At 63.6% G+C, this 109,637-nt stretch carries 111 protein-coding genes, 2 tRNA genes and 3 pseudogenes (1 of these 116 running past the window's edge); 64 read left to right on the top strand and 52 right to left on the bottom strand.

Features of this window, described 5'->3' with window-relative positions:
* Together ABIA96_RS24860 and ABIA96_RS24855 are read left to right on the top strand one after the other, a co-directional pair.
* A protein-coding gene (locus ABIA96_RS24860; protein WP_354139683.1) for a HigA family addiction module antitoxin crosses the window boundary here: on the top strand, nt 1-6 show its 3' end. It extends 312 nt beyond the left edge of the window; the window shows 6 of its 318 coding nt (coding positions 313-318); the start codon falls outside the window, past its left edge; it ends in the stop codon at nt 4-6.
* Complete coding sequence (locus ABIA96_RS24855) at nt 3-1,232, top strand: RluA family pseudouridine synthase (RefSeq protein WP_354139682.1); 1,230 nt, start codon at nt 3-5, stop codon at nt 1,230-1,232. Before ABIA96_RS24860 ends, ABIA96_RS24855 begins: the two co-directional genes overlap by 4 nt.
* 25 nt (nt 1,233-1,257) lie before the next feature.
* On the opposite strand, the gene ABIA96_RS24850 is transcribed toward ABIA96_RS24855, so the two are convergent.
* A complete protein-coding gene (locus ABIA96_RS24850) occupies nt 1,258-1,482 on the bottom strand; it encodes a hypothetical protein (protein WP_354139819.1) in 225 nt (74 codons plus the stop codon).
* 74 nt (nt 1,483-1,556) lie between these two features.
* Here ABIA96_RS24850 and ABIA96_RS24845 point away from each other — a divergent pair, with 74 nt between their 5' ends.
* From ABIA96_RS24845 to ABIA96_RS24835, 3 genes are read left to right on the top strand one after another with little or no spacing between them, the layout of a single operon-like run.
* Nucleotides 1,557-2,351: an ATP12 family chaperone protein gene (locus tag ABIA96_RS24845; RefSeq protein ID WP_354139681.1), complete on the top strand. Its 795-nt coding sequence runs from the start codon at nt 1,557-1,559 to the stop codon at nt 2,349-2,351.
* Nucleotides 2,352-2,406: 55 nt separating this feature from the next.
* The gene (fliK, locus tag ABIA96_RS24840; protein ID WP_354139680.1) at nt 2,407-4,023 is read left to right on the top strand and encodes a flagellar hook-length control protein FliK; all 1,617 of its coding nucleotides are present in this window, start codon (nt 2,407-2,409) and stop codon (nt 4,021-4,023) included.
* Nucleotides 4,020-4,283, top strand: a complete 264-nt coding sequence (locus ABIA96_RS24835) for an EscU/YscU/HrcU family type III secretion system export apparatus switch protein (protein WP_354139679.1) — start codon at nt 4,020-4,022, stop codon at nt 4,281-4,283. The genes fliK and ABIA96_RS24835 overlap by 4 nt, the downstream gene beginning before the upstream one ends.
* Before the next feature lie 163 nt (nt 4,284-4,446).
* Here the strand turns inward: ABIA96_RS24835 and ABIA96_RS24830 are convergent, their stop codons facing one another.
* From ABIA96_RS24830 to ABIA96_RS24820, 3 genes are all read right to left on the bottom strand, one after another.
* Complete coding sequence (locus ABIA96_RS24830; protein WP_354139678.1) at nt 4,447-5,439, bottom strand: dienelactone hydrolase family protein; 993 nt, start codon at nt 5,437-5,439, stop codon at nt 4,447-4,449.
* 67 nt (nt 5,440-5,506) lie between these two features.
* On the bottom strand, nt 5,507-6,103 hold the full coding sequence (locus ABIA96_RS24825; protein ID WP_354139815.1) for a hypothetical protein: 597 nt from the start codon (nt 6,101-6,103) through the stop codon (nt 5,507-5,509).
* A gap of 161 nt (nt 6,104-6,264) precedes the next feature.
* Complete coding sequence (locus ABIA96_RS24820) at nt 6,265-6,669, bottom strand: DUF4260 domain-containing protein (RefSeq protein WP_354139677.1); 405 nt, start codon at nt 6,667-6,669, stop codon at nt 6,265-6,267.
* Nucleotides 6,670-6,818: 149 nt separating this feature from the next.
* On the opposite strand from ABIA96_RS24820, the gene ABIA96_RS24815 reads away from it, so the two are divergent.
* From ABIA96_RS24815 to ABIA96_RS24800, 4 genes are all read left to right on the top strand, one after another.
* Nucleotides 6,819-8,351 carry an acyl-CoA carboxylase subunit beta gene (locus ABIA96_RS24815; RefSeq protein ID WP_354139676.1) on the top strand — a complete coding sequence of 511 codons (1,533 nt, stop codon included), beginning with the start codon at nt 6,819-6,821 and terminating at the stop codon, nt 8,349-8,351.
* Between the two features lie 69 nt (nt 8,352-8,420).
* Nucleotides 8,421-8,597, top strand: coding sequence for a hypothetical protein (locus tag ABIA96_RS24810; RefSeq protein ID WP_183234613.1), 177 nt, complete (start codon nt 8,421-8,423; stop codon nt 8,595-8,597).
* Nucleotides 8,594-9,265 carry a Fic family protein gene (locus ABIA96_RS24805; RefSeq protein WP_354139675.1) on the top strand — a complete coding sequence of 224 codons (672 nt, stop codon included), beginning with the start codon at nt 8,594-8,596 and terminating at the stop codon, nt 9,263-9,265. Before ABIA96_RS24810 ends, ABIA96_RS24805 begins: the two co-directional genes overlap by 4 nt.
* A 55-nt stretch (nt 9,266-9,320) precedes the next feature.
* On the top strand, nt 9,321-9,668 hold the full coding sequence (locus ABIA96_RS24800; protein WP_354139674.1) for a hypothetical protein: 348 nt from the start codon (nt 9,321-9,323) through the stop codon (nt 9,666-9,668).
* A 15-nt stretch (nt 9,669-9,683) separates the two neighbouring features.
* On the opposite strand, the gene ABIA96_RS24795 is transcribed toward ABIA96_RS24800, so the two are convergent.
* The 3 genes from ABIA96_RS24795 to ABIA96_RS24785 all read right to left on the bottom strand — a co-directional run bounded on the left by ABIA96_RS24795 (nt 9,684) and on the right by ABIA96_RS24785 (nt 12,896).
* A complete protein-coding gene (locus ABIA96_RS24795) occupies nt 9,684-9,974 on the bottom strand; it encodes a DUF1330 domain-containing protein (RefSeq protein WP_354139673.1) in 291 nt (96 codons plus the stop codon).
* Between the two features lie 140 nt (nt 9,975-10,114).
* Nucleotides 10,115-10,762, bottom strand: a complete 648-nt coding sequence (locus ABIA96_RS24790) for a glutathione S-transferase family protein (RefSeq protein WP_354139672.1) — start codon at nt 10,760-10,762, stop codon at nt 10,115-10,117.
* A gap of 169 nt (nt 10,763-10,931) precedes the next feature.
* The gene (locus ABIA96_RS24785; protein WP_354139671.1) at nt 10,932-12,896 is read right to left on the bottom strand and encodes an alpha/beta hydrolase domain-containing protein; all 1,965 of its coding nucleotides are present in this window, start codon (nt 12,894-12,896) and stop codon (nt 10,932-10,934) included.
* 271 nt (nt 12,897-13,167) lie between these two features.
* Between ABIA96_RS24785 and ABIA96_RS24780 the strand changes: the two genes are divergently transcribed.
* On the top strand, nt 13,168-13,461 hold the full coding sequence (locus ABIA96_RS24780; protein WP_354139670.1) for a twin-arginine translocation signal domain-containing protein: 294 nt from the start codon (nt 13,168-13,170) through the stop codon (nt 13,459-13,461).
* 120 nt (nt 13,462-13,581) lie between these two features.
* Here ABIA96_RS24780 and ABIA96_RS24775 read toward each other — a convergent pair whose 3' ends face one another.
* The 3 genes from ABIA96_RS24775 to ABIA96_RS24765 all read right to left on the bottom strand — a co-directional run bounded on the left by ABIA96_RS24775 (nt 13,582) and on the right by ABIA96_RS24765 (nt 15,801).
* Nucleotides 13,582-13,827: a GCG_CRPN prefix-to-repeats domain-containing protein gene (locus ABIA96_RS24775; RefSeq protein WP_354139669.1), complete on the bottom strand. Its 246-nt coding sequence runs from the start codon at nt 13,825-13,827 to the stop codon at nt 13,582-13,584.
* Between the two features lie 206 nt (nt 13,828-14,033).
* Nucleotides 14,034-15,038: an alpha/beta fold hydrolase gene (locus ABIA96_RS24770; RefSeq protein WP_354139668.1), complete on the bottom strand. Its 1,005-nt coding sequence runs from the start codon at nt 15,036-15,038 to the stop codon at nt 14,034-14,036.
* A 64-nt stretch (nt 15,039-15,102) separates the two neighbouring features.
* Nucleotides 15,103-15,801 carry a metalloregulator ArsR/SmtB family transcription factor gene (locus tag ABIA96_RS24765; protein ID WP_354139667.1) on the bottom strand — a complete coding sequence of 233 codons (699 nt, stop codon included), beginning with the start codon at nt 15,799-15,801 and terminating at the stop codon, nt 15,103-15,105.
* A gap of 203 nt (nt 15,802-16,004) precedes the next feature.
* On the opposite strand from ABIA96_RS24765, the gene ABIA96_RS24760 reads away from it, so the two are divergent.
* The 3 genes from ABIA96_RS24760 to ABIA96_RS24750 are packed head-to-tail and all read left to right on the top strand — an operon-like array spanning nt 16,005 to nt 17,549.
* Entirely contained in the window at nt 16,005-16,313 is a 309-nt protein-coding gene (locus ABIA96_RS24760; protein WP_354139666.1) for an NIPSNAP family protein, read from the top strand.
* Nucleotides 16,314-16,337: 24 nt separating this feature from the next.
* Nucleotides 16,338-16,688: an antibiotic biosynthesis monooxygenase family protein gene (locus ABIA96_RS24755; RefSeq protein WP_354139665.1), complete on the top strand. Its 351-nt coding sequence runs from the start codon at nt 16,338-16,340 to the stop codon at nt 16,686-16,688.
* A gap of 51 nt (nt 16,689-16,739) precedes the next feature.
* Entirely contained in the window at nt 16,740-17,549 is an 810-nt protein-coding gene (locus tag ABIA96_RS24750; RefSeq protein ID WP_354139664.1) for an isocitrate lyase/PEP mutase family protein, read from the top strand.
* Between the two features lie 60 nt (nt 17,550-17,609).
* Here ABIA96_RS24750 and ABIA96_RS24745 read toward each other — a convergent pair whose 3' ends face one another.
* Nucleotides 17,610-18,035 (bottom strand): hypothetical protein, encoded by a 426-nt coding sequence (locus ABIA96_RS24745; protein WP_354139663.1) that lies wholly within the window; start codon nt 18,033-18,035, stop codon nt 17,610-17,612.
* Between the two features lie 196 nt (nt 18,036-18,231).
* On the opposite strand from ABIA96_RS24745, the pseudogene ABIA96_RS24740 reads away from it, so the two are divergent.
* Nucleotides 18,232-18,306 (top strand): annotated as a pseudogene (locus ABIA96_RS24740) (trimeric intracellular cation channel family protein); the annotation flags it as partial.
* Between the two features lie 164 nt (nt 18,307-18,470).
* Here ABIA96_RS24740 and ABIA96_RS24735 read toward each other — a convergent pair.
* Nucleotides 18,471-19,682 carry a c-type cytochrome gene (locus tag ABIA96_RS24735; RefSeq protein ID WP_354139662.1) on the bottom strand — a complete coding sequence of 404 codons (1,212 nt, stop codon included), beginning with the start codon at nt 19,680-19,682 and terminating at the stop codon, nt 18,471-18,473.
* A gap of 283 nt (nt 19,683-19,965) precedes the next feature.
* Between ABIA96_RS24735 and ABIA96_RS24730 the strand changes: the two genes are divergently transcribed.
* From ABIA96_RS24730 to ABIA96_RS24690, 9 genes are all read left to right on the top strand, one after another.
* Entirely contained in the window at nt 19,966-23,457 is a 3,492-nt protein-coding gene (locus ABIA96_RS24730) for an indolepyruvate ferredoxin oxidoreductase family protein (protein ID WP_354139661.1), read from the top strand.
* A gap of 358 nt (nt 23,458-23,815) precedes the next feature.
* Nucleotides 23,816-24,973: a thiolase family protein gene (locus ABIA96_RS24725; RefSeq protein WP_354139660.1), complete on the top strand. Its 1,158-nt coding sequence runs from the start codon at nt 23,816-23,818 to the stop codon at nt 24,971-24,973.
* A complete protein-coding gene (locus tag ABIA96_RS24720) occupies nt 24,973-25,362 on the top strand; it encodes a Zn-ribbon domain-containing OB-fold protein (protein ID WP_354139659.1) in 390 nt (129 codons plus the stop codon). The genes ABIA96_RS24725 and ABIA96_RS24720 overlap by 1 nt, the downstream gene beginning before the upstream one ends.
* A 150-nt stretch (nt 25,363-25,512) precedes the next feature.
* On the top strand, nt 25,513-26,373 hold the full coding sequence (locus ABIA96_RS24715; protein WP_354139658.1) for a MaoC/PaaZ C-terminal domain-containing protein: 861 nt from the start codon (nt 25,513-25,515) through the stop codon (nt 26,371-26,373).
* Nucleotides 26,374-26,560: 187 nt separating this feature from the next.
* Nucleotides 26,561-27,439 (top strand): SDR family oxidoreductase, encoded by an 879-nt coding sequence (locus tag ABIA96_RS24710; protein WP_354139657.1) that lies wholly within the window; start codon nt 26,561-26,563, stop codon nt 27,437-27,439.
* A 73-nt stretch (nt 27,440-27,512) separates the two neighbouring features.
* Complete coding sequence (locus tag ABIA96_RS24705) at nt 27,513-28,466, top strand: dihydrodipicolinate synthase family protein (protein WP_354139656.1); 954 nt, start codon at nt 27,513-27,515, stop codon at nt 28,464-28,466.
* A gap of 4 nt (nt 28,467-28,470) precedes the next feature.
* Nucleotides 28,471-29,286, top strand: a complete 816-nt coding sequence (locus ABIA96_RS24700; RefSeq protein ID WP_354139655.1) for an NUDIX hydrolase — start codon at nt 28,471-28,473, stop codon at nt 29,284-29,286.
* Between the two features lie 78 nt (nt 29,287-29,364).
* The gene (locus tag ABIA96_RS24695) at nt 29,365-30,279 is read left to right on the top strand and encodes a DMT family transporter (protein WP_354139654.1); all 915 of its coding nucleotides are present in this window, start codon (nt 29,365-29,367) and stop codon (nt 30,277-30,279) included.
* A gap of 90 nt (nt 30,280-30,369) precedes the next feature.
* A complete protein-coding gene (locus ABIA96_RS24690; RefSeq protein WP_354139653.1) occupies nt 30,370-33,057 on the top strand; it encodes a PAS domain S-box protein in 2,688 nt (895 codons plus the stop codon).
* Nucleotides 33,058-33,065: 8 nt separating this feature from the next.
* Here the strand turns inward: ABIA96_RS24690 and ABIA96_RS24685 are convergent, their stop codons facing one another.
* On the bottom strand, nt 33,066-33,419 hold the full coding sequence (locus ABIA96_RS24685; RefSeq protein ID WP_354139652.1) for a GrlR family regulatory protein: 354 nt from the start codon (nt 33,417-33,419) through the stop codon (nt 33,066-33,068).
* 178 nt (nt 33,420-33,597) lie between these two features.
* On the bottom strand, nt 33,598-33,984 hold the full coding sequence (locus tag ABIA96_RS24680; RefSeq protein WP_354139651.1) for a VOC family protein: 387 nt from the start codon (nt 33,982-33,984) through the stop codon (nt 33,598-33,600).
* A 152-nt stretch (nt 33,985-34,136) separates the two neighbouring features.
* Between ABIA96_RS24680 and ABIA96_RS24675 the strand changes: the two genes are divergently transcribed.
* The 3 genes from ABIA96_RS24675 (at nt 34,137) to ABIA96_RS24665 (ending at nt 35,536) form a co-directional block, all read left to right on the top strand.
* On the top strand, nt 34,137-34,694 hold the full coding sequence (locus tag ABIA96_RS24675; RefSeq protein WP_354139650.1) for a hypothetical protein: 558 nt from the start codon (nt 34,137-34,139) through the stop codon (nt 34,692-34,694).
* 159 nt (nt 34,695-34,853) lie between these two features.
* Nucleotides 34,854-35,309 carry a hypothetical protein gene (locus ABIA96_RS24670; RefSeq protein WP_354139649.1) on the top strand — a complete coding sequence of 152 codons (456 nt, stop codon included), beginning with the start codon at nt 34,854-34,856 and terminating at the stop codon, nt 35,307-35,309.
* 150 nt (nt 35,310-35,459) lie between these two features.
* A tRNA-Arg gene (locus ABIA96_RS24665) sits at nt 35,460-35,536 on the top strand.
* A gap of 49 nt (nt 35,537-35,585) precedes the next feature.
* On the opposite strand, the gene ABIA96_RS24660 is transcribed toward ABIA96_RS24665, so the two are convergent.
* From ABIA96_RS24660 to ABIA96_RS24645, 3 genes are all read right to left on the bottom strand, one after another.
* Nucleotides 35,586-36,551, bottom strand: a complete 966-nt coding sequence (locus ABIA96_RS24660) for an AraC family transcriptional regulator (protein ID WP_354139648.1) — start codon at nt 36,549-36,551, stop codon at nt 35,586-35,588.
* A 318-nt stretch (nt 36,552-36,869) separates the two neighbouring features.
* On the bottom strand, nt 36,870-37,154 hold the full coding sequence (locus ABIA96_RS24655) for a hypothetical protein (protein ID WP_354139647.1): 285 nt from the start codon (nt 37,152-37,154) through the stop codon (nt 36,870-36,872).
* A gap of 415 nt (nt 37,155-37,569) precedes the next feature.
* Nucleotides 37,570-37,833 carry a hypothetical protein gene (locus ABIA96_RS24645; RefSeq protein WP_354139646.1) on the bottom strand — a complete coding sequence of 88 codons (264 nt, stop codon included), beginning with the start codon at nt 37,831-37,833 and terminating at the stop codon, nt 37,570-37,572.
* A 295-nt stretch (nt 37,834-38,128) separates the two neighbouring features.
* Here ABIA96_RS24645 and ABIA96_RS24640 point away from each other — a divergent pair, with 295 nt between their 5' ends.
* The 3 genes from ABIA96_RS24640 (at nt 38,129) to ABIA96_RS24630 (ending at nt 40,371) form a co-directional block, all read left to right on the top strand.
* The gene (locus tag ABIA96_RS24640; RefSeq protein ID WP_354139645.1) at nt 38,129-38,575 is read left to right on the top strand and encodes a hypothetical protein; all 447 of its coding nucleotides are present in this window, start codon (nt 38,129-38,131) and stop codon (nt 38,573-38,575) included.
* Nucleotides 38,576-38,660: 85 nt separating this feature from the next.
* Nucleotides 38,661-39,539 carry a DMT family transporter gene (locus ABIA96_RS24635; protein WP_354139644.1) on the top strand — a complete coding sequence of 293 codons (879 nt, stop codon included), beginning with the start codon at nt 38,661-38,663 and terminating at the stop codon, nt 39,537-39,539.
* Nucleotides 39,540-39,627: 88 nt separating this feature from the next.
* Nucleotides 39,628-40,371, top strand: a complete 744-nt coding sequence (locus tag ABIA96_RS24630) for a hypothetical protein (protein ID WP_354139643.1) — start codon at nt 39,628-39,630, stop codon at nt 40,369-40,371.
* Nucleotides 40,372-40,432: 61 nt separating this feature from the next.
* Here ABIA96_RS24630 and ABIA96_RS24625 read toward each other — a convergent pair whose 3' ends face one another.
* Nucleotides 40,433-40,741, bottom strand: coding sequence for a histone (locus ABIA96_RS24625; protein WP_354139642.1), 309 nt, complete (start codon nt 40,739-40,741; stop codon nt 40,433-40,435).
* A 68-nt stretch (nt 40,742-40,809) separates the two neighbouring features.
* Nucleotides 40,810-42,249 (bottom strand): cryptochrome/photolyase family protein, encoded by a 1,440-nt coding sequence (locus ABIA96_RS24620; protein ID WP_354139641.1) that lies wholly within the window; start codon nt 42,247-42,249, stop codon nt 40,810-40,812.
* Between the two features lie 162 nt (nt 42,250-42,411).
* Between ABIA96_RS24620 and ABIA96_RS24615 the strand changes: the two genes are divergently transcribed.
* Nucleotides 42,412-42,807 (top strand): DUF2177 family protein, encoded by a 396-nt coding sequence (locus tag ABIA96_RS24615; RefSeq protein ID WP_354139640.1) that lies wholly within the window; start codon nt 42,412-42,414, stop codon nt 42,805-42,807.
* Nucleotides 42,808-42,813: 6 nt separating this feature from the next.
* Here ABIA96_RS24615 and ABIA96_RS24610 read toward each other — a convergent pair whose 3' ends face one another.
* Nucleotides 42,814-43,473: a peroxiredoxin gene (locus ABIA96_RS24610; RefSeq protein WP_354139639.1), complete on the bottom strand. Its 660-nt coding sequence runs from the start codon at nt 43,471-43,473 to the stop codon at nt 42,814-42,816.
* A 381-nt stretch (nt 43,474-43,854) separates the two neighbouring features.
* Here ABIA96_RS24610 and ABIA96_RS24605 point away from each other — a divergent pair, with 381 nt between their 5' ends.
* Nucleotides 43,855-44,439 (top strand): hypothetical protein, encoded by a 585-nt coding sequence (locus tag ABIA96_RS24605; RefSeq protein ID WP_354139638.1) that lies wholly within the window; start codon nt 43,855-43,857, stop codon nt 44,437-44,439.
* A gap of 58 nt (nt 44,440-44,497) precedes the next feature.
* Here the strand turns inward: ABIA96_RS24605 and ABIA96_RS24600 are convergent.
* The 5 genes and pseudogenes from ABIA96_RS24600 to ABIA96_RS24580 all read right to left on the bottom strand — a co-directional run bounded on the left by ABIA96_RS24600 (nt 44,498) and on the right by ABIA96_RS24580 (nt 50,932).
* Nucleotides 44,498-46,353: pseudogene (locus ABIA96_RS24600) on the bottom strand (alkaline phosphatase family protein).
* Between the two features lie 835 nt (nt 46,354-47,188).
* Complete coding sequence (locus ABIA96_RS24595; RefSeq protein WP_354139637.1) at nt 47,189-47,506, bottom strand: response regulator transcription factor; 318 nt, start codon at nt 47,504-47,506, stop codon at nt 47,189-47,191.
* 53 nt (nt 47,507-47,559) lie between these two features.
* Nucleotides 47,560-48,783 carry an ABC transporter permease gene (locus tag ABIA96_RS24590; RefSeq protein WP_354139636.1) on the bottom strand — a complete coding sequence of 408 codons (1,224 nt, stop codon included), beginning with the start codon at nt 48,781-48,783 and terminating at the stop codon, nt 47,560-47,562.
* The gene (locus ABIA96_RS24585) at nt 48,780-49,505 is read right to left on the bottom strand and encodes an ABC transporter ATP-binding protein (RefSeq protein WP_354139635.1); all 726 of its coding nucleotides are present in this window, start codon (nt 49,503-49,505) and stop codon (nt 48,780-48,782) included. Before ABIA96_RS24585 ends, ABIA96_RS24590 begins: the two co-directional genes overlap by 4 nt.
* On the bottom strand, nt 49,502-50,932 hold the full coding sequence (locus tag ABIA96_RS24580; RefSeq protein ID WP_354139634.1) for an efflux RND transporter periplasmic adaptor subunit: 1,431 nt from the start codon (nt 50,930-50,932) through the stop codon (nt 49,502-49,504). The genes ABIA96_RS24585 and ABIA96_RS24580 overlap by 4 nt, the downstream gene beginning before the upstream one ends.
* Before the next feature lie 612 nt (nt 50,933-51,544).
* Here ABIA96_RS24580 and ABIA96_RS24575 point away from each other — a divergent pair.
* From ABIA96_RS24575 to ABIA96_RS24545, 7 genes are all read left to right on the top strand, one after another.
* Entirely contained in the window at nt 51,545-52,201 is a 657-nt protein-coding gene (locus ABIA96_RS24575) for a response regulator transcription factor (protein ID WP_354139814.1), read from the top strand.
* Nucleotides 52,202-52,366: 165 nt separating this feature from the next.
* The gene (locus tag ABIA96_RS24570) at nt 52,367-52,759 is read left to right on the top strand and encodes a curlin subunit CsgB (protein ID WP_354139633.1); all 393 of its coding nucleotides are present in this window, start codon (nt 52,367-52,369) and stop codon (nt 52,757-52,759) included.
* Between the two features lie 140 nt (nt 52,760-52,899).
* On the top strand, nt 52,900-53,292 hold the full coding sequence (locus tag ABIA96_RS24565; protein WP_354139632.1) for a curlin: 393 nt from the start codon (nt 52,900-52,902) through the stop codon (nt 53,290-53,292).
* Nucleotides 53,293-53,336: 44 nt separating this feature from the next.
* The gene (locus tag ABIA96_RS24560) at nt 53,337-53,747 is read left to right on the top strand and encodes a curlin (protein WP_354139631.1); all 411 of its coding nucleotides are present in this window, start codon (nt 53,337-53,339) and stop codon (nt 53,745-53,747) included.
* A 188-nt stretch (nt 53,748-53,935) separates the two neighbouring features.
* Complete coding sequence (locus ABIA96_RS24555; RefSeq protein WP_354139630.1) at nt 53,936-54,274, top strand: curlin; 339 nt, start codon at nt 53,936-53,938, stop codon at nt 54,272-54,274.
* Nucleotides 54,275-54,294: 20 nt separating this feature from the next.
* Complete coding sequence (locus ABIA96_RS24550; protein ID WP_354139629.1) at nt 54,295-54,585, top strand: hypothetical protein; 291 nt, start codon at nt 54,295-54,297, stop codon at nt 54,583-54,585.
* A 187-nt stretch (nt 54,586-54,772) separates the two neighbouring features.
* The gene (locus tag ABIA96_RS24545; protein WP_354139628.1) at nt 54,773-55,222 is read left to right on the top strand and encodes a hypothetical protein; all 450 of its coding nucleotides are present in this window, start codon (nt 54,773-54,775) and stop codon (nt 55,220-55,222) included.
* Nucleotides 55,223-55,247: 25 nt separating this feature from the next.
* On the opposite strand, the gene ABIA96_RS24540 is transcribed toward ABIA96_RS24545, so the two are convergent.
* Together ABIA96_RS24540 and ABIA96_RS24535 are read right to left on the bottom strand one after the other, a co-directional pair.
* Nucleotides 55,248-55,562 (bottom strand): hypothetical protein, encoded by a 315-nt coding sequence (locus ABIA96_RS24540; RefSeq protein ID WP_354139627.1) that lies wholly within the window; start codon nt 55,560-55,562, stop codon nt 55,248-55,250.
* Nucleotides 55,563-55,712: 150 nt separating this feature from the next.
* Nucleotides 55,713-56,555 carry a GNAT family N-acetyltransferase gene (locus tag ABIA96_RS24535; protein ID WP_354139626.1) on the bottom strand — a complete coding sequence of 281 codons (843 nt, stop codon included), beginning with the start codon at nt 56,553-56,555 and terminating at the stop codon, nt 55,713-55,715.
* 123 nt (nt 56,556-56,678) lie between these two features.
* Between ABIA96_RS24535 and ABIA96_RS24530 the strand changes: the two genes are divergently transcribed.
* Nucleotides 56,679-57,383, top strand: coding sequence for an SDR family oxidoreductase (locus ABIA96_RS24530; protein WP_354139625.1), 705 nt, complete (start codon nt 56,679-56,681; stop codon nt 57,381-57,383).
* A gap of 9 nt (nt 57,384-57,392) precedes the next feature.
* On the opposite strand, the gene ABIA96_RS24525 is transcribed toward ABIA96_RS24530, so the two are convergent.
* Nucleotides 57,393-58,448, bottom strand: coding sequence for a serine hydrolase (locus ABIA96_RS24525; protein ID WP_354139624.1), 1,056 nt, complete (start codon nt 58,446-58,448; stop codon nt 57,393-57,395).
* Between the two features lie 282 nt (nt 58,449-58,730).
* On the opposite strand from ABIA96_RS24525, the gene ABIA96_RS24520 reads away from it, so the two are divergent.
* Together ABIA96_RS24520 and ABIA96_RS24515 are read left to right on the top strand one after the other, a co-directional pair.
* On the top strand, nt 58,731-59,138 hold the full coding sequence (locus tag ABIA96_RS24520) for an ArsR/SmtB family transcription factor (protein WP_354139623.1): 408 nt from the start codon (nt 58,731-58,733) through the stop codon (nt 59,136-59,138).
* On the top strand, nt 59,138-59,629 hold the full coding sequence (locus ABIA96_RS24515) for an SRPBCC family protein (protein WP_354139622.1): 492 nt from the start codon (nt 59,138-59,140) through the stop codon (nt 59,627-59,629). The genes ABIA96_RS24520 and ABIA96_RS24515 overlap by 1 nt, the downstream gene beginning before the upstream one ends.
* Before the next feature lie 190 nt (nt 59,630-59,819).
* Here ABIA96_RS24515 and ABIA96_RS24510 read toward each other — a convergent pair whose 3' ends face one another.
* Genes ABIA96_RS24510 through ABIA96_RS24500 form a run of 3 tightly spaced genes read right to left on the bottom strand, consistent with a single transcriptional unit; the run spans nt 59,820 to nt 62,952 of the window.
* The gene (locus ABIA96_RS24510; protein ID WP_354139621.1) at nt 59,820-61,040 is read right to left on the bottom strand and encodes an ABC transporter substrate-binding protein; all 1,221 of its coding nucleotides are present in this window, start codon (nt 61,038-61,040) and stop codon (nt 59,820-59,822) included.
* 22 nt (nt 61,041-61,062) lie between these two features.
* The gene (locus tag ABIA96_RS24505; protein WP_354139620.1) at nt 61,063-62,037 is read right to left on the bottom strand and encodes a Bug family tripartite tricarboxylate transporter substrate binding protein; all 975 of its coding nucleotides are present in this window, start codon (nt 62,035-62,037) and stop codon (nt 61,063-61,065) included.
* Nucleotides 62,038-62,073: 36 nt separating this feature from the next.
* A complete protein-coding gene (locus tag ABIA96_RS24500; RefSeq protein WP_354139619.1) occupies nt 62,074-62,952 on the bottom strand; it encodes an IclR family transcriptional regulator in 879 nt (292 codons plus the stop codon).
* A 209-nt stretch (nt 62,953-63,161) separates the two neighbouring features.
* Between ABIA96_RS24500 and ABIA96_RS24495 the strand changes: the two genes are divergently transcribed.
* Entirely contained in the window at nt 63,162-64,004 is an 843-nt protein-coding gene (locus ABIA96_RS24495; RefSeq protein ID WP_354139618.1) for a hypothetical protein, read from the top strand.
* 3 nt (nt 64,005-64,007) lie between these two features.
* Here ABIA96_RS24495 and ABIA96_RS24490 read toward each other — a convergent pair whose 3' ends face one another.
* The 4 genes from ABIA96_RS24490 to mhpA all read right to left on the bottom strand — a co-directional run bounded on the left by ABIA96_RS24490 (nt 64,008) and on the right by mhpA (nt 68,922).
* Nucleotides 64,008-65,216, bottom strand: a complete 1,209-nt coding sequence (locus tag ABIA96_RS24490; protein WP_354139617.1) for an ABC transporter substrate-binding protein — start codon at nt 65,214-65,216, stop codon at nt 64,008-64,010.
* Between the two features lie 72 nt (nt 65,217-65,288).
* Nucleotides 65,289-66,491, bottom strand: coding sequence for an ABC transporter substrate-binding protein (locus tag ABIA96_RS24485; RefSeq protein ID WP_354139616.1), 1,203 nt, complete (start codon nt 66,489-66,491; stop codon nt 65,289-65,291).
* Nucleotides 66,492-66,549: 58 nt separating this feature from the next.
* Complete coding sequence (locus tag ABIA96_RS24480; protein WP_354139615.1) at nt 66,550-67,401, bottom strand: fumarylacetoacetate hydrolase family protein; 852 nt, start codon at nt 67,399-67,401, stop codon at nt 66,550-66,552.
* Between the two features lie 24 nt (nt 67,402-67,425).
* On the bottom strand, nt 67,426-68,922 hold the full coding sequence (gene mhpA, locus ABIA96_RS24475) for a bifunctional 3-(3-hydroxy-phenyl)propionate/3-hydroxycinnamic acid hydroxylase MhpA (RefSeq protein ID WP_354139614.1): 1,497 nt from the start codon (nt 68,920-68,922) through the stop codon (nt 67,426-67,428).
* A gap of 209 nt (nt 68,923-69,131) precedes the next feature.
* On the opposite strand from mhpA, the gene ABIA96_RS24470 reads away from it, so the two are divergent.
* Nucleotides 69,132-70,280 (top strand): ABC transporter substrate-binding protein, encoded by a 1,149-nt coding sequence (locus tag ABIA96_RS24470; protein ID WP_354139613.1) that lies wholly within the window; start codon nt 69,132-69,134, stop codon nt 70,278-70,280.
* A 22-nt stretch (nt 70,281-70,302) separates the two neighbouring features.
* Nucleotides 70,303-71,481: a cytochrome P450 gene (locus ABIA96_RS24465; protein WP_354139612.1), complete on the top strand. Its 1,179-nt coding sequence runs from the start codon at nt 70,303-70,305 to the stop codon at nt 71,479-71,481.
* On the opposite strand, the gene ABIA96_RS24460 is transcribed toward ABIA96_RS24465, so the two are convergent.
* Nucleotides 71,478-72,269 (bottom strand): DNA-binding transcriptional regulator, encoded by a 792-nt coding sequence (locus ABIA96_RS24460; protein ID WP_354139611.1) that lies wholly within the window; start codon nt 72,267-72,269, stop codon nt 71,478-71,480. The two genes, ABIA96_RS24465 and ABIA96_RS24460, sit on opposite strands and share 4 nt — an antisense overlap.
* Before the next feature lie 143 nt (nt 72,270-72,412).
* Here ABIA96_RS24460 and ABIA96_RS24455 point away from each other — a divergent pair, with 143 nt between their 5' ends.
* Both ABIA96_RS24455 and ABIA96_RS24450 read left to right on the top strand, forming a co-directional pair.
* Complete coding sequence (locus ABIA96_RS24455) at nt 72,413-73,396, top strand: VOC family protein (protein WP_354139610.1); 984 nt, start codon at nt 72,413-72,415, stop codon at nt 73,394-73,396.
* A gap of 44 nt (nt 73,397-73,440) precedes the next feature.
* Entirely contained in the window at nt 73,441-74,403 is a 963-nt protein-coding gene (locus tag ABIA96_RS24450; protein WP_354139609.1) for an MBL fold metallo-hydrolase, read from the top strand.
* A 9-nt stretch (nt 74,404-74,412) separates the two neighbouring features.
* On the opposite strand, the gene ABIA96_RS24445 is transcribed toward ABIA96_RS24450, so the two are convergent.
* Nucleotides 74,413-75,066, bottom strand: a complete 654-nt coding sequence (locus ABIA96_RS24445; protein ID WP_354139608.1) for a response regulator — start codon at nt 75,064-75,066, stop codon at nt 74,413-74,415.
* Complete coding sequence (locus tag ABIA96_RS24440; RefSeq protein ID WP_354139607.1) at nt 75,063-76,448, bottom strand: sensor histidine kinase; 1,386 nt, start codon at nt 76,446-76,448, stop codon at nt 75,063-75,065. Before ABIA96_RS24440 ends, ABIA96_RS24445 begins: the two co-directional genes overlap by 4 nt.
* 188 nt (nt 76,449-76,636) lie before the next feature.
* Here ABIA96_RS24440 and ABIA96_RS24435 point away from each other — a divergent pair, with 188 nt between their 5' ends.
* Nucleotides 76,637-77,509, top strand: coding sequence for a DUF3280 domain-containing protein (locus ABIA96_RS24435; RefSeq protein ID WP_354139606.1), 873 nt, complete (start codon nt 76,637-76,639; stop codon nt 77,507-77,509).
* A 68-nt stretch (nt 77,510-77,577) separates the two neighbouring features.
* On the opposite strand, the gene ABIA96_RS24430 is transcribed toward ABIA96_RS24435, so the two are convergent.
* The 3 genes from ABIA96_RS24430 to ABIA96_RS24420 are packed head-to-tail and all read right to left on the bottom strand — an operon-like array spanning nt 77,578 to nt 80,611.
* Nucleotides 77,578-78,609 carry an L-idonate 5-dehydrogenase gene (locus ABIA96_RS24430; RefSeq protein ID WP_354139605.1) on the bottom strand — a complete coding sequence of 344 codons (1,032 nt, stop codon included), beginning with the start codon at nt 78,607-78,609 and terminating at the stop codon, nt 77,578-77,580.
* 22 nt (nt 78,610-78,631) lie between these two features.
* Nucleotides 78,632-79,399: an SDR family oxidoreductase gene (locus tag ABIA96_RS24425; protein WP_354139604.1), complete on the bottom strand. Its 768-nt coding sequence runs from the start codon at nt 79,397-79,399 to the stop codon at nt 78,632-78,634.
* A 12-nt stretch (nt 79,400-79,411) separates the two neighbouring features.
* A complete protein-coding gene (locus tag ABIA96_RS24420) occupies nt 79,412-80,611 on the bottom strand; it encodes a mandelate racemase/muconate lactonizing enzyme family protein (protein WP_354139603.1) in 1,200 nt (399 codons plus the stop codon).
* Between the two features lie 179 nt (nt 80,612-80,790).
* Between ABIA96_RS24420 and ABIA96_RS24415 the strand changes: the two genes are divergently transcribed.
* Nucleotides 80,791-81,552 (top strand): GntR family transcriptional regulator, encoded by a 762-nt coding sequence (locus tag ABIA96_RS24415; protein WP_354139602.1) that lies wholly within the window; start codon nt 80,791-80,793, stop codon nt 81,550-81,552.
* A 21-nt stretch (nt 81,553-81,573) separates the two neighbouring features.
* Nucleotides 81,574-82,938 carry an MFS transporter gene (locus ABIA96_RS24410; RefSeq protein ID WP_354139601.1) on the top strand — a complete coding sequence of 455 codons (1,365 nt, stop codon included), beginning with the start codon at nt 81,574-81,576 and terminating at the stop codon, nt 82,936-82,938.
* 10 nt (nt 82,939-82,948) lie between these two features.
* On the opposite strand, the gene ABIA96_RS24405 is transcribed toward ABIA96_RS24410, so the two are convergent.
* From ABIA96_RS24405 to ABIA96_RS24395, 3 genes are all read right to left on the bottom strand, one after another.
* Nucleotides 82,949-84,208, bottom strand: a complete 1,260-nt coding sequence (locus ABIA96_RS24405; protein ID WP_354139600.1) for an arsenic transporter — start codon at nt 84,206-84,208, stop codon at nt 82,949-82,951.
* A gap of 102 nt (nt 84,209-84,310) precedes the next feature.
* On the bottom strand, nt 84,311-84,751 hold the full coding sequence (locus tag ABIA96_RS24400) for an EamA family transporter (protein WP_354139599.1): 441 nt from the start codon (nt 84,749-84,751) through the stop codon (nt 84,311-84,313).
* Between the two features lie 11 nt (nt 84,752-84,762).
* A complete protein-coding gene (locus ABIA96_RS24395; RefSeq protein WP_354139598.1) occupies nt 84,763-87,240 on the bottom strand; it encodes a PAS domain S-box protein in 2,478 nt (825 codons plus the stop codon).
* A 214-nt stretch (nt 87,241-87,454) separates the two neighbouring features.
* Here ABIA96_RS24395 and ABIA96_RS24390 point away from each other — a divergent pair, with 214 nt between their 5' ends.
* The 4 genes from ABIA96_RS24390 to ABIA96_RS24375 all read left to right on the top strand — a co-directional run bounded on the left by ABIA96_RS24390 (nt 87,455) and on the right by ABIA96_RS24375 (nt 92,050).
* Nucleotides 87,455-88,525, top strand: coding sequence for a zinc-binding metallopeptidase family protein (locus tag ABIA96_RS24390; protein WP_354139597.1), 1,071 nt, complete (start codon nt 87,455-87,457; stop codon nt 88,523-88,525).
* A 177-nt stretch (nt 88,526-88,702) separates the two neighbouring features.
* Entirely contained in the window at nt 88,703-90,718 is a 2,016-nt protein-coding gene (locus ABIA96_RS24385; RefSeq protein WP_354139596.1) for an acetyl-CoA carboxylase biotin carboxylase subunit, read from the top strand.
* Nucleotides 90,719-90,887: 169 nt separating this feature from the next.
* A complete protein-coding gene (locus ABIA96_RS24380; protein ID WP_354139595.1) occupies nt 90,888-91,754 on the top strand; it encodes an isocitrate lyase/PEP mutase family protein in 867 nt (288 codons plus the stop codon).
* Nucleotides 91,751-92,050: an acylphosphatase gene (locus ABIA96_RS24375; protein WP_354139594.1), complete on the top strand. Its 300-nt coding sequence runs from the start codon at nt 91,751-91,753 to the stop codon at nt 92,048-92,050. Before ABIA96_RS24380 ends, ABIA96_RS24375 begins: the two co-directional genes overlap by 4 nt.
* 7 nt (nt 92,051-92,057) lie before the next feature.
* Here the strand turns inward: ABIA96_RS24375 and ABIA96_RS24370 are convergent, their stop codons facing one another.
* Entirely contained in the window at nt 92,058-93,578 is a 1,521-nt protein-coding gene (locus ABIA96_RS24370; RefSeq protein ID WP_354139593.1) for a PAS domain-containing hybrid sensor histidine kinase/response regulator family protein, read from the bottom strand.
* Nucleotides 93,579-93,690: 112 nt separating this feature from the next.
* Between ABIA96_RS24370 and ABIA96_RS24365 the strand changes: the two are divergent.
* Nucleotides 93,691-93,786: pseudogene (locus ABIA96_RS24365) on the top strand (ArsR family transcriptional regulator); the annotation flags it as partial.
* An 11-nt stretch (nt 93,787-93,797) separates the two neighbouring features.
* Entirely contained in the window at nt 93,798-93,935 is a 138-nt protein-coding gene (locus ABIA96_RS24360) for a hypothetical protein (RefSeq protein ID WP_354139818.1), read from the top strand.
* 4 nt (nt 93,936-93,939) lie between these two features.
* On the opposite strand, the gene ABIA96_RS24355 is transcribed toward ABIA96_RS24360, so the two are convergent.
* Nucleotides 93,940-94,794, bottom strand: a complete 855-nt coding sequence (locus ABIA96_RS24355; RefSeq protein ID WP_354139592.1) for a LysR family transcriptional regulator — start codon at nt 94,792-94,794, stop codon at nt 93,940-93,942.
* A gap of 111 nt (nt 94,795-94,905) precedes the next feature.
* Between ABIA96_RS24355 and ABIA96_RS24350 the strand changes: the two genes are divergently transcribed.
* Entirely contained in the window at nt 94,906-95,328 is a 423-nt protein-coding gene (locus ABIA96_RS24350; RefSeq protein WP_354139591.1) for a tautomerase family protein, read from the top strand.
* A gap of 44 nt (nt 95,329-95,372) precedes the next feature.
* Here the strand turns inward: ABIA96_RS24350 and ABIA96_RS24345 are convergent, their stop codons facing one another.
* Nucleotides 95,373-96,086 carry a DNA helicase gene (locus tag ABIA96_RS24345; RefSeq protein WP_354139590.1) on the bottom strand — a complete coding sequence of 238 codons (714 nt, stop codon included), beginning with the start codon at nt 96,084-96,086 and terminating at the stop codon, nt 95,373-95,375.
* A gap of 198 nt (nt 96,087-96,284) precedes the next feature.
* A complete protein-coding gene (gene lipB / locus ABIA96_RS24340; RefSeq protein ID WP_354139589.1) occupies nt 96,285-97,034 on the bottom strand; it encodes a lipoyl(octanoyl) transferase LipB in 750 nt (249 codons plus the stop codon).
* Nucleotides 97,035-97,116: 82 nt separating this feature from the next.
* On the opposite strand from lipB, the gene ABIA96_RS24335 reads away from it, so the two are divergent.
* Nucleotides 97,117-97,359 (top strand): FliM/FliN family flagellar motor switch protein, encoded by a 243-nt coding sequence (locus tag ABIA96_RS24335; protein WP_008141759.1) that lies wholly within the window; start codon nt 97,117-97,119, stop codon nt 97,357-97,359.
* A 175-nt stretch (nt 97,360-97,534) separates the two neighbouring features.
* Nucleotides 97,535-97,619, top strand: a tRNA-Leu gene (locus tag ABIA96_RS24330).
* Nucleotides 97,620-97,642: 23 nt separating this feature from the next.
* On the opposite strand, the gene ABIA96_RS24325 is transcribed toward ABIA96_RS24330, so the two are convergent.
* The gene (locus ABIA96_RS24325) at nt 97,643-99,103 is read right to left on the bottom strand and encodes a tyrosine-type recombinase/integrase (RefSeq protein WP_354139588.1); all 1,461 of its coding nucleotides are present in this window, start codon (nt 99,101-99,103) and stop codon (nt 97,643-97,645) included.
* 119 nt (nt 99,104-99,222) lie between these two features.
* The gene (locus tag ABIA96_RS24320; RefSeq protein WP_354139587.1) at nt 99,223-99,504 is read right to left on the bottom strand and encodes a hypothetical protein; all 282 of its coding nucleotides are present in this window, start codon (nt 99,502-99,504) and stop codon (nt 99,223-99,225) included.
* A gap of 436 nt (nt 99,505-99,940) precedes the next feature.
* On the opposite strand from ABIA96_RS24320, the gene ABIA96_RS24315 reads away from it, so the two are divergent.
* The gene (locus tag ABIA96_RS24315) at nt 99,941-100,213 is read left to right on the top strand and encodes a hypothetical protein (protein WP_354139586.1); all 273 of its coding nucleotides are present in this window, start codon (nt 99,941-99,943) and stop codon (nt 100,211-100,213) included.
* 25 nt (nt 100,214-100,238) lie between these two features.
* Entirely contained in the window at nt 100,239-100,526 is a 288-nt protein-coding gene (locus ABIA96_RS24310) for a helix-turn-helix transcriptional regulator (protein WP_354139585.1), read from the top strand.
* Nucleotides 100,527-101,633: 1,107 nt separating this feature from the next.
* On the opposite strand, the gene ABIA96_RS24305 is transcribed toward ABIA96_RS24310, so the two are convergent.
* On the bottom strand, nt 101,634-101,876 hold the full coding sequence (locus ABIA96_RS24305) for a hypothetical protein (RefSeq protein WP_354139584.1): 243 nt from the start codon (nt 101,874-101,876) through the stop codon (nt 101,634-101,636).
* Nucleotides 101,877-101,981: 105 nt separating this feature from the next.
* On the opposite strand from ABIA96_RS24305, the gene ABIA96_RS24300 reads away from it, so the two are divergent.
* From ABIA96_RS24300 to ABIA96_RS24285, 4 genes are all read left to right on the top strand, one after another.
* Nucleotides 101,982-102,509 carry a transposase gene (locus tag ABIA96_RS24300; protein WP_354139583.1) on the top strand — a complete coding sequence of 176 codons (528 nt, stop codon included), beginning with the start codon at nt 101,982-101,984 and terminating at the stop codon, nt 102,507-102,509.
* Nucleotides 102,510-103,466: 957 nt separating this feature from the next.
* On the top strand, nt 103,467-105,293 hold the full coding sequence (locus ABIA96_RS24295) for a DUF3363 domain-containing protein (RefSeq protein WP_354139582.1): 1,827 nt from the start codon (nt 103,467-103,469) through the stop codon (nt 105,291-105,293).
* A gap of 745 nt (nt 105,294-106,038) precedes the next feature.
* Nucleotides 106,039-107,235 (top strand): FAD-binding domain, encoded by a 1,197-nt coding sequence (locus ABIA96_RS24290; RefSeq protein WP_354139581.1) that lies wholly within the window; start codon nt 106,039-106,041, stop codon nt 107,233-107,235.
* A 136-nt stretch (nt 107,236-107,371) separates the two neighbouring features.
* On the top strand, nt 107,372-109,189 hold the full coding sequence (locus ABIA96_RS24285) for a chloride channel protein (protein ID WP_354139580.1): 1,818 nt from the start codon (nt 107,372-107,374) through the stop codon (nt 109,187-109,189).
* A 74-nt stretch (nt 109,190-109,263) separates the two neighbouring features.
* On the opposite strand, the gene ABIA96_RS24280 is transcribed toward ABIA96_RS24285, so the two are convergent.
* Nucleotides 109,264-109,566, bottom strand: coding sequence for a hypothetical protein (locus ABIA96_RS24280; protein WP_354139579.1), 303 nt, complete (start codon nt 109,564-109,566; stop codon nt 109,264-109,266).
* Nucleotides 109,567-109,637: the final 71 nt, after the last annotated feature.

The raw sequence follows: 109,637 nt of genomic DNA, 5'->3' as shown, positions 1-109,637 counted from the left end.
GCATGAGCCGCCGCATCAAGAGAATGAATCCAAAACCTCGCGAGCGCGATGAGCGCAAGGAGGCGCGTCCGTTCAAGGTGGGTAGTGCGAAGAAGGCCGGGGCGCGTCCTGGGGCTAAGCCCGGTGGGAAGCCGCCGCGCTTTGCGGGCGAACGCGCTGAGCGGCGTGCGCCCAAGGCTGGGCTGGAAAAGGCGGCAATGGAAGCGCCGGTTGCGGCAAAGCCGGTCGAGGCGCTGCTGCCGACCAAGGTGGAGACCGTCACGGTGACGGCGGACGAGAACAACATGCGCGTCGATCGTTTCCTCGAAGCGCGGTTTCCCGGCCTGTCGTTCTCCCACATCCAGCGCGTCGTACGCAAAGGCGAGCTGCGCGTCGACGGCAAGCGCGTCGACAGCAAGGACCGTCTGGAGGAAGGCCAGAGTGTCCGCATTCCGCCGCTGAAGCTCGACACTCCGAAGCCCGCCAACCCGGAGTCGGAGGCCGCGCAAAAGACGCTTGCCGCGCTGAAGGAGATGACGATCTACGAGGACGACGACGTTCTCGTGCTGAACAAGCCCGCCGGCCTCGCCGTGCAGGGCGGCTCGGGCATGACGCGGCACGTCGACCAGATGCTGGAGGTGATGCGCGATTCCAAGGGGCAGAAGCCGCGCCTCGTGCACCGCATCGACAGGGAGACGTCGGGCTGCCTCCTGATCGCCAAGACGCGCTTTGCCGCCTCGCATCTGACCGGCGCCTTCCGCTCGCGCTCGGCGCGGAAAACTTATTGGGCGCTGGTGCCGGGCCTGCCAAAGCCGAAGCAAGGCCGCATCTCGACCTTCCTTGCGAAGGAAGAGAGCGAGGACGACACCATCATGCGCATCGCCCAGCATGGTGACGAGGGCGCGAGCCACGCGGTGACGTACTACGCGGTGGTCGAGACCGCCGGCAACAAGCTGACCTGGGTGTCGCTGAAGCCTGTGACGGGGCGCACCCACCAGCTTCGCGCCCACATGGAGCATATCGGCCACCCCATCGTCGGCGATCCCAAATATTTCAACATCGAGAACTGGCAGTTGCCGGGCGGCCTGCAAAACCGGCTGCATCTACTCGCGCGCCGCATCGTCATTCCGCATCCGCGCGGCGGCTTTATCGACGCCACCGCGCCGCTGCCGCAGCATATGCAGCAGTCGTGGAATCTGTTGGGGCTCGATGCAAGCCGGTTTGATCCGATCGAGAACGCGCCGGAGGAGTAGGGCTGAGCCCCCGTTATGAGCCCCGTCATTGCGAGAAGCGAAGCGACGACGCAATCCAGAGTCTCTCCGGCGAAAGATTCCGCAAGCTGTCATGCGGGCTCTCCACGTCTGTGATCAGCCCACCCTCGGGACCCTCGCCATAATAGGCGTAGACGTTGCGGACGAGCGATTCCGGACTGCGAAAGCCGGCTTCGGCCGCGGCCAGCCAGAGCCCGGCGAACAGGGCCGCAATACCCGCAGGTTCCCTCATGTCCGCCGCTCGCTTTATCGGCCACCAATCTTACTTTAAAAGCCTGCATTCAGCGGCGGAGACCGAAAACTCACATGCGCGAATTGTTCGAAGAAGCAGCCAGCCAGCCACCGCGGGACCCACGGGAATCGGCGCGTGCGTCCGCGCGCACGCCGCTGCGTAAGCGCTTCTACAAGGAGGCCGGCGTTACCGAGGCCGAAGGCGGCTTTGCCATCACGCTCGACGGCAAGCCGATCCGCACTCCCTCCGCCCGTCAGGTGGTCATTCCCGCGCGGGCGCTGGCGGATGCCGTGGCTGCGGAATGGGCTGCGCAGGGCGAGGCGCTCGATCCCGTGACCATGCCGCTGACGCGGATCGCCAACAGCGTGCTCGAGGGTGTCGTCGACCGCGTCGAACTCGTCACTGATGACCTTGCGAAATATTTCGAGACCGACCTGCTGTTCTATCGCGCCGGCCACCCCGAGGGGCTGGTCGCCCGCGAGGCCGCGCATTGGGACCCCGTGCTGTTCTGGGCGGCGGAGGCGCTGGGAGCGCATTTCATCCTGTCCGAGGGCATCATACATGTGAAGCAGCCGGATGAAGCGCTCCGGGCCGTTCGCGCGGCGCTGCCGGGGGATGCCTGGTCGGTCGCGGCTCTTCACGTGGTGACGACCCTGACAGGTTCGGCGCTGCTGGCGCTGGCGCTGGCCCATGGCGTGCGTGACGCCGGCCAGGTCTGGGCCGCCGCCCATGTCGACGAGGACTGGAATGCCGACCAGTGGGGCGTGGACGAGGAAGCGGCTGCCCGCCGGGTCACCCGGTTGCGGGATTACGAGGCCGCATTGGTGGTGCTGGCGGCCGTTAATCCGGGCTCGGCTAAAGGTCCTTAACGAGAGGTTTACGAGGGGACCTTAGGGTGGGGACAGCATTCCCTGGGCCCTTGAGATGCCGACGCCGATAAGCTCGATCGTTCCCGTCAGTGCCGCCAGCCCCGTGGCTGATGCGGCGACGCCCGATCTTGTGCTCCAGGCCGGCAGCGTGGTCGATGCCAGGGTCGTCAGCGTGCTCGCCGACAATCTGGTGCGGATCGCGATCGCCAATCTCTCGATGGACGTGATGTCGGAGGTGTCGCTGACGCCGGGGCAGAATCTCCAGCTCGCGGTGTCGCAGAACGACGGCACCATCCGGCTCGCCGTCGTCAACGGATCAGGTGAGGCGAGCGCCGATCAGGTTACGCTGACGCCGGCGGCGGCTTCGCTGGTCGATAGCCCGTCGCTTGCCCCGTCGGTCAACGCTGCACGCAACACGCTGACACCTTTAGAGCAGGTCGCCGTGACCGCAGCCTCGGCCGAGGCCGTGACCAAGCAGGGCAGCCAGGCGCCACTGTTCGCCAATCTGGCGTCAGTCGTGACCGGCAGCGATCTGCCGGCTGGCTTGAAGCAGGCCGTGCTGGACGTGCTGGCGCAACAGACGCCGCTCAATACCGGGCTCGATGGCGGTGATATCGAATTCGCCTTCCAGAAGTCGGGCCTGTTTCTCGAGGCCTCGCTTGCGGCCGGCGCGCCGCCGACGTCGGGTGCCGTACCGGATTTGAAGGCAGCGCTACTGGTGCTGCGCCAGACGCTGGCCGCGACATCAGGCACGCTCGAGACTGCCGCGCCACCGACACAGGCCGTTGCGATTGCGACGAGCGCCGTCGCGCAGGCCGCAAGCTCGCCGCCTCGAGTTGCAGGCGAGGCTGTGCAAGCGCCGGCGCCTGAAGCAGAGATAGCCCAAGCGCCGCAAATGCAGCGTAACGCCAATGTCGTGGCTGCTGTGCTTGCCGACATGGTCGACGCACCGCAGGCAGCGCTGCCGCGGACCATCTCCGCAGGCCTTGCCGCGAGTCTGCTGCAAGAGGTCACGCAAAACCTGCCGCGCGTGACCGGGAATGTGCCGGGCGCCACCAAGGCCGTGCCGGATAGCCATCTCTTCGAGGCGGCCGCGCGCGCGACGCCACCGCCGTTTCGCGGCGCGCTGCCATCGCCGCAGGCTGTTGCCTCGCCATCGCTCACACCGGACACGCCGCTCGCCGCCACCGTGCATCGCCTGCTCGACGACACCGACGCCGCGATCGCGCGGCAGACCCTGCTGCAGGTCGCCTCGCTACCCGATCGAATCGATGCCAGCGGCCATCGCATCGATCCGACCGTGCCGCAGTGGAATTTCGAGATTCCGTTTGCGACGGCGCAGGGCACCGCGATGGCGCAGTTCGAGATCTCGCGTGACGGCGGCAACGAGCAGGCCGATCCCGCCAAGCGCGCCTGGCGCGCACGCTTCACGCTCAATGTCGAGCCGGCCGGTCCGGTGCACGCGCTGATTGCGCTCAATGGCGACAAGACATTTGTGCGGATGTGGGCGGAACGGCCGGCGACGGCGCAGCAACTCCGCGCCGGTATCGGTGAGCTCAATCAGGCGCTGACCAAAGCCGAACTCAAGCCCGGCGATATCGTCGTGCGCGACGGCACGCCGCCGCAAACACCCCCGGCCCGCGCCGGGCATTTTCTGGATCGCGCCACATGAGCGAGGAGTCCAAGCTCGCAATTGCGCTGCTCTACGAGAAGGGCAGCGGCGCGCCGGTCGTCGTCGCCAAGGGCAAGGGTACGATCGGTGCCAAGATCGTCGAGATCGCCAAGGCCAACGATATCCCGATCGAGGAGAACGAGATCCTGGCCGGCGCGCTCTCCAAGGTCGAACTCGGCGAGGAGATTCCGCCTGATCTCTACAAGGCCGTGGCTGAAGTGCTGGTGTTCGTGCTGCGGCTGTCCGGCCGGGCGCGGTAGCGGATTGCGCTCGTCATTGCGAGGAGCCCGCGACAAAATTGCGATGCCGTAGGGTGGGCAAAGGCGCGTAGCGCCGTGCCCACCATCTCTCTACGCATTTCGCGATTGGTGGGCACGCTGCGCTTTGCCCACCCTACGACATCGGTGCAAGTCGGGCTGCTCCTCAACCCAACTTGAACAGCGCCTGCAAAAACTCCACCACGGCCTTGCGCGACTCCGCGGCCGTTGCGGGATTGCCGCCGACATGCGGGTTTAGCTCGATGCAGGCATCCTTGTAGGTGAAGGGCGCCCGCGTATCGGCGTTCATCAACACGCCACCGTCGCCTTCGCTGATGTGGCAGTTGCGCGCGGTCTGCGCGTTGGCGGACACCGTGACCGTATTGACGCCGAGCAGGCCGCTGTCGAAGCCGTGCGCGCTGTCGGGATATTCGGTCAGCACCACGTCGCGTCCGGCGGCCTTGAGCCGCTCGACAAAGGCCTTGCAGCTCTTCACGGGATTGTAGTCGTCAGGCGTGCCGTGGAAGATACGGATCGGGCGCGCGGCGACCTCGGTGTCGGACTGATACGTGGTCGAGCAATCCGGATAGAACGGGATATAGGCCGCGAACTGCACGCCGGACCTGTTCCAGAGCTTGTTGGAGCGGTCGAGGCTCGCATAGAGCGCGGCCTGGCCGCCGCGCGAAAATCCCATCAGCACGATGCGGTCAGGATCGACGCGGGGATGCTTCGCCAGAATGTCCAGCGAGCGGTAGATGTCGATGATCAGATTGAGCCGGCCGAGCAGGGCCTGGTTCGGTCCGACCACAGTGAGCCCGCGCCCGGTAAAGCCGTCGATCACGAAGGTCGAAATGCCCATCGCGTTGAATTCATGCACCCAGGCTTCCGTGGTGGCGCCGACGCCGCTCGATCCGTGCATCAGCACTACGACCGGCATCTTGCCAGTGCCCTGCGCGACGCGGAACTCGCCGGCGACCGTGACCGGCTTGCCGGCCGCAACATCGCCGCTGAGGAATTCCTGGTCGGAGAGGGTGAGTGACGGGATCGGGAATATCTCGACCCGGCTCGCCGCATCCTTGGGAAGCGACTGCGCGCCGGCGAGCCCGGTTGAAACGTAGAGCGCAATGAGCGCGGCAACGATGCGGACTGCGATCGGCATCGGATCCTCCCTTGTGATTTCAGGGAAGTAGACCAACCGGCCGGCGGGCTGTCAATTTGCGCGAGACTCACGCCTTCTCGGCAGGCTTGTTCGCCGTCAGCGCCTGGTCGATGGCGAAGCCGCCGATCTCGCTCATGGTCTGCGAGATCACGTCGCCCTTACGCTCAAAACCCCGAGAGAGATGATCGAATTGCGTCCGCGCCAGCCGCAGCACCTCGATCGGCACGGAGACCACGGTCTCGTTGAAAGCATCGACAGAGGCGCGCAGGGTATCGAGCTCGGTGGTGAGCTTACCGATATGGCTTTCGGCATCCTGCATCAGGCCGAGCAGCTTGCTGCGCTCGGTGTCGAACGCCGCCCGCTCGGCGGCTGCGGCCGAGGTCACCTCTGCAAGCTGCGCCCGCAGCTCTGCGATCTGGTTGACCATGGCGTCGGAAGCAAGCTCGGCGGCCTCATGCCGCTCGGCATGGCGCTTGTTCTCTTCCTGCTGCTCGTGAAACAGCCGCTCGGCCGACATCGCCCGCCGCCCCAGCGACTCGATCAGACTGGCCGCGCGCAGCAGCATCTCGCCGTTCCGCCCCGACACCATGCTGGCCATCCGCCGCAGGAAGTCGGTCGTTTCGGACGCGCTGTTCGGAGGCAGGGGAACGACCGTGGCGGACATGAGGTGATACTTGCAGCCGGACGTGATGACCGCCGCCGTACCGACTGAGCTCACGCAACATTCGGCGCCAGATCCCAAGCTTGGAGCAAGCCTGAATCGCCCGGCCGGGTCAACCGACCTGCGCAGGCAAATCGCGGTCATCCCGCCAGAACGCGCCGGCGTCAGGCGTCCTTCTGCCGCCCGATCCGCCCCAGATGGGTGAAGCCGAAGCCGGCGGCATATTTCAGCCCATAGCCCAGCGCCCGGTCGATGCCGATATGGGCAAGCCAGATCAAGGCAATGGACAAGGTGAGGGGCGAGGCCAAGCCGAAACCCAGTGTCATCAACGCCACCGGCGCCATGTAGCTGTGGGCGGCGTTGTAGACCATCGCCCCGAATTTGGCGTCCGACAGGTACGCCAGGAAGCTCAGATCGGGCACGAAGAACAGCAGGGCAAAGACCAGCCAGGAGCCGCCCCAGGCCGCGTAGAGCATCACCATCCCAACGAACAGGGTCAGCCCTTCCAGCCGGAGCAGGATGTTGACGCCGCCGGTCGCAGCCCCGGTCTCGGCCGCTCTCTCATCCATGGTCGCCTCCCAGGCAAAACTTTGTAATTCCTTGCGCTTTCACGCTGCGGCAAGGCAGCCCTGCGGCGTCGAAAGCGGCTTTCCGGTCCGTAAAATGCCGTGTTAGAACCCCCGGCAATCGCATTTAGGCTAAGAACTGGCGGGAGCAAATGAAGAATATCCTGGACGCCCTTGAAGACCGTCGTGCCGGCGCAAAGCTCGGGGGCGGCGAGAAGCGCATCGAGGCGCAGCACGCCCGCGGCAAGCTGACCGCCCGCGAGCGCATCGAGCTGCTGCTCGACAAGGGATCGTTCGAGGAATTCGACATGTTTGTCGAGCACCGCTCCACCGAGTTCGGCATGGAAAAGAACAAGGTGCCCGGCGACGGCGTCGTCACCGGCTGGGGCACCGTCAACGGCCGCAAGACGTTTGTGTTCGCCAAGGACTTTACGGTGTTCGGCGGCTCGCTGTCCGAGACCCACGCGCTGAAGATCACGAAACTCCAGGACATGGCGATGAAGGCGCGGGCGCCCATCATCGGCCTCTATGACGCTGGAGGCGCCCGCATCCAGGAGGGCGTCGCCGCGCTCGCCGGCTATTCCTACGTGTTCCGCCGCAACGTGTTGGCCTCGGGCGTGATCCCGCAGATCTCCGTCATCATGGGCCCCTGCGCCGGCGGCGACGTCTATTCGCCGGCCATGACCGACTTCATCTTCATGGTGAAGAACACCAGCTACATGTTCGTCACCGGCCCGGACGTGGTGAAGACCGTGACCAACGAGGTCGTCACCGCCGAAGAGCTCGGCGGTGCCTCGGTGCACGCCACGCGCTCCTCGATCGCGGACGGCGCCTTCGAGAACGACGTCGAGACGCTGCTCCAGATGCGTCGCCTGATCGACTTCCTGCCGTCGAACAACACCGACGGCGTGCCGGAATGGCCGAGCTTCGACGACATCGGCCGCGTCGACATGTCCCTGGACACGCTGATCCCGGACAATCCGAACAAGCCCTACGACATGAAGGAGCTGATCCTGAAGGTCGTGGACGAGGGCGACTTCTTCGAGATCGCGGATTCCTTTGCGAAGAACATCGTCACCGGCTTCGGCCGCATCGCCGGCCGCACCGTCGGCTTCGTCGCCAACCAGCCGATGGTGCTGGCCGGCGTGCTCGACAGCGATGCCTCACGCAAGGCCGCGCGCTTCGTTCGTTTCTGCGACGCCTTCAACATCCCGATCGTCACCTTCGTCGACGTGCCGGGCTTTTTGCCCGGCACCGCGCAGGAATATGGCGGCCTGATCAAGCACGGCGCCAAGCTGCTGTTCGCCTACTCGCAGTGCACCGTGCCGCTGGTCACCATCATCACCCGCAAGGCCTATGGCGGTGCCTTCGACGTCATGGCGTCGAAAGAAATCGGCGCCGACATGAACTACGCCTGGCCGACCGCCCAGATCGCGGTGATGGGCGCCAAGGGCGCGGTCGAGATCATCTTCCGCTCTGACATCGGCGACCCCGACAAGATCGCCGCGCGCACCAAGGAATACGAAGACCGCTTCCTGTCCCCCTTCATCGCCGCCGAGCGTGGCTACATCGACGACGTCATCATGCCGCACTCGACCCGCAAGCGGATCGCCCGCGCGCTGTCGATGCTGAAGGACAAGAAGGTGGAAACGCCGGCAAAGAAGCACGACAATTTGCCGTTGTGAGGAACTCGCCTGAGGTATTACGTACAAAATCGCATGGTGCCTCTGAGTGGACTCGTCTATATTGATGCAATGACCGACGCTCTCAAGAAACTCATCGAAGCTGCCAAGACCGCCAATCCATCCCCGGAACACCGGGAGGAGCAGCGGCGCAGTTTCGTGTACGGTAACACCCATTTCGAGAATTCGCTCATCACGCGCGAAATGGTGGACCGCGAGGCCGAAAAGTTGGCCAAGGACAAGAAATGACAAGCGAAGAGCGTGAACGGCGCGATAGCCGTGCGCTCGAACCTGAGTTGATTACAGATCCTCAACAAAAGGCCGCTGCGGAAGCACGGAATGGGTTCCGCCAGTATGACGCAGCTATTGGCGCGATTCAGACGGCTCTTGATCGGAGCTCGTTCAAGCTCCGTCCCTCACTCATCCTCAGTTTGCAACGAGAAGCTTTAGCGGGCATCAGTTCCTATGCTGGCAACTACCGCCCCGGTGGTGTTGCCATTGAGGGAAGTAAGCATGAGCCCGTCGGCGCGCATCTAGTCCCCGAACTCGTTGAGGACATGTGCGACTACGTCAATGATCACTGGGACAGTAGTACGCCAATCCACCTCGCCGCTTATGTCATGTGGCGGCTAAATTGGATTCATCCGTTCGCGGATGGCAACGGTCGTACCTCCCGAATTGTCTCATACGTTGTGCTTTCAGTCCGCGCCGGTGCACTTCTACCGGGCACACCGACGATACCGGATCAAATCGTCGACAACCGAACGCCCTATTTCGACGCTTTGGATGCGGCCGATTTGGCCTTTCGCGATGGCGGCCGGATCGACGTCTCGAAGATGGAAGATTTGTTGGCCTCACTGTTGGCGAACCAGCTTGCAGAATTCTATAAATCGGTAGGGGGCAAGCTACCCGGCTAAGCGCAGGACTTCGCCGCAGATTTGTTTGCAGCCGAGCTTTCGATCTTGAAATCCAATGACCGAAGAAGATCCGACTGACCAGATTTCCGACATCGAAGACCAGATTGAGGCGCTCGCCACGGTCGCCGAGCGATGCCGGAAGTATATCCTGGCGTCCAAGATCGCGATCGGCAGCGGTGCGGCGCTGCTCCTGGTCACCATCCTCGGACTATTTGGATTTGGTCAAACCGCTGCGCTCGGATCGATCGCGCTAATGCTCGGCGGCATCGTCTCGCTCGGGTCGAACATCAGCACGCTGCGGCAGACGGATGACGCCATCGGCGCTGCGGAGGCTCGCCGCGCGGCGTTGATCGGCAGGATCGACCTTCGCGTGGTCGAAGACGCGCCTATGAAGCTGATGTGAGGCGCCGCGGCTGGGCTAATCGAGGCCCTCGACACCGACCAGGCGGGCAGAGCTGCAGGCGTCACGGACAGACTTGAGCCCCTGGTAGGTCGCGCCGTTGTAGAACGCTTCCCATGCTTCAAAGGACGGAAATTCCAGCAGGACAATCCTGCGTGGCTCCCAGTCGCCTTCGTAAACCTTGTGAGCGCCTCCTCGCGCGAGGTACTTGGCCCCGGCTGCTTCCAAAGCGGGCTTCACGCCCAGCATGAATTCCTGATACTGCTGCAAATCTCTGATCTCGACGTCGAAGATTACGTAGGCGGCCATTTCGATCTGCCTCAACGGTTTGCTCGGGGCATGCAACGTATCAGAGAAATCCGCGATCTCTTCACCTCGGATGGTCGATCGCCAGTTCGTGATGAAATCGGTGCGGCCTGCGAATTGCGCCGGGTGGATCAGCCAATCTGCTACGAGCGCGCCTTATCCGCCGCAGCGAAATGCGCCAGCTGATCCGCGTGGGCTTTTGCGAATGCGGGCCTCGAAGTGGCGCGCGCGACGTAGTCGCGGCAGGCAGGACTGTGCGCCAGCCCGCCCTGACTATCGACGACGCGCAGCACGTCCGACATCAGGATGTCGGCGACGCAGAAGGATCCGGCCAGCCATTCGCGCTTCGCCAACACCGGCTCGAGATGCTTGAGGCGAATCTTGAGGAAGTCGTCCACGAATTTCCAAGCCGGCGTGTCGTTCGCATGGCCCATGAACTTCAGCATCGTCCAGGGCAGGCTCGCCATTTCCACGGAATTGAGCGCGGCGAACACCCATTTCGTCACCTCGCTGCGGCCGCGCGGATCTGATGGCATCAGCTTCGCGCTGAGCTCGCCCAGATGCAGCAGGATCGCACCGCTCTCGAAGATCGAGAGGTCGCCGTCGATCAGCCACGGCACCTGGCCGAACGGCTGGTGCGCGAGATGCTCGGGGCCACGGTCGCCGGGCACGCCCACGACGCGATAGGGCAATGCGGCTTCTTCGAGGGCCCAGCGCACGCGGAGGTCGCGCACGAAACCGCGCGGGGGCTCGGGAACCCATTCGAAGGTGGTCAGGGTGAGGTCGGCCATGCGGTGTCTCCAGTGCTGTCTGAACCTAGGACGGGTGAAGGGCGCGTGGTCCGACAGGGTGGGGAGATTTTATATGAGGAACTGATGGGGCGGGTTAGGCGAAGCCGTAACCCACCGTTGCTGTTGCCGCGGAAAGATGGCGGATTACGCTTGCGCTAACCAATCCGCTCTACGGGACCGACCCGAGCTTCGCCAGCTTGCCTTGCTTTGCGGCTTCCACCGCGCGCTCAGCATCCTCCGGCAACAGAAGCCGCTCCGCGACCTGCCGTGCCGCCTCACGCTTCACCGCGGCCACATAGGCCCCGTCATCGGCGTAGCGTTCCGCAATAGACAGCCGCGGGTCATGCACCTCCTTGCGCGCGGCCTCCGTCGGCGCGAAGGGCACGACTGCGCCCTGGAGCGGATAGAGCGCCGTCGGCCCAAATCCCTGCGCGCGCGGATTCCAGGCGGTGTAGGTCGCGCGCGGTACGGCCAGCGCGAGCTGACGGATGCCCGCGATGGCCATGCCGTCATCGTCCGCCTTGGGGACGAACACGGGATAGCGGCCGATCTCCCTCGGCGGCAGCACGCTTTGGTCGGAGAAGGCGGCAAGCGTGTGGATGCCGGCATAGGGCAGGCCGGGAATGTCCGTCGGCACAGCGCCTTGCGCCGACACGAGCGTGCCGTGGGCGCGCATGGGAACACGGCTTGCGGGTGGCCTGGTGCCGTCGCTGATCCAGGCGTTGAGGTCGGTGAGCAGGGCGCGCATCGGCATGCCCGCATGCATCGGATTTTGCGGCAGCGACATCGCGGGCAAGCCCTTGCGCATCACGTCAGTGGGCTCTGCAAAGTGCGGCGTGCCTGCGATCATGTAGGCGCGGACGTTGTCGGGGAGGTCAAGGTGATTGCCCGAGAGATCAGTGACCAGCAGCGAGGCGTGCGAGGCCCACCATTCGTGTTCGCTGTCGGTCTGCATCACCTTCGGGCAGGTGGCCGAGAGCGAACAGCGGCGCAGCAGGCCATCGGTCTTGCCGGAATAGGGATCGCTGAGGCTCGCATAGGTGAAGGGGAAGAGATCGGCCTGCCACGCCGGATCCTGCATGTGGCGCGGGTTGCGGCCGGGCTGGCCGAAGCGGACATTGGTCGCCATCCGCCGCGTGCCGGCGACATGTGGCATCAAGCCGTCGAACACCGTGCGACCCTGGAGATCCTCGTTGAAGCCGAGATAGAGGAAGTCGCGCAGGAAGCGGCCGGATTGCGAGACGCCAAAGCCGATCGCGCGGCTGACCGACGGATGCAGGCCGTCGAGCAGCGGGTTCGCCTGGGTCTCGTCGCGACGGAGGAAGCTGACGACGTCTCGCACGGCGGCATAGCCCATGCCGAGAGGAGCCGGATCGCGCGCGGTGTACGTGATCTCGTAGAGCGCGCCGGCGTCAAAGCCGTCGGGCCGGGTGATCTCCACCGTATTGGGATCGACCAACTTTGCTGAGAGGCCGGACGGCGTCTGCCGTGCATCGGCCCAGGCCGCGCGCACGGTGACGTTGAGATTGGCGGGATCGGTGGCCGGCCAGGTCAGCGCCGCGCGCGCCGGATTGGTCGTGTTGTCGAAGATGACTTCTTCGCGCGCAGGGCCTGTAACGCTCTTGATGATTGGTGCCGTCATCGCAAGCTGTCCCGGCTTGGAGGGGATGTCGCCCTGCCAGCCGACCCAGACCATCGTAAAACCCTGGCGATGCAGGAAGCCAATGCCGGCGTCTTCGGCCTTGTCAGCATTGTTGGCGCCGGGCTGGGCGGAATCGTCGAACAGTTGTGGCGCGAGCTTTCTGCCGCGATTGGGCACCTCCAGCAGCAGCGTGCCGTTGCCGTGGGTGGGATCGGAGGGCCGGAGGATCACGACATCGGCGGTGGCCTCGACCTTGCCGTCAGCGTTGCGCGGCGCAATCGCGAGGTCGGTGATGACGGCGTTGCGGTCGTCGACGGGATTGAGCGCGAAGGTCGCGCGTGCGGTGATGCGCTCATAGGTGCCGACGTTGCCAAAGCTGCGCCCCGAGAAGGCCGGCACGCGCTCCAGGATGTCGAAGCGGACGATTTCGGCGCGCGAGGCGATGGGGAAGAAGCTGGCGATCGCGATGATGCCTGTGATGATCCTGCGCATGGCCGGTCCTTCCCTGATGTCGCGCGATCGTCATGTTCCGTCGCGGGCTTTTTGTTGCCGGCACTATAACCAGCTATGCTCCGACCAAACAACAGGAGGAAATCCGATGCCCGCCGCGCTCGCGCGAGACGCTGGTGCTGGCGCAGGAGTTTGCAAAGTAGCGCGCGTTCCTGTCATCTTTGCAATGAACCTGAACGCGCGATTCAGCGGCAGTTCATGTCACTACCGCGACACTTCCTCTGCATCACCTGACCGATGAAGAGGACACGCCATGGAGCGCCGGAACTTTTTGAAACTTGCATTCGGTGTCGCCGCGGGAGCCGCCGCGTTCACCGCCGCCGCACAGGCCGCGCCATTGGCGCCGCAGGTGCTCGGTGATCCCCGCATGCCGCAAGGCAATCCGGACGCTCACTCCGCGGTCACCACCAGTGAGGAAGCAGCCCAGCTCAAGCCCGAGCAGGTGCATTGGCATGGCGGCCACTGGCGTCACCGCTACGGGGGCTGGCGTCACCGTCATTGGGGCTGGCATCGTCGCTGGCACCGCCGCCACTGGCGTCGCTGGTAACGCCGCGCCCGGACTGAAAAAGGGATCGCGATTGCGATCCCCTTTTTGGTTGCGTCAGGCGTCTCAAGGAAAATGGCCGCGCAGGCTTTCGCCGCGCGGCCATTTCGCGCGTGCGAAAGATCAGAACGGGCGGCAGCGACCGGCGTACCAGCGGAAGCCATAGGGGCACACGCGCGGACGCACCACGACGACCGGCGGGGCGACCACGATCGGGCGGGGCGCCACGACGACCGGACCGCGCATCGCACGGCAACCGCCATAGGCGCCGCGGTACCAGCCCGGGCCGCAACCACCGGCGGCGCTGGCCGCCTCGCTGAAACCAACGACCGCGCTGGCGAGCATCACGGCGGCGAACAGATATTTCATTTGGTCTTCCTTCTCGTCCTTGGGGCAAGTGTTTGAGGCTAGTACTAGAGGGGGTTGGCGCTTGCGGCGCACAATGAATCAGAAGACACGATTCGACACGTAAAATCTGGGGCACGTGCTGACACGTCGCGATCCAAACCTGCCAATGATGACCTGAATGCGGCATGAACATTCGCCGCGTACGGCCTTGCGCGACACAAATGACGCTAGCGGCCGAGAAAGCCGAGCACCAACGCCCGATACTTCTCCGGCGCCTCCAGGAAGACGAGATGACCGGTATCCGGGATGACCTCAGCCCGCGCATTCGGTATCTTCGCGGCGAGCGCTTTTGCCAGTTCGGCGTTCTGCCCCATCCTGGCCCGGAGCGCCTCCGGTGCATTCGGCCGGCCCGGTGCGTTGTGGTCGTTGGCGCCCATGATGAACAGCGTCGGCTCGGTAATGAGCGGAATTTCGTGCGCCACCGGCTCGCGATAGATCATCTGGCTGGATGAGACGAAGGCACGCAGCCAGCGCGGGTAATCGGGGCTGCCCTTGATGTTGAAACGGGCGTCGATGAACGGCGTGATCGCCTCCGGCGGCAGCTTGATCGCGTAATTGGTTTGGAGCTGTTTGCGATAGTCGTCGGCGGTGAGCTTATCCTCGGTCTCGATGATCTTCTCGGTCGGCGTCGGCGGCACGTAGAGGCGGTAGTCTTCCAGGCCGATCGGTGCGGTCAGCACGAGATGCGAGACGCGATCGGGATAGGCGCGCGCGATGCGGACGCCCAGCATGCCGCCGAGCGAATGCGCGATGATGTCGACCCTGTCGATTTTGAGATGATCGAGCAGCGCGATGGTGTTGCGTGCCAGGGTGTCGAAATGCAGCTCGCCCGTCGGCTTGGAGGATTTGCCGAAGCCGATCTGGTCCGGCACCACGACGCGGTAGCCGGCCTCGTTCAGCATCTTGATGACCGGCGCCCAATAGCTCGACGGAAAATTGCGTCCGTGCAGCAGCACGACGGTGCGGCCGTTCGGCTGCGCCGGCGCCACGTCCATATAGGCCATGCTGAGCTGTTCGCCGTCGTTGACGACAGGCAGCAGGTGCACGGGGTAGGGATAGGCAAAACCTTCGAGCGCGATGCCGTAGGGCTCGCGTTGGGGCGCGTCAGCGGCGCGGGCGAGTGGCGAAGTGAGCAGGACGGCGGCGAGCGCGGCCGAGAAGACGCGGTTCATGAAGGTCTCCGTGACGAGCAACTCGGTTCACACGCAAATGCGCGACTTCACGCGAATAGCGCGATCAGTCGTTGCCGTTGCTGAACAACACCGCGAACTGTTTCTCGCCGGTGCGGGTAAAATTGACCACGCGGCTGCCGGGGGTGGCGTCGCGCGCGGCCCATTTCAGTTCGGCGAAGCGCTGCATCATGGCGGCGCCCAGGGTGCCGGCGAGATGGTGGCGCCGCTCGCTCCAGTCGAGGCAGGCCTTGCACACCGGGCGGCGCGGATGGCTGAGCATCTCCGGCGAGATCTGCAAATGCTTGGCGAGGAAGCGCTCGCCTTCCACCGTCAGCTCGATCTCCTGCTTCTTCTGCTTGACCAGGTTTCGCTCGCGCAGGCTGTCGAGCATCTGCACGCCGAGATCGCCCGCAAGGTGGTCGTAGCAGATCCGCGCGCGGCGCAGTGCAGGATCCTTCGGGCCCGTGCGCACGCGCATGTGGCCGGTGCGTGCGGCAAGGCCCGCAAGGCCTTCGAGCACACCGGCGACGTCGTCGTCGGTGAGGCGATAGTAGCGGTGACGGCCCTGCTTCTCCGGCTCGACCAGCCCGCCGGCCTCGAGTTTGGAGAGATGCGAGCTCGCGGTCTGCGGCGTGATGCCGGCCTCCTGCGCAAGCTCGCTCGCGGTCAGCGCGCGTCCGTTCATCAGCGCCGTAAGCATGTTGGCGCGGGCGGGGTCGCCGACGAGGGCGGCGATCATGGCGATGTCAGGTCCTGATTTCATGCTTCGATGGTAGCCGAAGCATTGTGGTCGGGCAAGGGCGTAGCCTCTCACCAAGGCGTCATTGCGAGGAGCGGGTGGGCATAAGGAGCGTAGCGACGTGCCCACCAATTTTCGTTGTGCAGAAACGAGGTGGGCACGCTTCGCTTTGCCCACCCTACGAGACCTGCGCTCGCAATGACGGAGGAAACACCAGGAGCCCAATCATGTCCGTCACCGTCTTCATCCGCTACCAGCTCGATCCCTTCAAGCGCGCGCAGTTCGAGGAATATTCGAAGCACTGGGTCACCATCATTCCGAAATGTGGCGGCGATCTGATCGGCTATTTCATGCCGCATGAGGGCACCAACAACATTGCGTTTGCGCTGATCACCTTCGAAAGCCTCGCCGCCTACGAGGCCTATCGCGCGCGGCTGCGTCAGGATGCTGAAGGCATGGCAAATTTCCACTTTGCGGAAGACAACAAATTCATCCTCGCGGAAGAGCGCACGTTTCTGCGCAAGGTGGTATTGTAGGCCATCAACGATAAGGAGACGCCCATGATCGCCGTGATCTTCGAGGTCTGGCCCAAGCCGGAGCACAACCAGACTTACTTCGACCTCGCGGCCGATCTGAAACCGATCCTGCAAACCATCGACGGCTTCATCTCGGTCGAGCGTTTCGAAAGCCTGACTGAGAAGGGCAAGATCCTGTCGCTGTCGTTCTGGCGGGATGAGGCCGCAGTCCAGGCCTGGCGTAACACGATGGAGCACCGCCGCACGCAGGCCAAGGGCAGGACGCAGATCTTCGCCGACTATCATCTGCGCATCGCCAGCGTCATCAGGGACTACGGCATGAATGATCGCGAACAGGCGCCGAAGGACAGCCGCGCCGCGCATGACGCGCACTAGCGCTCGCGTCTGCGTGCGCCTATGTCTGCGCGGCCAACAAGGGAGAGAAACATGCATGTGACAACCGCTGACAAGCGCGCGACGTTCAGGAAGATGCACGAGAGCGGCTGCTTCATCCTTCCCAACCCAGTCGATGTCGGCAGCGCCAAAGCGTTGCAGCATCTCGGTTTCAAGGCGCTTGCGTCGTCGAGCGCAGGCTTTGCCTGGACCATCGGCAAGGCTGACAACCGCGTCACCGTCGAAGATGTCTGTCAGCATCTGGCAGCATTGAGCTCTTCCGTCGACATCCCCGTAAATGCGGATTTCGAGGGCGGTTTCGCGGTCGAGCCGGATAAGGTCGCCGAAAATGTCGAACGCGGCGTGCGCACCGGTGTCGCCGGTCTCTCAATCGAGGATTCTACCGGCGACAAGGACAAGCCGATCTATGAGCGCGCGCTTGCGGTCGAGCGCATCAAGGCCTCGCGCAAGGCGATCGGCGACAGCGGCACGATGCTGGTCGGCCGCTGCGAAGCGTTCTTGTGGGGCGTGACCGATCTCAAGCTCGTCATTGACCGGCTCACCGCGTACGCCGACGCCGGCGCCGACTGTCTCTATGCGCCGGGCCTGAAAACGCGCGAGGACATTGCCGCGGTGGTGAAGGCGGTCCATCCAAAGCCGTTCAATCTCCTGATCGGCGGCTCCGGCCTGTCACTCAAGGAAGCCGAAGATCTCGGCGTGCGCCGGATCAGTGTCGGTGGCTCGCTCGCCCGCGCCGCCTGGGGCGGCTTCATGCGCGCGGCGAAGGAGATGGCGGAGAAGGGGACGTTTGGCGAGCTCGCCAGCGGCTATCCCGGCGGCGAGCTCAACAAGATGTTCAGCTAGAGACCAACGAAAAGCGGCGGGACTCATCGTCCCGCCGTTGTCGCACATTGTTGTAAATTGTTACTTCGCGCCGTCAGATGGCGTCTGCGTATCCGGTGCCGGCTTTGCAGCGGGCATGTCCGGAGCAGCCGGCTTGCTCGGCGCCGCGCCGGTGGTCATTCCGGGCGCGGTGTTGTTGCGCGGCGTCACGTCACGCATGCCGGGAGGTGCGGCAGGATTGGCCGGGGACGTCTGCTGCGCGGTCTGCGTTGCCGGCGTGTTGCTGGCCTGGTTGGACGTGCTGGTATTGTTCAAGCCATAGAACACGGCGCCGAGCACCAGGGCGATAGCCACGGCGAACAGCGCGACCTTGCCACTGGAGGCAGGGCCTTGGCCCAGCTCGGGATCGGCCTGAAGGTTGGCGTCATCCCGTCGCGCCGCACGCAGATACTCATCATCGGCGACATTCGGGCGATACGGATCGTTGGGAAAACGGTCGTCAGCCATCATAAGATCTCCTCGTTGATTGCTCCCTGACAACCCGTGGATGCGAGATTCTGTTCCGCCCGCGTTATGCTTTCGTCGCATGTTGCCCTCATGCCAGGAATCGGGAACCTGTTCATTTTGGAACCCTGCGCACCGGTTCCATCAAGGAGGAAGGCAACAAAGCGATGTGGAGCCTGCCGCCGAGCGATAGCGTGCTGGGCTCAACCTCAACGCCGAGCTGACCTTCATCCTCGGGATCAGCCTCCGCCTGCTGGCGGTACGCTATAGATGAGAGATGCCGAAATTCGTGTTTACGGCGATGAGGAGAAGTAAAGTTTATTTTGCTCCGTTCTATCCACGTCGTCATTGCGAGCGGAGCGACGCAGTCCAGCCTCTTTCCGCGGAGGGACTCAGGATTGCTTCGCTCCGCTCGCAATGACGGAGAGGCCGCGTTGTCTACCGCTCCTGCCCACGCGCCTTCGCCACCTGTGCCGGCGTCACCAGCGGGCCGGCATTGCCCCAGGAATTGCGGATGTAGTTCGTCACCGCCGCGATCTCGTCGTCGGACAATTGCTTCGCATAGCCCGGCATCTCGCCGGTGTTCGGCGCCCTCGGCGTCGTCACGGTGTGCGCGCCGTCGAGGACGATGCGCAGGGTCGAAGACGGGTTGATCGATTGCAGCAGCGCGTTCGCCGGCAATGGCGGATAGATGCGCGGCGCGCCGGAGCCGTCGGCCTCATGGCAGGCGATGCAGAGTTTTGCGTAGACCGCCTGGCCGGCCATCATCTCGGCCTCATCCGGCGGCGTCACGATTGTCTCGCGCCGCGCCGGCGGCAGGCTCTTGAGGTAGACCGCCATTGCACGCACATCGGCATCGCTCATCTTCGACGTGGAATTGACGATCACCTCCGCCATCGGGCCGCCGGCATGGCTCTTGGCGTTGCGGCCGCTTTGCAGATATTCGGTGATGTCGTCCTCGCTCCACGACTGCAATCCGCTGCGCGCGGCACCATCGAGCCGCGGTGCGTACCAGCCGCCGAGCTCGCTGCCGGTCAGCGCCTGCGCGGTCTTGTCAGCGCCAAAATAGTTCTTCGGCGTGTGGCAGGCGCCGCAATGGCCGAGCCCGGTGACGAGATAGCCGCCTCTGTTCCACGCCGCGCTCTTGCTTTGGTCCGGCTCGAACAGGCCGGGCGTGAAGAACAGCAAGTTCCAGGCCCGCATCAGGCCGCGATAGCCAAGCGGCCAGCCCAGCTCCGGCGGCTTGTTGCGGCTCACGACCGGCGCGAGCGTGCCGAGATAGGCCCGGATCGCCAGCGTGTCGTCCTTGGTCATGTGCGTGAAGTAGGGGTAGGGGAATGCCGGGTAGTAAAGCGAGCCGTCCGGCGCGGTGCCAGTGCGCACGGCGCGGGTGAAATTATCGTCGGTCCAGGCGCCGATCCCGGTGTCGCGGTCCGGCGTCAGGTTCGGTGCATAGATCGCGCCGAAGGGGGTGTCGATTCGCTTGCCCCCGGCAAACGGCTTTGCGGGATCGGCAGTGTGGCAGCCCGCGCAGTCGCCGGCCTCGACCAGTGTCTTGCCATAGGCGATCAGCTCGGGCGACGGCTCGGCGGCGACGGCTGCGCTCGCAACCGCACCGCACAAGAGCGCAACAGACAGAATCGTCCGCATCGAAAGCCTTCTCCTGCGACCAATCGTCGATGGCCAGATCATAGCCCTGCGTCACGTCGTTTCGCGACGCCGGGCTATGGTGACACAAATTGAAAATCGCCAATGCCTTTCCGGCCACGAAATTGCGTTTTTTTCCCGTCGTCGCGGAAGGCCCAGATTTGGGATGTGCCGCGTTAAATATCCGACATAGAGTGGCAAAGTTGGTCGGCGCGCCCTAGCTAAAAACAACGGGCAGGCAACGGCTTAAGCAGCCAAACGCTCAAAAGGGCGGAAGAGGACAACAATGGGCATCAACCAGGGTCCGATCAGTCTCGATCAAAAATACACCCAGGACACCGGTCATATTTTTACGACCGGCATCCAGGCGCTGGTCCGTCTGCCCATGGCCCAGATTCGCCGCGACCGCGCCGCGGGGCTGAACACCGCGGGCTTCATCTCCGGCTACCGCGGCTCGCCACTCGGAGGCTACGATCAGCAGCTTTTCGCCGCGCGAAAGCACCTTGAGCAGTACAACATCAAGTTCCAGCCCGGCGTGAACGAGGATCTGGCGGCGACCGCCGTGTGGGGCTCGCAGCAGCTGAACCTCTCGCCCGGCGCCAAACATGACGGCGTGGTCGGCATCTGGTACGGCAAAGGCCCCGGCGTCGACCGCTGCGGCGACGTCTTCCGCCACGGCAATGCCGCCGGCTCCGCCAAGAATGGCGGCGTGCTGTGTCTGGCGGGCGACGACCACGGCGCCAAATCCTCGACCGTCCCGCATCAGTCCGACCATGCCTTCATCTCGGCACTGATGCCGTATCTCTATCCCTCGAGCATCCACGAGATGATCGAGATGGGTTTGCTCGGCATTGCGATGTCGCGCTATTCGGGCTGCTGGGTCGGCATGAAGGTGATCACGGAGACGGTGGAGACCACTGCCGAGATCGACCTCACCGACGAGATGACGCCGTTCGTGATCCCTACTGATTTCGAGATGCCCGAGGGTGGCCTCAATCTGCGCTGGCCCGACGACCGCTTTGCCCAGGATCGCCGTCTGCAGGACTACAAGGGCTTTGCCGCGATCGCCTTCGCGCGCGCCAACAAGGTCAACCGCATCACCATGGATTCGCCGAAAGCCCGTTACGGCATCATGGCGTCCGGCAAGAGCTACGAGGATATAAGGCAGGCACTGCGCGAGCTAGGTATCACACCCGAGGTCGCCGCCAAGATCGGCCTTCGATTGTACAAGATCGGCATGCCCTGGCCGCTGGAGCCGGAAGGCGTCAGGCAATTCGCTGTAGGGCTCGAGGAAATCTTCATCATCGAAGAGCGCCGCGAGATCGTCGAGAATCAAGTGAAGCAGGAGCTGTTCAACTGGCGCGACGATGTCCGTCCCCGCATCATCGGCAAGATGGATGATCACGACAAGCGCTTCCTTCCTTTTGCCGAAGAACTCAGCGTCGCCTCGCTGGCCAGTTCGCTGACCGAGCGCCTGCTTCGACTTGATCTCAATCCCGAAATTGCAGCCATGCTGCGCGCCAAGGCCGACTGGTTCAACGGTCGCCAGGCCTCGCAAATGCAGGCGACCGCCCCTGTCTCCCGCACCCCGTATTTCTGCTCCGGCTGCCCGCACAACACCTCGACCAAGGTGCCCGAAGGCAGCCGCGCCTTTGCCGGCATCGGCTGCCATTTCATGGCGCTGTGGATGGATCGCTCCACGGAGACCTTCACCCATATGGGCGGCGAGGGCGTGCCGTGGGTCGGCGTTGCCCCGTTTACCAAGGAAGAGCACGTGTTCGCCAATCTCGGCGACGGCACGTATTTCCACTCCGGCAGCCTTGCGATCCGTCAGGCGGTCGCCTCCGGCGCCAACATCACCTACAAGATCCTTTATAACGACGCGACCGCGATGACCGGCGGCCAGCATGTCGACGGCGAATTGTCGCCGCAGCAGATCACCTTCCAACTCCACAGCGAAGGCATCCGCGAGATCTATCTGGTATCCGAAAATCCCGACGCCTACCCGGCGAGCGAGATTGCGCCCGGCGTCAAGACCGCGCATCGGGACGAACTCGACACGGTTCAGAAGACGCTGCGCAAGGTGAAGGGCGCATCCGCGATCGTCTTCGTGCAAACCTGTGCCGCTGAAAAACGCCGCCGCCGCAAGCGCGGCACGCTGGAGGATCCCGCGCGCCGTGTGCTGATCAATCCCGCGGTGTGTGAAGGCTGCGGCGATTGCTCGGTGCAATCGAACTGCATTTCGGTCGAGCCGCTGGAGACGGAGATGGGGCGCAAGCGCGCCATCAACCAGTCGACCTGCAACAAGGACTATTCCTGCTTGAAAGGCTTCTGCCCGTCCTTCGTCACCGTCGATGGCGGCAAGATGCGCAAGCGCGCGCCGGCCGGCGTTGGCGATATCGGCGATCTGCCGGAACCGGCGTCACGGCCGACGTTGGAGCGGCCCTACAACGTCGCGGTCGGCGGGGTCGGCGGCACCGGCGTGCTGACGATCGGCGCGCTGCTCGGCATGGCCGCCCATATCGAGGGCAAGGCCAGCATGATCCTCGACATGTCCGGTCTCGCGCAAAAGGGCGGCGCAGTGCTGAGCCACGTTCGGCTTTCCGAGCACACCGCCGACGTCACCTGCTCGCGCATCGTCACCGGCACGGCCGATCTCGTGCTCGCCGCCGATGAGGTGGTCGCCGTCGCCAAGGACACCATCTCGCTGTGCGACTCCAGCCGCGCTCACGGCATCATCAACAGCCACATCATTCCTACCGCCGACTTCATTCTCAACCGTGACTTCAACTTCCAGACCCGCAAGCTCAATGGGTTGCTGGAGACGGCGCTGCACAAGGAGTCCGTGTTCTTCGATTTCACCAAGCCGGCCGAGCAACTCCTCGGCGACAGCATCGCCACCAACATGATGATGATGGGTTACGCCTATCAGAGGGGGCTGCTCCCACTGTCGGCCGAAGCGATCGAGCAGGCGATCGAGGTCAATGGCGTCTCGATCAAGATGAACAAGGAAGCCTTCCGCCTCGGCCGCCTTGCGGTCGCGGACCCTGCGCGCCTCGCCGGCATGCTGAAGGGGACCGACGAGGTCGCTGCGCCGAAGACGCTGGATGCCATGACGCTCGACGAAGTCATCGAGCATCGCACCAGGCATCTGACTGCCTACCAGAACGGCCGCCTCGCCAAGCGTTATCGGAAGCTGGTTGACCAGGTTCGCGATGCCGCGGCGAAGGGCAGCTACGGCGATGCGCTGCCGCGCGCGGTTGCGATCAATTACGCAAAACTGCTCGCCTACAAGGACGAGTACGAGGTCGCGCGTCTCTTCACCGATGGCGCCTTCGCAAAGCAGCTCAACGACCAGTTCGAGGGCGACTTCAAGTTCAGCTTCAACCTGGCTCCGCCGATTTTGTCGTCCGGCGTCGATGCGCTGGGCCGCCCGAAGAAGCGTGCCTTCGGCCCGTGGATGCTGAAGGCGTTCAATGTGCTGGCGAAGTTCAAATTCCTGCGCGGCACCGCGCTCGATATCTTCGGCCGCAGCGCCGACCGCAAGCTCGAACGCGACCTGATCGTGGGCTACGAGAAGGACGTCGCCACCGTGCTCGGCCTGCTGTCGCCTGTTACGATCGACACCGCGGTCGAACTGCTGTCACTGCCCGACCGCATTCGCGGCTACGGCCCCGTGAAGGAGAAGGCTGTCGCGGACGCCAAGGCCCGCTACGCTCAGCTCGCGGCCGATCTGGCGAACCCGCCCCCCGCGCCGAGGCAGGTTGCAGCCGAGTAGGGAAGGTCTCGTAGGGTGGGCAAAGGCGCGACGCGCCGTGCCCACCATCTTGCTGAAATTGTGCAAAAGACGTGGGCACGCTTCGCTTTGCCCACCCTACGATTCTTCGTTTGAAATCAATCACCGTTCTACTGTGCATGGGGTTGTTTTCGATCAATTCAGTTGTTTCGGTAAAACGAAATCACTTGTGCCGTCGGGCAAAACACCTTTAGGATTTCGGCTGTCGCTTCCGTCATTGCGAACCCACTTGCGCCAAGCCGCTGGTCTCTCGCCCGACGGAATATTTCCGCGCTTGCCAATCAGCCCTCTGCGGTTCAGAAAAACGAGCCAAGAAGAAACGCGAGCGGAGACCTCTGTTTTGACCATCAAGGGCAAGGCTTACATTGCCGGGATCTACGAACACCCGACCCGGCATGCGCCGGACAAATCCACCGCCCAGCTTCACGCCGAGGTCGCGAAGGGCGCGATCGAGGATGCCGGGCTCTCCAAGGACGATGTCGACGGCTATTTCTGCGCAGGTGACGCGCCCGGTGGCGCCTGGCCGATGGTCGATTATCTCGGCCTCAACACCAAAAAGCTCCGTCACGTCGATTCCACCGAAACCGGCGGCTGTTCCTACATCATCCACCTCGGCCATGCGGCTGAGGCGATCGCCGCGGGCAAGTGCTCGATCGCGCTGATCACGCTCGCCGGCAAGCCGCGCACCGGCGTGATGCCGCCGCGTGCGGCCGGCGCCGAGCTCGATTTCGAGTCCGCTTACGGCGCGACCACGCACAATGCCTACGGCATGTGTGCCATGCGCCATATGCACGACTATGGCACGACGAGCGAGCAGCTCGCCTGGATCAAGGTCGCCGCGTCGCATCACGCGCGGTACAATCCGCATGCAATGCTCAAGGACGTCGTCACCGTCGAGGACGTCTTGAACTCGCCGATGATCTCCGATCCCCTGCACCGCATGGATTGCTGCGTCGTCTCCGACGGCGGCGGCGCGCTGATCGTGACGACGCCGGAGATCGCCAGGAGCCTGAAGACGCCGCTGGTCAAGTTGATCGGCCACGGCGAGGCGATGAAGGGCCCGCGTGGCGGCAAGGATCTCGATCTCACGTACTCCGCCGGTATCTGGTCCGGCCCGCGTGCGTTCGAGGAAGCCGGGATCACGCCGAAGGACATCAAATACGCCTCGATCTACGACAGCTTCACCATCACGGTGCTGATGCAGCTCGAAGACCTCGGCTTCTGCAAAAAAGGCGAAGGCGGCAAGTTCGTCGCTGACGGCAATTTGATCTCGGGCGTCGGCAAGCTGCCGTTCAACACCGACGGCGGTGGCCTTTGCAGCAACCATCCCGTCAACCGCGGTGGCATGACCAAGATCATCGAGGCCGTCCGGCAGTTGCGCGGCGAGGCGCATCCGAAGGTGCAGGTCAACAACTGCGATCTCGCCATCGCGCACGGCACCGGCGGTCTTTTGGGTGTTCGCCACGCCGCCTCGACGGCCATTCTGGAGCGCGTGTGATGAGCGAAGCCAAGAAATATCCGGCCCCGGTGACCAATCCGGAGACCGCGCAGTTCTGGGACGCGGCCAGGCAGGGCAAGTTCATGATCAAGCGCTGCACGGCTTGCGGCGAAGCGCATTACTTTCCGCGCTCGATCTGTCCGTTCTGCTACTCCGACAAGACGGTGTGGGAGGAGGCTTCGGGCGAGGGCACGATCTACACCTGGAGCCTGATGCGGAAGTCGCCGACCGGTCCTTACGCGATCGGCTACGTCACGCTGAAGGAAGGCCCATCGGTGCAGACCAATTTCGTCGACTGCGATCTCGATAAGCTCAAGATCGGCCAGAAGGTGAAGGTGGTGTTCAAGCCGACCGACGGCGCACCGCTGCCGTTCTTCACGCCGGCTTGAGGCCGGTCCTCATCCTGAGGAGCTTGCGAAGCAAGCGTCTCGAAGGATGGCCACGACAAAGAAAGCGTTTCGGGCATCCTCACGGTTCGAGACGGCGCAAGAGCGCCTCCTCACCATGAGGATGAGAACCACCGGGAGGAAACCAGAAAAATGTCCGCCAGATACGAAGAACTCAAAGGCCTCAAAAACATCGGCCAGAAATACACCTACACCGATCGCGACGTCATGCTCTACGCCTACGGCATCGGCCTCGGCGCTGATCCCATGGACGAGAACGAGCTCGCCTTCGTCAACGAGGGCACGTTCACGCCGCGGCCGCTGAAGGTGGTGCCGACCTTTGCGTCCGTTGCGGCCTGGGGCTCGGGGCCGGGCGAAATGAACCTCAACCGCGTGATGGTGGTCGATGGCGAGCGCGACATCACCTTCCACCAGCCGCTGCCGGTCGCCGCCAGCATCACCGCCGACTCGTCGGTGGTCGAGGTCTACGACAAGGGTGAAGGCAAGGGTGTGGTGATCAGCCACCAGACCGTGCTGAAGAACGAAAAGGGCGAGAAGCTCGCGACACTCGTTGCCTCGCGCTTCGCCCGTGGCGACGGCGGCTTTGGCGGGCCGAGCCTGACCCAGCCCGATCCGCACAAGATTCCGTCGCGCGCACCCGACAAGACCATCGACATTGTCACGCGCCCCGACCATGCGCTGGTCTATCGCCTGTGCGGTGACCGCAACCCGCTGCACAGCGATCCCGAGTTCGCCAAAAAGGCCGGCTTCCCGCGTCCGATCCTGCACGGCATGTGCACCTACGGCATCACCTGCCGCGGGGTGCTTCAGACCTATGCGGACTACGACGCCTCCGCGTTCCGCCAACATGTCGCGCGGTTCTCCTCGCCGGTCTATCCCGGCGAGACCGTGACCATGGACCTCTGGAAGGACGGCAACACGATCGCGTTCGAAGCCAAGGTGAAGTCGCGCGGCGTCACCGTGATCAAGAACGGCAAGACGGTGCTGGGTTAGCAACGCGCGACGGCCGTCGTCTCCCTCGCCCCGCTCTTGCGGGGAGAGGGCGGGGTGAGGGGCTCTCGCCACGAGCCGTGATGTTAGTGAGACCTGTACCCCCTCACCCGGATCGCAAAGGCGATCCGACCTCTCCCCGCAAGCGGGGCGAGGTAAGCGAAGAAAACAAAAACAGGGAGAAGCCACCATGGGATTACTCGACGGCAAGGTTGCGCTGATCACCGGCGCGGGCGGGGGACTCGGTGAGGCCTATGCAAAGCTGTTCGCGCGGGAAGGGGCGTCCGTCGTTGTCAACGACCTCGGTGGGCCCCGCGACGGTTCCGGCGCCGACAAGTCGATGGCGCAAACGGTGGTGGACGCGATCAAGGCGGAGGGCGGCAAGGCGGTCGCCAACGGCGCTGACATCTCCACCATGGAGGGCGGACAGTCGCTATTCGACGACGCCATCAAGCACTTTGGCCGCGCCGATATCCTGGTCAACAATGCCGGCATTTTGCGCGACCAGACCTTTTCCAAGGCCTCGGAGTCCGATTGGGACAAGGTCATCAAGGTGCATCTGAAGGGCACCTTCTGCTGTACCATGCCGGTGTTTCGGTGGATGCGGGAAAACGGCGGCGGCGTCATCGTCAACACCTCCTCGACCTCGGGCCTGATCGGCAATTTCGGCCAGACCAATTACGGCGCGGCCAAGGGCGGCATCTGGGGCCTGTCCAATGTGCTGGCGATCGAGGGCCGCAAGTACAACATCCGGATATGGACGCTCGCCCCGGGCGCCTTGACCCGCATGACCGCAGACCTGCCCCGCTATAAGGAGAACCCCGGTGCGGCGCTGGGACCGGACGGGATCGCGCCGGCCGTGCTATATATGGTCAGCGATTTGTCGGGCGACCAGACCGGCAAGGTGCTGGGCGTGTCCGGGCCCCGCGGCGTGCGCGAAATGCGGATGATGGAAATGGAAGGCTGGAAACCGCCGCATACGGGCTGGAACGCACGGGACATCGCTGATCATGCCAAGGAGATTTTCTTCTCCGAGGAGCAGATCAAGATGGGCGCGCGGCGGTTTTAGGCCACACTGTCATTCCGGGCACGACGAAGTCGTGAGCCCGGAATGACGACAGACGATAGGATTGAGAGACCCAATGAAGCTCACCGCCGATGCCAAGGGCACCTTCGCAATCGCACCGACGCCGTTCCACGATGACGGAAGGATCGACGAGCGGTCGATCGACCGCCTGACCGACTTCTACGAGGAGGTCGGCTGCGACGGCGTCACGGTGTTGGGCATCCTCGGTGAGGCGCCGAAGCTCGACGCCGCCGAGGCCGAGCAGGTGGCGGTGCGCTTCGTCAAGCGCGCCAAAAAGATGCAGGTGATCGTCGGTGTATCAGCGCCGGGCTTTGCCACCATGCGCTCGCTGGCGAAGGCCTCGATGGATGCAGGCGCGGCGGGCGTCATGATCGCGCCGCCGCCGTCGCTCCGCACCGATGACCAGATCGTTGGTTATTACAAGCAGGCGGCCGAAGCGATTGGTCCGGATGTGCCCTGGGTGCTTCAAGACTATCCACTGACCCTCTCGGTGATCTTCACCCCCGCGGTGATCCGCAAGATCGTCATGGACAACGCAAACTGCGTGATGCTCAAGCACGAAGACTGGCCAGGCCTCGAAAAGATCTCGACGCTGCGCAATTTCCAGAAGGACGGCTCGCTCCGTCCGCTCTCGATCCTCTGCGGCAATGGCGGCATGTTCCTCGACTTCGAGATGGAGCGCGGCGCCGACGGTGCCATGACCGGCTACGCCTTCCCCGAGCTCCTGATCGACGTCGTGAACCTCTCCAAGGCCGGCAAGCGCGACGCGGCGCATGATCTGTTCGATGCCCATCTGCCGCTGATCCGCTACGAGCAGCAGCCGGGCGCCGGCCTTGCCGTGCGCAAACATGTGCTGCAGAAGCGCGGCATCATCGCCTCCAGCGCCCAGCGCAAGCCGGGTGCAACCATCACGCCGGCGGCGAAGGCGGAGGTCGACTATCTGCTGTCGCGCGTCGCCCGCGTTGACAAGCGCGCCAATCTCGGCCCGCAATCGAGTGCCGCAGGTTAGTCGGATGCCCGAGACATCAGCATCACGCCCGGCCTCGACGATCCTGCTGCTGCGCGACGGCAGCAAGGTCGACGGCAAAAGCCGCGACGAAGTCGAGGTCTTCATGATGGTCCGCCATCATCAGATCGAATTCAACTCGGGCGCGCTGGTGTTTCCAGGCGGCAGCGTCGATGCCGGCGATCAGGAGATCGTCAAACGATCCGACCTGTATTCGGGCGGCGAAGACCTGAGCGAGTCGGACCGCGGTTTTCGCATCGCCGCGATCCGCGAGACATTTGAAGAAAGTGGCATCCTGCTGGCGCGGTCGAAAGGCTCGAAGACGCCTGTCGATGCCAAGCGCGCCGGCGAGATCGCCGACAAGCATCGCGTCGCGCTCAACGAGCACAAGATCAGCTTTCTCAGCATCCTGGCCGACAATGGCCTCCAGCTCGCGCTCGACACGCTCCTGCCCTACGCGCATTGGATCACGCCGGAGGGCATGCCAAAGCGTTTCGACACCTGGTTCTTCCTTGCGGCAGCACCGCCCGATCAGCTCGGCGCGCATGATGGCCGCGAGTCCACCGATTCGATCTGGGTCTCGCCGCGCGAGGCGGTGGAGGGCGGCGAGAGCGGCCGCTTCAAGCTGCCGTTCCCGACCACGCGCAATCTGATCCGGCTTGCCAAGCAGCCAAACGTAAGCGTTGCGCTGGAGCACGCTCGCGGCATGTCCGTCGTTACGGTGATGCCGGTTATGACCAAGACCGACACCGGCCGCCAGCTCCGCATTCCCCGCGAGGCCGGCTATGACGGCGAGGTGTTCGAGGTCGGCGCGGTCGGCTAGGACACTTCGATACGCGACGAACTATTGCGCCCGTGGCCACTGTATGTTCCGCCCGTCGAAACGGACGGATCGGGCGCTATGGACAACCGGCAGGACACCAATATCGCCGTCGAGCTGGCGCTGCTGGTCGCGCTCGCAACGCTCTGGGGCGGTTCCTACACCTTCATCAAGCTCGGCGTCGCCACCATCCCGCCGGTCACCCTGATCGCCGCGCGCACGACGATCGCGGGCCTGCTGCTGCTCGCCGTCATGTGGGCGAGGGGCGTCAAGATGCCGACGGACGCCGCGACCTGGCAGCGCTTCGGCTTCCAGGCCGTGCTCAACAGCGTGATCCCCTGGACCCTGATCGCCTGGGGCGAGCGCCATGTCGATGCCTCGCTCGCCACCATCCTCAACTCGGCTGGCCCGATCTTCACCTACCTGCTCACCGCAATCGTCACCCGCCACGAGGCGACGACCCCGCGAAAACTGTTCGGCGTGGTCGCCGGCATGGCCGGGATCCTGCTGATCGTCGGCGTCGATGCGTTCCGTGGCATCGGCAGCGGCCTCGTCGCGGAAGCGGCCATCGTTGCCGCCACCATCTGCTACGCCTGCGCCGCGATCTTCGGCCGGAGCTTTAAGGGTCTCGATCCCTTGGCGCCAGCCGCCGGCTCGCTGCTGGCGGGCGCGGCCGTGCTGATCCCGGCCTCGCTCGTGCTCGAGCGGCCCTGGACGCTGTCGCCCTCGCTGGGCTCGATCCTGGCGCTGCTCGCGCTCGCGGTGTTCTCGACCGCGGCGGCGTTCGCGATCTACTTCCGCCTGATCCAGACCCTCGGCTCGGTCGGCACTACGGCGCAGGCCTATCTCCGTGTCCCGATCGGGGTCGCCATCAGCGTCGCCTTCCTTGGGGAAACCCTGAGCCAGACCGCCTGGATTGGACTGGCCTGCGTCGTCCTCGGCGTTGCCGCCATGACGATCCCGGCCCGGCGCCCGACCGTCGCTAAACCATCATGAAAAACAGCCGCTTCCGGCCGGCGGAGGCATGTTCCCCCGGAGGGGCGATACAGCGTATATTGTGAAGGTATGGAGTCCGGTCCCGCCCCAATGCCCCTCGAAACGCCACCGAATCCGCCGCCGAAGCGATCGTTTTCGCTGTCGATCGGCCAGATGACGTTCGGCAGCTTCATTCTGGTGCTGGCGGTGATTATCGTCACCTCGACGGCAAGCGTGATCGCGATCCGGCATATCGACGCCACCTTCGCCGAACTCCAGCGGCTGCAAAGCGTCGGCGATCTCGCGGAAGATATCGACCGCCGCATGAACGATCTCAGGCTCGCCGCACGTGACTTCGTCACCGATCCCGGCGCCGGCATCCAATTCAAGCAGGTGGGTGAAGCTGCCTCGACCCTGAGCGACATCCTCAAGAAGACCCGTATCGATCTTGCCCCCGAGCAACAGGACATGATCGACGGCGTCTCCGAGCGGCTTGCGACTTACCGCAGCGGGCTGGCGCGGATCTCGACCCTGATCGATCGCCGTGCGCAGTTGCTCGCCGGGCTGCCGCCGCTGCGCGACCAGTTCGATGCGGCGGTCTCCGAAAGCGGGGACCGCGATCTCGCTGCCCGCTTGTCGGAGGCGCAGAGCCGGATCGCGCTCGGGCTGCTTGCACGCAACCCGTCCGCGGCCGAACAAGCCGCGCAGGGCATGCGGACGATGGTGATCGCAGATGGCCGATTGAAGTCGGCCGTGAACAATTACGCCGATGCCCTCGTCGCGGTCGCCGTCCGCGAACGGCAGATCGCCGACATCGACCGCGAGGTGCTGGGAACCGAGGGCCGGCTGATTGGCCGCGTCACCGAATTGCTCCGTGATGTCAGCGACCGCCGTGGCCATGTGCTGTCGCGCGATTTTGCCCGGACGCTCGCGGAGGCGCGCTGGCAGAGCATCGTGCTGGGCAGCATGGGCGTGTTGATCGGCATCCTCGCCGCCGGCTTCGTGGTGCGTCGGACGGTGCGTCCGCTGGCTCAGATCGCGCGTTCGATCCGGGCACTCGCGGCCGGTGAGAAGAGGACCTCGATCCCGTCGGCCGATCTCGACAACGAGATCGGCGACATCGCGCGCGCGGCAGAGGTGTTCCGCCGTGCGCTGGAGGAGGCCGACACGGCCCGCGAGGCGGCGGTGCGGGCGCTCACCGAGCAGCGGCTGGCCGAGGAAAGCTATCGCAAACTGTTCGAGGGCTCGGTTGATGGCATCTACGTGACGACGCCGGCCGGCGATCTCCTCAACGCCAATCCGGCGCTGGCGCGAATGATGGGCTATCACAGCCCCCAGCACCTGATCGACAGCATCAACGACATCGCCCACACCATCTACGTCGATCCCGAGGCGCGCGAGGAATACCAGCGGCTGATGCACCGCGACGGCATCGTGCGCGAGTTCGAGTACCAGGTGCGCCAGCGCAGCGGCAACATCCTCTGGCTCTCCGACAGCGCGACCGGCGTGCGAGACGAGCAGGGCAGGATCGTCCGCTATGAGGGCACGCTGCGCGACATTACCGACCAGAAGCGGGCGGAGGACGCCGTCGCCGAAGGCCGGCGCCTGCTCCAACAGGTCATCGACACCGTGCCCGCTGTCATCAACGTCAAGGACCGCGACCTCCGCTATGTGCTGATGAACCGCTACATGGCCGGCATCTTCGGCATCGAGCCCGGCGACGCACTCGGCCGCACCACCGCCGATCTGATGTCGCGTTATGGCGCCGCCAAGACCGACGAGAACGACAAGCGCGTGATTAGCTTGCGGAAGGGGCTCGGCTTCTACGAGGAGGAGTACAAGGACTCGTCCGGCAACATGCGGCAATGGCTGGTCAACAAGCTGCCGCTGCTGGATGCCGAGGGCGAGATCGAGCGGATCGTCACGGTGGCGCTTGACATCGGCGAGCGCAAGCGCGGCGAGCAGGAGATGCGCAAGGCCAAAGATTCCGCCGAGACCGCGCTGCGCAATCTGCGCGAGACCCAGGCTTCGCTGATCGAGGCGGAAAAGCTCGCGGCACTGGGACGCCTGGTCGCCGGCGTCGCGCACGAGGTCAACAATCCCGTCGGCATCAGCCTCACGGTCGCCTCTGCGCTGGAGCGCAAGACGTCGATGTTCAGCGCCGAAGTCGAGCGCGGCGAGCTTCGCCGCTCGACGCTCAACGATTACCTCAACACTAGCCGCGACGCGTCATCGCAACTCGTCTCCAACCTCAATCGCGCGGCCGAGCTGATCCAGTCGTTCAAGCAGGTCGCGGCCGACCGCAACTATTCGGACCAGCGCAGCTTCGACCTCGCCGACCTCACCGAGCAGGTAGTGATGAGCTTGCGCCCGGGCCTGCGCAAGCAGAACCTGACCCTCAATGTCGAGTGTCAGCCCAACCTGACCATGAACAGCTATCCCGGCCCATACGGCCAGGTGCTGACCAATCTGTTCCTGAACGCTGTGGCGCACGCCTTCCCGGACGGACGACCGGGTATCATCGACATCCGGGTGCGCGAGTCCGGCAAGGACAATGTCGAGATCATTGTTGCCGACAATGGCTGCGGCATGTCGCTCGACGTGCGCCGGCGCGCCTTCGATCCATTTTTCACGACGCGCCGCGACCAGGGCGGCACCGGTCTCGGACTCCATATCGTTTACAGCATCGTCACCAACCGGCTCGGCGGCCGGCTTGATCTCGATTCCGAGCCGGGCGAGGGGACGCGCATCCAGATGATCCTGCCGCGCACGGCGCCGCTCGAGCAGGCTGCCGAATAGCTCTGACCCTAGTCGGCCTCTGCGAGCTTGTGCAGGGTGGCGCCGAAAATCAGGCTGGCTTTGCCGACCAGTGCAGTGCCCGTCATCTCCGCGCGGGTATCTGTGTAGGTACCGCTGACACCGATGCCGACCGGAGCAGGGCCGCCGAACAGCGGATTGTCATCGCCCCGCGGAGAGGTGTGCCGTTGCACCAGTACCTCGCCTTTGAAGGTGTGGTCGTCCTTCACCATGTAGCTGCCGGTGTAATAGAGGTAGGCATCGCCGCCAAGGATCTTGCCGTCGCGAAAAAGAATCACGCCGCTGCCCTTACCGGCTCGTCCATCGAGCAGGCTCACGTGAATCGAATAGAGGCCGTTCTTCATAACGTCCCGTCGGCCGGCCGCCATCGCCCAACGGCGTAACCGGTGAAGCTTTTATGCCAAAGCGCAACCTGTCGCGCAACGCGGCAGTTTCGCGGGTGGGCCCTGCGAGCCAAAGATGTTTGTGACACCGTTATGACGGTCTGATCGGGGGGGCCAACTGACGTTAGGCCTTGGAGGATCAGGTGTATTTTTTGTCGCGCTCGAGCAGTTCGATGGAGATGCCTTCGGGGCCGCGGATGAAGCAGATGCGGACGCCGGGCCGGATCGTGGTCGGCTCGCGCGTGAACGTCACACCCTTGGCTTTGATCTCGGAGGCGACGGTGTCGATGTCCTTCACCGTGAGCCCAAAATGGTCGAGGCCCTGATGGGGATGCGGGGGCGGTGGGTTGACGGCGTTGTCGCCTTCCAGGGGCGCGATGAAGATCCTCGCGCCGCCAAGGTTCACATCGATGCGTCCCGGCGCTCGCGCGATCTCGCCGCCGAGGATGTCGCGCAGCCAGGCCGCGGTCGCTTCCGGGTCGGGGCTACGCAGATGGATGTGATCCCAGGTGACAGCGACTGGCATTTCAATTCCTCCCCGATAGGGTCTTCGCGATGTTGCGGCGCATGTTAGCGATCCCGATCGACGATCGCTACCGTGGCTCGTATCCGAGATTCGCGCGGTTGCGGGAACCTTAGTTCGTCTCACGGATTGAGGATGAGGCGAGTGACGCACCCATGAACGCAGGGTTTGGCCGAATCGGATTGGGAAGTTTCGTCAGGAAGGGCGAGAAACGGCCACGGCCCCAGCCCCCAGCAAGCGTCTGGCTCAACCGAGGCTTCTTGTGGCTGCTGGCCGCGATCCTCGTCGGCGGTGCCGTCTGGCTGCTGACGGCGCCCTCCGAAGGCAACGTCGCGCAAACCGAGTCGGTGAAATTGGCGCTGGCAAGTGTCGATTCAGCTCCCCCTACAACCGCCCCAGATACCTCCGCTGCGGATGCCGCGGGTCTCGACCGGATGAAGATCTCGTCGCAGACCTGGCGGCGCGGCGGGCTTGGCTCGAAGGCGTTAGTTACGTTTACCGTGCGAAATGACAATGACTATGCCGTAAAGGATGTGGAAATCGTCTGCGCCTTCTCGCGGCGCGACGGCAGCCATCTGACCGACCGCAGCCGCGTGCTGGCCGACATTGTCGGCATGAAGAGTCGCAAGACCTTTGCGCGCGTACCCGTCGGATTCGTCAACGTGAATGCCGATCAGGCGACGTGTTCTCTGGTCACTGCGCGGCGCGCCTAAAGGGCCACGCATTCCGCTAGCGGAAAAGTTACTGTCCTTGCCCCTTGGCCAAAAATCTGGCGTTGCCATTTGAACCAAGGGGTGGGGCGTAGGAACCAATTAGAGCATCGCGGGTTAAAGCGAAAAGCCCACGCGGATGCGGGGGGCGGAGCGCGGCCAATGCCCATCTTTCGATATTTTGTGTTCGTCGGTGGAGCGCTGCTCGTACTGTTGTTCGCGGCTGATTTCATTTGGCCGACTTCGCCGGTTGCGCAGGTCGTTGCGGGTGCAAGCTACGATCAGCCGTTGATCCGGATTCGGTCCGACCGCCATCTGCCTGAACGTGTCGTGCTCGACACCAGCCAACCGACCCTTGCCGCGCCGGTGATGAAGACGGCTGCCATCGCAGCGCCTCAGCCGAGCGCGCAGGCGGACGCATTGGCTGACATGTCGGCGAAGGCGCGAGTGCGCGAGACCTTCGCCCAGTTCACGCCGAAGACCGATGCGGCAAAAGTCCAGGCCCCGGCCCAACGCAAGCGCAAAGTCGCAAGGACGCGTCCGGTGCCGCAGCGTGGCCAGCCGATGATGCTGGTGGCACAGCAGCCGCATTTCGGCCTTTTCAACACGACCTGGTAAAGGGGCCTCTGCCCGCCTCGAATAAGGCGGGGAGGGCTTTTTATTGTCTGACCTCTCTGCTAATCCGATCCAATCCGAGCGTCGTCGGTTTGTTGGCTTGCCAGCGTATGACCGTGGTGCTTGGGTTTGTGGCCCAGGATACGGGCCCGGGCGCTCGTAGCTCAGCTGGATAGAGCATCGGATTTCGATTCCGAGGGTCGGAGGTTCGAATCCTTCCGAGCGCGCCATTTGTCAGCCCAAAGCCGTCGAGGCTGTCCGTCCAGCGCCGAGTTGTTATCAATTCGCGACAAGACCGGTTTGCCGGGCCCGCGCCAGCGTGTCCGAGGGCGCTTCCTGGAAGGTCGCGCGATAAGCCGCGGCAAACTCGCCGAGATGATGAAAGCCCTGAGCGCGTGCGCACGCTGCGACCGACGCGCCACCGGTCCTGAGGAGCTGCGTGCGCGTGGCCCATAGCCGCTTCAGGCGGATGTATTGATGCAGGCTCATGCCACGCACTTTGGCCACCGCGCCGCCGAGGGTCCGGATCGAGACGCCAAACTCACCGGCGAGATCGGCCGTATAGATCGGGGCGGTTGGATAGGCTGCGACGTAATCGTCGATCTGCTGCACGAGCCTGGCAGATCGCGCGCCTGCATTCGGGGCGCTACGCTTCGACAGCGGCTTCGTTCGAAACAGGTCATCGAAGGCGAGCAACAGCCCTTCCTGGAGATGGGCGGCGGCTTCCGTGGTCTCGAACATGTGCGGCGCGACCGATGCGGTCCTGAGGATGTCCTGCACAAGCTGCCGCGCGTAGAGATGAGCGGCGGAGTCAGCGATGCGAACCCACAATGCGTCGGCGCGATCGAACCAGCCGCGATCCCTGAGCGTGGGCGAGAACATGATCAGCGCATGATGATTGATCTTGGGCTCGACGAAATGGCAGTCATGATTGCCGCGCAGGGCAATGAAGAAGCGCGAGTCGAGATCCATTCCGCTCGAGCTGGCGCGCAGATCGTCGATCATCGGCAGGATCACCATGCCGCCCGGCGCGCGGTAGGTGGTGTCAAGAATACGTGCAAACGATCTCGCGACGATGATCCTGCATGCCGGCAGGTTCACGATCGCCCGCGCGGCTGCGAAATTGGCGACGTCGAGCGGAATGCTGCGGGCGTCTTCCAGCGACTCGGCCGGTCGAAACGCGTCGACGTCGGTAAACCGGGTCAGCTGGAGCGCGGAAGAGGGGGCGAGAGCGTCGAAGAACATGCGTCTGGCCGGATGCTGCAATATGACAATGAAATGAACATCGGTACATGGCCATCAATGGCGAAACATAACGATTCAGTAAACAGGATTCCGGGCCGTAACAATGCGGGCCTCATGCACGAGAGCGGTCGAATCGATGTCAGCGTCAACGGTCTCGGCTCATCGGCTGCCCCGAGGGGGCATCGAAGCGCGATCAAATCGGCCATCGGCGCAGCATGACGGCTCGACGAACTTCATCTTTAATAGATCAGTTTTGGAAGCGCTCCTGCCAAGCGCCAACGCGCAAAAGCGAAGGGGCCCCGAGGGCCCCTTCAGATTTCACCAGCGGCGATAGCCGTAATAGCGGGGCCTGTAGACTCGCGGGCCATAATAGCGGGGCGGCCCATAATATCGGGGGCCGTAATACGGCGCCGGCGCACCGTAGTATCCATAATTCGGACGCCAGAAACAGCGCCCCCAAGCGTCGCAGACCATACGGACCTGCTCTACGTCCGAGACCTGCGGTGTCGCAGGTGCAGGCGCAACGGGCATGGCCGACGCCGTCGACGATGCCGCGATGGCACTGAACAGGGACGCGGCGACGAGGCCAATCTTAAGATTCATGTTCTCTTCCTCTGCTAACGCAATACAGGATATCGAAGTTGTTCTGATCAAATTGTGGCAGAACCGAAATGTAACGCTGATGAACAAATCTTCAGCTGGCTAGCCTGCCGCAGGACGAGCTCGGGTTTGAGCCCGTGGCTAATGCCGGCCTCGTCCCAAATCTTGTCGTCGTGAGCAGATTGCTTGAAGCAGTGCAATGATCAAGATGAGGACGACAAGGGCGACTGACTCGTCACGTGCGACGGACGCAAGGCGCTCATCCTGGAAAATCTCGACGACGAGATGTTTCCGAATCTTCACACCAGGGAGGTTCGTGAGGAGGCCAATCCGTCAACGGCTGCGAAGGGGGGCCGATAGGCCCGGCAGACTGCATGCGGCGGTCGGCCGCGACCGCCGCAAGACGCGGCGGCGCCCCTCAGTAGCAGGGGTGCCGCCGGCGATCCTGGCCGACATAGGCGGCCGCGCTCTGGTAGCAGTGGTTGGTCGACGGGCCGTCGTAGAAGGCGAAGGTGCCGGGGGTGATACCGGGGCCGTAATTGTGCAGATAGCTGACCGGGTAGGGCAGCGGGTTGGCGTAGTGGCGGTGATACCTGTGATGACCCCGTGCCTCCGCAAGGCCAGGGGCTAGGATTGCGGCCGACAGGGCAGCAACCGCGGCTACAAGCTTCAACCTGCTCATCTCGATTCTCCGGAACCCGCGCAAATAACTCAGTCATCTATAGCCAGTTCGAGCCGTGGAGGCACCCGTCCGGAGCCTGGAAATCGGGTCTAATCCCGCAGATTCCCGGATGGGTGTGACAGAATTGCCGGCCTGCGGTCGATGTCTGCCCATTTTTGGCCTTTTCGGGATGCTTAACGAAATCCCCACACAAGTATGGCCAAAGAAGAATTCGGTTTAGGATTCCTCCCGCCGGCCCTTCGGGGTGCTGTTCGAGGCCGGTCCATTCCTGCAAGGATTTCGCCGTCAAGCTGCCATGCGCATCACGCCCCTCAGCCTGCTGTTGCTCTTCGTTGCTGCCGCCACGCCAGCGCGCGCGGAGCTGCACATCACCCGCGACCATGGCGGCTATGTCGAGGAGTACAAGGCCAAGTACAAGCGCGTCCGCGACAAGGGCGAGCGGGTCATCATCGACGGCGTCTGCAACTCGGCCTGCACGCTGGTGCTCGGTATCGTGCCGATGAACAAGATTTGCGTGACTCCGCGCGCGAGCCTCGGCTTCCACCAGGCCTATTACGACAAGGCCTTCACCTTCGGAATCAAGGTCACCAGCTCGGAGGGGACATCCGACCTGATGTCCTACTATCCCGACACCGTGAAGGATTGGATCCGCCGCAATGGCGGGCTCACCACGGACATGAAGAAGATCAAGAACGGTGTCGATCTCTGGAAGATCATCGACCCCTGTCCGGAAGAATGGTGATCGGCTGACCTGAGCCGCCGCCGTCGCACCGCAGCATCGGAAATTCGCGTTGCCGCACCGCCCCCGCTCGGGCAATGAGGGGGCAATGAATTATAATCAAGATCATCTGGCCGCGCGGGCGGCGCCGGTGCTGTTCGTCGTGCTCTGGAGCACGGGATTCATCGGCACGAAATACGTCATCAACAACGCCGATCCCTTGACCTATCTCGCCATCCGCATGGCGGTGGTGGTTGGCCTGATGACGGTCATCGCAGGCGTTGCCCGCCCGAAATGGCCTGACCGCATCGGCATCGCGCACAGCGCAGTCGCCGGCATTCTCGTTCACGGCTTCTATCTCGGCGGCACCGCGATTGCGATCGCGCATTCAATTCCGGCGGGACTTTCCGCGCTCATTCCGGGCCTGCAGCCGATCCTGACCTCGACCATCGCCAACCGCTGGCTCGGCGAGAAAGTGACGGCAGTGCAATGGGGCGGCCTGCTGCTCGGTCTCGGCGGTGTGGCGTTGATCCTGCACAACCGGCCCATGACCGGCGAGGCCGGGCTCGGCTGGCTCGCCTCGGTGGTCTCGCTGATCAGCATCACGCTAGGCACGCTCTATCAGCGCCGCTACTGCAACCACATCGACTGGCGCGCCGGCAATCTCGTGCAATATGTGGCCGTCACGATCTTCTTCGCGGTCGCGGCCTTCCTATTCGAAGACCGTGTCGTACACTGGACGCGGGAGTTCGTGCTTGCGCTCGGCTGGCTTGCGGTGGCGCTCTCGATCGGATCGATTGGACTGCTGTACTGGCTGATCCGCCATGCCGCGGCGACGTCGGTCGCGAGCCTGTTCTATCTGGTGCCCGCGGTGACCGCACTGATGGCCTATCTGCTGTTCGGCGAGAAGCTCGATGCGCTGGCGATCGCCGGCATGACGATGTGCGCGGCCGCGGTGTTCGTGGTCAACCGGCGCTTCGGCGCGTAGGCCCGGCTGCCGGAATACATCCCTGACGTGCGGGGCGCGTCGTGTTAGGCTGACCGTATTTCAGCCGCCCTTTCACACGGTGATTTCCATGAAGAAGGCGAAGCGCGCACTGCTCGGCAGGTACCTGAAGCCGGTTCGGATTGCCTGCATCAACTACGCCAGGGAGGCGATCAGCGACCGCGAGATGAGCCAGCTCACAGCGGCGCTGCAGAAGTGCTACGACAAGCATTTCCTGCCGGTGTGGGGCTATCCGGTCGACCTCTATGTCACGCGCAAGCCGAAGGCCACCGACTGGCAACTGGCCTATTTTGACGATGCTTTGCACAAGAACATGCTCGGGCGCCATGAGCTGACCCATCGCGGCCAGCCGATTTCGAAGATCTTCGTCAAGGCGCTGGGCGAGGAGCCGATCAGTGTGGCGGCCTCGCACGAGCTGTTCGAGATGGTGCTCGACCCCATGGCCAATCTCTGGGCCGACAAGAATCCGAACACCCAGTATGCCTATGAGGTCTGCGACGCGGTGGAGGAGGACTCCTTCGAGGTCGACGGCTTGCCGATGTCGAACTTCGTCTATCCGTCCTGGTTCGAGCCATTCAAGCATCCCCGCGGCACCAGGTTTGACCACAAGGGAACGCTGAAGGCGCCGTTCTCGATGACCGAGGGTGGCTACGTCATCAAGAAGGTCAACGGGAGGAAGGTGATCAAGGCGTTCGGTTCGCCTGCGAAGCGGCGGCGCTTCAGCGCCGAAGACCGGCGCGGCCATCGCAGCGAGTTTCGCGATCCGAAGGGAAAGCACCACCCGGGCCGGCGGGCAGCGAAGCGGAGAGGGTAAGGCCTGTAGAGGAGACATCTCCGGGCGCGCGCGCACCCGGAGATTTGGTATCGTGCAGCGATCAGCGCCTGGCGTTCTTTTTCTTCTTGGCAGCCTTCTTCGCCGTTTTCTTGGCGGATTTCTTGGCGGATTTTTTGGTGGCCTTTTTCACGGACTTCTTGGCTGCCTTCTTCGACGACTTCTTGGTGGCCTTTTTGGCCTTCTTCTGCTTGGAAGCCTTCTTTGTCTTCTTCGGCGCGACTTTCTTCGCGACCTGCTTGGCGGCCTTCTTCACCTTTTTTACGGCGGTGACTGCGGCGTCCTTGGTCGCTTCCACGGCGCTGGTGATTGTTTCCATCGCCTGCTCGGTGATCGGCTTATCGTCGTCCATATCGTGTCCCCCACGGTTTGCATGGAGCGATGACGATAGCGGGTTTCATAATTGTGTCAAAGCAACGCTCAACCTTTGCGGATCTTTGCGTAAGCGGCGAGCGCGCGCTCGCGGCCCTTGGCATGATCGACGATCGGTTGCGGATAGGTCTTGCCGAGCGTGACGCCGGCGCCCGCAAGCTCGATCGGTGTCGCCTGCCAGGGCTGATGGATCAGCTTCACCGGCACGTCTTTCAGCTCCGGCACCCAGCGCCGGACGTAGGCTCCATCGGGATCGAACTTCTCGCCCTGGAGCGTCGGGTTGAACACGCGGAAGTAGGGTGCGGCGTCGGCGCCACAGCCCGCGACCCACTGCCAGTTGGCGGGATTGCTGCCGGCATCCGCATCGACCAGCGTGTCCCAGAACCAGGCTTCACCATCGCGCCAGTCGATCAGGAGGTGCTTGACCAGGAACGAGGCGACCACCATCCGGACCCGGTTGTGCATCACGCCGGTGTGCCAGAGCTCGCGCATGCCGGCATCGACGATGGGATAGCCGGTGCGGCCGCGTTGCCAGGCGACGAGCGACTTCTTGTCTGACTTCCAGGGGAAGTCGTCGAAATTGGTTTGCAGGTTTTCGGTGGCAAGGTTCGGATGATCGTGGAGCAGATGGCGGCAGAACTCGCGCCAGCCGAGCTCGCTCAGGAACTTGTCGACGCCGGATCCGAGCTCCGGATTTTCGGCCGCGGCGAAGCGCGCGGCGTGCCAGACCTGGCGCGGGCTGAGCTCGCCAAACCGTAAATGCGGCGAGAGACTTGAGGTCCCTTCAAGATCGGGGCGGTCGCGGTCGCCGGCATAAGTGCGCGCGGTGTGCTTGAGGAAGTCGCGCAATCGCACGCGGGCGGAGGCTTCGCCTGGCGTCCAGCTCTCGCGCAGGCCGCCGGCCCAGTCGGGTTTGGTCGGCTCGAGCGTCCAGCTCTCCAGCCGATCGCTTGCGATCTTCGCCGCCGGGCGAAGCTCCTTCGGCGCAGGCAGCGGTTTGGGCGGGTCGCCCATCGCCAGCACCCGCCGCCAGAACGGCGTGAACACGCGCAGGCCCCGGCCTTCCTTGGTGCGGATCGCTGAGGGCGGAACGAGCAAGTCGCCGGGAAAATTTTGCGAGTCCACGCCGAGCTTTGCCAGCACTGCTTCGAGCTGTTTCTCGACGGCCTGATGCGGGGTCTGAGCGATCGTATTCCAATAGACGGCGCTGGCGCCGCTTTCGCGCGCCACGTCAGGGATCACCCTGGCGCCCTGTCCCTTGCGCAGGACGAGCGATCCGCCGCGCGCAGCGATATCGGCGGCGAGCGCGCGCAGCGATTGCGCCAGCCACCAGCATGCAGCGCCGCCGGGTGCTCGCCCGGTTGCATCGTTGAGCACATAGAGGCAGATCACTGGCGCGCCGGATTTGGCGGCGGCGTGCAGAGCGGGGTGGTCGGACAGGCGGAGATCGTCGCGGAACCAGACGATAACCGGCGGGGCGCTTGGCATGGGGCGGAAGACTCGCTCTACAGGCCCTTAATATACGCAAGGCAACGGCAGAGTTTCATGCGCGTTGCGACCGAGGCCCTTAGCGATGAAACCCCTCACGCATCACGCCGTAATTGATGGCATCCTTAGATGTGTCCGCGCTGCGGATGGGGAAGGCCACCAGTGAACCGCGTCGCCGTGCTCTATGCCGCAACCCTGATCGTCCTGACCGGGCTGGATTTCCTGTTCCTCGGCCTGGTCGCCAAGGGCTTTTTCACCGCGCAGGTTGGCGACATGCTGGGCGAGATCAAGCCGGTTCCGGCCGTGCTGTTCTACCTGCTCTATGTCGTTGGCGTGCTCATCTTCGTCAGCGGCGCAACGGCCGCGACATGGCAGTCGACGCTGCTCTATGGCGCGCTGTTCGGGCTGTTTTGTTATGCGACGTTCGATCTCACCGCGCTCGCGCTCTTGAAGCACTGGAGCTGGCCGGTCGCGCTCGTCGACATCGGCTGGGGCGCGGTGGTGACCGCGGTCTCGTCGACCGCGGGTCTGTTGGTGGCGGAACGTGTGACCGGATAGGGCCCTTTACTTCGGCTGCGGGACGATCCGGATATAGGGCTTCGGTTCTTTCCAGCCCTGCGGGTAGATCGTCTTGGCCTCGTCGTTGGAGACCGAGCCCGAGATGATGACGTCCTCGCCCTGCTGCCAGTCGGCCGGCGTCGCGACGCGATGCTTGGCAGTGAGCTGGAGCGAGTCGATCACGCGCAGGATTTCCTGAAAGTTCCGGCCCGTGGTCATCGGATAGACCAGCACCAGCTTGATCTTCTTGTCCGGCCCGATGATGAAGACGTTGCGGACGGTCTGGTTGTCGGCCGGCGTGCGGGTGAGGGGATCGCCCGAGGTCGAGGCCGGAAGCATGCCGTAGAGCTTCGAAACGTTGAATTCGGTGTCGCCGATCATCGGATAGTTCGGGGCGGCACCCTGAGTCTCCTTGATGTCCACCGACCATTTGGAATGGCGGTCGACCGGATCAACCGAGAGACCCATCAGCTTGACGCCGCGCTTGTCGAACTCCGGCTTCAACTTGGCGAGAGCACCGAGCTCGGTCGTACAAACCGGCGTGAAGTCCTTCGGGTGCGAGAACAGCAGCGCCCAGCTGTTGCCGATCCAATCGTGGAACTTGATCTTCCCTTCGGTGGTCTCGGCTTCGAAGTCGGGGGCGGTGGCGCCGATCGGAAGTGTCATGGCTTTACCTCATCACATTGAATTTGCTTGAGAATTTTCCTGGCCGTCATCCTCAATATATAAGGGCCTGGCGACCTCAAGTGAACCGGTTGAAGTAAAATGTGAATTCCTTCTCTGAAGAGCCCATTTTCTAGCACCATTCTGTTACAGGGGCGCCTGCGGCGAAACATCTCCACCGGGGCTTCACGGTCCCGGTTGCCCCGATAATGCCTTTTATGACCCGCATCACGCTGGCTCGACGCCCTCCGGAACCGAAATGGTCCTCGTAGCGACTAATCGGCAACCATTGAGAAAAGTCGCGCACCCCATATTGAATCGTTAACCGCCCCTTTACGCCCGCATGAAAATGCTGGTCGATCAGAAGAAATCTGGAAGTGAACTATGCCTGCCGCAGTGCCCAAGTCCGTTGAAAAGTCCGTTGAGTCGCCGTCCCTCGAACCGTCCTGCCGCGATACCGCGGCCCATGCGCTCTCCATCGTGCGCGACGGCGTGATCACGGGTGAAGGCCCGACCACCAAGGGCCGGATGCACTTTTCCCGCTCCATCGATGCCGATGACACCGCCTGGTGCGCCCGCATCCTGACGGCCACGGCCGTCAACGACCAGCCGGTCAGCCGCGCCGAAGCCGAGACGCTGTTCGAGATCAACGAAGCGGCGACCGAGCGCGCTGATGGCGGCCGGTTCGACGATTTGCTGACCAAGGCTGTCGCCCATTACGCCGCGAGCGCCTCAGGCCTGAAGGTGCCGTCGCGCAGCGTCGCGCTGGCGCAGGACATCGACATCGAGAGCTGGGCGCCGTCCTATGCCTCGAAGGTCAACCGCGAGATGCTGGAATGGATCGCCGCCCAGATGCGCGGCAAGCGCCAGAACAACCGTCGCCTGATGGCGCTGGTGGCGACCTTCCTGGGCGCCACCGCGCTGCCTCTGGCGGGCCAATTGCCGAACGTGTTCGACATTGGAATGTAAGAACGAGCAACCGAGATATTCCCGCGCCCCTTGCGAGGCGCGAGAAAGAGCGGCGGGGTTATCTCCCCGCCGTTTTTTGTTTGCCGGCGTCCGGCTCCAGGCCGAGCGTGCGACCGGGGAAGCCGGCGGCGTCGAAATAACGCTGGCTGCCGACACGCTGGACGTTGAGCAGGGTCTCGAGACCGTTCTCTGACTTCTTCTTCGATTTCTCCACGGACTTGAACGCCTTCGGCACGATGCCGTTGGGCAGCGCCTCCGACATCACGCGGCCGACCAGGCCGCCATTCTCCGAGCCGCGCACGCCGAGGAGCTGAGCCGCAGTCATGCCGACGTCGGCATTGCTGACCGGCAGCTCGTCGACGAAGCCGGCTTTGAAGTCCGGTCCGATCGCAGCCATGAAATTGTAGGTGTCGCCGCGGCTGAAGCTGCCATGCATGCCCTGGCCCTGGCGCAGCACGGTGTCGGCCACCTGCACCGAACAGTTGGTCGGCGCCTCGCCGCACTCGCTGGCATAGGAGCGGAAGTTGACGACGATCGCCGGCGTCGGGGTTGCCGCCTTGCCGCGCAGATTGATGCTCGACAGCGGCAGGGTGCCGGGGAAGCGGCCGAGTTGGTCATCGACGAACAGGCCGGAGATGTAGTCCTGCTCGAGCAACGCTCTGACGGTTTTGGCCGCGAGTTTCTTGTCTTTGTTGGGCAGATAGATCAGGTCCGAGCCGCCGTTGGTGGCGACGACGAGGTCGGGCTTGGTCGGGTCCTTGCCGAGCACGCCGTTGCCGGCCTTCGGATGGGCGTTACCGGTGACGGCCGCGTTCTTGTCGTTGGGATCGAACAGCGGCAGGTCGAGGGCCTTGGCCAGATCGAGGGCGAGGAAGCCCATCGGCAAGAAGTCGTTCGGCGTGTCGTCATAGCTGACCTTGGCCGAGGGGCTGGTCTTGCTCTCCTTGGAGATGGTCGAGAAGCCGTGGTCGGCCTGGATCATGATGTTGGTGTTGGCGGCGAGGCCGAGTTCGTCCAGCGCCTTGCGGATCTGGGCGAGGTTGTTGTCGACGTTCTTGATGCTCGCCATCGTGCTCGGGCCGTTGATGCCCGGCAGGATCTGGTTGAGGCTGTCGCCCTGGTTATGCTGGGTGCCGTCAGGATCTCGCGACCAGAACACCAGCACGAACGGCTTGTTGCGCGCTTTGAACATCGGCAGCACCACCTTGGTAGCGACGTCGGCGAAATAGGCCTGTTGCACGACGTTGGCCGTGGTGGTGCCGGGCGTCTTGGCATCGCCGGCCTTGCCGTTGTCGCCGCGGCCGGGAGTGGTGAGGGCGAGACCGGCCTTGGTCAGCGAATCCTTCATCTCGTCCGACAGCGCCACGCCGGCCTTGCTGCCGGTGGCATCGTCGATGACGATCGAGTGCTTGCCCGGCTTATCGGGATGATCGGTGTGGTCCCACTGATAGGTGGGCCGACCTTGCCGATCGCCGCCGTGCTCAGGCCCTTGTCGCGGGCCATCTTCAAGATGGTTTCTTCGTTGAGATAGTCGCCCTTGAAATGTTCGTCGATGTCGCCGAGCACGGCGTCGTTCTCGATGAAGGGGACCACGGTGTTGCCGGCCGGACCTGAGGTGTAGTTGGTCCAGATCGTGTTGGAGAACACGCCGGTATCGCCGAGATAGTGGCCGGTCGACATCGCCGAGCCATTGGCCATGGTGAAGGTCGGGAACAGCGAATGCGAGTTCTTGAAGTTAACGCCCTTGTCGCGGACCTCGGCCATCGCCGGTGCGGTCTCGGGGGTGATCTTCAGCGCGCGCAGCCCGTCCGGGATGAACAGGATCAGGTTGCGGGGCGTGTTATTCTCTGCGGAGGCAAATCCGGTGGACAGCACTGCAAGTCCAGCTGACAGCAACACCAATGAACGGCGCATCAAAATCTCCTAGCGGTGAGGCGGCTTGGCCGCCGAACCGCGGCCCCCGGCAATCGTTTAGTTTTGCTGCATGACAGTTTTGTTACGATTGCGAATGGGCGTGCAGAAGTGACGGGGAGGTGGCCGGACATCCACGGATTTGTCATGCGGAGGTGAGGAAGGCGGCTCCAGTGTGGGGGTGGCACGATCGCTTCAATATTCGCACCTCGATCTTCATCGCAGACACACCTTCGCAACCTAGCGGCGCGTTTCGCCCGAGCTTTGCTTCGTCGCCTCACCCTCATTTGAAAGAGGGCGCAGGGAAGGCCGGGAGCCGGCTGGCTCCCATTGACCGCTATGCCATGAGTAGATTGCGCTACACTGCACAGCGGGTAACAGGGCAGCCGGAGGCATCCCGGCCTTCCCTGCGCAGTGGTTTGACGGCTTATGTCGTGCTCTCCCCGGGGAGCGATGCACTATTGCCCCCGTCGCCTTGCGGATGACTGATGCGCGTGCCCGGTTGAGCCACACCCATCACCACGAGACTTGGCGCACAGACCCCGGGCGCCAGGACCACACGATTTGGCCGTACGCAAATCACACCGGTCGTACGCGCGACGGTCTCGCTCACGGTTGCCCGCCCTGCAAAACCCTTCGCGCCGATGTAACCCGCGTCCACCGCCGCCCGGCCCGCGTTCGTGACGATCGCGATACGCCCCTCTTCCTTGGGCCGGAGTGAATAATTTCTAACAAAATTCCGAATTCTAATAAAGAGAAATATTTTGCTGCTGCACGCTTGACCCAGGGCTTCGGTGTTTTGCCCGACGGGTGACGCAAGGAGTTGTGGCCGGAACGGTCATTCCGGCACGCTTGGCACTAGCGGATTTTGTGCGAGAGCCTGTACCGGCTTGACCTCCGCCGGGCTGGCTCCGCGCCTGGTTGGATCGCGCCGTTGCGAAAGCGGGGCTGCCTTGAGGGCATAGACGATCGCGATCTGGGTTCGGTTATGGAGCCGGTATTTGCGCATGATGTTGCCGATATGCGCCCGCACCGTGTTCTCCGAGATCTTGAGCTCGTAGGCGATGTTCTTGTTCTGAAGTCCGCGCGCGATGAGCATCATCAGCTCGCGCTCACGCGGCGTCGGCGTAATCAAATCTCTCGAATCCGCGCTCATCACTAGCTCCTCCCTGGCCTCTGGTTTGATGTCGTGGCCAACCCAGCATGTTCTCACTCCGTCTTGAGCGCCTCGATTGGACTAAGCTTGGACGCCTTGTGTGCAGGATAGAAACCGAAGATGAGGCCGGTCGCGATCGAAAAGGCGAGGGCAAGACCGATCGCTTCGCTGTCGATTGACGTGATCCAGCCGGCCATGCGCGCGACCGTCATCGACAGCGTGACGCCGGCGAGGACGCCGATGGCGCCGCCGAGAAGACAGAGCACGAGCGCTTCGCAGAGAAACTGCAGACGGATGTCCCGCATCCGCCCGCCGAGTGCGCGGCGAATGCCGATTTCCCGGGTCCGCTCGGTCACCGACACGATCATGACGTTCATGATGCTGATGCCGCCGACAAGCAGGGAGACCGAGGCGATGGCGACGAGCAGGAGCGCCACGGTGCGGATCGCGCCCTGCTGCGCTTCCATGGCGGCGGCCGGATCCTGGACCTTGAAGTCGTCCTCCTGACCGGCTGCGACGCGATGCCGCTGCCGCAACAGGCTTTCGATTTCGGACCGCGCGCCGGCCATCTGACCGTCGGCGGCCACCTTGGCGATGATATACGCGACTGAATCCCGGTTGATGTTGCTGGCGCTGCCGAGGAAGCGCAGCTTGGCCGTGGTGAGGGGGACGAAGGCGACGTCATCCTGCGAGGGTCCCTTGGGGTCGAGAACGCCGACCACTTCGAGCGGGACCTTCATGATCCTGATCTGCGCGCCGATGGGATCATCGCCCGGCGCAAACAGCTCGCGCGCAACCGTGCTGCCGAGGATCACGACTTTTCCGGCTGCGGCCTCTTCGACGCTGGAGAAGTAGCGTCCGGACGCGAGCTGCCAGTCGCGCACCATGAAGTGCCCGGTCGTCGTGCCGTTGATCGTCGTGTTCCAGTTCTTGCTCTCGTGAATGACCTGCGCCGTTCCGGCGATCGAGCCGGCTGCGGCCTGGATTTCCGGAATCTGCTCGAGGATGGCCTGCACGTCGCTCTCGGTCATCGTCAGCTTGGTGCCTTCCTTGAGGCGCACGCCGCCCTGATAGACCGCGCCAGGCATGATCATCAGCACGTTGGCGCCGATCGAGCGGATCTGCTCCTGGAGGCGAAGCTGTGCGCCGGCGCCGATCGCGAAAACCGTCACGATCGATGCGACGCCGATCACGATGCCGAGCATGGTGAGGAAGCTGCGCAGCGGATTGAGGCGCAAGGCGTGCAGAGCGATCTGAAAGCCCTGAAGCATCGTCATGACCCAATGCTCCGTCTGGGTAGCAACGGCACCATCCTCTCGTCGCTGACAAGCTCGCCGTCGTGCAGGCGGATGGTGCGCCGGCACCGGGTCGCGATGCCGGGATCATGTGTGATCATCACGATGGTCTGGCCGGTCTGGTTGAGTGCAGCAAATAGCGCGAGGATCTCGGCGCCGGTGCGGCTGTCGAGTGCGCCGGTCGGTTCGTCCGCGAGTACGATCAGCGGCGAGACGATCAGCGCGCGCGCGATAGCGACGCGCTGCTGCTCACCGCCCGACAGCTGTCGCGGAAAGTGATGCGCCCGGTGCAGCATGCCGACGGCTTCCAGGCTGTGCTCAGCGCGCGCGAGGCGCTCTTTGTGGCCAACGCCGCAATAGACCAGCGGCAGGGCGACGTTCTCGATCGCGTTGTGGCGTGCGAGCAGATTGTAGGACTGGAACACGAAGCCGATGCTGTGGGCGCGCAAGGTCGACCTGCGGTCTTCCGTGAGGTCGGCGACATTCGCGCCCTCGAGATAAATCGCGCCGTCGCTCGGGAGATCGAGCAACCCAATCATGTTCATCAGCGTGGACTTGCCGGAACCTGACGGTCCCATGATGGCGAGGATCTCGCCTTGCTCGACGTCGAAGCTGACATTGCGCACCGCGGTGACAGCAATCCCGTCCGTGCGGTAAGTCCTGCCGACGGATCGGAGGCTGATGAGGGGCGGGGTGGCTGTCATGATCCGAACCTGATACCGAGAAATTCCATGCCGGCCGGCCGGATTGCCTGTCCGACGGCGACCTGGCTGCCCTCGACAAGCTCTCCGCTCTTGAGCGCAACCTGCTCGGCGCCGGCCGCGCCGACGGTCACGGGGATGCGCTGAAGTGCGCCGCCGGAGGTGCGGAGCCAGACGCCGCTGCGTCCGGGAGCCGCATCCGCCCGCGCGCCCGACGGCTGGAACCGCAGCGCGGCCAGCGGCACCTTCAACACGTTGTCCTGCTGCTCGATCACGATCTTGACCAAGGCAGTCATTCCCGGCAGCAGCGCACCGTCGAGGTTGGAGGTCGACAGGACGACCGTGTAAGTGACCACGTGCTGCTGATTTTGCGGGGCCTTGCGCACCTGCCGCACCGCTGCTTCGAAACGGCGGTCGGGATAGGCATCGACCGTGAAGTGAGCGCGCTGGCCGGGCGCGATGCGCCCGATATCGGCTTCGTCGACCTGTGCGTGGATCTCCATATCCTCCAGGCGATGGGCGACCACGAAGGTGGTGCGGGACTCCAGGCCGACCGCCAGCGTCTGGCCTTCATTGACGAACCTGCCGACGACGACGCCGTCGATCGGCGAACGGATGACTGTGCGGTCAAGATCGGCTTGAGCTGCGGCAAGCACGGCGGCCTTCTCCGGCACTGCCATTCTGGCCTGGTCCAGCTCGGCCTCGATCCGACGGACGTCGGCCTGCGCGCCGTTGACGGCATAGGCATTCAGGGACATGAGGACTTCGGCCTCGCGCTCCTGGGCCACGCGTGCGGTGAATTCCGTTTGTGCGTCGTCGACTGTCGACGTTGCCACGACGTTCTGCGACTGGAGCGCCAGCTTGCGTTGCAAGGTCTTCTGCGCCGACGCCTTGATCGCCTGGGCGCTGTCGAGCTTGGCGGCCAGCACGTCTCGGCTACCTTTGGCGTTTTGCAGGTCGATCCTGGCCCGATCGAGCTTGGCTCGCTCGATGTCCACGAAGGAGTCGGCGACGGCCAGCGCCGCCTTGGCCTCGTCGACCTTGGCTGTGAAGCTGCGGGGATCGATCAGGGCAAGCGGCTGGTCCTTGCTGACGGTGTCGTTGAAGTCGACATAGACGCGGGCGAGCTGCCCGGAGAGTTGCGAGCCGACCTCGATCGTCTTGACCGGCTGCAGGGCACCGGTGACGGTGACGGTCTGCTCGATGCTGCCGCGCTGAATTGCCGCGTAGCGGAAGACTGGCGCATCCGACCCGAAGGTCGGCGTTTCGCCTGTCGCTGGCGCCAGGAGCCGCTTCGTCGAGTCATAAGCGCGCGCGGCCTTGTCAGCCGCGCTGCCGGCGGCGCCGGCGATGGCGGCCGGTCCCGCGGCGTAAGTCGCGGCGAGGCCGCATGCAGTTCCGAACAAGGCAATAATTGGCACAAATCGCATATCAAAACCCGCCTTCTTGAAATGACTTTGTTGGCGGCACATTCGAATATCGCGCTATGGTTGTAAATCATCCGAAGCAATATCGATCGTCAATATGTCGTCGCTGCGGGGGCGACGGTCGGGCATGCTTGATGATCCAGAAGTAAAGTCCGAGGGCGCGACCTTTCGTGACTTGCTGTGAATCCATGCGGGGCGTATCGATATGAGGCGCGCGGTACCGAACTCGATTGACTGACTGAACCTCCCGTATGATCTGGCCGATGCGGCCAGCAACCGGTGTTCAAGTCGGCGCATGAATGGCGACGCCATGACGCAGTCGGCGATACCGCGGCCACGAAGCAGGATTGCAGCATTCTCGATGCCGTGTCTCGCCGCGATGACGTCACCGCCGCGATCGCAGCCTTGCCATCACGAAGCCCGATATGTGAACGCCTTCACTCGTCTTCAGGGCGTGATGGCTCTAAGACATGGAATCAGTGGACCGACGCTGTTCGCGCGATCCCTACGAATTCATCCAAGCACCTTGTTATCCAAGCACCTTGTTATCGCTTGCAAGAAGAATGGATGGCTCGTTGCTCGCTCATCGAGCCCCAAGCCGGGGAGTCCGTTGCCATGAGCTCCGCCCAAGCCACAGTTTATATCGTTGACGACGAAATTTTGATTCGAAATGCGATTGGAAGTCTCTGCGAGGAGACCGGACACCAGGTGAAGTTGTTTGCCTCGACAGACGAGTTTCTCGCGGAGCGTCTTTCCGCCGGTCCTTCGTGTCTCGTACTCGACGTCCGCTTTCCCGGCACGTCTCCCACCGGCCTCGAGCTTCAGCGCCGGCTGGCCGAGACGGGCGTCCCCATTCCGATCGTCTTCATCAGCGGCCATTCCGACGTCCGCGTCTCGGTCGAGGCCATGAAGCGTGGTGCAGTCGAGTTTCTGCCGAAACCCTTTCGCGAGCAGGAAATCCTCGACGCGATCAGGCACGGCATCGAGCGCGACCGCAGGCGAATGGAGCGCGAAGACGCCGTGCGCGATGCCCGGCAGCGTGTCGAGACGCTGACGGCGCGAGAGCGCGAGATCATGCTCTTGATGGCCGAGGGGCTCGTCGCCAAGCAGATTGCGGCAAGGCTTGGCGTGAGCGAAGTGACGGCGAAAGTTCATCGCGCCAGGATGATGCGCAAGCTGGAATTGCGTTCGCCGATCGAAGTGGTGCGGCTGGTCGACACCATGGAGCGCGATACGGCGGCGCGCGCTGCGGCAGGACAATCGCAGAATTAGCGTTTCGAGCGGCGACTTACCGCACAACGTCTAGTCCGTACCGATTAGCATGAACTGCAGTCTGTCGCACGGAGCACGATCGGTTCAGAGTCATCCCACGATGTCGGCCTCCTCCAAGACGGCATCCGAACCCAGTCAGACAACTCGGCTAGAAAGGGATTTTCCATGCGCAAATTGTTTTTTGCTTCCGTTGCCGTACTCGCTCTGTCCTCCGCGGCTCAGGCTGCCAACACCGCGACCACGGTGCAAATCGGCCTCGCAAACGGCTCCAGCGTGGACCAGCAGGGCCACGTGAATGACTCCTCGACCACGTTCCAGCTCGGCCTCGTGAACGCCGCGAGCACCATGCAGGGCACGACCTCTCCGTCGCTCAACAATGCCAGCTCGGTGACCCAGATTGGCGTCTTTGGCAACGCAGCCACCACTGGGCAGGTTGCCACCGGCAACAACGGCAGCTCGATCAGCCAGTCCACGCTCTTCGGCCTCGCGCCGAACAACTCCGCCGGCGTTGGGCAGTTGGGTGGCGGAATCAACCTCAGCACCATCACGCAGCACTAAGCCAGCCCCGTGTCGGCCCGGGCGCGTCCATCGAGCGGCGCGTCCGGACGATACTCGACACGCCATGCTCGAAATGACCGCGATCAGAATGCCTGAACGGGGCCGCGGGTCGACGGCCGATATTTTGCAGAGGATATGACATGCGCACGACATTTCTCATCACGACGGTCGTCACGCTGAGCGCGCTGGCCGCTGTCGATGCCCAAGCCGCCAACTCGGTTAGCGTGTTGCAGTTTGGTGCGACAAATCTCTCGTCCACAACGCAGACTGGCCCGGTGAACAATACCGCGACGACGCTGCAATTCGGGGCCTTCAACCAGGCATCGAGCGTGCAACTCGGTTCATTGTTTTCGGTCAATTCAGTGACGATTGGACAGGGCGGCACGACGGCCACCGCGACCAATACCGCTGCGGCTGGCCAAGTCGGAGGCGCCAACACGAGCTTGATTGGCCAAATCGGGTTGAACAACGCCGCCGGGGTATCCCAGCTTGGCATTCTGAACGGCTCCACGATTCTGCAGCAGGCTCCGTGACCTGGGATCGTGTGGTGATTAGGCGGATATTGTGGAGGCATATGATGAACAAGCATCTTCTGGTCGTCGCGGCGGCGGTTCTCGTCTCCTGTTTCACCGCGAACGGACCCGCCCGGGCGCAGGGCGTTGACATCAAGACGATCGTTTCGGTCAACGGGCCGCCCGTCATCGTGAACCAGGGCAGCTCGCTCAACATGGTTGGCGTATTCCAGATTGGCGGCACGACCAGCGCGACCGTTACCCAGAACGGCAGCAACAACGCCACCGGCATCCTGCAATTCGGCGGAACGAACTCGGCGTTGGTCGGGCAGGCGGGGGTGAATAGTTTTGCCTTTGTCGGCCAGACCGGCCAGTCGGCGACGAGCGTCCTGTCTCAGTTCGGTTCCATGAATACGGGGGCGATCGCGCAATTCGGCGCGTTCAACTCATCGACGGTGATCCAGACCAGTCCGTGAGCCAGCACGACCTCGCCGTCGTCGGAGACGTGACGTATTGATGGGGGAAGGCGATGAGACATCCCAGACAGCTCCTGGCGTTGGCGGCGTTGCTGGCGACCATCAGCGTTACTTCCGAGGCAACCGCAGGATCCAGACCGTCGCCAGCCATCGGTGGTGGGTTCGCACCCTCCTGGACCAACCGGAACGTGAGCATCGAGACGGTCGTGGAGTTCGGCAATAACCCGCAGCCGGTCACGATCGTCGAGAACAGCCGGATCAACATCGCGCGCGTGATCGAAATCGGAACGGGAACCGTCGATGCGACGATTGTCCAGAACGGGACGCGCAACTATGTCGATGTGATTCAGGTTGGCAGCACGACCAATGCGCTGATTGGACAGTCGGGCGTGAGCAACATCGCCGATATCACCCAGGTGGGCAATTCGACCAATGCGCTTCTGCTTCAGATTGGTGACATGAACACGGGCGCGATCAGGCAGTTCGGGCGTTTCAACTGGCTGGCCATATTTCAATTCGGACGATGATCGAGACGAAGAGGTGTGACATGAAGTTTCTCCTGCTCGCATCCGGAATGACGCTCATGACCGCAATTGCGATGGCGCCCGCCGGCGCCGCCGAATCCGGTGACGGTCACACCACTGTGGTCCAGGACCAAAACGGAACCGCAATCATTACGCAAAGTGGCGATCCCGCACAGGCCGAGGTCAAGGTCGACAAGGAGCCGGGCCGCACCACGGTCTACCGCCGCAGTGGCGGCAATACTGCGATCGTGTCGCAGGGCTCCGGAAATGCGCAGGACATGCTGGACTGGCTGCGCAAGCAGCAGGGTCGCTGACGCCCGCCATTCCCGGCAACGAAGTCCCGAACTCCGACGAAAATTCCGGGCGTTCTGCCGCACCGGGTTCCCTGTTAATCCCGTGCCTTAACCAACAATTAATTATACGTTTGCGGGTGGGCGACAGCCCGGCCTAGCGTGTGGTGGGGAGCCGCTATCCGCGAAGCCAAACGAGTTGGTGCGTATCATGATGTCCAGATCAAATGGGGCCTTGCTCGCCTCGCTCAGCGCAGCCGCGCTGCTCCTTAGCCCCAGCGACAGTTTTGCACGACCGGGCGGCGCCGCTCCGCATGGCGTGATGTCGGCTGCCGCGCCGTCGCCGACAGCGCGTCCGCCGATCGCGCCGGGCGCCCGGTTCCGCGGTCGAAACAGTTCATTTGTCTATTGGCCCGGCGGAGGCGGCTTCTTCAACGACGGGGCAGCCTACAGCCAGCCCTTCGCCGATGCCGGACAGCCTGTCACCAAAGACGTTCGCTATACCTACACCTACGACGTTCCCTGGGACTGGGTGCATCGCTTCCCGCCGAACGTCGTGCCGTCCGACCGGCCCTATGTACCGAGTTGTCCGACGGAATCAGTGACGGTGCCCGGCCGCGGCGGCGGCGAGCACACCGTCAACATCATGCGCTGCTACTGAGCAGCGCACTGCATTAGAGGATGCATCACAAAACTCCTGCCGCGGCCGCCTGGTCGCGGTCGGATTGTTTCTGCCTGACGTTCGCGAGCTCGCGGCTGCAAGTCGTAAAAGACGTCGTCCCCGGGCGCAGTCCGAACTGACCGCAGACGTCTCGATCCTCATCTGCAATGACGCGCGCGAGCTCAATCTCGGCGGCCTCGCGTAGCGCCGGAGCCGAGACGAGCGCGCACAACCCCAAGGCCGTCACAACGGCAAGCATCAGTGCAGCCGCGACTGTGGGGCGCTGCATCTCGTCGGTCGCGCTATGAGAAGGTCGTGCCTTGCCTCTCGCTTCGGTCATGAAATCCTCTCCCGAATGAAACATCGATGGTCAGAAAAATGATCGTCGAGCCGCCCGACAAATCGCCGGATACAACACCAATACCCGCTGCGTGGCAGCGGGAACGTGAAACAGATTACAAATTTCAAATCGGCGGATTGAGAGTCGGTACTAGCCCAGTTCAAAACTGGTTACGCCGAACACGCGGTCGAGCCGCAGTGACGGGGCCGCTCCAGTGTACATTCGCGCCGTTTCAAATGTCGGCTTCAGGCCAATGGATTCCGCGAGCACCATAGCATCGCGGTTCATCGCTGGGATGTCGAGCACAATCTCATTGCTTCCGGGACTCGTCAGCAAAGCCTGCAGGACGGCCTCCGCCGCGGAGCGGTCATCGGCTACCAGCGGGCCGATCTTGTGGCCTGTCCTGCAGGGGCGGATCACACCCCATGCGGCGAGCTTGCCGTCGCGCACCAACGCGCGTCCGACGTGTTCAGGCGTGCCGATCCAGGCGCGCAGGAAGGCCGCGCGCGGGGCAGGGAAGACGGTGGTATCGTCGGCTTCCACGAGCGCGAACGGGATCGTGTCGAGCGCCACGACATCGGCGGGCGGACGGGACGGGGCCTCGACGATGCCGCTATAGCGGATATTGGCGTAAGCAAGCTGGAAGCCGGATTTCCTGTAATTGTCCTGCTGTGCCACGACGCCGTCGAGACCGATCACGCGCGCACCCGCATGCGCGATCGCGGCGTTCCAGATGCGGAGGCCGTGACCTTTGCCACGACAGCCCGCGCGCACGATGTAGAAGCCGAGGAAGGCGAAGCGGTCGTCGTAATTGACGCAGGAGACGGTCGCGACCGGTTCGCCGTCGATCTCGCCGACGAAGAAGCCTTGCGCGTCCGGAATTGCGAAGCAGGCGGCGTCGCGCAGGCCGGGATTCCAGCCCTCGGCTGCCGCCCAGTCGATCGCGATGGAGATCTCGGCGGGACGCAAATTGCGGATATGCAAATCGCTCATGTCACGTGGCTCCGTGGCGATGGACCTGCGGGCAAGTCTGGCTGTAGAAGGCCTGATGACAGGCTGAGCCTTCGCAGACTGAATCTTGGGTTCGCCTCAACGCTATCACAGGGAAGATCGGTCATGGCAGCAGAGAAGGTCGCACTCGTCACCGCAGGCGGCAGCGGCATGGGGGCAGGAGCCGCGCGGCGGCTCGCAGCCGACGGCTTTCGCGTGGGCGTCCTGTCGTCCTCCGGCAAGGGCGAGGCACTGGCGGCCGAACTCGGCGGGTTCGGCGTAACGGGCTCGAACAAGTCCAATGACGATCTGAAGCGCCTCGTCGACGGTGCGCTGGCGAAGTGGGGGCGCATCGACGTGCTCGTCAACAGCGCCGGCCACGGCCCGCGTGCGGCGATCACGGAGATTACCGACGAGCAATGGCACCTCGGCCTCGACACGTATCTCCTCAACGTGATCCGTCCGACCCGGCTGGTGACCCCGGTGATGCAAACGCAGAAGGCGGGCGCCATCATCAATATCTCGACCGCCTGGGCGTTCGAGCCGAGCGCGATGTTTCCGACCTCCGCAGTGTTCCGTGCCGGCCTTGCCGCTTTCACCAAAATCTTCACCGACACCCATGCGCCCGACAACATCCGCATGAACAACGTGCTGCCCGGCTGGATCGACAGTCTGCCGCAGACCGATGCGCGCCGCGACAGCGTGCCGATGAAGCGCTATGGCAAGGTCGAGGAGGTCGCGGCCACGATCTCGTTCCTCGCATCCGACGGCGCGGCCTACATCACGGGCCAGAACCTCCGCGTCGACGGCGGCCTGACACGGGCGGTGTGAGGTCGCGTCTCAGTGTGACGCCACCAGCCTCGCCAGCGCGGGGAGGATCTTGTAACGCGCGATCTCGTGCGGATAGTCGCCGCGATTGGCGAGCAGCACGATGCCGGTCCGCCGCGCCGGCACCAGGCCGATATAGCCGGAGGCGTTGTTGAGGCCGCCGGGCTTGTCGATGACGGTAACGCCTGGCAGGTGCACGGTCTCCCAGGCCATGGCTTGGCCGAACCTGTCCTCGACACGAAAACTTTCGCGCTGCGTCATCCGCAGCGCGTCGCGCAAATGAGGATCGATCGCGCGGCCATCGACGCAGGCGGCAGCGAATGTCGCAATATCCCGCGCGGACGAGAACATCTGGCCGGTGCCGGGGAAGTCGAAATAGCTCTGCTGGTTGCCGATCGGGCCGATCGCGGTACCCTGGTCGGAATAGCCCTGCACGACGCGCCGCTTGGCGGCCTCGTCCATGATCGCGCCATTGTCCGGTCCGCGTTCGGGAATGGACGTGGCGTGCATGCCGAGCGGTGTGAGCATGCGGCTCTCGATCAGCTTTGCGATCGGCATGCGATAGCAGCGCTCGAGCACGAGCTGAAGCAGCACGTAACCGGCATGACTGTAGACGCGCTGCTTGCCGGGCGCGATGCCCGCAGGCGGTGTCCATGCGTTGAGCATGGCGATGAACTGCGCCTGCGAGTAGGAGTCGTTCGGCCAGGGCGGGTGATCGGTCGGCAGCAGCAGCCCCGATGTGTGCGTGGCGAGCTCGCCGACTGTGACGCGGCGGATGTAGTCGCCGGTGAGCTCCGGCAGATAGGTCGGCAGGCGATCGTCGAGGTGCAGCTCGCCGCGGAGCGTGCCGAGCGCCACCAACGTCGCCTCGAACGGCTTTCGCAAGGAGGCGAGGTTGAACAGCGTGTCCGGCGTCACCGGGCGTTTGGTGGCATCGTCCGCGAAGCCGTAATTGAAGAATTCGACATGACGGCCGGCATAGAGCGCGGCGGCGAGCCCGCCCGGATGCTCCGGCGTCACGGTCGGTGCGAGTTCGGTGGCGACGATGTCGCGCATCTGCGCGATCAAATCGGAATCCGCTGAGGCGCGGCGCGGCCCTGCCAGCGCGATCGCAACGGGAACAAGCGCGGCGCGAGCGAGAGATCGCCTTGTGATTTGCGGTGAGATGACAACAGGCGGCACGTGCTCTGACTGATCATGCGGTGGCCCCGGGAAGCATCTTAGCGGGGCGGGTGCAGCGTCCAACTCACGATTGCGCGTGGCAGGTTCCATATCCGAGGTCAGGAAAATAGTTAGCTTTTCAGCTAACAATCATTGACGCAGCGCTGCTGCAGGTCTATAGTTAGCTGAATGGCTAACCAATTATCCCAGCTCGACCATGTGTTCGCAGCGCTCGCCGACCCTACACGGCGTGCAATCGTGATGCGGCTGTGCGCCGGCGAAGCCTCGGTCGGCGAGCTCGCCGATCCCTTCGATATGGCATTGCCGAGCTTCATGAAACATATCCACGTCCTCGAGGCGAGCGGCCTCGTGTTGTCGGAGAAATCCGGCCGCGTGCGCACCTGCCGCCTCAGTCCGGATGCGCTCGTCGGTGCGGAAGACTGGTTCCAGCACCAGCGTGCGATCTGGGAGGCGCGGCTCGACCGCTTCGAGGCCTATGTGATGAAGCTCAAGAAGGAGAGGGCGGCCGCCAAGCGGCCGTCCAGGATGACGGACAAGACGACCAACAAAACAAGTAAACGGAAAGGTGCCGAGTGATGACGAATTCTGCCAACGCTGCCCTGTCGCAATGGTCGATGGACCGCGAGATCGTGATGTCGCGCGTGATCGACGCGCCGCGCGATCTGGTGTTCGAGGCATGGTCCGACCCAAAGCACCTGCCGCAATGGTTCGGGCCGAAGGGATTCAAGATCGAGACCTTCGAGATCGACGTGCGGGTCGGCGGCGTCTGGCGCTTCAACATGATCGGCCCCGACGGCACCGTCTATCCGAACCGCATGCGCTTCCGCCGCATCGAGCGGCCGTCCTTCATGGAGATGGACCATGGCGACGACCAGGACGATGACCCCGGCATGTTTCGCTTCACCATCACCTTTGCAGAGCAGAGCAACGGCAAGACCGTGCTGATGATGCGGCAGCTGGCCGCGACCACCGAGCAGCGCGACGGCATGATCGGCTTCGGCGCCGTCGAGTATGGCTACCAGACGCTGGACAAGCTCGCTGCTTATGTCGGCGGATTGAAAAAGTGATCTCAATACTGTCGTTGCGGATTATCGCTTTGCGAGGCTGGTAACGACGGTCTATCGCCCTGCTGAAGAGGCCGCGGAGCGGCCGCCTTGAGCATGCGGGCCACCGGCGGGCCTTCATCCTTAGAGACGCACGTTCCGCGCTCTTCAGGATGGGCCCGCCGTCTTTACGCACCGCTCGACCAATTCCGCCTCACTCCTGCGCCTCGTCGGCGACGATGCCGCCGAGCTTCTGCCAGTGCTGCCCGTCGAACTGCACCATCTGGAATTGCTTGTTGACGCGGTAGTCGGTCGGCGTCGTCGTCACCGAGATGCCCGGCAGCGTCAGGTCGAGTTCGACATTCCTGAGGTTGGCAGCCTCGCGCATCACGTTCTCGCGGGTGAGGTCATCGCCGCACTGCTTCAGCACCTGGACCAGGAGCTGCGTGGTGATGTAGCCGTAGACGTTCAGATTCGAATCCTTATCACCGTCCGGATAGTATTTTGCCATGAAAGCGAGATAGCGCTTCATGCCGGGATCGTCTTTCCACTCGGGATCGGCGGGATCCTTGACGTAGCCGACGCTGACGACACCCTTGGCGTTGTCGAGGCCTGCAGGCTTAAGCACGGCGCTGACGGACGAGGCATTGATGTCGATGATGTGCAGCGGCTTCCAGCCGATCTCGGCGACCTTCTTGATTGCCTGCGCCGCCTGCTTCGGCGTCGTAGCGCTGAACAGCACGTCGGCGCCGGCGTCCTTCAGCCGCAGGATCTGCGAGTCGATCGTCGGCTCCGTGATCTCGTAGGACGTCTCGGCCACGATCATCTTGGCCTTGTCGCCGAGTCCGGCCTTGAGGCCGGCGAGGTAGTCCTTGCCGAGATCGTCGTTCTGGTAGAGCACGCCGATCTTTGCGTTGGGATGGTTTTTCAGAAGGTATTGCGCGTAGATTCGGCCTTCGACGAGGTAGGACGGATTAAAGCCCATGGTCCAGGGAAAATGCTTCGGATCGGTGAAGCGGGCTGCACCTGTTGCGGCAAAGAGCTGCGGCACTTTCTTGGCGTTGAGGTATTTTTGCACGGCGACATTCGGCGCGGTGCCGATGATCTGGAAGGTCAGCAGCACCTCGTCACTTTCGACAAGCCTGCGGATCTGCTCCACCGTCTTGGGCGGTGAATAGGCGTCGTCATACTGGATCAGCTCGACCTTGCGCCCGTTTACGCCGCCCTGGTCGTTGATCATCTTCATGTAGGCGGCCTGGGTCTTGCCGATCACGGCATAGGCCGAAGCCGGACCGCTAAGCGGCACGGTCTGACCGACCTTGATCTCGGTGTCCGACGCGCCGGGATCGTATTTCTTCTGCGCCTGCGCGGCCGGAATCGACAGCGCAAGAACGAGCGCGGAGGACGCGGCGCGTTTGAGAAGTGTGGCTTTCATTTCCATTTCCTGTTTGTGACGGTTACTCGCCCTTGAGACCGGCCTTGTGGATTAGCCCGGTCCATTTTTCGGTCTCTTTGTCGATGAACTGGCCGAACTCGGCGGCCGTGCCGGAACGGACTTCGAGACCCTGCGCGGTTAGCTTGTCCTTGACCGCGGGATCGGTAAGTGCGCGCAGGACCTCTGCCTGCAGCTTGTCCACGATCGCGCGCGGCGTCGTGGACGGTGCCATGAAGCCGTACCAGCCGGCCGCGGCCACGTTGGGAAAGCCTTGCTCGCGCAGGGTCGGCGCCTGCGGATAGAGCGCGCTGCGTTCGGCGGATGCGACGCCGAGCACGATGAACTTGCCGCTCTGGATATAGGGCAGTGCGGTCGGCAGAGCCGTCAGCGTGGCGTCGACGCGGCCGGCGAGCAGCTCGGTGTAGGATGCCGCATCGCCGCGGAAGGGAATGTTGAGGCCCTTGACGCCGGCGTCCCTGAACAGCAGCTCGCCGGCGAGGTGCGGCTGCGAACCGGCACCGGGGGAGGCGAAGGTTAGTCCGTCCGGCTTCGATTTGCCGTAGGCGATCAACTCGGGCAACGTCTTGAACGGTGCGTCTGCGCTGATGATCAGAAACAGCGGTGCGATCACCGCCATTGCGACCGGCTGAAGATCCTTGCGCTCATAGGTCAGCTTGCCGAACAGTGCCTCGGCGGTGGCGTAGGGCGCCGCGACATAGAGAAGGGTGTAACCGTCGCCAGGCGCGTGCGCGACCGTGTCGTTCGCAATGCGCGTGCCGGCGCCCGGCTTGTTCTCGACGATGAACTGTTGATGCAGGTTGCGGCCGAACTCTTCCGCGAGCAGCCGCAGCGAGATGTCGTTGGAGCCGCCGGGCCCGTAAGGCGAGATCAGCCGTACCATGCGCGACGGCCAGGCGTCTTCAGCGTGCGCGGAGATTGGAAGTCCGGATAGCGAAAGGGCGAGGGTGCCCAGGAACGTTCTCCGTGTGACAATCATGATGGCCTCCCGGTGGTGGAGCGCCAATGGTCATTTTCATCTCCTGGCGCTCTTCTTGTTTTGCTTTTGTGTCTCGATCAGCCCCGCTGGGCCCACGATGGCGCGAATGCTGTCGGCAAGAGCGGCAATGCGGGGGCCGATTTCGCCCTCCAATTGGCCGGGCTGGAGCCGGAACGCGGGAATGCCGCAATTGATCGAAAAGGCATGCATCGTCCCGCTCGCATGAAACAGCGGGGCGGCGACCGCATGGATCGAAGCCATGTACTCGCCGAAGCAGGTGCAGAAGCCGCGGCTGACGCACTGCGCGAGGCCGGCGCGGTATGTCTCGCGAAAGGCTGACCAAAGCTCGGTGTCCTCGCTTGCGATGTGCGCTTCGAGCAGTGCGGCTTCGGCCTGCGGTAAGGTCGCAGCCGCGGCGCGGCCCATCGCCGTCATCACCACGGAAATGGGCATGCCGATGTCGGGAACGTGGGGGCCAACGTCGCCGGAGCGCGCGGTCTCGACATAGATCATGGAAGTCGCATCAAGCAGGCCGATCGAGACCGTGCCGCGCACGCTCTGCGCCAGCTCCTGCATCATGGGCCGCGCGACCTGACGGAACGGCATATCGGCGAGGAGTGGATGCGCCATACGAAGTGCGCGCGCGCCGACGCGATATTTGGCGCGTTCGGCATCGTAGCGGAGGTAGCCGAGCTCGGCGAGCGTGTGTGTCAGCCGCGCCACCGTGGGGCGCGGAATCCCGGTCAGCGTCGACAGCTCCATGTTGCCGAGCTGCGTCGTGCCTGCCTTGAACGTTTCGAGCACCACGAAGCCTTTTGCCAGCGTCGTGGCAAACGCGGCGTCATCGGCGCTGTCCGCCAGCACGGCGGCGGCGGACGACGATGTGCGGATCGATTTGGACGCGGTTCGAGCCATTCGGGTTTAATGAACCCGGCGATGCCTGTTGTCCAATAGATTCATAAAACAACGGCTGATGTCCACTATATGGACGAAATCCAATACATCGCGTCTTACAAGGTGTGCGCGACGAGAATCGCCCCAGCAATATTTTTGTCGTGATTTCGTGACTGGTTGTGACAGGATTATTTCGAATAGATGTCATATTGACTACGGCGGAGCGATTCATGTTGCAGTGGCAGGCACGGTCAAATCCCCTGGCGTGGTGGTGGGGGTCCCTGACGCTGGTCAGCGCTGCCAACATTCTCGTCTGGTTCATGCTGTACCGCGAGTTCTATCCGACCGTTGCCGGCAGCGTCGGCGGCGGTTCGGATATCGGCCTGATGTTCCTGCTCTGCGCGGGTTATGTGTTCGGCTGCGCCTTCCGCTCGGTACTGCCGCGCGCGGACGTGCAACGCATCTGCCTGTTCGACACCTGGCTGTCGAGCGTGTTCGTAGGCCGTACGGTCGCAACCATCGCCGAGGTCTGCTTCGCCGCGCAATGGGCGATCATCCTGCATCAGCTCGGGATCATGACCGGCGCGGAGTCCGCGGTAAACATCGCGCTCGTGATCGTGCCGATCATCATCGTCGCGGAGTGCTTCTCCTGGTACGCGGTCGTCACCACCAATTTCCTCTTCAACGCGATCGAGAATTCGCTGTGGGCGGTGACCTTCATCCTCGCCGGCCTCGCGGTATGCCGCTTGATGCCGGAATTTCAGGGTCCAGTGCGTTGGGCGCTGATCGTCGGCGTCATCGGCATCGCCTGCTTCCTTGCCTTCCTCGTCACGGTCGACGTGCCGATGTATCTCAGCCGCTGGCGGGCTGGGCATGAAGAGGGCAATAAGCTCCTCGGCTTCCTCGAAGGCCTGCATGACGTCTCGACGCGATGGGTGGTGACCCACGACATCGCGCATTGGAAGGGCGAGCTGACCTGGATGTTCCTGTATTTCAGCGCCGCGGTGTGGTCGAGCCTCGCGCTCTGCGCGCTCTACGCCATGGAAGGCTATCTCACCCGCTATTTGGCCTAAGGGTTATTTTCCAACGAGGCTGCATTTGCTGCGGTCGAGCGGGCGGAAAGCCTGGTCGGGCGGGATGGTCGCGACCAGCTTGACGAAGTCCCATGGGCCCTTGGATTCCTCAGGTGTCTTGACCTGCACCAGATAAAGATCGTGCACCATGCGCTGGTCGTCGCGGATGCGGCCATTGGGCGTGTAGGCATCCGACACCGGCGTCGCTTTCATCTTGGTCATCACGGTCGCGCTGTCGTCGGAGCCGGTATCCTTCACGGCTTGCAGATAGTGTCGCACGGCCGAATAGACGCCGGCCTGGATCTGTGACGGCATCGCCTTGCGTCGCGCGTAGAAGGCATCGGAGAACTTTCGAGCCGCCGGTGAGACGTCCTCGAAGAAGGAGGTGACGATGAGATCGCCGCGCGTGGCCTTCAGGCCGACGGCCGCGATGTCGACGTTCTGGAACGACATCGGCACGATCTTGATGCCCTGGTCGGCAAGGCCAAATTCCTCGGCTTGCTTGATCGCGGTGGCGTTGTCGCCGGCGACGTTGATCGCCAGAATCTTTGCGCCCGAGGACTGCGCCTGGAGCAGGAACGAGCTGTAGTCGGGCGTGCCGAGTTGGGCCTTGACGCTGCCGGCGACCTTGCCGCCGAGCGCCGCGATGCGGTCGCGCGCGGTCGCCTCGATCGAATGGCCGAAGGCATAGTCGCCGGTGATGAAGAACCACGGCTCCTTGCTGGTCTGCATGACGCCCGAGACGACCGCGGTTGCGGTCGAATAGGCGTCCTGGGTCCACTGCACGCTGCTGGGCGCGCAGGCCTCGTCAGTGAGTTGGTTGGCGCCGGCGCCGGAGACCAGGAAGATTTTTCCGTTGCCGCGGACCAGCTCCTGCACCGCGAGCGCCGCACCGGAGCTGCCGCCATCGGCGATCGCCTGCACGCCGTCGCTGAACCATTTTCGCGCGAGCGAGGCCGCAAGATCCGGCTTGTTCTGGTGGTCGGCCTGCAAGATCTCGATTGGCTTGCCGTTGATCTTGCCGCCGAACTCCTCCGCCGCCATCCGCGCCGCCTCGACCGAGCCCGGACCCATCGCGGTTGCGAAAATGCCGTTCATGTCGGTGAGGACGCCGATGCGGATGGCGTCGCCCTTGATCTCGGCGCGTGCGGCGCCTGCGAGCGCCAGCGTGATCAGCAGGATGGCGGTGGATCGGTTGCGGTGGGTGGCCATGGCGTTTTACCGGGTTTGAATTGAAGCTTGGCGCCGCCATCGTTGGGGCGTGCGGTGATGCGAGGGCGTGCCTTAGTTGGCGATCTTGCAGGCGGGGTCCTCGGGCCCAAAAGCCTGGTCGCCAGGAATCTTCGTCAGGATCTTGTAGTAGTCCCAGGGGTATTTCGATTCCTGGGGCGTCTTGACCTGGGCAAGCCAGAGATCGTGCACCATGAGGCCGTCGGCCCGCAGCTTGCCACCATGCGCGAAGAAGTCGTTGATCGGCGTGTCGCGCATCCTGCTCGCGACCTTGCCGGGATTGTCGGTTCCGGCAGCCTTGACGGCGTTGAGATAGTGCGTGACCGCGGAATAGACGCCCGCTTGCCACATCGTGGGCATGCGCTGCATCTTCGCGAAGAAGCGCTTCGACCACGCTCGCTTCTGCTCATCCATGTCCCAGTAGAAGGCCGTCGTCAGCAGCAAACCTTGCGCGCTTTGCAATCCAAGCGCATCGATGTCGGTAATCAGCGCCAAAAGGGCGGCCATCTGCTGTCCGCCCTGGAATAGGCCAAATTCACCACCGGTCTTGATCTCGTTCACATTGTTCGGCGGCCCGCCGGCGATGCCGATGATTTTCGCTTTCGAGGCCTGTGCCTGAAGCACGAAGGACGACATGTCGGTGGTTCCGAACGGCGGCCGGGCCGATCCCAGCACCTTGCCGCCCTCGCGCTTGATCACGTCAGTCGCGTCACGTTCCAGCGCATGGCCGAACGCAATATCGTCGGTGAGGAAGTACCAGGCGTCGCCACCGCGCCTGACCACCTCCTGAGCCGTACCGACGGCGAGTGCGTGCGTGTCGAACACCCACTGCATGGTGTAGGGCGAACAGAATTTGCCGTGAAAGTCCGCCGTTCCGGTCGCCGTGACGATGAGCAGCTTCTTCTTCTCGCTCGCGACCGTTTGCACGGCGAGCCCCACCGCCGACACGGGAACATCCACGATGAGATCGACCTGCTCGGTGTCGTACCATCGTCGCGCGATGGCGGCGCCGATGTCAGGTTTTATCTGATGGTCTCCGACGATCAGCTTGATCGGTTTGTCCAGCACGCTGCCGCCGAAATCCTCGATGGCCGTTTGAGCCGCGGTGACGGAGCCTTGGCCGGTCGGAGTCGAGGAGGGCCCCGTCATATCCGACAGCACGCCGATCTTGACCACATCGTCCGAGATTTGGGCATGAGCGGCCGTCGTAGCCAGGATTGCCGCTGCCACGGTGAGCGTGCGAACTATGCCGTACATATTGTTTTTCTCCCCTTCGATGCTGATGCGTCCCTTTTCGGGATCGTCTTGGTAGCGGTCAGGTCGGTTCGGCGATGACCTTGTTGCGGAGCGTCCCGACGCCGGAGATCTCGACCTCGACGGTGTCGCCCGGACGCATCCACAAAGGCGGCGTGCGCTTGGCGCCGACGCCGCCGGGCGTCCCTGTCACGATGACGTCGCCGGGAACGAGCGGGCAGATCGTCGAGATGTAGGCGATGAGCTCGGGGATGCCTGTGATCAGGAGATCGGTCGTCGTGTCCTGCACGACCGTGCCGTTCAGCCGCGTCTGAAGAGCGAGCGTCGAGGGATCGGGGATCTCGTCCGCCGTCGCCAGCCACGGGCCAAAGCTGCCGCTCTCCGCAAAACTCTTGCCGGACAGGAACTGGCTGGTGTGGCGCTGCCAGTCGCGGATGCTGCCTTCGTTGTAGCAGGAATAGCCGGCGATATGGTCGAGCGCGCGGCTCGCCGGGATATGGCGGCCTTCTTTGCCGATGACGAGCGCGAGCTCGCCCTCGTAATCGAAATCGTCGCTCACCTTCGGCTTCACGATGGGCTGCAAATGGCCAACCTGGCTGCAGGGGAAGCGGACGAACAGGGCCGGCTTCTCGGTGACGGTGCGGCCGGTTTCGGCAACGTGGTCGCGGTAGTTGAGGCCGACACAGATGATCTTGCCGGGATCGGGGATGACCGGCGCGAAGCTGATTTTGTCGAGCGCATGATCCGGCGACGAGGACGCGACCAGCTTTGCCGCCTCGGCCACGCGACCCGCTTCGAGCAGCTGCCGCAGCGTGGTGCAGGGCGCCATGCGCGCGCCGAGATCGACGACGCCATTGTCCTTGACGGCCCCGAAGGAGGCGCGGCCGTCGGCGATGAATGAGAGCAGCTTCATGAGATATCCTTAGAGGTTGTTCGGTCAGGCCGCGGACGGCACGTGGGTGGGAACCGTGATCGCGGCGATGAGCCGGTCGAGCTCGGCATCGTTGCGGGCGGTTCCGCGGATATAGCGGTCGGGGCGAACGAGCGCGGCGGTGATGCCGTGCTCGCGCAGCCAGGGTCCGACGCCTTCGGCATCGTCGTTGGTCAGGATTTTGAGTCCGGGCGGCGAAAGGGGGAGACGCGCCGCGCTCTCGACGAAGAGCACATGGCCGTAGCCGATCCGGTCGTCGCCGCGACTGCCGTCATTCAGCATGAACTGTGGCGCGAGATGTCCGGCGAGAGGTAGATTTCCGAGTGCAAGTCCGGGGCCGAGCAGGGGCTTCTTCACCTCGAGTTTTACTGGCGCATTCTGGCGCGCCTGGCCGGCGGCAAGGCCGGTTTCGATCGCCTTGGTGTTGATGACGCCACCGAGGCGAATGGCAAGCTCGATGAATTCGCGCACATGCGGCTGGCGTTCGCTTTGATAGGTGGCGAGCAGATCGGGTGCCGCGCCGTCGCGAATGACGCTCGCGAGCTTCCAGGCAAGATTGGCGGCATCGCGAATGCCGGCGCACATGCCTTGGCCAAGAAAAGGCGGGGTCTGATGCGCGGAATCGCCCGCGAGCAGCAGCCGACCGTTGCGCCATTGCTGCGCGATGACGGAATGAAAGGTGTAGACCGCGGCGCGCTCGAGGTCGGCATCCTCAGGCGTGATCCAGCGCGACAGCAGTTGCCAGACCTTTGCCGGTTGCGCGACGTCGTTCGAATCCTCGTCGGGAAGGACCGTGATCTCCCAGCGCCGCCGCGTGCCGGTGCCGCGGACATAGGTCGCCGGCCGCCTGGGATCGCAGTGCTGGAGGCTGTAGTCGCCGAGGTCGTCGCGCGCGCGCTTGAGCAGCACGTCGATCACCAGCCAGCGCTCGTGAAAGCCGAGATCATCCATCCCGGAGCCGATGAAGCGACGAACGAGAGACCGCGCGCCGTCGCAGCCGATGACATAGCCGGCGCGGACCTCGCTGAGCTTTCCGTTGGAGAGGTCCTCGTAGCGCACGCGCACGCCATGCTCGTCCTGATCAAGCGCGAACACATCGCAGCGGCTGCGCAAGGTGACGTGCGGCCAGCGCGCGAGGCCAGAGATCAGCACATCCTCCAGATCGGGCTGGTGGAAGCGGTAGCTGAGGTTCCAGCCCATCGGGGTCAGCGTCTGCGGCCGCGACCAGTCCAGCAGCATTTTGCCGTCGGTGTCGAGGAAGAGCATGCCGGGGCTGAGAATGACGTGCGGGAGGATCGCATCGGCGAGGCCGACGGTCTGGAACAAGCGCATGCACTCGTCGTCGAAATGCACCGCGCGCGGCAGATGATAGGTCCGCGCCTCGCGCTCCAGCACCAGCGTCCGCACGCCGCAGAGGCCGAGCAGATTGGCGAGCGTGGCGCCGACCGGGCCACGGCCGACAATCACGACGTCAAACTCTTCGGGGACGGATTTATCTTGCATGGGGCTATCTCTTCCCCAAGCGATGCCATCGCTTCAACGGCGCCGGCCGAAGTGTCCGCCCAGCGGACGGAGACCACCAACGGTGAGCATCTGTCCGCCAGCCGGACGACTCGCGGATAGCGCTACGCGCCCCGGCCTTGTTTTGGCTAGGGAGGAGTCAAAGGCAATAAAATGCAGGCTGCCCGCGCAGGTGGCCGGAGGAGACGGCGATGCTGCGATCTGTGCTGGGCGTGTGTGTTGCGGTGCAACTGTTTTCGGGGACTGCCTTCGGCGCCGATATCAATGTGGGGATCATCCTGTCGGCGACCGGGCCGGCGGCTGCGATCGGCAATGCCGAGCGCAACGGCACCGCTTTCGGGCCGACCGCGATTGCCGGGAAGAAGGTCAACTATCTCTTCCTCGATGAAGCCTCCGACAGTACCGCGGCCGTGGCCGCGCTGCGCAAGCTCTACCAGGAGAGCAAGATCGACATTCTTGTCGGGCCGACCACGACACCCGGGTCGTTTGCCGCGATCGATCCGGCGGTCGAATACAAGGTGCCGGTGATCACGCTCGCGCCCGTCAACGCGTTGGTGGCTCCGGTAGATGCACGGCGGCGTTGGATATTCAAGACCACGACCAACGACGATCACGAGGCAACGCCGCTGTTTGCGAACATGAAGAAGACAGGCGTGAAGAAGCTCGCTCTGATCGGTTTCGGCGACTCTTATGGCGACGCCTGGAGCAAGGTCAGCGCCGACATGTGCGCGGCTTCCGGGATCGAGCTCGTCGCCGACGAGAAATATGCGCGCACTGACACAACCGTGGTCGGGCAAATCCTGAAGATCATCTCTGCAAACCCCGATGCCGTATTGATCGCCGCCTCCGGCGCGCCGGCTGCGCTTCCGTTGCTGCAACTGCGCGAGAAGGGGTATACGGGCCAGATCTACGGCACGCTCGGCGCTACGTTCGGCGATTTTCGCAAGCTGACTGGCGTGCAGGGCGATGGCATCCTCGTGCCGCTGAGCCCCGCGGTGGGCGCTGCATCGTTCCCGGATGACTATCCGGCGAAGAAAGCGGCGGTCGAATTCATCCAGCGATATGAGGCCAAGTTCGGCTCCGGCAGCCGCAACATCTTCGCAGGCTCGGCCTATGACGCGCTGATCCTGATCGAGCGTGCGGTGCCCGCGGCCTTGAAGGCTGGAGAACCGGGGACCGCGGAGTTTCGGGAGGGTTTGCGTACTGCGATCGAAGGCCTCAAAGGCGTCGCCGGTTCACGTGGTGTCTACAATTACGGCCCGAACGATCACACCGGACTGGACCAGAGCGCGCTGACGCTCGGCAGGCTTGATAAGGGCGAGTGGGTCGCGGTGCGCTGAGCAGCGGAACGGAGCGGGGGTCATGTCGCCTGCAACGGAGTGTCCGGCGTACGATTTCGATCTCTACAGCGACGACGTGCTGCGCGATCCCTATCCGCATTATCGCGCGCTGCGTGATCTCGGCGCAGCGGTTTGGCTACCGCGCAACGCGCTCTATGCGGTCGGACGGTTCGAGGACGTCCGCGCGGCTTTGCGTAATCCAGCTCTGTTCGCATCGGCGCAGGGTGTCGCCGCCAACGACCACGTCAACGAGATGTCGCGCGGGACCACGCTCGCGAGCGATGCACCGCTGCACGACAGGCTGCGTGCGATCATCGCCGCTCCCTTGCTGCCGCGGGCGCTGGAGGAGATCGGTCCGCAGATCCGGTCCGAGGCGCGGCAGCTGGTCGAGGGTCTCGTCGCCAGGGGGAAATTCGATGCCGTGAGCGACCTGGCGCAGCACCTGCCCCTCACCATCGTGTCCAAGCTCGTGGGGTTGGAAGACCATGGCCGTGGCAGCATGCTGCGATGGGCATCGGCCACGTTCAACGTGCTGGGTACGATGAACGCTCGTGGTTGCACGGCCATGAGCGATGTGCAGGAGATGCGTGGATATCTCGGCGGCTCCGCGATCCGCGAACGCTTGCGGCCCGGAAGTTGGGGCGACCGCATCTTCGCGGCTGCTGACCGCGGCGAGGTCGAACCGGAACGCTGTCCTGTCCTGATGCGGGACTATCTCGGCCCGAGCCTCGACACCACGATTTTCGCCACCGCAAACCTGATCCTGCTGTTCGGGCAACACCCGGAGCAGTGGGATTTGGTGCGGAAGGACGCTGCACTCATTCCGGGCGCGATCAACGAGGCATTGCGGCTGGAATCGCCCATCCGCGGATTTACGCGCTGTGTTACCGCTGACGCGACGATCGGCGGCACGCTGATCCCCGCGGGAAGCCGGGTGTTGCTGCTCTACGCGTCGGCCAATCGCGACGAGCGGAAATGGCACGAGCCGGAGCGGTTCGACGTGCGCCGCCGTGCCAGTGATCATCTCGGTTTTGGCAATGGAACGCATATGTGCGCCGGACTCCATCTGGCCCGGCTGGAGATGACCGCGCTTCTGGAAGTCTTGATTGAAAAGGTGCAGCACTTCGAGATCGGCGAGCCCGTGCTCGCGCTCAATAACGTGCTGCGCGGCCTCAAATCGTTGCCCGTGCGTGTGAGCTAAGGATTGACCGGGATCGTCGCGGCGGTCTCCTGAAGCTGGCTCACAAACTGCGCCATTGCCTCCTCGATCCCCAGCGCCGAGCGGATCCAGATGATGGAGATGCAGCCGAACACGGCGCCGTTCCGCACGATGGGAACGGCGATCGACGCCGTCTTTGGATTGTACTCGCCCTCGCTCCGGATCGCGTAACCCCGCGCGGCGGTCTCGGCGATCATCTGGTCGAGGCGGCTTTGGTCGAGGAAGGGGCGGTCGTCGGCTTCGTCGATGCGGCGCAGATGGTTGACGATGAGGTCGCGCTCGCGCGCGGGGCAGGTGGCGAGATAGGCGCGGCCCGCGGAGGTCCGCAGCATCGGCAGGCGTTTTCCGATCATGCCGCGATCAATCGAGAGCGGGCTGCGCGAATGGGTGGTCTCCTGCACCACCATCGCGGCGTTCTCGTAGGTGGAAAGATCCACCGGCCAGACCAGGGTCTTGCTGAGCTCGGCGAGATAAGGCGCGGCCGCCTGGCAGATCACCACGCCGGGGTCGTAGCCATCGCCGAGGCTCAGGGCGAGCCGGGTGACGCGAAAGCGGTCGTCGCTGGCGCTGCGGGCAACGTAGCCAAGTTCCTCCAGCGTTTCGAGCAGGCGGTAGACGGTCGGGCGGGGAAGGTCGAGCGCACGCGCGACGTCGCCAGCGCGGATGCCGCCGGAGCGGTTGACTTCCTGCAGCACGTCCAGCCCGCGCTTGAAGGCGCGAACGCCCTCCGATTGCCGCGGCTGGCCGTTCCGCGTCCGCTCCTTGGACACTTCGTATTTCCTCCCTTGTGGCAGATCGCGGTGCGACTATCGTCGTCGGACGCGAAGCGATTGCAGCGCCACCGTAGGATCGTGCGCGACCGGTATCAAGTTCGGCGCAGTGCAGCGGATGTGATGCCTTTGGGAGAATGTCGATGGAAATCACCGCGCTCGGCTATATCGGGATCAACTCGTCGCAGCTCGACCAATGGGGCCAGATGGCGACCGGGCTGCTCGGCATGCAGCAGGTCGATCGCGGCGGCAAGATGCGGGCTTTCCGCATGGACGATCGCAAGCAGCGTCTGATCGTCGACGGCAGCAGCGATGCCGGGCTCGCGGTGATGGGATGGGAGGTTCCCTCGACCGCGGAGCTGGACCAATTGGCCGGGCGGCTGGAGAGCCATGGTGTCAAGGTGACGCGCGGTTCGCGCACGCTTGCCGACGAGCGGCATGTGGCTGAGTTGATCATTTTCGCCGATCCCGCCGGCAATCGGCTCGAGGCCTTCTGCAAGCCGGAGCTTGCGAGCGAGCCCTTCAGGCCGGGTCGTCCGATCACGGGCTTCCGCACCGGCGCGCTCGGCATGGGGCATGTCGTGCTCAATGTCGAGGATGTCGAGCCGCTGGTGCCGTTCTATCGCGACGTGCTCGGTTTTCACGTCTCCGATTTCGGGCTGAAGCCCTTCGGGCTGTACTTCTTCCACGTCAACGGCCGCCACCATTCCTTTGCGATGGTCGGGTCAGGGCGCAGGGCGCTGCATCATTTCATGGTGGAGCTCGGCAGTCTCGACGATGTCGGGCAAGGCTACGACCTCGCGCAGCTCGAAGACGGTCGCGTCGTCTATACGTTGGGCCGGCACACCAACGATCACATGACCTCGTTCTATGTGAACACGCCGTCCGGCTTCTTCATCGAATATGGCTGGGGCGGACGCATCATCGATCCCCAGACCTGGCAGCCGCACGAGACCTTTGACGGCCCGTCGCTGTGGGGCCACGAGCGGCTCAACATGCCGGAAGAGCAGCGCAAGCGCTTGCGCGACATGCGGATGGATGCGGCCGCGCGCGGCGTGCGCGTCGCTGATCCCCGTGTGCCGCCGCTCAACTGCGCTTGGCTGGATTCGGTGGTCGCGCGCGAGTGATCCGCGGCAACGCGGCAATGATCTGATACTTCGGGAAGGACACTATGCTCAAGACTTTCTTACGGGCAGGCTTCGTGCTGCTCGCATTCAGCGCGGCCGCCTCGGCCGAACCGATCAAGGTAACGCTGCTCGGCACCGGCGTGCCGACGCCGCGGCCGACCAGTTTCAGCGCGTCGACGCTGGTGGAGGCGGGGAGCGAAAAGCTGCTGTTCGACCTCGGTCGCGGCTCGACCATGCAGCTCTACAAGCTGAAGATCCCGCTCGGCGCGATTACCGCGAACTTCATCACGCATCTGCATTCCGATCACATCGTCGGGCTTCCCGATATGTGGCTGACCGGCTGGCTCGCCACGCCCTGGGCTTCGCGCAAGGAGCCAATGAAGCTCTATGGCCCGAAGGGCACCGTGGCGATGACGGAGAACCTCACCAAAGCGTTCGCCGACGACATCCGTATTCGCATCGACGACGAACATCTCGATCCCAGGGCAGTCGAGTTCGCCGCGAAGGATATCGAGCCGGGGCTGGTTTACGACAATAACGGCGTCAAAGTCACCGCGATCGAGGTCAATCATGGCGAGAAGATCAAGCCGTCGTTCGGCTACGTCGTCGAGTATGATGGCCACAAGGTCGTGCTCTCGGGCGACACCAAGTACGACGAGCGCATCGCGAAGGCGGCCACGGGCGCTGACCTTCTGATCCACGAAGTCGCGGTGATCGAGCCGGAGTTGCTGGTCAAGAACCCCGTCTACAAGGACATCCAGGCCCACCACACCTCGCCCGAGGAGGCCGGCCGCATCTTCGCGTCCGCCAAGCCGAAGCTCGCGGTCTATTCCCACATCGTGTTCGGCACGGTGAAGCCCGGACCTGATATCCCCGAGGAGCCGTTGATCCTCCGCACACGGACGGCCTACAACGGGCCACTGCTGGTCGGCCGCGACATGATGTCGTTCAGGATTGGTGACTCGGTCGAGGCGTTCGCGCCAGATGGCGCGAAGCTCACGCCTTAGCACCAGCGTTCAGGCATCACCGAGATCGAGCTGCGTCAAGATTCCCTGACGCAGCGCCAGCCGGACCAGCTCGATGTCGGAGCCGACGCCGAGCTTGTCCTTGATCAGCGAATGCAAATTCGCCACCGTCTTCGGGCTGACGTGCAGCGTCTCCGCGATTTCCTCCGTCGTGTTCTCAGCGAGCAGCAGCCGCAGCACCTCGAACTCGCGCGGCGTGAGCACGTCGGCGGCCGAGCTTTCGCCGCTGATGCGGCTCAGCGCAAGCTCGTGGTCGATATCGGGACTGATCGCGATCTTGCCGGCGAGCACGTCCATCACCGCGCGCACCAGCGTCTCGGGCGGACTGGTCTTGGTAACGTAGCCCCTTGCGCCGGCGCGGATTGCCTGCACGGCGAAACCGGCATTCCCGTGCATGGTGAAGACGAGGATCTTTGCGGCCTTGTCCCATTGCCTGATCCGCCTGACGGCCTCGACGCCGCCGATGCCGGGCATGCTCAGATCCATGATGACGAGGTCCGGCGCCTCGGATTTGAACAGGCGATAGGCCTCCGCGCCGTCGCCGGCTTCGGCGATGACGCGCAGTCCCGGCTGCTTCTCGAGCACGGAGCGATAGCCTTCGCGGACCACGGAATGGTCGTCGACCAGCAGAATGGTCGCGGTCATGCCGCGTGTTCCAGTGCTTGCGGATTGGCGGCTGCAAGCGGAATGACGACGCGCAGGGCGGAGCCACCATTGGGGCCGGCCTCAAAGCTCAGACGGCCGCGAAGGGCCGCGACGCGTTCGCGCATGCCGAGCAGGCCCATCCCGGATTTCGCGGCGGGATCGGTCGAGCGGCCGTCATCGTCGATGGCGAGCGCGATCTCGTCGGCATGCATCGTCAGTTCGAGGCTCACTTTGGTCGCACCAGCATGTTTGGCGGCGTTGGTGAGCGCTTCCTGCACGATGCGGTAGAGGTTGGCGCTGATCGTGGCCGGCAGCGTTTCGAACGTTCCGTCGAAACGGATCGAAAAACGGGTCTCACCGCGGCTGCGCCCATTCCACCCCGCAACGAGGCCTTCGAGACTGGCGACGAGACCGAGCTCCTCGACGTCAGGCGGCCGCAGCCGGAACAGCGCGCCGCGCAGCGTCTCCATCATGCCGGTTGCGGTCCGCGCGATGCCGTCGCATTCGCCAAGCAAGGAGGGACAGTCCTGCGCGGCGGTCTGACGGGCGGAGGAGGCGAGCGCGCGGATCGCGGCCAGAGACTGGCCGAATTCGTCGTGCAGCTCGCGCGCGAGATGGCGGCGCTCCTCGTCCTGGAGCGCAATCAGTTTTCGCGTCAGCTCGGCACGCTCGGCAAGTGCAGTGTCCAGGCTTTCGGCGAGATGGTTGAACACGTCGCGCACCGCGGACAGCTCGGCGAGATCGAACGGCGGCAGCCGCGCGGTGAGGTCGTTGGCGGCGACCCGCTCGAGGCCGGCGCGGATCATGCGCGTCGGGCGCAGCGCCCGCGCAAGCGCGGCATAGACCAGGACGCACAGCAGCGGCAGCGTGATCGCCAGCGCGAGCATCAGGCGGCCCGCCTCGTGCCAGGCCTCGGCCGTCTGCACGGCCGGATCGACCGAGACCACGGCCTCGCCGAGCTTCGTTCCGCGCAGGATCACGGGTCGCGACGCCTCGCGGCCAGGATCGAACAGGCTATGGTAGAACGCCGTGAAGATCTGCGGCGGCGGGTCCTCCGGGATCGGCGCGCCGCTACAGAAGCGCTGCAGCATCTCACCGCTCGTGCCGCGGAAGGCCAGGCACAGGCCGGGCGTCATCACGTAGGCTGAAACGGGATCGAGGTTGGGAAAGTCGGAGCGCGGGCTCGCCGTCCACAGGACCTTGCCCTGCTGCAGCTCCAGCGTCTTCGCCACGATGGCAGCGATCCCGTCGATGCGTGCGTGGGCCGCGCGGTCGGCCGTGATCAGGAAATAGGCGGAGATCGCGGCGAAGCAGGCGGCCGATATGGCGGCTACACGCAAGGTCAGGCGGACCTTGAGATCGAATCTCGGGCGGTTCCACATCGGCGGGCACCTGGCGCGAACGGGATTGTCGCCTCCGCATTAAAGGGCAGAACGCCGGCGGCGGAAAGCTGCACGCTTGGTGCGGTGCAACGTCGTGAAATTTTCCCGGCCCTGGTCGGGACAGCGATGGCTGCGGCGCATGGGCTGCCGCCCTAAGTTTACGGCCTTCACCTCATGCGAGGCCTGTCATGCGCGGTATCGTGTCGTTGCTGTCTCTCCTTGTTCTTCTCGGCGCCGGGCCGGATGGCCGGGCCGCAGCCACTGAGACCACTGCCATTGCTCTCGACGATTTCAGCTATACCGATACCTCGGCCGAGCCGATCGACCAGAGCGCCGCCCACCAGCGGCGGCTACAGGCGTTCATGGTTGCGCTCCGGCGGGACATCGCCGCCGACCCGCGCTACCGGCTTGCGCCGTCGGTGCAGGAGGGGGCGGCGTTCAAGGTCATCGGTGGCATCCAGAAGACCAGCACGCTGGTGCAATGGGCCAAGGTCGCGGTGATCGACGTCGGCGCCAAAAAAATCGTGATGGACAAGCTCTACACGTTCCGCGGCGACAATGATGAATCGTGGGAGCGTGCCGAGATCTTCATGTCCCGCGAGATCATCGCCGCGCTGGCCGCACCCGCGCCGGTCGCGTTGGCGGTGTTCGATTTCGAGTTGGAGGATACGACCGCCGCGTCAGCGGGCGCTTCAGCTGCGTCCGATGCGTCCTATCTGGCCGACGTCACGGCCAGCGTGCGCGAGTCGCTCGGTCAGTCCGGCCGATACCGTCTTATCGACGTCGGCGGTGCAAGCGGCGAGGCGGCAAAGGCGCATACGCTGCGTGACTGCAATGGTTGCGAGGCGCTGATCGCGCAAAAGCTCGGTGCGGATCAATCACTGATCGGCGTGGTGCGGCGGGTCAGCCGCACCGAATACACGCTCGGCTTCCAGGTGCGCGACGCCAAAACCGGCGCCGTGCTGGCGCGCGGCGACAGCGGCCTGCGGATGGGCGCGGACTATTCGTGGAAGCGGGGCGCAGTCCGGCTCGTCAGCGACCGGCTGATCGAAAGCCGATAGCGCGGGACGCTTTATTTCTTGAGCATGATCTTGTCGGAAAAGCGCTGCAGACTTTTCCGGATCATGCTCTAGAACGTCAACTGTACCTTCATCGATTGCGAGCGGTCGCTGGCCAATTCAAACGCGGCGACCGCGTTCTCGAACGGCATGGTCGCCGTGATCAGCGGCTTCACGTCGATCAGGCCTTCGCCCATCAGCCGCACCGCCAGTTCGAACTCGGGATCGAAGCGGAAGGTACCGCGGAGCTGCAATTCCTTGGCAACGATGGAGTTGATCGGCAGCGTCATCTCGCCGCCGAGGCCGAGCTGCACCAGCGTCGCGCCGGGACGGAGCACGTCGAGCGCGGTGCGCAGCGCGGTCTGATTGCCGGAAGCTTCGAACAGCGTGTCGAACACGCCTTTGCCGGCGCGCCAGGGATCGAGCGCGGTGGCATGGGTCGCGACATTGATCGCGTGCGTGGCGCCGAGCTTTTGGGCGACCGCGAGCGGGGCGTCGGCGACGTCGGTCACGACGATCTCGGACGCGCCGCCGAAGCGCGAGACCAAAATCATCAGCGCACCTATCGGACCGCAGCCGGTGATCAGCACGCGCTTGCCGAGGAGGGGGCCGGCCTGCTTGCCGGCGTGCAGGCACACTGCGAGCGGTTCGGCGACTGCGGCTTCGGCCAGCGAGAGCTTGTCTGCGATCGGTACGGCCTGCGTCGCGTCGACTGTGATGAACTCGCGAAAGCCGCCCTGCACATGAGGAAAGCGCATCGCGCTGCCGAGGAAGCGCATGTCGAGGCATTGGTTGCGCATGCCTTCCTGGCAATGCAGGCACTGGCCGCACGGCTTGCTCGGATTGACTGCGACGCGTGTGCCGGCCTTGACGGCGGTGACGCCGTCACCGACGGCGGCGACCACGCCGGCGATCTCATGCCCGAGTGCCATCGGCTGCTGGATGCGGACGACGCCGAAGCCGCCATGATGGTAGTAGTGCAAATCGGAGCCGCAGATGCCGCCATTGGCGATCTTGACGCGGACTTCGCCCGGGGCGGGCGCCGGATCCGGGTAGGTCTCGATCCGCAGATCCTTCGGGGCGTGAATGACGACGGCGCGCATGGTCTTGTTCCCTGTTTCGCGATTACATCGCGGCGATCATGCCGCCATCGACATAGATGATCTGGCCATTGACGTAGGTAGACGCGTTGGAGGCCAGGAAGATCGCAGCGCCGACCAGCTCGTCCGGCTTGCCCCAGCGCTTGGAGGGGATGCGGCCCATCAGCCAGTTGTTGAAGTCGGTGTTGCTGACCAGCGCCTCGTTCATGTCGGTGAGCATGTAGCCGGGGCCGATCGCGTTGGCCTGGATACCGTGCTGGGCCCATTCCACCGCCATCGAGCGGGTCAGGTTCTTGATGCCGCCTTTGGCCGCGGTGTAGGGCGCGATGGTCGGGCGCGCGAGCTCGCTGCCGAGCGAGCCGATGTTGATGATCTTGCCGTGCTTGCGCGGAATCATGCGCTTGGCGGCCTCGCGGCCGATCACGAAGGCGCTGGTGAGGTTGGTCTCGATCACCTTGCGCCATTCGTCGGTGGTGAACTCCACCAGCGGCTTGCGGTGCTGAATGCCGGCATTGTTGACGACGATGTCGACGGCAATGCCCTTCCGGTCGAAGTCGTTGAAGGCGGCGACAATCGCGGGCTCGTCGGTGACGTTGAAAGCGGCACCTTCGGCCTGATGCCCGGTAGCGTGAAACTCGGCGACGGCCTGCTGAACGCGCTTGGGATCGACGCCGTTGACGATGATCCGGGCGCCGGCTTTGGCCATGCCCTCGGCAATGGCGCGGCCGAGGCCGCGGGAGGAGCCGGTCACGAGCGCGGTGCGGCCGGAAAGGTCGAAGAGGGCGGTGCTCATCCAGGGAAATCCTTAAGCGTTGGAGCGGCGCACGGTCAGATCGGAGCGGTCGAACACGGCGGGCAGAAGATCGACGCCGAGGCCCGGTCCTTCCATCGGATAGACATAACCGTCCTTGATCGTGGGCATCGTTGTAATGAGCTCATTGTACCAGCCCTTGTAGAAAGCGCGCACGGATTCCTGAATCAGCGTGTTGGGCTGGCTGAATGACATGTGGATGGCGGCGATGAAGCCGATCGGCCCGATGCAATCATGCGGCGCGAAGGGGCGGTGATAGGTCTCGGCCATCGCCGCGATCTTGCGGCCCTCGGTGAGGCCGCCGGTCCAGCACAGATCGGCCATCACCACATGCATGGCGTCGCGGTCGAGCATGTCCTTGTAGGGGAAGCGCGAGCCCAGCGTCTCGCTGGCGCAGACCCAGACGTCGGTCGAGCGCGCGTATTCGGCCAGCGCCTGCGGCGAGTTCATGCGGATCGGGTCTTCGTACCAGGTCGGCTTGTATGGCTCGAGCGCGCGCGCGATCTGCTTGGCGGTCGGCAGGTTCCAGAGCGAATGGAATTCGACCATGATCTCCATCTTGTCGCCGACGGCCTTGCGGATTTTTTCGAACGGCTCGATCGCCTGCTTCATCTGGGCTGCCGTAATATAGAGACCCTTGTTCTCCTGCGCAGCCGGATCGAACGGCCAGATCTTCATCGCGGAGATGCCGCTTTCCAGAAGGCTCTCGGCCAGCGCATCGGCGCGGTTCATGAAGCCGTTCAGGTCTTCGTAGGGGCCTTTGTTGGCGCCGAGATTCCAGTTCGAGACCGGGCTTATATTGGTGGAGCGGACATATTGCGTGCCGGCGCAGGTGTTGTAGATACGCTGCTTGTCGCGGCAGAGGCCGCCGAGCATCTGATGCACCGGCTGATTGCAGACTTTGCCGAACAAATCCCATAGCGCGATGTCGATCGCCGAGGCCGCGCGATATTCGACGCCGGTCGAGGACTGTGCCATCGGCAGGTTCAGCATGTCGCGATGGATCGCTTCGATGTGCAGGGGATTGCGGCCGAGCAGGCGGCCGGCAAAGGTGTCGTGGATCTGCGCTTCGACCGCGCCTGCTCCGTAGAAGGTTTCGCCGAGACCGATCACGCCTGCATCGGTGTGGACGCGCACCCAAATGACGTTGGAGAATTCCTCGGTGCGCAGCGTCTCGATCGAAATGATCTTCACCGCATCCTCCCGTCTGACGGCGCTCTGCGCCTGCCTAGTTGTTGTTTCTGCGGCCTGCCGTCGCGGCCATCTGGTGGCCAGTGATACGCCCGCTTGTAATATATCACAATATGTTTTATGCCTGTCACGAATAAGAGGCGGCCCGGCATGGACGAGGCGGGCCGACGGGGAGGATTGCGATGGTACGGCGCAAGCGCACGCTCGAAGTGGTGCGGCCCGACGATGAGGCGAAGCCCGGCCGGCGCAACCGCGTCAATTTTTTCGAACTGGCCTATCAGAAGATCGAGGACCTGCTCATCAATTGCGAGCTCAGGCCCGGTCAGTTCCTGACTATGCTGGAATTGCAGCACATCACCGGCCTTGGTCGCACGCCGGTGCACCATGCGGTCAACCGGCTTTCAGCCGACACGCTGATCATCATCCGTCCGCGCCACGGTCTGCAGGTCGCGCCGATCGATCTCGCCCGCGAACGCATGCTGCTCGGCCTGCGCCGTGACATGGAGCGCTTCGTGGTCCGGCTCGCCGCCGATCGCGCCAGCCTTTCGCACCGCAATCAGGCGCTGCACATCGAACGCCTGCTGCGCGAGCGCCGCGCGACGCTGACGCTCGACGAGTTCAACAGCCTCGACCGCCGTATCGATGCGCTGATCCTGGATGCCGGCGGCGAGCCGTTCCTCGCCCACACGATGCGGCCGCTGCACACGCTCTATCGCCGTATCGGGTTCATCCATCATCGCTGCATTCCGGGCCATGCCGATCTCTCCGGCACCATCGACCGCCATCTTGCCATTCTCAACGCAATCGCCAATCGTCGCGTCGATGCAGCGATGGAAGCGAGCGACGCGCTGATCGACTTCATGGATTCGATGTTCATGGAAATGGAAACAGGCATAGACCCGCGACTGCTCGATTGCAGCATCGAGCCGCTGCTCGGCACCTAGAGAATCAAGAGAGGACCAAACATGTCGACGATGGCTGTGCCACAACCGACCGCGAGCGAAGCCGCGGTTCGCTACCTCATCACCAATTACAGTCCCAAGGGCAACAAGGTCGGCTGGCTGATGATGGCCTCGATTCTGGTCGAGGCCTGGGACCTCTATTCGATCGCCTTCGTGCTGATCTTCATCCGCGAGCAGTACAATCCCGATCCGCTGATGCTCGGCCTCGCCGCGGCCGGTACGCAGGGGGGCGCGTTGATCGGCGCGCTGCTCGGCGGCTGGCTATCCGACAAGATTGGCCGCCGCGTGATGTTCCTGGTCACGATGGTGATGTTTATCGTGCTGGCGCTGGCCCAGGCTTTCGCGCCGAACGTCACCTGGCTCATCGTGATACGTTTCCTGCTCGGCGTTCCGCTAGGTTCTGACATCTCGACCGGCTACACCTACATCATGGAATCCATGGCCAAGGGTGAGCGCGAGGTCATGGGTAACCGCTGGCAGTTCATGTTCGCCGTCGGTGAAGTGCTGACCATCGGCGTGATCGTGATCTTCCTGCTGCTCGACATCCAGCACGAGATGCTGTGGCGCGTGACGCTTGGCCTCGGCGCGGTACCGGCGTTGATCATCCTGATCATGCGTCACGACGTGCCGGAGACGGCGGTGTGGCTGGTGCAGAAGGGGCGCTTCCGCGAAGCCAAGCAGGTCGCGCGCGAGATGTTCAACGACGATCTCGCCATGCTGCCGGACCGGGACGTGGTGGTGCCGAAGGTCTCGACGCGCGCCTTCCTTGTCGACCTCAAGCAGGACCCGATCCGCTGGCGCGCCACGGTCTACGGCTGGATCGCTTGCTTCGCGCAAGGCAGCGAGTTCTCGACCTTCGCGTTCTATTTGCCGGTGCTGTTCGTGATGGTCGGCGTGTCCAGCGTGCTCGGCATCAATCTTGTGACGATGGCACTGTTCTGCTTCGCCGCGCTGTCCGGCTGGGTCGGTCCGCTGCTGACGCCGAAGCTCGGCCATCGCGGCATCGCCATCGCGGGCTTTTCGATCGTGCTGGCCTCGCTGCTGGTCGCGGCCTTCGCGCTCTACACCGACAACAAGATCCTGCTGCCGTTCGCGGCGGCTGCCATGCTGTGGGGCCACTATTGGGATGCGTCGAACTGCATGACGATCCCCACCATGGTCGCAAAGCCCAAGTATCGCGGCACCGCCAGCGGTTTCGCCTACATGTTTGTGAAGCTGCCGTCGTTCCTGGCGATCTTCCTGTTCCCGACGGTGTTCGCTGCGGTCGGGCAAGCGAATGCCACGCTGATGGTCGCGATCTTCCCGCTGATCGGATTGCTCGCCGCAATCTTCATCCTGCCGGAAGTTTACGGCTACGAGAACGATTGACGTCTGAGTGTTACCTGATCGCGGCGGCCAAGGCCGCGATCAGGGCGGGCGGTGTCACCAGCATGCCGAGCTTCAGGAACGACCAGGCGCCAACCTCGATCTTCTCCCGCCGCAGCGCCACCAGCCAGAGAATGGTCGCGAGCGATCCCGTGATCGACAGATTGGGCCCGAGATCGACGCCGATCAAAATGGCGCTGACGACAGGTGCCGGCAGATGATCGCTGGCGGCAACTGAGCCGGCCACGAGACCGACCGGTAGGTTATTCGCGATGTTGGTGGCAATTCCCGTCGCAATACCGACGCTCCAGGCGGCTTTCGGGACCGATTGCGCGACGGCTTCATGCAAGAGCGCGCTGAGTTGCCCGATCACGCCGGTCTTCACCAGCGCTTCCACCATCACGAAGAGACCGCCGACCAGCGGCAGCACGCTCCAGGACACGCCCTTCACGACTGGCAGCAGCGATTGGCGGCTGATCAGCAGCACGATCGCGGCCGTCGCCACGCCGCAGACGAAGGTCGGCAGGCCCAGCTGCTTGTCGAGCGCCGAGGCCGTGACCAGAACGATTCCGATGGCCACGATGCCGACGGCCGTCAGCTTGCCGCCGCGGCCAAGCTTCGGATGCGGCACGCTGCGCGCGATCGTCTCTTCCTTCAGCGCGCGATGCTGGGTCAGGCGCAGTACGATGTAGGTCAACAGGATCGACGCCGCCGAGGGCAACGCGAACAGACGCAGCCATTCGGTGAGCTGCGGCATGCGCGCACCGAACACCACGAGATTGGCGGGGTTGGAGATCGGCAGCACGAAGCTCGCGGCATTGGCGATGAAGGCGCAGACGAATAGATAAGGCAGCGGATTTGCGCCGGCCGCGCGCGTCGCGGCATAGACGGCCGGCGTCAGCACGATGGCGGTGGCATCGTTCGACAGCAACACGGTGACGACGGTGCCGACGATGTAGATCAGCAGGAACAGCCGCCGCGGCGAGCCAGCCGCATATTCGACCGCGAGCGCTGCCAGATAGTCGAACAGGCCTTCGAGCCGGGCGAGCTCGGCGATCAGCATCATGCCGATCAGGAAGAGATAGACGTCGACGCCTTTCTCGATGCCGGTGAGCGCGTCCTGCCAGGGCAGGAAGCCGAGCGTCACCAGGGCGGCGGCGCCGAGTACGGCCCAGATCGCCTCGGGCAGGCGAAAAGGGCGGATGATGACGCCTGCGGTCGCGGCGACGATGATGCTCCAGGCCCAGATGGCGTCTTGCGGCGCAGTCGGCACGTTCAATCCCTGATATGAACTCGGCTCATTCTGCAGCGATAGCGGATGCCGACGCCGGTGTCTTCCCCTGTGGCCGCAGGGCGCTGCCGGCAAGGCTCCGCCCTAAAACCTCACGGCCAGGAGAACCGCGCCGGCGCCGATCATGGCGATGCCGACCCAGCCCTGCGCGGTCGGGCGCTCGCCGAGAAAGGCGAAGGCGAACAGGGCGACCAGCACGACGCTGAGCTTGTCGATCGGCGCCACCAGCGTGGCGGGGCCGAGCTTCAGCGCGCGGAAGTAACAGAGCCACGACGCCCCGGTCGCAAGCCCGGATAGCACGAGGAACAGCCAGGTCCTCGACGAGACCGCCGAGGGCACGGCGAATTGCCCGGTGAAGAACAGCAGCACCGAGAAGGCGAGCAGCACCACGATGGTGCGGATGAAAGTCGCCAGATCCGGATTGATGTTCTCGACGCCGACCTTGGCGAAAATCGCAGTCAGTGCCGCAAAGCAGGCGGAGAGGAGCGCCCAGGACTGCCAGGCGGAGAAGAGGGCGGGTTTCATGGGAATTCCCTTTAGCGAGCCACCGACAGCTTCTCCATGATTGCCTTGCGCAGGATGCGCGAGAGCGACTCCACCGAATATGGTTTCTGGATCAGCTCGAAGCCGCGATGGGCGTTTTCAGCGAGGACGTTGCTGTAGCCGCTGGTCAGCACCACCGGGAGGCCCGGATAGCGCTCGCGGATGATGCCGGCGAGCTCGACCCCGTTCATGCCGGGCATGATGACGTCGGAGAACACCAGATCGACCGCAAATTCGTTCTCGCCGAGGATGGCGAGGGCCGCATTGGCGTTGGCGACGCGGCGGGTGACATAGCCGAGGTCTTCCAGGAGCTCGGTCGAGAACTGGCCGACATCGTCATTATCCTCGACCACAAGCACGCGATAGCCCCGCCCGGTGGTAGCGGCCTCGTGGGTCAGCGCCGCGGCTTCCTTCTCGGCGGCGGGGCTGTGCGCCTGCGGCAAGTAGATCGTGAACGTCGCGCCCTGTCCGTGCGTGCTTGTTACCGCGATGTCGCCTTCGGACTGTTTTGCGAAACCGAAGGCCTGGCTGAGGCCGAGGCCGGTGCCCTTGCCGACTTCTTTGGTCGTGAAGAACGGCTCGAAGATGGCGTCGATGTTTTCGGGGGCAATGCCGCTACCGGTATCGGCGACCGAGATCGCGACATAATCGCCGCCGCGTGCCGACTGCGCACGCAGGTTCGGGATGCCCTCGACCTTGCGCACCGCGATGGTGAGGCGGCCTTCGTCGTCCATGGCATCGCGGGCGTTGATGGCGAGGTTGATCAGCGCGGTCTCGAATTGGGCGATGTCGGCCACGGTGAAGCAATCGGCATCGTCGATCTCGACGGCGATTTCGATGCGGCCGCCGACCAGCGGCCGGACCAGCTGCGCGACGTTGTCGACCTGGCTGCCGACATTGAAGATCTGCGGTTTAAGTGGCTGCCGGCGCGCGAAGGCCAAGAGCTGGGCGGTCAGCTTGGAGGCGCGCTCGACGGTGTCGGAGATCGCATCGACATAGCGGCGGCGGCGCTCTTCCGCCAGTTCGCGCCGGCGCAGGAAGTCGGTCGCCGAACGGATAATGGTGAGGAGGTTGTTGAAATCGTGCGCGACGCCGCCGGTAAGCTGGCCGATCGCCTCCATCTTCTGCGATTGCCGCAACGCTTCCTCGCCGCGGCGGCGCTCGGTGATGTCGACCGCCTCCGGCACCGCGCCGGTGATGTTGCCATGGCGGTCGAGCACCGGGCGCATGCCGAACTCGAAATCGCGCTCGCCGATCGGCAGCCGCAGCCGCATCTCCATCCGCACAGCTTCGCCCCTGAGGACGGTGTCGAAAGCCTCGCGCACGGTTGCGCTCATGCCGTGGGTGCCGGTGAACCAGGGCGTTTCCCACAACAGCTTGCCGATCACGTCTTCAGAGCGCGCCTTGATGTCATAGAGCGCAGTGTTGTTGGCGTAGAGCAACTCGCCCTTGAGGTTGGCCAGGCCCTGATACTGATTGCTGGTCTCCAGGATGGCGCGCAGCCGCGCCTCGTTGGATTCGAGCTCGGCGGTGCGTTCGACGATTCGCTCTTCCAGCGTCTCGTTGAGCTTCCGCAGTTCGATCTCTGCCTGCTTGGCGACTGTGATGTCATGGGCGACGCCGATGAAGCCGATATGCTTGCCGGTCGGGTCCCAGCGCGGCTGCGATTCCGAGCGCAGCCAGCGCCATTCGCCGGATGCGTCCTTGTAGCGCGCCTCCAGCACGAATGGTTTGAGCGAGGCTTCGCCCTGGACCGATTGCTGCAGCACGTGCGGCAGGTCGTCCGGATGCAGCACCTTGCGCCAGTCGAAGGCAATGGCCTGGTCGTAGGGCAGGCCGACGAAATCGACATAGGCCTGGTTGGCGAAGGAGCGCGTGCGGTCGAGTTTTGTCACCCAGATCGGCACCGGCGCGCTGTCGGCGATCAGTCGAAAGCGCTCCTCGCTCTCGCGCAAGGTCTCGCGCACCAGCATCTGGTCGGTGACGTCGATATGAGCGCCGACCAGCCGGACGGCGGGGCCGCCGGCCTCGCGCTCGAGCTTGGCGACGACGCGGATCCAGCGGGTCTCGCCGTCGCTGGGGCGGATGATGCGGTATTCGGCGGTGTAGTCCTCGCTGGTCCCGGCCAGCGCCTCCAAGAAATGTTTGACGGTCGCGTCGCGGTCATCAGGATGGATGCGGCCGACCCAGTCCTCGTGCGTCTCGTCGGCAGCCTCGGGCGGCAGCCCGTGAATGATCAGATATTCCGGCGAGCGGCGGTTCTTGAAGCCTTCGCGGAAGTCGACCTCGAGCCCGCCGACCTTACCGATGCGCTGGATGCGCGCGAGCTCCGCCTCGCGCTCCTGGAGCGCGCGATAGGCATCGTCGCGCTCGCGCGCGATGTCTTCGAGGTGCTGGCGCAGCCTCTCGGCGGCAAGGGTCTCGGGCAAGGGATCGTTCAAGGCGTCGGCCGTTGTGATGCGGGACCGCACGTCCCGAGCCGATATTCACACAGACAAAGCGTGATAGCCATTGCTCAAAAGGGAATAGATCGGGAAACGTCCGCCGCACGGCGTGTGTCGGGTATGAACCAACGCAGGGTCTGGCTATTTGTTCCGAACATTGGAACGATGAGCCGTCGGCACGCGTATGTGCGAGGCGTCACCACCGTCATTGATAAAACGCCCTTTCGGGAGAGGCTAAAGCTTGAAGCTCTTTGTCTGCCAGGACTGCGGCAATGTTCTCTATTTCGAGAACCGCGCCTGCGAACGCTGCGGCCACCGGGTCGCCTTCCTGCCGGAGAAGGAGACGATGTCGGCGATCGAGCCCGACGGGGCGGCTTGGAAGGTGCTGGCCGGCAAAGACGGAAGCCGCATGCTCTGCAGCAATGCCGCGTACGATGCCTGCAACTGGCTGACGGATGCTAGCGATACCACCGGCTATTGTCGCGCCTGCCGCCATAACGGCATCGTGCCTGACCTCTCCGACCCTGCGCAGCTTGCCGGCTGGCGCGAGCTGGAGGTGGCGAAACACCGGCTGTTTTATTCCCTGATCCGCTGGAAGCTGCCGCTCCAGACCCGGCAGGACAATCCCGAGCACGGGCTGCTCTTCAATTTCCTCGCCGATGATCCCAACAACGGCGAGAGGATCCTGACCGGTCACGACAACGGCTTGATCACGATCGCGCTGACCGAGACCGACGGCATCGAGCGCGAGCGGCGCAGGCTCGAGATGGGCGAGCCGTATCGTACGCTGCTGGGACATTTCCGCCACGAGGTCGGGCATTATTTCTGGGACGTTCTGGTCCGCGACGGCGGCAAGCTCGACGAATGCCGCGCGGTGTTCGGCGACGATTCCGTCGATTACGGTGAGGCCCTGCAGCGCCACTACGCCGAAGGCGCGCCGCCGGACTGGCAGCAGAATTACGTCTCGTCCTATGCGACAATGCATCCCTGGGAAGATTTCGCCGAGACCTGGGCCCATTACCTCCACATCGTCGATACCCTGGAGATGGCCTCCGAGTTCGGCATGGAGGTGCGGCCTAAAGTCGACCACGACGGAGAGTTGACCGCGCGCATCCGTTTCAACCCTTACGAGGCAAGAGGCATCGAGGCGATCGTCAACGCATGGCTGCCTTTCACCTTCGCCATGAACAGCGTCAACCGCGCCATGGGCCTGCGTGACCTCTATCCCTTCATCCTGTCACCGGCCGTGGTGAACAAACTGGGCTTCATCCACGGCCTCGTGCGGGGCGTGGCCAAGGCCCGGAAGTCCTAGGCCGCTCTGGGCAGCCCCGGGGCTGTTTCGGTCTTGCGCTGGTACGCCAGAGCGAGCCGGATTTTGGCCGTTGCCTCCGGCCGATTTTGCTGTACCACGACAGGATACGGCCCCGTCCGGTCGGCCCGCCAAGGGCTCGGGAGGGGTCCCGCCCAAGGGACGAAGCTCAAGAAAAACATGTTCAAACGCATCCTGATCGCCAATCGCGGCGAAATCGCCTGCCGGGTCATCAAGACCGCCCGCAAGATGGGGATTCAGACGGTTGCCGTCTATTCCGAGGCCGACCGCGACGCCCTCCATGTCGAGATGGCCGACGAGGCCGTCCTGATCGGGCCGCCGGCTGCGGCCGAGAGCTATCTGGTGATCGAGAAGATCGTCGAGGCCTGCCGCAAGACCGGCGCCGAGGCCGTGCATCCCGGCTACGGCTTCCTCTCCGAGCGCGAGGCGTTTCCGCGCGCGCTGGAAGCCGCCGGCATCGTCTTCATCGGCCCGAACCCGGGCGCGATCGCTGCGATGGGCGACAAGATCGAATCCAAGAAGGCGGCCGCGAAGGCCAAGGTTTCGACCGTGCCGGGCTATCTCGGCGTCATCGAGGACGACAGGCACGCGGTCAAGATCTCGGACGAAATCGGCTATCCCGTGATGATCAAGGCCTCCGCCGGCGGTGGCGGCAAGGGCATGCGCATCGCGCATTCGACCGCTGAGGTCGCGGAAGGTTTCAACCTCGCCAAGGCCGAGGCCAAGGCCTCGTTCGGCGACGACCGCGTCTTCGTCGAAAAGTTCATCGTCGATCCCCGCCACATCGAGATCCAGGTGCTGGGCGACAAGCACGGCAACGTGATTTATCTCGGCGAGCGCGAGTGCTCGATCCAGCGCCGCAACCAGAAGGTCATCGAAGAGGCGCCGTCGCCGCTGCTCGATGAAGCGACCCGCCGCAAGATGGGCGAGCAGGCGGTCGCGCTGGCCAAGGCCGTGAACTACGACTCCGCCGGGACCGTCGAGTTCGTCGCGGGACAGGACAAGAGCTTCTACTTCCTGGAGATGAACACGCGTCTCCAGGTCGAGCATCCCGTCACCGAGCTCGTCACCGGCGTTGACCTCGTCGAGCAGATGATCCGCGTGGCCGCCGGCGAGAAGCTCGCGCTCACGCAGAAGGACGTCGCGCTCACCGGCTGGGCGGTGGAATCGCGCCTCTACGCCGAAGACCCATTCCGCAACTTCCTGCCCTCGATCGGGCGGCTCGTGAAGTATCGCCCGCCGGCGGAAGTGAGCAAGGACGGCATCACCGTGCGCAACGACACCGGCGTGCAGGAGGGTGGAGAGATCTCGATCAATTACGATCCGATGATCGCAAAGCTCGTCACGCACGCGCCGTCGCGGGCCGCAGCGATCGAGGCGCAAGCGACCGCGCTGGATTCATTTTATGTCGACGGTATCCGCCACAACATCCCGTTCCTGTCGGCGCTGATGCATCATCCGCGCTGGCGTGAGGGCAATCTGTCGACCGGCTTCATCGCGGAGGAATTCCCCAAGGGCTTTGCGGTGCGCGTGCCCGAAGGCGAGGTCGCCCGCCGCATCGCTGCGGTTGGCGCCGCCATCGATCACGTGCTCGGTGAACGCAAGCGGCAGATCTCCGGCCAGATGGGCGGGCGGATCGTGCAGCGCGAGCGCCGCCGCGCGGTCTGGCTCGACCGCCAGGAGATTTTGCTCGAGGTCGCGCGCGAGAGCGATGCGATCGCGGTGCGCTTCGTCGATACCGACGGCAAGGCCGGCAATGCGCATTTGTTGCAGTCGCCGTGGAAGCCGGGCGATCCGGTCTGGCAGGGCACCATCGACGGCCATTTCGTGGCGGTACAGGCGCGCCCGATCGCCAACGGAATCCGCCTCGCGCATCAGGGCGTCGAGGTGCCGGTCTATGTCTGGACCGAAGCGGAAGCGGCATCTGCGAAGCTGATGCCGGTGACGACGGCCTCCGACACCGGCAAGAAGCTGCTCTGCCCGATGCCCGGGCTCATCGTCTCGATTGCTGTCACCGAGGGGCAGGAGATCAAGGCCGGCGAGACGCTGGCCGTGGTCGAAGCCATGAAGATGCAGAACGTGCTCCGCGCCGAGCAGGACGGCACCGTGAAGAAGATTCATGCCAGCGCCGGCGCGACGCTTGCGGTGGACGCGCTGATTTTGGAGTTTGCGTAAGGCGTGAATGGGGCTCTTGAATGGGCTCCACGACCGCCGTCATTGCGAGGAGCCCTTCGCAACGAAGCAATCCAGTCTGTCTCCGCGGATGCATTTCTGGATTGCTTCGCTGCGCTCGCAATGACGGAGGTTGGGGCAGTCGCGTTCGTCGCAAGAGAGAGACGGCATAATGACCTTTCGTTCCCGTCGCGAGAAACTGCGTTCCATCCTGTCGGGCGCGACCTGCGTCCATCCCGGCTCGGTCTATGACGCGATCTCGATCCGCATCGCCGAGGATCTCGGCTTTCCGCTCGGCATGTTCGGCGGTTCGGTCGCCTCGCTCGCCGTGCTCGGCGATCCCGATATCACACTGATCACGCTCACCGAGTTGGCCGAGCAGATGCGACGGATGTCGCGCGCCTCAGCGCTGCCGGTGCTGGTCGATGCCGATCACGGTTATGGCAATGCGCTCAACGTGCGCCGCACGGTGCAGGAGCTGGAAGTGGCTGGGGCGGCTGGCCTCACTATCGAAGATACGCTGCTGCCGGCTGCTTTCGGCGAGGCTAAGGCGCAGCTGATTTCGCTGGAGGAGGGCGTCGGCAAGATGAAGGCGGCGCTCGATGGCCGCGGCGATCCCTCGCTCGTCATCATGGGCCGCACGGGTGCCGCCTCGATCAGCTCGATCGAGGACGCGATCCGCCGCGCCAAGGCCTATGAAGCCGCCGGCGTCGATGCGCTATTCTTCACCGGCATCAAGTCGCGCGCTGAACTCGAGGCCATCGTATCGGCAACGCGTCTTCCGATCGTGCTCGGTGGCGCGCCGGACGAATTGAACGCGATCGACTATCTCGCCAGCCAACGCGTCCGCATCGCGCTGCAGGGCCATGCGCCGATCGCGGCGGCGACGCAGGCCGTCTACGACGTCCAGAAGGCATTGCGCGAGGGCACGGCGCCGAAAGCCCTGAAGGGATTGCCGTCAGCGGAACTGACCAATCGTGTCACGCGCCAAGCCGGGGTAAAAGCGCGCAGCGCCGACCTTCTCGGACTGAAAAAATGAGCCGGGCAATCCTCCAGGTCATGATCCGCGGGCGCGTACAAGGCGTCGGCTATCGCGCCTGGGTCGAATCCCAGGCGGCGACCTGTGGGCTCGAAGGTTGGGTCCGCAACCGCCGCGACGGCAGTGTGGAAGCGCTGTTCGCGGGAGCGCCGAAGCATGTCGCCGACATGGTCGCACTCTGCCGTCATGGCCCGCCGTCGTCGCGGGTGGACAGTGTGACGAGCGAAACGGCCAGCGTGAATGAGCTGAACCTGCGCAGGGCGGGGGAGGCGTTCTCGGTGTTGCCGACGGTTTAGTCAGTCGTCACCTCGGCAGCTTCGAGATCGCTTCGCTGAGCTCGTGGATTTCATATGGCTTGCGCAGGACCGGGAAATCGCCGCGGATGCTGGCGGCGACTTCGCTGTAGCCGGTCGCGAGCAGGATCGGCAAGCCGGGCCTGATCGCGCGCAAATGATGCGCGAGGCTGAGCCCGTCCATCTTGCCGGGCATCACGATATCCGTGAACACGAAGTCAGCGCCGTTCTGCTCGATCTCGCGCAAGGCCGCCTCGGCGTCGGCGACGCGGCGCACATGATAGCCGAGCTGCTCCAGAAGACCGATGCTGACGATGGCGACCTCCGGATTATCCTCGACGAGCAACACCGTGCCGCTTCCTTGGAATGACGGCGTCTCCATTGTCTCGTGCGAAGGCGCGGTCTCGCCACGTGGCAGCAGGATGGTGAAGGCGGTGCCCTTGCCGAGTTCGCTTGCGACCCTCACCGTACCGCCGGCCTGATGGGCGAAGCCGTGCACCTGGGAGAGCCCAAGGCCGGTGCCCTTGCCGATCGGCTTGGTTGTGAAGAACGGCTCGAAGATTTTGTCGAGCACGTCGGAAGGGATTCCGAGCCCGGTATCGGCGACATCGAGTCCCACGAATTCGCCGGCGTGCGGCGGCTCGGTCTGCACGATGTTGCGCGCGCGGACCGTCACCGTGCCGCCGTCAGGCATGGCATCGCGGGCATTGATGACGAGGTTGAGCAGGGCGGTCTCGAGCTCGGTGACATCGGCCTTGATCGGCCAGACGTCGCGGTCGATCTCGAAAGCAAGACGGACCGAACTGCCGACGCCGGCGTCGAGCACCTCGCGGATCGCGGCGACGCGGGATGCGAAATCGATCGCCTGCGGATTGACGCTCTGCCGCCGCGCGAAGGTCAGGAGCTGGTTGGTCAATGCGGCGCCGCGCTTGGTAGCCGTCTCGATCGCGGAGATCGCGCGCTGAAGCTTGGCGTCGTCGGCTGTGTCCTTCTTAAGAACGTGAAGACTGCCGCTGATGATCATCAGGAGGTTGTTGAAGTCGTGGGCGACGCCGCCGGTCAGTTGGCCGAGCGCGTCGAATTTCTGAGACTCGGCGAGCTGTGTCTGCATCGCCTCGAGCTTGATCTGTGCATTGCGCCGCTCGGTGATGTCCCGCGTGATCTTGGCAAAGCCGATGAGCTGGCCGTCCTCGTAGATCGGGTCGATCACGACGCTTGCCCAGAAGAAGGTGCCGTCTTTGCGGACGCGCCAGCCGTCCTCCTCGTAGCGGCCCTGATCCCGCGCGATGCCGAGCGCACGGGCGGGCTTGCCGTTGGCACGGTCGGTCTCGGTATAGAAGCGCGAGAAATGCTGGCCGAGGATCTCTTCGGACGCGTAACCCTTGATGCGCTCGCCGCCGATGTTCCAGCTCGTGATGATCCCGTTGGGGTCGAGCATGTACAGGGCGTAGTCGGCGACTCCTTCAACCAAAAGCCGAAAACTGCGCTCGCTTTCGAACAAGTCTCTCTGTTGACTGGATTTTTTGACCATTCCGGACCCCGCCTCAACGGGAGCAAACGTTGCAAGCGAAGGATTGTTCCCCGCTTTGGGGCAATTTTAGGCAGATTCGCGCGTCCGTATGCAGGCAGCCCGCGATTACTTCTATCGGGCCGAGGCGCCGATGACCGCGGAGGACATAGCCGACGTTCTCGACATGGCGCGCTCCAACGCGTCCAGCTCAATCAAGGAGCTGCTCGCCTGATCCGGCGGGTGCCAATCCTCCGGCCGCTCGCGACGTGGCGGTGCTTCGCCAAGCGCGTCGCCGCCGTGCTGCCGAACAAGGCGCTGAGCCGCGGGTTTGTCTTTCGGCGCGAGACGCTGCGCAGCGCATTCGAGGCGATCCTGTGAGGGGTCAGGCGGCCGCCGCACTCCGGAACGTCGCCGCCACCACGCGCAACGCCGCGAGCTTGGCAGGATCGCTGACCTTCGAATGCAGCATCACCTTCGAGCGGCCGAGTTTTGGCAGTTGGTGGACGGGCCCGATGTCGACCAGACCGGGAGGCGCAATCCGCCGCGCCAGCGGTGCGATCGCAAGCCCGGCAAGCGCGGCCGCGACCACCGCGGTAACGCCGCCGCCGACAAAGCGCTCGCGCCAGGCGATGCCGGCCTTGTCGAGCGCGCGCACCGCGACGGCGCGGACGCCACAGGGCGGGGCGAGCGTCGCCAGCGGCAGCGGCTCGCCCTTCGGCAGCGTGAAGCGGCGTGATGCGAACCAACCAAACTCGTCCTCGGTCAGTTTCTCGCCGTCGCGGCGGCTGCCTTCCTGGCGGACGATCACCGCATCGAGACGGCCCGCGTCATAGGCATCCTGCATCTCGCGCGAGAAGCCGATGGTGACGGCCAGCGTCAGGTTTGGCGACATCGCGTGCAGCCGTTCGAGCAGCGGCACCAGTTCCGGGCCCGCGGCGTGATCGGAGATGCCGAGCGAGAGCGACTCTGCCGCAGGTGCCTCGCCGGAGAGCGCGCGGTCATGCGCCGCCATCAGCGCGCGGGCGCGATCGAGGAAGCTGGCGCCGTCGGCTGTGAGCCGGACCGCGCGTGGCGAGCGCTCGACGAGGCGTTTTCCCAGCAATGTCTCCAGCCGCTGAAGCTTGAGGCTGACCGCAGCCTGCGTCGTGCCGAGCACTTCCGCGGCGCGGGTAAAGCTTTGCAGGTCGGCGACCAGCAGGAAGGCCTGGACGGTGGTGATGTCGAGGGTGACGGTCATATTGAATTCTTATCACTGGTATCAATAGAGATAAGATACCAAAATGACCGGGGAAGGTCTAGCTTCTCATCAACGCCGCGCAAACAGCGCGACATTTTGAGGAGAACGACAATGCCCCTGATCACCGTGTCCTACACCTCGTCCCGCCAGTCGCCGTCGTTGAAGGCCGACATCGCCAACGCCGTGTCCGAGCTCACCGCCGAGATACTGCACAAGGATCCCAGGGTGACCGCCATCATCGTGAAGTCGGTCGATGCGGGTGACTGGTTTGCGGGCGGCAAATCGCTCGCCGAGCAAAAGCTCGCCAGCTACTGGATCGACATTCACGTCACCGAGGGCACCAACACCAAGGACGAGAAGGCGGCCTATCTCGCCGCAATGTTCAAGCGCATGGCCGGGATTTTGGGCCCGCTGCACCCCGAGACCTACCTGCATGTCGACGAGGTCAAGGGCGATGCCTACGGCTTTGGCGGCCTGACCCAGGAGCGGCGTTACATCGCCGGCAAGCTCGAGGTGTCGCTGAAGGCGGCGTGAGGCTGCAAGCCGCGGGTGAGTGATCTCACCCGCGACCTCTTTCGTCAGCTCGCCGCGCGGAACTGAACCTCGGATTTGTTCAGGAAACACATCTTGTCGAACAGTTTCAGGTCCAGCGGATTTGGGAGTCTGACATCGCTGAGATCCGGGCAGGGCTTGACGGAGGCATCATAGGATCGATCGATCTGCGAGATGAAAACGACGATCAGTCCCTTGTCGCGCGCGAATGATTTCAGCGCGCGCACCTGAACGGTCAGGTCGGGGTTTTCCCGCCGTTGGTCGAGCAGTTGCAGATAATCGATCACAACGACCGTGCCGCGCGGTGCAGCGGCCATTTGCTTGACGACATAGTCGGCGCTGATTGCGTCGGAGCAATCGACTTCGAACAATTCGTCGAACTGCGCCGGCTCCACGCCGATCGCCCGCAAGCGGTCCTGCACGTCTTTCTCGGTGTATTCGAGCGAGAAGAACGCGGCACGACTGCCGGACTTCATGGCCTCCACGGCAAGTTCGAGGCTCATCAAGGTCTTGCCCTGGCCGGGGCGCGCCCCGACCAGAACCAAATCGCCCGGCTGGAATTGCGAGAACAGTTTGTTGGCCGGTGTCGCGGCGGCGGCTTTCGCTGCGAGCATGCTCCAGGCGGGAAACCCTTCCGTCGTGGCGATACGGTCAAGGGCATCGTGGAGCGGAATGCCGTCCTCGCGGGACAGGCGTTTCGCTTTGCGCTTCAGATGATAAATCGGGGTAGACAATCTCATCGTCAAAACCTCCCGTTGCGAGCTGAAGCGCAATCCCTCCTTATGCCCAGTGCTCGAACAGTCGGTCCGATGGTTTAGTCGCCCGACATGAATTCTGCTTTCCCGGCGGAGGGGGGAGGCGTGGGCGGCACTGGGCGCAAGCGTAACCGATTCCGCGCCGATGGAGAATGCGCGCGGCGCGTCTCCAACAGGAAAGCGTCAGGCGGCCGCTTCCGGCAGTAGCGTGCGTGTCGGCCCGAACAGCTCTTCAAACGCCTGCCGAAGCGCAATGTCGACATCGGCCATGGTCACGAGCTGGCCGAGATCGACCAGCGAGGTGACGCCGTAACGGGGATCGGCGACGCCACAGGGCACGATCCCTGCGAAATGCTCCAGCTCCGGCTCGACATTGATGGCGATGCCGTGGAACGAGACCCAGCGCTTCAGCCGCACGCCGATCGCCGCGATCTTGTCCTCGTGCTCGGATCCCTTGTCCGCGCGCTTCACCCAGACGCCGACCCGGTCCTCGCGCCGCTCGCCGCGGACGTTGAAGGCGGCGAGCGTTTTCAGGATCAGCTCCTCCAGGCCTGCAACATAGGCCCGGACGTCCGGCCGGCGGCGCTTGAGGTCGAGCATGATGTAGGCCACCCGCTGGCCCGGGCCGTGATAGGTGAGCTGGCCGCCGCGTCCCGTCGCAAAGGTCGGGAAGCGGGGATCGAGCAGGTCGGTCTCCTTGCCAGAGGTCCCGGAGGTGTAGAGCGGGGGGTGTTCGAGCAGCCAGACCAGTTCGGGTGCCTCGCCCGCCGCAATGGCGGCGACGCGGGCCTCCATGGCGGCCACGGCCTCCGGATAGGGCACCGGCGTGTCCGAGATTTGCCACGCGACGGGTTCGCCGCCGGAGGCGGAAAACGACGTCAAATCGAGCTCTTGGCGCTGGCTTTGGCGAGGGTCTTGGGGCGAATTAACCATTGGCTAACCATAACGGGGTGATGATTGCAGGCGCAAATGCCAAGTCCTTTGGCGTAAGTCTCCAGTTGCGGCGGTGCTGACAGTGCCTACTCTCGACAAAGTCACCGTGGATCTCATGGTCGTCCTCGGGACGACCACCATGCCCATCCATCAAGTATTGCGTCTTTCCCGCGGCGCCATCATCGAGCTGGACGCAACCGAGGCCGACGAGGTCAAGGTTCTCGCCAACAATCTGCCGGTGGCCTCCGGGGTCGTGCTGGTCGACCGCAACCGGATCGCGGTCGAGGTCAAGCAGATGCTGCCGCGGACGCAAGGCACGCGGTAGCGGCCCGGGCACGCGGTAGCGGGGCGGGGACGGATAGGGCCGATCCGGGCGCGTGACATTTCCTGTCGAGCTTGTGGAATTCGAAGCCTTTGCAGGCTTGTATCCCTCTGACGGATTTGTTAGATCGGCGGCCGCTGATCCGGCCAGCCGTAGAGCTTCAGGCCGGTATCTCCTAGCGCTCGTGGCGGAATTGGTAGACGCGCTGCCTTGAGGTGGCAGTGAGTAAAATCGTGGGGGTTCGAGTCCCTCCGAGCGCACCATACCCACGCTTAAGCCTTTGAACTTACAGCGTCTTTTTCCGAGAGTTACTACGCAAAGTTACTACTTTGTTCGCGCCCGACGTTCCGGTGCTGTTCGCGTCCGGTAGCCGCATGAAATCATCGAGCGATTGGCTCTGATCGAATGCGACCACTTTCTCCATCCCGGTGATGCCAAGCTTCTCTCGATTCGCCTGCGCGATGTAGTGCGCAGGCATCTTTGGATCGGTCCAGCCGAACATCGCCATCATCTGGCTCTCGGTGCAGTCGGCGTAAGCGGCGACCTCGGCACGGGCCTTGCGCACGCCGTGGCAGCTTTTCTTGGGCTCGTTGACGCCGGCCAGGACCGCGTACTTCTTGAATTTGGCCGCCCATCCCTTCTTGTTCATCGGCAGAACGCGACCCCGCAGGCGCTTGCCGGTGAAGACTTCCGCGCCAATGATACCCGCGGCGCGAGCTGCCTGTAGGCTTTCTGCAAATTGAGGATGCACAGGCACCGTGACGGTGGTGTTGCCCTGGCTTTTCTCGGTCGCGATCCGTACCGCCATCTGGCGCACGATCTGGCGCAGGTGCGGGGGCCCGAAACGGTGCGCATCGCCGAGCCGCAAGAACGTGTAATGGAGAATATCGAACATCAGCCGCGCCTCGGTGCCGAGCGGCCATTTCGCTCGATAACGCGCCATGTCGTCGTCGGTCCAGGGCAGGAAGCCGCCCGTTTCGCGGCTCGCCTTCGCCTTGCCGGACTTCAGTCCGATCGCCGGATCGTCGTCCTCCTCGAGATGACCCTCATCGATCATCCAGCGGATCATGCCACGCAGCGCCGACAGTAGATTGCCCGCCTGCGACGGCGTGCGCGCCTTCATCTCCGCTCTGATGGCGTTACGCGTTAGCACCGCAAACGGCTTCTCGCCATTCTCGGGCAGCAGCGACTCGATCAGTCCAGTGCGTTGTCGCCGCGTCGAGTCCGACAGTCCCTCGTGGCCAACGCTGAGATCGCCGAGCCAGTGGTCGCTCTGCTTGTAGAGTGTCCAGTACCAGCGCAGGGTGTGTGGTTTCGGCGGCTCGGTAGGCAGTTCGCCACGTGGCTCATTGCGTTGCTTCTGTGCATTGACGTGGTCGGTCGCATCGCCATAGAGCGCGATCTGCTCGATGATGGCCGCATCACACTCGTCGTTGAATTCCTTGCTGTTAAATTCGGCGATGATCCTGATCTTAGGCAATCCGTTGCGAAGCTGGACGTAATAGCGCGTCTGCCCGCGCTGCGAGCGATCGGCCTGCACATAGCGGCGTTCCGGCTGCACCAGCGGATCGGGTTCGGCACGGCGTTTACGCATCACACCCCCCAGCGCCGCGACAGCCGCGTCGTAGGCGGCGTCAAACGCTTGCGTCCCATATTCCTCTCTGATCCCGATCCGGCGGCCCTTGCGGCTCACTTTCACGTACCAGCGCAGCGCGCCCAGCGGGGAATAGTCGAAGTAGAGATACATTCGCGTATCCCCGGGCGCGCGGGGGTCGCGTCGTCCACCTTCAGGCATTGGTCGTCTCCGATTACCAACGCCTGGAGTCTATTGATGAGGTGACTCCGCATCAATCGATAAGGTGCATTTCACCCGCTTTCGGTGCGTTTCAGGTAACGCTGCAACGCCTCCGACGGAACCCATATCTCGTCGAGATCGCCTGCGGGTTTGATAGCCATAGCATTTGCCGCAAGCACAATCCGAATAACGCCCTCGCCATCGACGGTCACCGCGCTCGCGCCGGTTTCCTTGGCGGCGCGGATCGCGCGGGCAATGTCTGCTTGTGTGACCTTGGCCGGGCGCCGCGGCATCGGGCTTCTCCTATAGTCGTGCGAAAATTCGGCGCAGTCCGAGCCGGCCACTTCCATCATGTGCCGCCGATCATCCCGAAGGTAGTCGGCGCGCGACCGACACATTGACCGGGAACGCCGTGCTGATTCCGCGCGGGGTAAGCAATCGGCGATCGAGGACGCGCGGTTTCGGTGGGTATCTTTTGATCTCTTCGAGGAGCGTGCGAAGTCCCCGGCCTGGTTCGAAGTACGTTCAAAGCCACAACCGCCCCGGCATCCGCCTCGAAAGTTGCTTCGGACACGTCGCGGGTGGTTGTCACTGTAGGCCCGTCGTCCCGCTAGAGCTGAATTGTCGGTATGGAAAACCGAGAAATCTGCGGAAAGAAGAGTAGCGAGGTGTCAGTCGGGCATTCGGTTAGATTGGCGCGGAAATCGGACGGGCAACTCGGAGAGTGTCGCACTTCATTTGCCTGGTCAGAGCTGCTGCATCGACGATTCACTCACGTTCCAAAGTGGAATGAGCACGCTGGCGTTGCTCGATCGATGCGTCGAACGGGAACTGACCACTTACGGCTTTCGCTTGACGTTCCGGGGTTGGGACGCAGAGAGCACAAACTATTCCACTAAAGTGGTCGAAATTGCGCTGGCGCACGCGAACGACGGCAAGATTGAAGGAGCGCAAAGGAGTGGTGAGTATTGCGCAGAATTTGCGAGGGCAGCCGTCTCGTGCGCGGTGCTTGCCGCGCTGAAGCACGAAACCGCAGGCAATTGTGGAGCTGCCGCGATGTAGCGGCATCTCACAAGGAGAAGCTATCATGCTGAACTCAATATACGTTTCCCTGCCGCGCTACCTGTGCACCAAGGAGGCAGCTCGCTTTCTCAGCCTGTCAGCACGGACGCTGGAAAAGCATCGAACTTATGGCACCGGTCCCCTCTATCGAAAGATTGGAGGCCGCGTAGTATATGCGGTTGCGGACTTGCTGGCTTGGGCTGATTCCGGAATCAAGACCTCAACCTCTGATCCGAGAACCGGACCGTCGCCTGCACGGCGTTGCGAACCGGTAAGCGAATGTAAGCAGAACGTAGGCACAAGTCGTGCTTGAGCTTCGAAGGCGCTCGTAGCCGATCGTGTTCATCGTGCGGCGCAGGTGTAAGCCAATGCGAGCACGTGGCGCCGCACGACTCAGCGACAATCTGTAGGTCAACTGGGTGGTCCGCTCGGCGCAGGCGGGACCCCGACTGGCCCTCCCAGCTCCAAAGAATTGACAGGGTGAGGACGGCTCCGGCGTGTTATCAGCGACGGTCTTGGAAGCGTCGCAGTGCATGCGGTTCGACTGTTAGAATCTCCGGATGAAGCAGGCTTCGCTGGTCCATTTCGTTGCTGGATCGTTCTAGGTGATCGCGCGAGATGCGCAGCGTGTCCGGAGAATGACTTGCCTCTGCACGCCCCCATGCCGCTCCAATTCATCGCTTCAATATGGGTGCCCCAGAACGCCCGAAGAGCAGCGGGTTCGCTGTCGGTCCGCACGCCGCAGCGATAGAGGCGATGCCTTCTGCGTCGCTTCAACTGGTCCATGTTGTGCTGACGTTTCGTAAATTTCCGGGGCAAATTCCGCAGATGTTTTGCATGTTTGCGCAGGTCGTTCGCGATCAGCAGATGGGGCGCCCACCGCATCAAACTGGTTGTCGAAAGATCGTGGTTCCGGCAGTGGTGCTCCGCTTCCGGTGCGCTTCGATACCAAGCGGAAACCACGTTCGACCAGAACGAATTGTCAGCCTTTGCACAGCAACCGCGCGGTGTCATCCAAGATTCTCCGTCGCAACAGGAGAACCAGAGAACCCGAATTGAAACGAGAACAGAAATGAGAAGGACGTGCAGGATTCGGACGGCTACCAGGAGCTGGGAATGGCGGCTCTTCAAATCGGACTTCGAGAAACCGGTGCGCGGGGATAGTCAACCCGGTGGCCGAATCCGGAGCCTGGTGCAACGACTTAAAAGGTCGTTGCCACAAGGGAGAGCTCCGATCAAACTTTACGTTGGGTTGGACGTCGATCTTGAGGAAACCAACCTTTGCATCGTCGATGGCGAGGGGCTGACCGTTCGCGAGGTCAAGGTCGTAACCGAGCCAGCGTCGATCCGCCCCGCAGTAGAGGGCTAGGCGGATCGCCTGGAGAGAGCGGGCGTCGCGGCGTCATCGCTTGGCATCTGGCTATTGCGCGAACTGCAGCCAACCGGGCTTCCGATCATCGTCGTCGAAGCGCGCCACGTGCGCGTTTCGCTGTCGACAATGCGGAACAAGATCGACCGGAATGACGCGCGCGGCATCGCGTAGATGATGCGGCTTGGGCTGGTACCGCGCCGTCCATGTCAAGAACATCGACATGGAGAGATGCGCACGTTGTTGACAAGCCGGAAGCTGCTCAAGCGCAAACTGATCGACCTCGAAAACCACATCGTGGCGCCGCGGTCCTATGGGTTGCTCGTCGGAGCCGTCGCCTGAGGCGCCTACGAAGCACGAGTCCGCGAGCTGATCGAGCGCAGCGATGCGATCTTCGTAATGACCATCGAGGCCATGCTGGACGTCCGCCGCGCGATCCTCGAGGGCTACGATCGGCTGCATTGCATGCTCCTGCAAGTGGTCCAGCATGGCCCTGTCTGCGGGAGGCTGATGACGGTTCCCGGCGTCGGTCCCGTTGCGGCCCTGTCGTTCAAGGTCGGCGTCAATGATCCCCGGCGCTTTGCCAGATCGCGATCGGTGGGCGCGCATTTTGGCCTGGCGCCGAGGCGGCACCAGTCCGGCATGTCGATCGACTACGAAGGGCGCATCAGCAAACAGGGCGACGTCGCCGTGCGCGAGGCGCTTTGCGAGGCCGCCGCAAGCCTGCTGCTGCGGGTCAGGAAATGGTCGGCACTGCGGGCGTTGGGGCTGCGGATCGCTAAACGGTCGAGCAAGCTGTGCGCGATCACCGCGGTCGCGCGCAAGCTCGCAAGCATTCTGCACCGGATGTGGGTCAGCGAGACCGATTTCCACGTTGGTTTTGGCGCCAAAGTCACGCAGCGGCTGCGAGTGAAACCTGCACGGTAGCCGTTTTGCAGATGATGACGGATTAGCGCTGGGTTTGCACCCGGCATGTTGAGGAAGAGCGAAATTAGAGATCCGTGCGCGCGGTGAGCGTCCCCTGGCGGGGCCGCGAAACTGGGAATGTCCGCTATCTCTTGCCTGCTGCCGCCCTTCGGGGACGAGAGCGCCGGACTGCTTGGACAGCCTTGTTTACGAACCTGATGAAGAGCATGCGACAGCCCCAGTGCTGAACGTGAAGGAACGCATGGAACAGCCTGGGGAATGCAAGTCGCGACCGTGCTGACGGGCGAACGCTGCTCGCAATCGAAGCAGCGAGATAAGGAGCGCTGCTTGTTTAGAGAAATTGCAAAAATGCGTAGGAGGGAGTTGACTTTGCACGCCCGATTAGGACGGCAAGATAAAGCGAGATTCCTCGCTGCCGGAGCTTCGTTCCTAAGTGTTTGTCTGCACATTGTTTTGCGGGGCTCGCTCTTCGTGCGATGAGGTGCGGCGGGGGGCGCTGCTGAACCTTTCTTCTTTGTTTTCAACGGTCCAAGCGGCGTCACGTGCGACATGCTGAGAACGAGCGGTCGCACCGCTCACGCTGAGGCATGCATTTCCACGCTGCTCTACGATAAGCGTGTTTGAGTTCTTGCCGAATGCATTTCAACTTCCAATCGTCGTCTCATGGCACGCGACGATGATGACTTTCGGATCCGTCCCGGCAAGGTTCAGGATCGTGGTGGTGTAGGGACACGTGTGCGTCGGGGCGGCGGGATGCGTCGACGCCCGGCCAGCTTCCTCGGGGAGGTCCAACAGGCCATACGTCGGGCGGGCGGCAACTCCGACCGCTTGGCCAGGACCGGGAAGGGGAGCGGCCGGTTCAATGCGCGGGGCCGTGGCGCTGCGACAGCGCTGAAGTTGAAGCATCGGAGCGCGTGGAGCCGGGACGGAAGCGGGCTGCGCACGCGAGCGCGACGCGTGGTGGTGAAGGCCCGCGTCGTGAAGCTCAACCCGCAGCGCGGAGCGGTGCGCGGACGGCAGTTTGTCAGCGCCAAGGCGGTGGACGCGCATCTGCGGTATCTCGAACGGGACGGCGTGACGAAGGATGGTGAGAAGGGCCAGGTCTATTCGGGCGACGGCGACGTGGAGGATGGCCGCGCCTTCCTCGACCGCGGCCGCGAGGATCGCCATCAGTTCCGCTTCATCGTCTCCGCTGAGGAAGGGGTGGAGCTGGCCGATCCGCGCGAGACCACCCGCAATCTGATGAAGCAGATGGAAGCCGACCTCGGGACGAAACTCGACTGGATCGCGGTCGACCACCACAACACCGGCCACCCACACACCCATATTCTGGTGCGCGGAGTCACCGACGACGGCAAGGCCCTCAACATCGCCGGCGACTATATCGCTTGCGGCATTCGCGAGCGCGCCAGCGAAATCGTCACACTGGAACTGGGCCGGCAGACCGAGCTTGAGGTGACGAAGCAGCTGGAGCGAGAGGTAGATGCCGATCGCTTCACCCGCCTCGACCGGATGCTGATTGCCGAGCAGCAGGGGAAGGAGTTCGCCGACCTCCGCCCCGACCAGGACCTACGCGACACGTTCCGCCAGAACCGTGCGCTACTGATCGAGCGGGCGCGCAAACTGGAGCGCATGGGACTGGCGACGGAGATCGAGACTGGCCGATGGATCGTATCGCCCAAGGCCGAGCCGGTGCTGCGGGAGCTTGGCGAGCGCGGCGACATCATCAAGACCATGCACCGGGCACTGGAGCGCGAAGGTTTGGCGGAGGACCGCCATCCGGCGCGCTACGTCCTGCACCGCGAGAACGCGACCGAGCGCATCGTTGGCCGTGTGCTTGACAAAGGGATTGGCGGCGACGAGTTGGGCGAGCGGGTCCGGCTGGTGATCGATGGCGTGGATGGGCGCGTGCATCACATCGAGATGGATGCCGCCCGCGCCGAGGAAGTCGGTCGCGGCATGATCGTCACGGCCGGGTCCGGCCCTGCCGCGCCACGCGCGGCGGACCGCAACATCATGGACGTCGCAGGTCAAGAAGGCGTCTACCGTCCGTCCGAGCATCTGGAGCGGGCGCGAGCGGCCATCGACCGCATCGGCGGCGACCCCGAGGCCTTCGTGCGCTCCCACGTCCGCCGGCTGGAGGCACTGCGCCGGGCCGGCCATGCGGAGCGGATCGACGCGGATCACTGGCGTGTCCCCGCCGATCTCCCCGAGCGCGGTCAAACCTACGATCTCGCACGGGACCGCGCAAACATTCGAATAAGCGTCCTGTCTCCTACCGGCCCTGACCAGCAGATCGGCCATGATGGAGCGACCTGGCTCGACCGCGAGCTGGTTTCCCGCCAGCGCGTCGCGCTCGCCGGCGAGGGGTTCGGTCGGGAGGTGAAGGCAGCGCTGGACAAGCGCAAGCGAGCCCTGGTGGACGCGGGGCACGTTACCGACCTCGGTAACGGCCACGTCCGGGCGCCAAAGGACCTGATCCAGCGGCTTGAGGCCGCCGACATCGAACGCGCCGGCAAGGTGCTCGCCGCCGAACGCGGATTGCAATGGCGGCCCGCCGTTCCCGGCAACTACGTCGCCGGCCAGCTTGTCGGCTCCACCCAACTATCCAGCGGCCGGTTCGCCATCATTGAAACCCTAAGCGGCGATGGCGGCCTCGGCTTCAGTCTCGTGCCATGGCAGCCCATGCTCGACAACCGCATCGGGCAGCACATCTCCGGCCTCATGCGCAACGACGGCGGCATCGAGTGGAGCTTGGGCAGAAAGCGTGGGCTGGGATTGTGAGCGGAAGAGCAGGCTTTGCTAGCCTGAAGCCGAGGGTGCCGGACCAGCGCCATCCGGTCAAGGCTGATGCGTTCCGCACCACCGCTTCGCGGCTTGCGGCCTTGACTGGCTGACGTCGGTCCGGCAAGGGCTTGCCAAGCAGTTAGGGCTCAATGAGAAGCGGAAACGCTTCTTCATCCTGACACGGGATTCGGGAGAAGGGCGTAGGCAAACCTGCAGACGCCGGTGGCCACCACACTAACGTCCGGTACGATGACCACGGGACCCGCTCGCCCGGCTACACTTTGACGGCTCGTTATCGGCCGAAATCTTGGCGGCACGTACCGCAAATAGGGAATAGTCCACAAATGTCGCCCCCAACGACTGCTCCAATCGGAGCGTCGATGGCGAGGCAGCGCTACCGAACCGGCGGCGCGCCCGACTTGGTTCAGCTTTTGCGGACGGCTGCGCTGTCCATTTTCTGTCTTCCCGAGGCCGACGGATGAAGGCGGGCCGAGGTGGGTTTAAATCGGTCCAGAAAAAGAGCCAGTACGGTGCCGTACGGTTTCCCGATCGAACACTCGTTGCTTATTGCGTGCGTGGTCGGACCAAGGAAATATTGCGCCGGGGCCATCGTGGTCGGCTCGGGACCGACGGGGTTCCAGAGATGCACGGTTGATTGGACTCGTCGATACGATCCTCGACCGCGAGGGACATCCGGAAACAAATCGAAACGTAGCTGGTTCTCAGTACGATGCCATCTATATTGATCTCAGGCGCCGGGATCGCCGGACCAACACTTGCTTTTTGGCTGAAGGCTGCTGGCCTAGAGCCGACTCTGATAGAGTGTGCGCCCGGTCTGCGCTCCGGGGGCTACGTCATCGATTTCTGGGGGCTCGGTTATGACATCGCTGAGCGGATGGGTTTGCTTCCGGAGATCAACCGCAACGGCTATCACGTGCGTGAAATGAGCGTCGTGGACGACGTCGGCCATCGCTTGGCTGGCTTCGGCACAAGCGTATTCGCGGAACTAACCGGCGGGCGCTACGTGACGCTCCAGCGCAGCGATCTCTCACGCTTACTATATGAGAAAGTCAAAGGGCGGGTAGAGACCATCTTCGGTGACGAAATCGTCGCGATTCAAGAACAGCCGGATTGCGTCCGGGTCAAACTGAATCATGCCGGCGAACGCCGCTTCGATCTGGTCATCGGTGCCGATGGCCTGCATTCCGTTGTCCGCAAGCTTGCCTTCGGGCCGCAGTCGCAGTTCGAGAGACATCTGGGTTACGTCGTCGCGGCCCTCGAGGTACGCGGCTATCGTCCACGCGACGAGGACGTATATTTGATGTATAGTCGGCCAGGGCGGATGATCGGACGCTTCACGCTCAATGACGATCGAACGCTGTTCCTGTTTGTGTTTGCTGCCGAAGATGCCTCCTTGCCAACGACACTTGACGCGCAAAAGGCGATGCTGCGCCATGTCTATGGTCATGGGAGGTGGGAATGCCAAAGAATCCTAGCCGAACTGGATCGAACGGACGAGCTTTACTTCGATAAGGTCAGCCAGATCAGAATGCCAAATTGGTCGCGCGGTCGCGTCGCGCTTGTAGCAGATGCCGCCTTTTGCGTGTCACTATTGGCCGGACAGGGTTCGGCGCTCGCAATGATTTCGGCGTACGTGCTGGCGGGTGAACTCGCTGCAGCAGACGGGCGGTATCAAGAGGCATTTGCCAGATACGATACATTGCTGCGGAGCTATATCGACGCAAAGCAACGTGGCGCAGAGCGCTTTGCTGGCGCGTTTGCGCCGAAGACGCGCGCAGGTCTTGTTTTCCGCAATCTAGTTGTCAGAACCTTTGCCATACCGGGCTTGGCAAGGCTCGCCATCGGTAGGGATATTGCCGATACCCTGGAGCTCCCCGCGTACAATTGGGCATTGCTCGATCGATTGGCAGCCGCCTGATTTTTCATCGCCTGTTCTGGGAGAGAGAAAGGCGCACGTTCTGCGCGGCTGCATCGAGCGGTTCGTAGGATCTACTTGTGTGGGGTACGACTTCCTATATTCATATCCTCAGTTCTTTCATCGTTCCGTGATCCGAATGGTTACCGTACTGACGTCTGGCAATGGCAAAGCGATCGTAGGCGGTAGCAACAAGCCGACCTCTGAGGAGCGAAGGGTCAGCCTGCTGACGCTCTGCGGTCTTGCTCTGGTAATCGGCGTGATGACCGGCTTTGGTGCGGTGGCGTTCCGCGCGTTAATCGCCTTCGTGCACAATCTGTCTTACAATGGCAGGTTGAGCTTTGTTTACGACGCGAATGTCAGCGAGGGCCCGAGCCGCTTTGGCGATTTTGTGCTGCTCTCGCCGATCATCGGCGGCCTCATAGTCGTGTTCCTCGTCAAGCGCTTTGCCCCCGAGGCAAAGGGTCATGGCGTCCCCGAAGTGATGGATGCGGTCTTCTATAAGCATGGCAACATCCGGGGTACTGTGGCGGTGATCAAAGCGCTGGCCTCGGCACTATCGATCGGCAGCGGTGCCGCGGTTGGGCGCGAAGGCCCGATCATCCAGATCGGTTCGGCGCTCGGCTCATCCTTTGCCCAATTCATCGGGCTTTCGACCTGGCAGAAGATCACGCTCTTGTCTGCAGGCGCTGGCGCAGGTATCGCCGCGACCTTCAACACGCCCCTCGGCGGGGTGTTGTTTGCTCTCGAAATTCTCTTGCCTGAAGTATCGAACCGTACATTTCTTCCCGTTGTCGTGGCGACTGGGGCTGCGACGACGATCGGGCGAATTATGATAGGCCCCGATCCGGCTTTTGCCGTCCCGGACGTCCAGTTCCCTATGGTCGCCTCGTTCAATGTGCAGGAGGCGGTAGCCTTCGTACTGCTCGGGCTATTGTGTGGCTTCGCCGCATGGGCATTCATTCGCCTGCTTGTTTTCATGGAGGACGGATTTCCAAAACTACCTGGAAATGAGTACACCCAGAATATCGTCGGCATGGCGGTGATCGGTCTTATGATGGTGGGACTTACCCGCACCTTCGGACATTCCTACATCGATGGCGTGGGCTATTCGGTCATTCAGACAATCCTCGACCACAAGATGACTTCGGCCGGCCTTCTGGCGCTGTTATTTGCGATGAAGTTGATTGCCACGACCGTGAGTCTTGGTTGCGGCGCGTCGGGCGGGATCTTCTCGCCTTCGCTCTATCTCGGGGCCACTCTCGGTGCAGCCTTTGCCGCTGCGACCAGCTCAATTCTCCCTCATTCTGGACTGACGCCATCCTCGGCCGCCATCGTCGGAATGGCGGCCATTGTCGGTGCGGGCACGGGCGGTGTCATGACGGCGATCGTCATGGTATTCGAAATGACGCGCGATTACGCAATTATCGTTCCAGTGATCGTCGCGGTCGCGCTGGCCGCGGGCGTCAGGCGCGCGCTCGTCAACGAGACGATCTACACCGTCAAGCTGCGGCATCGCGGACACCGCATCCCCAAGGAGCGGCATATTAATCTCTATCTCGTGAGGCAGGCCCAGGACATCATGGAGCGCCGCTTCATCGTCGCCAAGGCCGGCACGACGCTGAAGCAGACGATGCTTGCGGAAGACACCGACGACGCACGCGCGATCGTCGTCGAACGGGAGGGGCGGATCGCGGGGCTGATTCCGCCACGTTCCGGCCTGTGGGTCGAATCTCAGACCAACCCCGACCTTCTCGTTGAACGTTTTGCTGAAAGCCAGGTCGTCATTTGCCGCGACGATGATCTCTTGAGCTTGGTGTTTGCCAGGCTGAAGCGCCGTCGCGCCGGAGCCGCTATCGTCTTTCGCGGCGCCTCTCGCCCGCGAGTGAGCGATATCGTGGGAATCATCACCAAGCGGGCGATCGCTGATGAGGTGATTAGTAGTTACGAGGATTGATCTGAGCCCCGCGCGCAATCCGCGTTCATACGAACAGACGTGGCGTCACGTTCTGGCGTGCAATGTGAATACGCCTACCGCGCAGCGGTTGCCACGGGCCCGGTCAGCGCGCGGCGGTCCTTGACGTATGCGATGACCACCCCGAGCCGTTTGACGGTGCCGATAATCTTGCCGTCGAGATCGCGGTCGCAATTCATGTGGGTGGGCGCGATAAAAAACTGGGACTGGTCCCATCGCGCCATGAAATCGAAGCGGAGTTGCGGCAGAGTGACCGTCTTTTGAAACGGCAGGCGTTCGCCGCACACTGCAACGGAATAGATTCGCGTTGGTCGGTGGTGTGCGTCGACAGGATCGTAACCATGCGCGGTAGGCCGCAAGCGCGCTGATCTGTCCAGTTAACGGTTAGACCTCGTCGGACTCTTCGGTTTTCGGCTTGATCATCGCAGCG

This window comes from Bradyrhizobium sp. LB11.1 (genome assembly GCF_040549385.1).
GTDB lineage: Bacteria > Pseudomonadota > Alphaproteobacteria > Rhizobiales > Xanthobacteraceae > Bradyrhizobium.
The sequence above is the reverse complement of the archived record's forward strand: the minus strand, read 5'-3'. Positions and strand labels throughout refer to the sequence as shown.

Bases quoted from the DNA above. Each gene is read 5' to 3' on its own strand.
- ABIA96_RS24630 (WP_354139643.1), top strand. From the start codon at position 39,628: ATGAAGAAGGCGAAGCGCGCACTGCTCGGCAGGTACCTGAAGCCGGTT.
- ABIA96_RS24610 (WP_354139639.1), bottom strand. From the start codon at position 43,473: ATGACACTTCCGATCGGCGCCACCGCCCCCGACTTCGAAGCCGAGACC.
- ABIA96_RS24675 (WP_354139650.1), top strand. From the start codon at position 34,137: ATGAACGCAGGGTTTGGCCGAATCGGATTGGGAAGTTTCGTCAGGAAG.
- ABIA96_RS24440 (WP_354139607.1), bottom strand. From the start codon at position 76,448: ATGTGGAACCGCCCGAGATTCGATCTCAAGGTCCGCCTGACCTTGCGT.
- lipB (WP_354139589.1), bottom strand. From the start codon at position 97,034: ATGGTTAATTCGCCCCAAGACCCTCGCCAAAGCCAGCGCCAAGAGCTC.
- ABIA96_RS24515 (WP_354139622.1), top strand. From the start codon at position 59,138: ATGACGAATTCTGCCAACGCTGCCCTGTCGCAATGGTCGATGGACCGC.
- ABIA96_RS24425 (WP_354139604.1), bottom strand. From the start codon at position 79,399: ATGAGCACCGCCCTCTTCGACCTTTCCGGCCGCACCGCGCTCGTGACC.
- ABIA96_RS24520 (WP_354139623.1), top strand. From the start codon at position 58,731: ATGGCTAACCAATTATCCCAGCTCGACCATGTGTTCGCAGCGCTCGCC.
- ABIA96_RS24695 (WP_354139654.1), top strand. From the start codon at position 29,365: ATGGACAACCGGCAGGACACCAATATCGCCGTCGAGCTGGCGCTGCTG.
- ABIA96_RS24575 (WP_354139814.1), top strand. From the start codon at position 51,545: ATGAGCTCCGCCCAAGCCACAGTTTATATCGTTGACGACGAAATTTTG.
- ABIA96_RS24625 (WP_354139642.1), bottom strand. From the start codon at position 40,741: ATGGACGACGATAAGCCGATCACCGAGCAGGCGATGGAAACAATCACC.
- ABIA96_RS24790 (WP_354139672.1), bottom strand. From the start codon at position 10,762: ATGGCCGACCTCACCCTGACCACCTTCGAATGGGTTCCCGAGCCCCCG.
- ABIA96_RS24380 (WP_354139595.1), top strand. From the start codon at position 90,888: ATGACCTTTCGTTCCCGTCGCGAGAAACTGCGTTCCATCCTGTCGGGC.
- ABIA96_RS24320 (WP_354139587.1), bottom strand. From the start codon at position 99,504: ATGATGGAAGTGGCCGGCTCGGACTGCGCCGAATTTTCGCACGACTAT.
- ABIA96_RS24445 (WP_354139608.1), bottom strand. From the start codon at position 75,066: ATGACCGCGACCATTCTGCTGGTCGACGACCATTCCGTGGTCCGCGAA.
- fliK (WP_354139680.1), top strand. From the start codon at position 2,407: ATGCCGACGCCGATAAGCTCGATCGTTCCCGTCAGTGCCGCCAGCCCC.
- ABIA96_RS24655 (WP_354139647.1), bottom strand. From the start codon at position 37,154: ATGAATCTTAAGATTGGCCTCGTCGCCGCGTCCCTGTTCAGTGCCATC.
- ABIA96_RS24805 (WP_354139675.1), top strand. From the start codon at position 8,594: ATGACAAGCGAAGAGCGTGAACGGCGCGATAGCCGTGCGCTCGAACCT.
- ABIA96_RS24580 (WP_354139634.1), bottom strand. From the start codon at position 50,932: ATGCGATTTGTGCCAATTATTGCCTTGTTCGGAACTGCATGCGGCCTC.
- ABIA96_RS24455 (WP_354139610.1), top strand. From the start codon at position 72,413: ATGGAAATCACCGCGCTCGGCTATATCGGGATCAACTCGTCGCAGCTC.
- ABIA96_RS24750 (WP_354139664.1), top strand. From the start codon at position 16,740: ATGCATGTGACAACCGCTGACAAGCGCGCGACGTTCAGGAAGATGCAC.
- ABIA96_RS24300 (WP_354139583.1), top strand. From the start codon at position 101,982: ATGACCATCGAGGCCATGCTGGACGTCCGCCGCGCGATCCTCGAGGGC.
- ABIA96_RS24470 (WP_354139613.1), top strand. From the start codon at position 69,132: ATGCTGCGATCTGTGCTGGGCGTGTGTGTTGCGGTGCAACTGTTTTCG.
- ABIA96_RS24310 (WP_354139585.1), top strand. From the start codon at position 100,239: ATGCTGAACTCAATATACGTTTCCCTGCCGCGCTACCTGTGCACCAAG.
- ABIA96_RS24385 (WP_354139596.1), top strand. From the start codon at position 88,703: ATGTTCAAACGCATCCTGATCGCCAATCGCGGCGAAATCGCCTGCCGG.
- ABIA96_RS24760 (WP_354139666.1), top strand. From the start codon at position 16,005: ATGTCCGTCACCGTCTTCATCCGCTACCAGCTCGATCCCTTCAAGCGC.
- ABIA96_RS24730 (WP_354139661.1), top strand. From the start codon at position 19,966: ATGGGCATCAACCAGGGTCCGATCAGTCTCGATCAAAAATACACCCAG.
- ABIA96_RS24500 (WP_354139619.1), bottom strand. From the start codon at position 62,952: ATGGCTCGAACCGCGTCCAAATCGATCCGCACATCGTCGTCCGCCGCC.
- ABIA96_RS24635 (WP_354139644.1), top strand. From the start codon at position 38,661: ATGAATTATAATCAAGATCATCTGGCCGCGCGGGCGGCGCCGGTGCTG.
- ABIA96_RS24715 (WP_354139658.1), top strand. From the start codon at position 25,513: ATGTCCGCCAGATACGAAGAACTCAAAGGCCTCAAAAACATCGGCCAG.
- ABIA96_RS24545 (WP_354139628.1), top strand. From the start codon at position 54,773: ATGATGTCCAGATCAAATGGGGCCTTGCTCGCCTCGCTCAGCGCAGCC.
- ABIA96_RS24490 (WP_354139617.1), bottom strand. From the start codon at position 65,216: ATGGCCACCCACCGCAACCGATCCACCGCCATCCTGCTGATCACGCTG.
- ABIA96_RS24375 (WP_354139594.1), top strand. From the start codon at position 91,751: ATGAGCCGGGCAATCCTCCAGGTCATGATCCGCGGGCGCGTACAAGGC.
- ABIA96_RS24745 (WP_354139663.1), bottom strand. From the start codon at position 18,035: ATGGCTGACGACCGTTTTCCCAACGATCCGTATCGCCCGAATGTCGCC.
- ABIA96_RS24450 (WP_354139609.1), top strand. From the start codon at position 73,441: ATGCTCAAGACTTTCTTACGGGCAGGCTTCGTGCTGCTCGCATTCAGC.
- ABIA96_RS24285 (WP_354139580.1), top strand. From the start codon at position 107,372: ATGGTTACCGTACTGACGTCTGGCAATGGCAAAGCGATCGTAGGCGGT.
- ABIA96_RS24565 (WP_354139632.1), top strand. From the start codon at position 52,900: ATGCGCACGACATTTCTCATCACGACGGTCGTCACGCTGAGCGCGCTG.
- ABIA96_RS24785 (WP_354139671.1), bottom strand. From the start codon at position 12,896: ATGCGCAGGATCATCACAGGCATCATCGCGATCGCCAGCTTCTTCCCC.
- ABIA96_RS24550 (WP_354139629.1), top strand. From the start codon at position 54,295: ATGAAGTTTCTCCTGCTCGCATCCGGAATGACGCTCATGACCGCAATT.
- ABIA96_RS24645 (WP_354139646.1), bottom strand. From the start codon at position 37,833: ATGAGCAGGTTGAAGCTTGTAGCCGCGGTTGCTGCCCTGTCGGCCGCA.
- ABIA96_RS24370 (WP_354139593.1), bottom strand. From the start codon at position 93,578: ATGGTCAAAAAATCCAGTCAACAGAGAGACTTGTTCGAAAGCGAGCGC.
- ABIA96_RS24825 (WP_354139815.1), bottom strand. From the start codon at position 6,103: ATGTCCGCCACGGTCGTTCCCCTGCCTCCGAACAGCGCGTCCGAAACG.
- ABIA96_RS24585 (WP_354139635.1), bottom strand. From the start codon at position 49,505: ATGACAGCCACCCCGCCCCTCATCAGCCTCCGATCCGTCGGCAGGACT.
- ABIA96_RS24680 (WP_354139651.1), bottom strand. From the start codon at position 33,984: ATGCCAGTCGCTGTCACCTGGGATCACATCCATCTGCGTAGCCCCGAC.
- ABIA96_RS24775 (WP_354139669.1), bottom strand. From the start codon at position 13,827: ATGAAATATCTGTTCGCCGCCGTGATGCTCGCCAGCGCGGTCGTTGGT.
- ABIA96_RS24850 (WP_354139819.1), bottom strand. From the start codon at position 1,482: ATGAGGGAACCTGCGGGTATTGCGGCCCTGTTCGCCGGGCTCTGGCTG.
- ABIA96_RS24570 (WP_354139633.1), top strand. From the start codon at position 52,367: ATGCGCAAATTGTTTTTTGCTTCCGTTGCCGTACTCGCTCTGTCCTCC.
- ABIA96_RS24720 (WP_354139659.1), top strand. From the start codon at position 24,973: ATGAGCGAAGCCAAGAAATATCCGGCCCCGGTGACCAATCCGGAGACC.
- ABIA96_RS24510 (WP_354139621.1), bottom strand. From the start codon at position 61,040: ATGAAAGCCACACTTCTCAAACGCGCCGCGTCCTCCGCGCTCGTTCTT.
- ABIA96_RS24815 (WP_354139676.1), top strand. From the start codon at position 6,819: ATGAAGAATATCCTGGACGCCCTTGAAGACCGTCGTGCCGGCGCAAAG.
- ABIA96_RS24705 (WP_354139656.1), top strand. From the start codon at position 27,513: ATGAAGCTCACCGCCGATGCCAAGGGCACCTTCGCAATCGCACCGACG.
- ABIA96_RS24835 (WP_354139679.1), top strand. From the start codon at position 4,020: ATGAGCGAGGAGTCCAAGCTCGCAATTGCGCTGCTCTACGAGAAGGGC.
- ABIA96_RS24830 (WP_354139678.1), bottom strand. From the start codon at position 5,439: ATGCCGATCGCAGTCCGCATCGTTGCCGCGCTCATTGCGCTCTACGTT.
- ABIA96_RS24480 (WP_354139615.1), bottom strand. From the start codon at position 67,401: ATGAAGCTGCTCTCATTCATCGCCGACGGCCGCGCCTCCTTCGGGGCC.
- ABIA96_RS24780 (WP_354139670.1), top strand. From the start codon at position 13,168: ATGGAGCGCCGGAACTTTTTGAAACTTGCATTCGGTGTCGCCGCGGGA.
- ABIA96_RS24660 (WP_354139648.1), bottom strand. From the start codon at position 36,551: ATGTTCTTCGACGCTCTCGCCCCCTCTTCCGCGCTCCAGCTGACCCGG.
- ABIA96_RS24415 (WP_354139602.1), top strand. From the start codon at position 80,791: ATGGTACGGCGCAAGCGCACGCTCGAAGTGGTGCGGCCCGACGATGAG.
- ABIA96_RS24820 (WP_354139677.1), bottom strand. From the start codon at position 6,669: ATGGATGAGAGAGCGGCCGAGACCGGGGCTGCGACCGGCGGCGTCAAC.
- ABIA96_RS24315 (WP_354139586.1), top strand. From the start codon at position 99,941: ATGAGCACGCTGGCGTTGCTCGATCGATGCGTCGAACGGGAACTGACC.
- ABIA96_RS24355 (WP_354139592.1), bottom strand. From the start codon at position 94,794: ATGACCGTCACCCTCGACATCACCACCGTCCAGGCCTTCCTGCTGGTC.
- ABIA96_RS24535 (WP_354139626.1), bottom strand. From the start codon at position 56,555: ATGAGCGATTTGCATATCCGCAATTTGCGTCCCGCCGAGATCTCCATC.
- ABIA96_RS24325 (WP_354139588.1), bottom strand. From the start codon at position 99,103: ATGTATCTCTACTTCGACTATTCCCCGCTGGGCGCGCTGCGCTGGTAC.
- ABIA96_RS24735 (WP_354139662.1), bottom strand. From the start codon at position 19,682: ATGCGGACGATTCTGTCTGTTGCGCTCTTGTGCGGTGCGGTTGCGAGC.
- ABIA96_RS24485 (WP_354139616.1), bottom strand. From the start codon at position 66,491: ATGTACGGCATAGTTCGCACGCTCACCGTGGCAGCGGCAATCCTGGCT.
- ABIA96_RS24795 (WP_354139673.1), bottom strand. From the start codon at position 9,974: ATGGCCGCCTACGTAATCTTCGACGTCGAGATCAGAGATTTGCAGCAG.
- ABIA96_RS24345 (WP_354139590.1), bottom strand. From the start codon at position 96,086: ATGAGATTGTCTACCCCGATTTATCATCTGAAGCGCAAAGCGAAACGC.
- ABIA96_RS24640 (WP_354139645.1), top strand. From the start codon at position 38,129: ATGCGCATCACGCCCCTCAGCCTGCTGTTGCTCTTCGTTGCTGCCGCC.
- ABIA96_RS24855 (WP_354139682.1), top strand. From the start codon at position 3: ATGAGCCGCCGCATCAAGAGAATGAATCCAAAACCTCGCGAGCGCGAT.
- ABIA96_RS24350 (WP_354139591.1), top strand. From the start codon at position 94,906: ATGCCCCTGATCACCGTGTCCTACACCTCGTCCCGCCAGTCGCCGTCG.
- ABIA96_RS24765 (WP_354139667.1), bottom strand. From the start codon at position 15,801: ATGAAATCAGGACCTGACATCGCCATGATCGCCGCCCTCGTCGGCGAC.
- ABIA96_RS24845 (WP_354139681.1), top strand. From the start codon at position 1,557: ATGCGCGAATTGTTCGAAGAAGCAGCCAGCCAGCCACCGCGGGACCCA.
- ABIA96_RS24540 (WP_354139627.1), bottom strand. From the start codon at position 55,562: ATGACCGAAGCGAGAGGCAAGGCACGACCTTCTCATAGCGCGACCGAC.
- ABIA96_RS24700 (WP_354139655.1), top strand. From the start codon at position 28,471: ATGCCCGAGACATCAGCATCACGCCCGGCCTCGACGATCCTGCTGCTG.
- ABIA96_RS24590 (WP_354139636.1), bottom strand. From the start codon at position 48,783: ATGACGATGCTTCAGGGCTTTCAGATCGCTCTGCACGCCTTGCGCCTC.
- ABIA96_RS24710 (WP_354139657.1), top strand. From the start codon at position 26,561: ATGGGATTACTCGACGGCAAGGTTGCGCTGATCACCGGCGCGGGCGGG.
- mhpA (WP_354139614.1), bottom strand. From the start codon at position 68,922: ATGCAAGATAAATCCGTCCCCGAAGAGTTTGACGTCGTGATTGTCGGC.
- ABIA96_RS24495 (WP_354139618.1), top strand. From the start codon at position 63,162: ATGTTGCAGTGGCAGGCACGGTCAAATCCCCTGGCGTGGTGGTGGGGG.
- ABIA96_RS24505 (WP_354139620.1), bottom strand. From the start codon at position 62,037: ATGATTGTCACACGGAGAACGTTCCTGGGCACCCTCGCCCTTTCGCTA.
- ABIA96_RS24465 (WP_354139612.1), top strand. From the start codon at position 70,303: ATGTCGCCTGCAACGGAGTGTCCGGCGTACGATTTCGATCTCTACAGC.
- ABIA96_RS24400 (WP_354139599.1), bottom strand. From the start codon at position 84,751: ATGAAACCCGCCCTCTTCTCCGCCTGGCAGTCCTGGGCGCTCCTCTCC.
- ABIA96_RS24530 (WP_354139625.1), top strand. From the start codon at position 56,679: ATGGCAGCAGAGAAGGTCGCACTCGTCACCGCAGGCGGCAGCGGCATG.
- ABIA96_RS24670 (WP_354139649.1), top strand. From the start codon at position 34,854: ATGCCCATCTTTCGATATTTTGTGTTCGTCGGTGGAGCGCTGCTCGTA.
- ABIA96_RS24430 (WP_354139605.1), bottom strand. From the start codon at position 78,609: ATGCGCGCCGTCGTCATTCACGCCCCGAAGGATCTGCGGATCGAGACC.
- ABIA96_RS24410 (WP_354139601.1), top strand. From the start codon at position 81,574: ATGTCGACGATGGCTGTGCCACAACCGACCGCGAGCGAAGCCGCGGTT.
- ABIA96_RS24770 (WP_354139668.1), bottom strand. From the start codon at position 15,038: ATGAACCGCGTCTTCTCGGCCGCGCTCGCCGCCGTCCTGCTCACTTCG.
- ABIA96_RS24800 (WP_354139674.1), top strand. From the start codon at position 9,321: ATGACCGAAGAAGATCCGACTGACCAGATTTCCGACATCGAAGACCAG.
- ABIA96_RS24685 (WP_354139652.1), bottom strand. From the start codon at position 33,419: ATGAAGAACGGCCTCTATTCGATTCACGTGAGCCTGCTCGATGGACGA.
- ABIA96_RS24755 (WP_354139665.1), top strand. From the start codon at position 16,338: ATGATCGCCGTGATCTTCGAGGTCTGGCCCAAGCCGGAGCACAACCAG.
- ABIA96_RS24810 (WP_183234613.1), top strand. From the start codon at position 8,421: ATGACCGACGCTCTCAAGAAACTCATCGAAGCTGCCAAGACCGCCAAT.
- ABIA96_RS24560 (WP_354139631.1), top strand. From the start codon at position 53,337: ATGAACAAGCATCTTCTGGTCGTCGCGGCGGCGGTTCTCGTCTCCTGT.
- ABIA96_RS24620 (WP_354139641.1), bottom strand. From the start codon at position 42,249: ATGCCAAGCGCCCCGCCGGTTATCGTCTGGTTCCGCGACGATCTCCGC.
- ABIA96_RS24595 (WP_354139637.1), bottom strand. From the start codon at position 47,506: ATGAGCGCGGATTCGAGAGATTTGATTACGCCGACGCCGCGTGAGCGC.
- ABIA96_RS24605 (WP_354139638.1), top strand. From the start codon at position 43,855: ATGCCTGCCGCAGTGCCCAAGTCCGTTGAAAAGTCCGTTGAGTCGCCG.
- ABIA96_RS24435 (WP_354139606.1), top strand. From the start codon at position 76,637: ATGCGCGGTATCGTGTCGTTGCTGTCTCTCCTTGTTCTTCTCGGCGCC.
- ABIA96_RS24690 (WP_354139653.1), top strand. From the start codon at position 30,370: ATGCCCCTCGAAACGCCACCGAATCCGCCGCCGAAGCGATCGTTTTCG.